Annotated in this window: 100 protein-coding genes and 5 tRNA genes (1 of these 105 only partly in view); 25 read left to right on the top strand and 80 right to left on the bottom strand. The window is 44.1% G+C overall.

Annotated features, from left to right (window positions below; genetic code table 11):
• Positions 1 to 2: 2 nt before the first annotated feature.
• On the bottom strand, positions 3 to 1,229 hold the full coding sequence (locus NIT79A3_RS04165; RefSeq protein ID WP_013965009.1) for a pyridoxal phosphate-dependent aminotransferase: 1,227 nt from the start codon (positions 1,227 to 1,229) through the stop codon (positions 3 to 5).
• 504 nt (positions 1,230 to 1,733) lie between these two features.
• Between NIT79A3_RS04165 and smbP the strand changes: the two genes are divergently transcribed.
• Entirely contained in the window at positions 1,734 to 2,090 is a 357-nt protein-coding gene (smbP, locus tag NIT79A3_RS04160; protein ID WP_013965008.1) for a small metal-binding protein SmbP, read from the top strand.
• A gap of 78 nt (positions 2,091 to 2,168) precedes the next feature.
• Here the strand turns inward: smbP and NIT79A3_RS04155 are convergent, their stop codons facing one another.
• From NIT79A3_RS04155 to NIT79A3_RS03970, 38 genes are all read right to left on the bottom strand, one after another.
• Positions 2,169 to 3,245 carry a peptidoglycan DD-metalloendopeptidase family protein gene (locus NIT79A3_RS04155; RefSeq protein ID WP_013965007.1) on the bottom strand — a complete coding sequence of 359 codons (1,077 nt, stop codon included), beginning with the start codon at positions 3,243 to 3,245 and terminating at the stop codon, positions 2,169 to 2,171.
• Positions 3,246 to 3,264: 19 nt separating this feature from the next.
• A complete protein-coding gene (locus NIT79A3_RS04150; protein ID WP_041360128.1) occupies positions 3,265 to 3,927 on the bottom strand; it encodes a protein-L-isoaspartate(D-aspartate) O-methyltransferase in 663 nt (220 codons plus the stop codon).
• A 50-nt stretch (positions 3,928 to 3,977) separates the two neighbouring features.
• Positions 3,978 to 4,721, bottom strand: a complete 744-nt coding sequence (surE, locus tag NIT79A3_RS04145) for a 5'/3'-nucleotidase SurE (protein ID WP_013965005.1) — start codon at positions 4,719 to 4,721, stop codon at positions 3,978 to 3,980.
• A gap of 92 nt (positions 4,722 to 4,813) precedes the next feature.
• Positions 4,814 to 4,890: transfer RNA gene (locus tag NIT79A3_RS04140), tRNA-Pro, on the bottom strand.
• Positions 4,891 to 4,953: 63 nt separating this feature from the next.
• Positions 4,954 to 5,334 (bottom strand): MerR family transcriptional regulator, encoded by a 381-nt coding sequence (locus tag NIT79A3_RS04135; RefSeq protein ID WP_013965004.1) that lies wholly within the window; start codon positions 5,332 to 5,334, stop codon positions 4,954 to 4,956.
• Positions 5,312 to 5,620: an integration host factor subunit alpha gene (locus NIT79A3_RS04130; RefSeq protein ID WP_013965003.1), complete on the bottom strand. Its 309-nt coding sequence runs from the start codon at positions 5,618 to 5,620 to the stop codon at positions 5,312 to 5,314. Before NIT79A3_RS04130 ends, NIT79A3_RS04135 begins: the two co-directional genes overlap by 23 nt.
• Positions 5,621 to 5,805: 185 nt before the next feature.
• Positions 5,806 to 8,178, bottom strand: coding sequence for a phenylalanine--tRNA ligase subunit beta (gene pheT, locus NIT79A3_RS04125; RefSeq protein WP_013965002.1), 2,373 nt, complete (start codon positions 8,176 to 8,178; stop codon positions 5,806 to 5,808).
• A 41-nt stretch (positions 8,179 to 8,219) separates the two neighbouring features.
• A complete protein-coding gene (gene pheS, locus NIT79A3_RS04120) occupies positions 8,220 to 9,239 on the bottom strand; it encodes a phenylalanine--tRNA ligase subunit alpha (RefSeq protein ID WP_013965001.1) in 1,020 nt (339 codons plus the stop codon).
• A 110-nt stretch (positions 9,240 to 9,349) separates the two neighbouring features.
• Positions 9,350 to 9,709, bottom strand: coding sequence for a 50S ribosomal protein L20 (gene rplT / locus NIT79A3_RS04115; protein ID WP_013965000.1), 360 nt, complete (start codon positions 9,707 to 9,709; stop codon positions 9,350 to 9,352).
• Between the two features lie 12 nt (positions 9,710 to 9,721).
• Positions 9,722 to 9,919, bottom strand: coding sequence for a 50S ribosomal protein L35 (gene rpmI / locus NIT79A3_RS04110; RefSeq protein WP_013964999.1), 198 nt, complete (start codon positions 9,917 to 9,919; stop codon positions 9,722 to 9,724).
• A gap of 120 nt (positions 9,920 to 10,039) precedes the next feature.
• Positions 10,040 to 10,612: a translation initiation factor IF-3 gene (infC, locus tag NIT79A3_RS04105; RefSeq protein WP_156797009.1), complete on the bottom strand. Its 573-nt coding sequence runs from the start codon at positions 10,610 to 10,612 to the stop codon at positions 10,040 to 10,042.
• Positions 10,613 to 10,649: 37 nt separating this feature from the next.
• On the bottom strand, positions 10,650 to 12,557 hold the full coding sequence (gene thrS / locus NIT79A3_RS04100) for a threonine--tRNA ligase (protein ID WP_013964997.1): 1,908 nt from the start codon (positions 12,555 to 12,557) through the stop codon (positions 10,650 to 10,652).
• An 88-nt stretch (positions 12,558 to 12,645) separates the two neighbouring features.
• The gene (locus NIT79A3_RS04095) at positions 12,646 to 13,401 is read right to left on the bottom strand and encodes a hypothetical protein (protein ID WP_013964996.1); all 756 of its coding nucleotides are present in this window, start codon (positions 13,399 to 13,401) and stop codon (positions 12,646 to 12,648) included.
• Positions 13,402 to 13,552: 151 nt separating this feature from the next.
• A complete protein-coding gene (locus NIT79A3_RS04090; RefSeq protein ID WP_013964995.1) occupies positions 13,553 to 14,227 on the bottom strand; it encodes a NapC/NirT family cytochrome c in 675 nt (224 codons plus the stop codon).
• On the bottom strand, positions 14,227 to 14,946 hold the full coding sequence (gene cycA, locus NIT79A3_RS04085) for a cytochrome c-550 CycA (RefSeq protein WP_013964982.1): 720 nt from the start codon (positions 14,944 to 14,946) through the stop codon (positions 14,227 to 14,229). The genes NIT79A3_RS04090 and cycA (NIT79A3_RS04085) overlap by 1 nt, the downstream gene beginning before the upstream one ends.
• Before the next feature lie 159 nt (positions 14,947 to 15,105).
• Positions 15,106 to 16,140 carry a hydroxylamine oxidation protein HaoB gene (gene haoB, locus NIT79A3_RS04080; protein WP_013964981.1) on the bottom strand — a complete coding sequence of 345 codons (1,035 nt, stop codon included), beginning with the start codon at positions 16,138 to 16,140 and terminating at the stop codon, positions 15,106 to 15,108.
• Entirely contained in the window at positions 16,137 to 17,849 is a 1,713-nt protein-coding gene (locus tag NIT79A3_RS04075) for a multiheme c-type cytochrome (protein WP_013964980.1), read from the bottom strand. Before NIT79A3_RS04075 ends, haoB (NIT79A3_RS04080) begins: the two co-directional genes overlap by 4 nt.
• Positions 17,850 to 18,081: 232 nt before the next feature.
• Entirely contained in the window at positions 18,082 to 22,284 is a 4,203-nt protein-coding gene (gene rpoC, locus NIT79A3_RS04070) for a DNA-directed RNA polymerase subunit beta' (RefSeq protein ID WP_013964994.1), read from the bottom strand.
• A gap of 102 nt (positions 22,285 to 22,386) precedes the next feature.
• Positions 22,387 to 26,460: a DNA-directed RNA polymerase subunit beta gene (rpoB, locus tag NIT79A3_RS04065; protein ID WP_013964993.1), complete on the bottom strand. Its 4,074-nt coding sequence runs from the start codon at positions 26,458 to 26,460 to the stop codon at positions 22,387 to 22,389.
• A gap of 154 nt (positions 26,461 to 26,614) precedes the next feature.
• On the bottom strand, positions 26,615 to 26,995 hold the full coding sequence (gene rplL / locus NIT79A3_RS04060) for a 50S ribosomal protein L7/L12 (RefSeq protein WP_013964992.1): 381 nt from the start codon (positions 26,993 to 26,995) through the stop codon (positions 26,615 to 26,617).
• Positions 26,996 to 27,059: 64 nt separating this feature from the next.
• Entirely contained in the window at positions 27,060 to 27,575 is a 516-nt protein-coding gene (gene rplJ, locus NIT79A3_RS04055; protein WP_013964991.1) for a 50S ribosomal protein L10, read from the bottom strand.
• Between the two features lie 318 nt (positions 27,576 to 27,893).
• Positions 27,894 to 28,586 carry a 50S ribosomal protein L1 gene (rplA, locus tag NIT79A3_RS04050; RefSeq protein WP_013964990.1) on the bottom strand — a complete coding sequence of 231 codons (693 nt, stop codon included), beginning with the start codon at positions 28,584 to 28,586 and terminating at the stop codon, positions 27,894 to 27,896.
• A gap of 1 nt (position 28,587) precedes the next feature.
• Positions 28,588 to 29,019: a 50S ribosomal protein L11 gene (gene rplK, locus NIT79A3_RS04045; protein WP_013964989.1), complete on the bottom strand. Its 432-nt coding sequence runs from the start codon at positions 29,017 to 29,019 to the stop codon at positions 28,588 to 28,590.
• 124 nt (positions 29,020 to 29,143) lie between these two features.
• Positions 29,144 to 29,677 carry a transcription termination/antitermination protein NusG gene (nusG, locus tag NIT79A3_RS04040; RefSeq protein WP_013964988.1) on the bottom strand — a complete coding sequence of 178 codons (534 nt, stop codon included), beginning with the start codon at positions 29,675 to 29,677 and terminating at the stop codon, positions 29,144 to 29,146.
• Positions 29,678 to 29,698: 21 nt separating this feature from the next.
• Entirely contained in the window at positions 29,699 to 30,043 is a 345-nt protein-coding gene (gene secE / locus NIT79A3_RS04035) for a preprotein translocase subunit SecE (RefSeq protein WP_013964987.1), read from the bottom strand.
• 295 nt (positions 30,044 to 30,338) lie between these two features.
• Positions 30,339 to 30,414 (bottom strand) — tRNA-Trp (locus tag NIT79A3_RS04030).
• A gap of 74 nt (positions 30,415 to 30,488) precedes the next feature.
• The gene (gene tuf / locus NIT79A3_RS04025) at positions 30,489 to 31,679 is read right to left on the bottom strand and encodes an elongation factor Tu (RefSeq protein WP_013964986.1); all 1,191 of its coding nucleotides are present in this window, start codon (positions 31,677 to 31,679) and stop codon (positions 30,489 to 30,491) included.
• Positions 31,680 to 31,736: 57 nt separating this feature from the next.
• Positions 31,737 to 31,811, bottom strand: a tRNA-Thr gene (locus tag NIT79A3_RS04020).
• A gap of 49 nt (positions 31,812 to 31,860) precedes the next feature.
• A tRNA-Gly gene (locus NIT79A3_RS04015) sits at positions 31,861 to 31,934 on the bottom strand.
• Positions 31,935 to 32,030: 96 nt separating this feature from the next.
• Positions 32,031 to 32,115 (bottom strand) — tRNA-Tyr (locus tag NIT79A3_RS04010).
• 231 nt (positions 32,116 to 32,346) lie between these two features.
• Positions 32,347 to 33,660 carry a hypothetical protein gene (locus tag NIT79A3_RS04005; RefSeq protein WP_013964985.1) on the bottom strand — a complete coding sequence of 438 codons (1,314 nt, stop codon included), beginning with the start codon at positions 33,658 to 33,660 and terminating at the stop codon, positions 32,347 to 32,349.
• 337 nt (positions 33,661 to 33,997) lie between these two features.
• Positions 33,998 to 35,479 carry a DEAD/DEAH box helicase gene (locus tag NIT79A3_RS04000; RefSeq protein ID WP_013964984.1) on the bottom strand — a complete coding sequence of 494 codons (1,482 nt, stop codon included), beginning with the start codon at positions 35,477 to 35,479 and terminating at the stop codon, positions 33,998 to 34,000.
• 222 nt (positions 35,480 to 35,701) lie between these two features.
• Entirely contained in the window at positions 35,702 to 36,376 is a 675-nt protein-coding gene (locus NIT79A3_RS03995) for a NapC/NirT family cytochrome c (protein WP_013964983.1), read from the bottom strand.
• On the bottom strand, positions 36,376 to 37,095 hold the full coding sequence (gene cycA, locus NIT79A3_RS03990; RefSeq protein WP_013964982.1) for a cytochrome c-550 CycA: 720 nt from the start codon (positions 37,093 to 37,095) through the stop codon (positions 36,376 to 36,378). The genes NIT79A3_RS03995 and cycA (NIT79A3_RS03990) overlap by 1 nt, the downstream gene beginning before the upstream one ends.
• A 159-nt stretch (positions 37,096 to 37,254) precedes the next feature.
• Positions 37,255 to 38,289, bottom strand: coding sequence for a hydroxylamine oxidation protein HaoB (gene haoB, locus NIT79A3_RS03985; RefSeq protein WP_013964981.1), 1,035 nt, complete (start codon positions 38,287 to 38,289; stop codon positions 37,255 to 37,257).
• The gene (locus NIT79A3_RS03980) at positions 38,286 to 39,998 is read right to left on the bottom strand and encodes a multiheme c-type cytochrome (RefSeq protein WP_013964980.1); all 1,713 of its coding nucleotides are present in this window, start codon (positions 39,996 to 39,998) and stop codon (positions 38,286 to 38,288) included. The genes haoB (NIT79A3_RS03985) and NIT79A3_RS03980 overlap by 4 nt, the downstream gene beginning before the upstream one ends.
• 274 nt (positions 39,999 to 40,272) lie before the next feature.
• Positions 40,273 to 40,536, bottom strand: a complete 264-nt coding sequence (gene rpsT / locus NIT79A3_RS03975) for a 30S ribosomal protein S20 (protein ID WP_013964979.1) — start codon at positions 40,534 to 40,536, stop codon at positions 40,273 to 40,275.
• 154 nt (positions 40,537 to 40,690) lie between these two features.
• Complete coding sequence (locus NIT79A3_RS03970) at positions 40,691 to 41,071, bottom strand: hypothetical protein (protein WP_013964978.1); 381 nt, start codon at positions 41,069 to 41,071, stop codon at positions 40,691 to 40,693.
• A gap of 350 nt (positions 41,072 to 41,421) precedes the next feature.
• Between NIT79A3_RS03970 and NIT79A3_RS03965 the strand changes: the two genes are divergently transcribed.
• Positions 41,422 to 41,799 carry a hypothetical protein gene (locus NIT79A3_RS03965; RefSeq protein ID WP_156797008.1) on the top strand — a complete coding sequence of 126 codons (378 nt, stop codon included), beginning with the start codon at positions 41,422 to 41,424 and terminating at the stop codon, positions 41,797 to 41,799.
• A gap of 6 nt (positions 41,800 to 41,805) precedes the next feature.
• Here NIT79A3_RS03965 and NIT79A3_RS03960 read toward each other — a convergent pair whose 3' ends face one another.
• The 10 genes from NIT79A3_RS03960 to NIT79A3_RS03915 all read right to left on the bottom strand — a co-directional run bounded on the left by NIT79A3_RS03960 (position 41,806) and on the right by NIT79A3_RS03915 (position 50,743).
• Positions 41,806 to 42,243 carry a GNAT family N-acetyltransferase gene (locus NIT79A3_RS03960; protein ID WP_013964976.1) on the bottom strand — a complete coding sequence of 146 codons (438 nt, stop codon included), beginning with the start codon at positions 42,241 to 42,243 and terminating at the stop codon, positions 41,806 to 41,808.
• A gap of 45 nt (positions 42,244 to 42,288) precedes the next feature.
• A complete protein-coding gene (locus tag NIT79A3_RS03955; RefSeq protein WP_013964975.1) occupies positions 42,289 to 43,584 on the bottom strand; it encodes an adenylosuccinate synthase in 1,296 nt (431 codons plus the stop codon).
• 35 nt (positions 43,585 to 43,619) lie between these two features.
• Positions 43,620 to 44,771 (bottom strand): ATP phosphoribosyltransferase regulatory subunit, encoded by a 1,152-nt coding sequence (locus NIT79A3_RS03950; RefSeq protein ID WP_013964974.1) that lies wholly within the window; start codon positions 44,769 to 44,771, stop codon positions 43,620 to 43,622.
• 46 nt (positions 44,772 to 44,817) lie between these two features.
• Positions 44,818 to 45,003 carry a DUF2065 domain-containing protein gene (locus NIT79A3_RS03945; protein ID WP_013964973.1) on the bottom strand — a complete coding sequence of 62 codons (186 nt, stop codon included), beginning with the start codon at positions 45,001 to 45,003 and terminating at the stop codon, positions 44,818 to 44,820.
• A 249-nt stretch (positions 45,004 to 45,252) separates the two neighbouring features.
• Positions 45,253 to 46,128, bottom strand: coding sequence for a protease modulator HflC (gene hflC, locus NIT79A3_RS03940; RefSeq protein WP_013964972.1), 876 nt, complete (start codon positions 46,126 to 46,128; stop codon positions 45,253 to 45,255).
• The gene (hflK, locus tag NIT79A3_RS03935; RefSeq protein WP_013964971.1) at positions 46,129 to 47,307 is read right to left on the bottom strand and encodes an FtsH protease activity modulator HflK; all 1,179 of its coding nucleotides are present in this window, start codon (positions 47,305 to 47,307) and stop codon (positions 46,129 to 46,131) included.
• Positions 47,308 to 47,328: 21 nt separating this feature from the next.
• Positions 47,329 to 48,516, bottom strand: coding sequence for a GTPase HflX (hflX, locus tag NIT79A3_RS03930; RefSeq protein ID WP_013964970.1), 1,188 nt, complete (start codon positions 48,514 to 48,516; stop codon positions 47,329 to 47,331).
• The gene (gene hfq / locus NIT79A3_RS03925) at positions 48,516 to 48,761 is read right to left on the bottom strand and encodes an RNA chaperone Hfq (RefSeq protein ID WP_013964969.1); all 246 of its coding nucleotides are present in this window, start codon (positions 48,759 to 48,761) and stop codon (positions 48,516 to 48,518) included. The genes hflX and hfq overlap by 1 nt, the downstream gene beginning before the upstream one ends.
• 247 nt (positions 48,762 to 49,008) lie before the next feature.
• Positions 49,009 to 50,001, bottom strand: a complete 993-nt coding sequence (locus NIT79A3_RS03920) for a cytochrome-c peroxidase (protein WP_013964968.1) — start codon at positions 49,999 to 50,001, stop codon at positions 49,009 to 49,011.
• 181 nt (positions 50,002 to 50,182) lie between these two features.
• Positions 50,183 to 50,743: an RNA pyrophosphohydrolase gene (locus NIT79A3_RS03915; protein WP_013964967.1), complete on the bottom strand. Its 561-nt coding sequence runs from the start codon at positions 50,741 to 50,743 to the stop codon at positions 50,183 to 50,185.
• Between the two features lie 209 nt (positions 50,744 to 50,952).
• Here NIT79A3_RS03915 and NIT79A3_RS03910 point away from each other — a divergent pair, with 209 nt between their 5' ends.
• A complete protein-coding gene (locus tag NIT79A3_RS03910; protein ID WP_013964966.1) occupies positions 50,953 to 52,662 on the top strand; it encodes a proline--tRNA ligase in 1,710 nt (569 codons plus the stop codon).
• Entirely contained in the window at positions 52,650 to 53,240 is a 591-nt protein-coding gene (locus tag NIT79A3_RS03905; RefSeq protein WP_013964965.1) for a lytic transglycosylase domain-containing protein, read from the top strand. Before NIT79A3_RS03910 ends, NIT79A3_RS03905 begins: the two co-directional genes overlap by 13 nt.
• A 57-nt stretch (positions 53,241 to 53,297) precedes the next feature.
• Here the strand turns inward: NIT79A3_RS03905 and NIT79A3_RS03900 are convergent, their stop codons facing one another.
• The 9 genes from NIT79A3_RS03900 to NIT79A3_RS03860 form a co-directional block, all read right to left on the bottom strand.
• On the bottom strand, positions 53,298 to 53,783 hold the full coding sequence (locus tag NIT79A3_RS03900) for a redoxin domain-containing protein (protein ID WP_013964964.1): 486 nt from the start codon (positions 53,781 to 53,783) through the stop codon (positions 53,298 to 53,300).
• Positions 53,784 to 53,835: 52 nt separating this feature from the next.
• Positions 53,836 to 55,368: a 2-isopropylmalate synthase gene (locus tag NIT79A3_RS03895; RefSeq protein WP_013964963.1), complete on the bottom strand. Its 1,533-nt coding sequence runs from the start codon at positions 55,366 to 55,368 to the stop codon at positions 53,836 to 53,838.
• Between the two features lie 228 nt (positions 55,369 to 55,596).
• Positions 55,597 to 56,370, bottom strand: a complete 774-nt coding sequence (pssA, locus tag NIT79A3_RS03890; protein WP_013964962.1) for a CDP-diacylglycerol--serine O-phosphatidyltransferase — start codon at positions 56,368 to 56,370, stop codon at positions 55,597 to 55,599.
• 154 nt (positions 56,371 to 56,524) lie between these two features.
• Entirely contained in the window at positions 56,525 to 57,190 is a 666-nt protein-coding gene (locus tag NIT79A3_RS03885; protein WP_013964961.1) for a phosphatidylserine decarboxylase, read from the bottom strand.
• A gap of 71 nt (positions 57,191 to 57,261) precedes the next feature.
• A complete protein-coding gene (gene ilvC, locus NIT79A3_RS03880; RefSeq protein ID WP_013964960.1) occupies positions 57,262 to 58,278 on the bottom strand; it encodes a ketol-acid reductoisomerase in 1,017 nt (338 codons plus the stop codon).
• 120 nt (positions 58,279 to 58,398) lie between these two features.
• Positions 58,399 to 58,890 (bottom strand): acetolactate synthase small subunit, encoded by a 492-nt coding sequence (ilvN, locus tag NIT79A3_RS03875; protein ID WP_013964959.1) that lies wholly within the window; start codon positions 58,888 to 58,890, stop codon positions 58,399 to 58,401.
• Positions 58,891 to 58,897: 7 nt separating this feature from the next.
• A complete protein-coding gene (locus tag NIT79A3_RS03870; RefSeq protein ID WP_013964958.1) occupies positions 58,898 to 60,601 on the bottom strand; it encodes an acetolactate synthase 3 catalytic subunit in 1,704 nt (567 codons plus the stop codon).
• Positions 60,602 to 60,673: 72 nt separating this feature from the next.
• The gene (gene tldD / locus NIT79A3_RS03865; RefSeq protein WP_013964957.1) at positions 60,674 to 62,146 is read right to left on the bottom strand and encodes a metalloprotease TldD; all 1,473 of its coding nucleotides are present in this window, start codon (positions 62,144 to 62,146) and stop codon (positions 60,674 to 60,676) included.
• 226 nt (positions 62,147 to 62,372) lie between these two features.
• Positions 62,373 to 63,203, bottom strand: coding sequence for a carbon-nitrogen hydrolase family protein (locus NIT79A3_RS03860; protein ID WP_041360521.1), 831 nt, complete (start codon positions 63,201 to 63,203; stop codon positions 62,373 to 62,375).
• A 273-nt stretch (positions 63,204 to 63,476) separates the two neighbouring features.
• Here NIT79A3_RS03860 and glnE point away from each other — a divergent pair, with 273 nt between their 5' ends.
• Together glnE and NIT79A3_RS03850 are read left to right on the top strand one after the other, a co-directional pair.
• On the top strand, positions 63,477 to 66,266 hold the full coding sequence (gene glnE, locus NIT79A3_RS03855) for a bifunctional [glutamate--ammonia ligase]-adenylyl-L-tyrosine phosphorylase/[glutamate--ammonia-ligase] adenylyltransferase (protein ID WP_013964955.1): 2,790 nt from the start codon (positions 63,477 to 63,479) through the stop codon (positions 66,264 to 66,266).
• Between the two features lie 204 nt (positions 66,267 to 66,470).
• On the top strand, positions 66,471 to 66,905 hold the full coding sequence (locus NIT79A3_RS03850) for a prepilin-type N-terminal cleavage/methylation domain-containing protein (protein ID WP_013964954.1): 435 nt from the start codon (positions 66,471 to 66,473) through the stop codon (positions 66,903 to 66,905).
• Between the two features lie 400 nt (positions 66,906 to 67,305).
• Here the strand turns inward: NIT79A3_RS03850 and NIT79A3_RS03845 are convergent, their stop codons facing one another.
• From NIT79A3_RS03845 to NIT79A3_RS03820, 6 genes are read right to left on the bottom strand one after another with little or no spacing between them, the layout of a single operon-like run.
• A complete protein-coding gene (locus NIT79A3_RS03845) occupies positions 67,306 to 69,690 on the bottom strand; it encodes a GspE/PulE family protein (RefSeq protein ID WP_013964953.1) in 2,385 nt (794 codons plus the stop codon).
• A gap of 21 nt (positions 69,691 to 69,711) precedes the next feature.
• Positions 69,712 to 70,476, bottom strand: coding sequence for a 3',5'-cyclic-nucleotide phosphodiesterase (locus NIT79A3_RS03840; protein WP_013964952.1), 765 nt, complete (start codon positions 70,474 to 70,476; stop codon positions 69,712 to 69,714).
• Between the two features lie 21 nt (positions 70,477 to 70,497).
• Positions 70,498 to 70,923: a universal stress protein gene (locus tag NIT79A3_RS03835; protein ID WP_013964951.1), complete on the bottom strand. Its 426-nt coding sequence runs from the start codon at positions 70,921 to 70,923 to the stop codon at positions 70,498 to 70,500.
• Positions 70,924 to 70,955: 32 nt separating this feature from the next.
• Positions 70,956 to 71,675 carry a TerC family protein gene (locus tag NIT79A3_RS03830; protein ID WP_013964950.1) on the bottom strand — a complete coding sequence of 240 codons (720 nt, stop codon included), beginning with the start codon at positions 71,673 to 71,675 and terminating at the stop codon, positions 70,956 to 70,958.
• Between the two features lie 52 nt (positions 71,676 to 71,727).
• Complete coding sequence (locus tag NIT79A3_RS03825; RefSeq protein WP_013964949.1) at positions 71,728 to 72,897, bottom strand: patatin-like phospholipase family protein; 1,170 nt, start codon at positions 72,895 to 72,897, stop codon at positions 71,728 to 71,730.
• On the bottom strand, positions 72,890 to 73,147 hold the full coding sequence (locus tag NIT79A3_RS03820) for a hypothetical protein (RefSeq protein ID WP_013964948.1): 258 nt from the start codon (positions 73,145 to 73,147) through the stop codon (positions 72,890 to 72,892). The genes NIT79A3_RS03825 and NIT79A3_RS03820 overlap by 8 nt, the downstream gene beginning before the upstream one ends.
• Positions 73,148 to 73,297: 150 nt before the next feature.
• On the opposite strand from NIT79A3_RS03820, the gene pip reads away from it, so the two are divergent.
• Entirely contained in the window at positions 73,298 to 74,260 is a 963-nt protein-coding gene (gene pip, locus NIT79A3_RS03815; RefSeq protein ID WP_013964947.1) for a prolyl aminopeptidase, read from the top strand.
• A 60-nt stretch (positions 74,261 to 74,320) separates the two neighbouring features.
• On the opposite strand, the gene NIT79A3_RS03810 is transcribed toward pip, so the two are convergent.
• Positions 74,321 to 75,031, bottom strand: a complete 711-nt coding sequence (locus NIT79A3_RS03810; protein WP_013964946.1) for a phosphoadenylyl-sulfate reductase — start codon at positions 75,029 to 75,031, stop codon at positions 74,321 to 74,323.
• 172 nt (positions 75,032 to 75,203) lie between these two features.
• Positions 75,204 to 76,136, bottom strand: a complete 933-nt coding sequence (locus tag NIT79A3_RS03805) for a CPBP family intramembrane glutamic endopeptidase (RefSeq protein ID WP_013964945.1) — start codon at positions 76,134 to 76,136, stop codon at positions 75,204 to 75,206.
• Between the two features lie 373 nt (positions 76,137 to 76,509).
• Between NIT79A3_RS03805 and NIT79A3_RS03800 the strand changes: the two genes are divergently transcribed.
• From NIT79A3_RS03800 to NIT79A3_RS03780, 5 genes are all read left to right on the top strand, one after another.
• Positions 76,510 to 77,778 (top strand): HDOD domain-containing protein, encoded by a 1,269-nt coding sequence (locus NIT79A3_RS03800; protein WP_013964944.1) that lies wholly within the window; start codon positions 76,510 to 76,512, stop codon positions 77,776 to 77,778.
• 281 nt (positions 77,779 to 78,059) lie between these two features.
• The gene (locus NIT79A3_RS03795) at positions 78,060 to 79,010 is read left to right on the top strand and encodes a chemotaxis protein (RefSeq protein ID WP_013964942.1); all 951 of its coding nucleotides are present in this window, start codon (positions 78,060 to 78,062) and stop codon (positions 79,008 to 79,010) included.
• 314 nt (positions 79,011 to 79,324) lie between these two features.
• Positions 79,325 to 79,966, top strand: coding sequence for a 2'-5' RNA ligase family protein (locus NIT79A3_RS03790; RefSeq protein WP_013964941.1), 642 nt, complete (start codon positions 79,325 to 79,327; stop codon positions 79,964 to 79,966).
• 69 nt (positions 79,967 to 80,035) lie between these two features.
• Positions 80,036 to 81,034, top strand: a complete 999-nt coding sequence (locus tag NIT79A3_RS03785) for an IS1595 family transposase (protein ID WP_013964940.1) — start codon at positions 80,036 to 80,038, stop codon at positions 81,032 to 81,034.
• A gap of 197 nt (positions 81,035 to 81,231) precedes the next feature.
• Positions 81,232 to 81,474 (top strand): hypothetical protein, encoded by a 243-nt coding sequence (locus tag NIT79A3_RS03780; RefSeq protein WP_013964939.1) that lies wholly within the window; start codon positions 81,232 to 81,234, stop codon positions 81,472 to 81,474.
• Between the two features lie 171 nt (positions 81,475 to 81,645).
• Here the strand turns inward: NIT79A3_RS03780 and NIT79A3_RS03775 are convergent, their stop codons facing one another.
• The 8 genes from NIT79A3_RS03775 to NIT79A3_RS03740 form a co-directional block, all read right to left on the bottom strand.
• Positions 81,646 to 82,500, bottom strand: coding sequence for a PA4780 family RIO1-like protein kinase (locus NIT79A3_RS03775; RefSeq protein WP_013964938.1), 855 nt, complete (start codon positions 82,498 to 82,500; stop codon positions 81,646 to 81,648).
• Between the two features lie 181 nt (positions 82,501 to 82,681).
• Entirely contained in the window at positions 82,682 to 82,894 is a 213-nt protein-coding gene (locus NIT79A3_RS03770) for a DUF3820 family protein (RefSeq protein WP_013964937.1), read from the bottom strand.
• 32 nt (positions 82,895 to 82,926) lie between these two features.
• Complete coding sequence (locus NIT79A3_RS03765) at positions 82,927 to 83,727, bottom strand: tectonin domain-containing protein (RefSeq protein WP_013964936.1); 801 nt, start codon at positions 83,725 to 83,727, stop codon at positions 82,927 to 82,929.
• 168 nt (positions 83,728 to 83,895) lie between these two features.
• Complete coding sequence (ycaC, locus tag NIT79A3_RS03760; RefSeq protein WP_013964935.1) at positions 83,896 to 84,522, bottom strand: isochorismate family cysteine hydrolase YcaC; 627 nt, start codon at positions 84,520 to 84,522, stop codon at positions 83,896 to 83,898.
• Between the two features lie 69 nt (positions 84,523 to 84,591).
• On the bottom strand, positions 84,592 to 85,461 hold the full coding sequence (locus NIT79A3_RS03755; protein WP_013964934.1) for a pirin family protein: 870 nt from the start codon (positions 85,459 to 85,461) through the stop codon (positions 84,592 to 84,594).
• 147 nt (positions 85,462 to 85,608) lie between these two features.
• Positions 85,609 to 87,240: an MFS transporter gene (locus tag NIT79A3_RS03750; RefSeq protein WP_013964933.1), complete on the bottom strand. Its 1,632-nt coding sequence runs from the start codon at positions 87,238 to 87,240 to the stop codon at positions 85,609 to 85,611.
• Positions 87,241 to 87,242: 2 nt separating this feature from the next.
• Complete coding sequence (locus tag NIT79A3_RS03745; protein ID WP_013964932.1) at positions 87,243 to 88,880, bottom strand: amidohydrolase; 1,638 nt, start codon at positions 88,878 to 88,880, stop codon at positions 87,243 to 87,245.
• A gap of 483 nt (positions 88,881 to 89,363) precedes the next feature.
• The gene (locus NIT79A3_RS03740; protein ID WP_013964931.1) at positions 89,364 to 90,272 is read right to left on the bottom strand and encodes a TIGR01777 family oxidoreductase; all 909 of its coding nucleotides are present in this window, start codon (positions 90,270 to 90,272) and stop codon (positions 89,364 to 89,366) included.
• 312 nt (positions 90,273 to 90,584) lie between these two features.
• On the opposite strand from NIT79A3_RS03740, the gene NIT79A3_RS03735 reads away from it, so the two are divergent.
• The 8 genes from NIT79A3_RS03735 to NIT79A3_RS03700 all read left to right on the top strand — a co-directional run bounded on the left by NIT79A3_RS03735 (position 90,585) and on the right by NIT79A3_RS03700 (position 102,679).
• A complete protein-coding gene (locus NIT79A3_RS03735) occupies positions 90,585 to 91,589 on the top strand; it encodes a kelch repeat-containing protein (RefSeq protein WP_013964930.1) in 1,005 nt (334 codons plus the stop codon).
• 125 nt (positions 91,590 to 91,714) lie between these two features.
• The gene (locus NIT79A3_RS03730) at positions 91,715 to 93,616 is read left to right on the top strand and encodes a potassium transporter Kup (protein ID WP_013964929.1); all 1,902 of its coding nucleotides are present in this window, start codon (positions 91,715 to 91,717) and stop codon (positions 93,614 to 93,616) included.
• A 375-nt stretch (positions 93,617 to 93,991) separates the two neighbouring features.
• Complete coding sequence (locus NIT79A3_RS03725) at positions 93,992 to 96,238, top strand: EAL domain-containing protein (protein WP_013964928.1); 2,247 nt, start codon at positions 93,992 to 93,994, stop codon at positions 96,236 to 96,238.
• Between the two features lie 157 nt (positions 96,239 to 96,395).
• Positions 96,396 to 97,451, top strand: a complete 1,056-nt coding sequence (locus NIT79A3_RS03720; RefSeq protein WP_013964927.1) for a cytochrome c peroxidase — start codon at positions 96,396 to 96,398, stop codon at positions 97,449 to 97,451.
• A 393-nt stretch (positions 97,452 to 97,844) separates the two neighbouring features.
• The gene (locus NIT79A3_RS03715) at positions 97,845 to 98,267 is read left to right on the top strand and encodes a glycine zipper family protein (protein WP_348225715.1); all 423 of its coding nucleotides are present in this window, start codon (positions 97,845 to 97,847) and stop codon (positions 98,265 to 98,267) included.
• Positions 98,268 to 98,640: 373 nt separating this feature from the next.
• Complete coding sequence (locus NIT79A3_RS03710) at positions 98,641 to 98,877, top strand: hypothetical protein (protein ID WP_013964924.1); 237 nt, start codon at positions 98,641 to 98,643, stop codon at positions 98,875 to 98,877.
• A gap of 75 nt (positions 98,878 to 98,952) precedes the next feature.
• Positions 98,953 to 99,552: an ADP-ribose diphosphatase gene (gene nudF / locus NIT79A3_RS03705; RefSeq protein WP_348225714.1), complete on the top strand. Its 600-nt coding sequence runs from the start codon at positions 98,953 to 98,955 to the stop codon at positions 99,550 to 99,552.
• A gap of 262 nt (positions 99,553 to 99,814) precedes the next feature.
• On the top strand, positions 99,815 to 102,679 hold the full coding sequence (locus tag NIT79A3_RS03700; RefSeq protein ID WP_013964922.1) for an SUMF1/EgtB/PvdO family nonheme iron enzyme: 2,865 nt from the start codon (positions 99,815 to 99,817) through the stop codon (positions 102,677 to 102,679).
• Between the two features lie 42 nt (positions 102,680 to 102,721).
• Here NIT79A3_RS03700 and NIT79A3_RS19295 read toward each other — a convergent pair whose 3' ends face one another.
• Both NIT79A3_RS19295 and NIT79A3_RS03695 read right to left on the bottom strand, forming a co-directional pair.
• Entirely contained in the window at positions 102,722 to 102,847 is a 126-nt protein-coding gene (locus tag NIT79A3_RS19295) for a hypothetical protein (protein ID WP_348225713.1), read from the bottom strand.
• A gap of 118 nt (positions 102,848 to 102,965) precedes the next feature.
• Complete coding sequence (locus NIT79A3_RS03695) at positions 102,966 to 103,445, bottom strand: hypothetical protein (RefSeq protein ID WP_013964921.1); 480 nt, start codon at positions 103,443 to 103,445, stop codon at positions 102,966 to 102,968.
• A 114-nt stretch (positions 103,446 to 103,559) separates the two neighbouring features.
• Here NIT79A3_RS03695 and NIT79A3_RS03690 point away from each other — a divergent pair, with 114 nt between their 5' ends.
• The gene (locus NIT79A3_RS03690) at positions 103,560 to 103,793 is read left to right on the top strand and encodes a hypothetical protein (protein ID WP_041360120.1); all 234 of its coding nucleotides are present in this window, start codon (positions 103,560 to 103,562) and stop codon (positions 103,791 to 103,793) included.
• A 72-nt stretch (positions 103,794 to 103,865) separates the two neighbouring features.
• Positions 103,866 to 104,060, top strand: coding sequence for a hypothetical protein (locus tag NIT79A3_RS03685; protein ID WP_013964919.1), 195 nt, complete (start codon positions 103,866 to 103,868; stop codon positions 104,058 to 104,060).
• A gap of 16 nt (positions 104,061 to 104,076) precedes the next feature.
• Here NIT79A3_RS03685 and NIT79A3_RS03680 read toward each other — a convergent pair whose 3' ends face one another.
• Positions 104,077 to 105,783, bottom strand: a complete 1,707-nt coding sequence (locus tag NIT79A3_RS03680) for a diguanylate cyclase (RefSeq protein ID WP_013964918.1) — start codon at positions 105,781 to 105,783, stop codon at positions 104,077 to 104,079.
• Between the two features lie 249 nt (positions 105,784 to 106,032).
• Here NIT79A3_RS03680 and NIT79A3_RS03675 point away from each other — a divergent pair, with 249 nt between their 5' ends.
• The gene (locus tag NIT79A3_RS03675) at positions 106,033 to 106,761 is read left to right on the top strand and encodes a DUF1499 domain-containing protein (RefSeq protein WP_013964917.1); all 729 of its coding nucleotides are present in this window, start codon (positions 106,033 to 106,035) and stop codon (positions 106,759 to 106,761) included.
• 117 nt (positions 106,762 to 106,878) lie between these two features.
• A complete protein-coding gene (locus tag NIT79A3_RS03670) occupies positions 106,879 to 108,135 on the top strand; it encodes a putative Na+/H+ antiporter (protein ID WP_198009409.1) in 1,257 nt (418 codons plus the stop codon).
• Positions 108,136 to 108,236: 101 nt separating this feature from the next.
• On the opposite strand, the gene NIT79A3_RS03665 is transcribed toward NIT79A3_RS03670, so the two are convergent.
• From NIT79A3_RS03665 to NIT79A3_RS03655, 3 genes are read right to left on the bottom strand one after another with little or no spacing between them, the layout of a single operon-like run.
• Positions 108,237 to 111,422 carry a CusA/CzcA family heavy metal efflux RND transporter gene (locus NIT79A3_RS03665; RefSeq protein ID WP_013964915.1) on the bottom strand — a complete coding sequence of 1,062 codons (3,186 nt, stop codon included), beginning with the start codon at positions 111,420 to 111,422 and terminating at the stop codon, positions 108,237 to 108,239.
• Positions 111,423 to 111,425: 3 nt separating this feature from the next.
• Positions 111,426 to 112,580, bottom strand: a complete 1,155-nt coding sequence (locus NIT79A3_RS03660) for an efflux RND transporter periplasmic adaptor subunit (RefSeq protein WP_013964914.1) — start codon at positions 112,578 to 112,580, stop codon at positions 111,426 to 111,428.
• Positions 112,577 to 113,845, bottom strand: coding sequence for a TolC family protein (locus NIT79A3_RS03655; RefSeq protein WP_013964913.1), 1,269 nt, complete (start codon positions 113,843 to 113,845; stop codon positions 112,577 to 112,579). Before NIT79A3_RS03655 ends, NIT79A3_RS03660 begins: the two co-directional genes overlap by 4 nt.
• A gap of 269 nt (positions 113,846 to 114,114) precedes the next feature.
• Between NIT79A3_RS03655 and NIT79A3_RS03650 the strand changes: the two genes are divergently transcribed.
• Positions 114,115 to 115,343: the 5' portion of a cytochrome c gene (locus NIT79A3_RS03650; protein ID WP_348225712.1), read on the top strand. 799 nt of this gene lie beyond the right edge of the window; 1,229 of the gene's 2,028 nt are visible here — the first part of the coding sequence; it begins with the start codon at positions 114,115 to 114,117; its stop codon lies off the right edge, out of view.

Raw genomic sequence — 115,343 nt, 5'->3', positions numbered from 1 at the left:
GATTATGTGCCGTGACGTTTCCGATAACGCTGAAGATAATGCGCAATGCGGCCCATCGCTTCCGTCAGGTCATCTACATTGGGCAGGAACACCACGCGGAAGTGATCCGCATGCCGCCAGTTAAAACCGCTGCCCTGAACCAATAAAACTTTTTCTTCCAACAACAGATCCAGTACAAATTTCTGGTCATCCTCAATCGGATAAATTTCAGGGTCCAAACGCGGAAACAAATATAACGCCGCTTGCGGTTTAAAACAGCTCACGCCGGGGATATCTGTCAATAATTTCCACGCAACATCGCGCTGACGCATCAGCCGGCCTGTCGGCAGCGTCAAATCATAAATACTCTGATAGCCGCCCAGTGCCGTCTGAATACCAAATTGCGAGGGTACATTGGCACATAATCGCATCGAGGCAAGCATATTCAACCCCGCGATATAATCATGCGCATGATTCTTTTCACCCGAAACTACGGCCCAGCCGGAACGAAAACCCGCTGCACGGTAATTTTTTGATAGCCCATTAAACGTGACAAACAACACATCATCGGCCAAGGAAGCAATAGATGTATGGGTTGCTTCCTCATACAAAATCTTGTCGTAAATCTCGTCGGCATAGATGATCAATTGATGCTGGCGAGCAATTTCAATAATCTCCAGCAACAATTCTTTCGGATACAGCGCGCCAGTAGGATTATTCGGATTGATGATGACGATTGCGCGTGTTCTGGGTGTAATTTTGGCGCGGATGTCATCCAGATCGGGTAACCAGCCCGATGCTTCGTCACACAGATAATGCTTTGCTTTCCCCCCAGAGAGGACGACTGCAGCAGTCCACAACGGATAATCCGGCATGGGAATCAGTACTTCATCACCGTTATCCAGAAGTGCCTGCATCGTCAAAACGACCAGTTCAGACACCCCATTACCAATAAAAATATCATCCAACTGCACATTCTTAATCTGCTTTTCCTGGGTGTAATGCATGATCGCTTTGCGCGCTGCAAATAAGCCCTTGGAATCACAGTAACCTGAGGCATCCGACAAATTGCGTATGACATCCTGCAGGATTTCTTCGGGTACATCAAAACCAAACGTGGCCGGGTTACCAATATTCAGTTTAATAATATGGTGGCCTTCTTCTTCCATCTGCCGGGCGCGTTCGAGCACGGGACCACGAATGTCATAACAAACATTTGTTAATTTACTGGATTTTAAAATTGGGCGCATGATAGGGTAAAGGCATTCGCGGGTATTGAGAAAGATTCAGAATCTAAAATACGATCATTTTTCTAGTCTATTAAAAGCAGCATTATATACGTAATCCCTGTGATTTTATTACGGACAAGTAGGAAGAGCTCCATCATAGACCACTTATCCAAAACGCTCTTGCGAAATTCTGAAGCCGTGCAGCTGGTCAACTTGATTTAGAAAGCCGCCCATGCACGTTCGGCGAGTAATATAGAAACTGAGAGATTCGCAATTTATCAATCAACAGATTGATAATATTGAACATAATATTATCAATCTCAGCCTGATAAGGTTTGTTCCGTGCAGAGGTCTCTGTCAATGATTAAATCGCGAATACTCAAAATTTATGCTATAAACACAAGTGCGAATGGCTCTTCTCGTTGGCCACGTAGCATAGCGCGATCAATTAGAGTAAACATGGTCACTTAGATAATGAAGATATTTTTTGTTGGTAATTTTATTAATCAGTGCGGAGGTAACTTTATGAAAGTCAAGCAAACAGCAAGCATTATCGCGATCAGTGCATTAGCATTCTGCTTTAGTTTTCCGGCAATCGCATCGAGTGCAAATCAGCATGCTGCCGAAGCTATAAAACATGCAGAAGCTGCTAAAACGCATGGTGAAGCAGGCCATGCCAAAGTATTGCTGGAACATGCGCAGGAAAGTCTCACCCATGCAAAAGCTGCTGAAAAAGAGTATGCCGAAGCACACCAACACATGACGGAGTCAATCAAGCATTTGGAGGAAGCAATCACACATGCGAAGCAAGGTCATGCAGATGTGGCGACCAAGCATACGGCAGAAGCGTTAAAGCATATGCAACACGCAGCTACCGAGTAAAAATAGACTAGCGGATAAAAAAAGCGGATAACCCTTTTGGGCTATCCGCTTTTTTTAAAGATATTTATCTGATATTGGTTATGATTGATGCGGCAAATATTCCAGTGGATCTACTGGCTTGCCATGTTTACGTATCTCAAAATGTAATTGAATTGTGTCAGTATCTGTATTACCCATTTCTGCAATTTTCTGGCCTTTTATTACCGCTTCCCCTTCTTTGACCAGAAGCTTACTATTATGCGCATAGGCGCTGAGAAATGTATTGTCGTGCTTGATAATAATCAGGTTCCCATAGCCGCGTAAACCATGACCACTATAAACCACTTCGCCCGCAGCGGATGCTAAAATTGGTTGTCCTGCCTGCCCCGATATCTTCACACCTTTGGAATTCTTAGAAAAAGATGCTAGCAATTTTCCCGTTGTCGGCCATATCCAATCGGCATTAGAAATATTGGCTGCCTTATCCGGTTTTGATGACTCAGGTTGCGGAGCCACTTCAATTTTAGTATTTTTCTCTGTTGCAGTTGAGGAAACTGTGGAAGATTGTGCCATTGGCAGCGGGCTCTTTGTTGCGTACTGCAATTGAGCCACATTCTGCTCGGAGAAAGGCAATTTAAGCGCTTTAGGGCTTGTTTTCACTTTACCAGCAGCAACAATATTATTACTTTCCTGGGAAGTTGTATTTTTTGGATCAGCCGGACTTATGGCCGGATCAACCGTTGTTGCTATCGGTTGCTGGGGCAATGCAAACAACTCAGGCTGTGAATCTCTAGCTGGCATTGACAAACTAATTCTTTGCCCCGGCCGGATAGTTTTTGGATCAGCAATATCATTCCACTCCGCCAATTTTTTAAAATCAATGCCATGATTAAGTGCAATACCGTACAACGTATCGCCTTTTTGTACGATATAAAACCGGCTATCTGGATTATTTGATTCGATTAGTCTTGCTGGTCCCGATGAGCCGCTTTTTACACTGTCGACGACAGGCACTGGCGGTTGTGTTGTACTGCATCCAACAAGTAAAAAAAAGGCGAGCGGCAAATAAAAATTAAAAGGTAATGATTGTGATCGCTTTGATAAAGAAATAAATATCTTGACGATATATTTACAGATATCAATATCGCTCAGCTTGAGCGTCGCATTATTTGTCATTTCAATATTCCCTGAGCCGCTATTTTTTTACAACCCCTGCTAGTAAAGGTACAAAATTCACCTCTTCCAGTACAGTTTCAGTATAACCTTGGGAATTCCGTTCAATAATACACAAGTTCTGTTTCTGAGTTCCTTTGGGAAAAACCATTCTGCCACCTACCACCATTTGCTCCAATAATGAAGCAGGAACATGTGTTGTCACTGCTGTCATGATAATACCATCAAACGGCCCTGCTTCCGCAAGCCCTAACAAACCATCTGCATGTTTTAAATAAACATTCCTGATCTGTAATTCTTGCAGACGAATTCTGGTACGTGTTAATAATGGCCCAATACGTTCTATCGAATAAACTTTCTGCGCAATCTGTGCCAGTACAGCAGTCTGATAGCCACACCCAGTTCCAATTTCCAGTACTTTACCTAATGTAGAATTTGCACGTAATAGCTCACTCATACGCGCAACAATCCATGGGCTGGATATAGTCTGTCCGTAATTTATGGGTAAAGAAACATCTTCATAAGCCCGGCTTGCCAGAGCTTCTTCAACAAAAATATGACGCGGAATTGTACCTATAACTGATAAAATCACTTCATCAGAAATTCCTTGTGCACGTAAGCGTTCAATCATTCGCATACGTGTGCGCTGAGAAGTCATACCAATTCCAGAATGACGAACATTCACCAATTAGTATCCATAAAATTTCAAATCACTCAAACATAACAAGTACCTATTTAGATATCAAGCCATCTTGTTATGAGATCTAACTGATCGTAACGTGTTAGATCAATCTGTAGCGGGGTTACCGAAACTCGATTATGCTGAATCGCATAAAAATCCGTACCCTTTCCTGCATCTTGTGCAGCACCAGCTGCACCTACCCAATACAGGTTTTCTCCACGGGGACTTTTCGACTTGATCACCGGCTCAGCTTTATGGCGTCGTCCCAAACGGGTAACCTCAACCCCTTCAAGGTTCTGATATTCGATATCCGGCACATTAATATTCAACAAAACCGGACTCTGAATATCCTTTTCTCTGAAACGTATCACCATATCAACAGCTACCCGCGCTGCCGTTAAATAATTTTCATTTAATGAACCAGCCAAAGAAACAGCTAGCGAAGGAATCCCTAGTAGAAAACCTTCGGTAGCAGCAGCAACCGTGCCTGAATAAATCGTGTCATCGCCCATGTTAGCACCACTATTCACACCAGAAATAATCATATCCGGCATTACATCAAGCATACCGGTTACTGCCAGATGAACACAGTCTGTCGGTGTTCCATTGACATAATAAAAACCATTATGAGACTTACGCAAACTTAATGGACGATCCAACGTTAACGAATTACTGGATCCACTTCGATCCCTTTCGGGCGCGACAACTATAATTTCTGCAATTTCTGAAAGTTCATCAGCAAGACATGTAAGGCCAGGCGCAAAATATCCATCATCATTACTAAGCAATATGCGCATTTTATAAACTTATGTTAGCCACCGGATGATCAAACGGATATTCCTGCACATTACTCAGAACCAATCCTATTTAAAAATAAGAGTATATCAAATGGTCGGGGCGAGAGGATTCGAACCTCCGACCACTTGCACCCCATGCAAGTACGCTACCAGGCTGCGCTACGCCCCGAACAGTAAATTATAACAAACAAAATACCCAAACTTTATAAACTATTACTGAAAAACATTTTCTTTAGGAAAGTAATTGCGACACAATACTTTTAATTTCGCGCCGTGCATAGCTTAAATCCGCTATTGGGGATATCGAGCCAACAGTCGCTTCTTCTATTGAGGACAGCTTGTTTTCATTATGATCCAAACGGTTACGCGCTCCATTGATTGTAAACCCTTGGTCGTAAAGTAATTCTCTGATACGCCGAATCAATAACACTTCTTGATGCTGATAATAACGGCGATTACCACGACGCTTTACAGGCTTTAGCTGCGTAAACTCTTGTTCCCAGTAACGTAATACATGCGGTTTAACACCACAAAGAATTCCCACCTCTCCGATTGTGAAATACCGTTTAGCAGGAATTGGAAGCGGGGTATTATTTATTTTTCTGTTTTCCATGATAATTCTTCTCAACCAAAGCTTTTAACTTCTGACTGGCATGAAATGTTACTACACGACGCGCAGTAATTGGAATTTCTTCCCCTGTTTTCGGATTTCGGCCCGGACGTTGCGGTTTAGCACGCAGCTGAAAATTACCAAAGCCTGAAAGTTTAACCCCTTCTCCATTTTGCAGCGCTGTACGCACTTCTTCATAAAAAGACTCAACCATATCTTTTGCTTCACGTTTGTTAAGCCCTACATTCTCAAACAATAAATCTGCTAACTCAGCTTTTGTTAATGCCATACCTCACTCCATCTCATTATTAATTTTTGTAGTTCTTAACTCAACAATATTTAGACTCATTTAACAGTAGCGCTTTTAATAAAACAGATTATTAGCTTATCTTATAATTAAAACCACGAAGAATAAATCCAATTAAATAATCAAATCCAAATAAAAATCAGTCATTGCAAATGCAAAAACAAGCATCAATTACGTAAAGTTGCACCAAACTTATTTTTCAAAACTTCGATTAAGTTTGTCACTGCAAAATCAGCCTCTTCATCCGTTAATGTTTTCTCAGTATCTTGTAATAACACACGGAATGCAAGACTTTTTTTGGTATTCTCCATGCCTTTGCCACGATAAATATCGAATAATGAAATGTCCGAAACAATCGCCGATTTTTCTGCAATCAAACAAATCAAAAGTGAATGCACGCTAATATCATTATCAACAATTATTGCGATATCACGCCGCACCGGCGGAAACTTAGAAATTTCCTTAGCAACAGATAAGGTTTTAGATCCAAGATTCTCTAAGCTTATTTCAAACAATATCGTATTTTTCTGCAACCCATATTTCTTCTGCCAGCGGGGATGCAACTCGCCCAACCACCCTATCGATTTGTCTTCGATACAAATTTGCGCGGATTTACCCGGATGCAATGCCGGATGGAGAAATTTCTTGAAATGCGTACTCCGCCCTCTGCATAATACTTCTACGTCTGCTTTGGCATCATAAAAATCAACATTTCTCGCCGGTACCCCCCATTGCTCAAATACGACATCTCCATAACTGAGTCCCGCAATTCTTTCTACTTGCTTGCAGTCACTTTCATCATCTCTTACAAAGCAGCAACCCATCTCAAATAAGCGGACTCTAGTTTGTTTCCGGTTTAAATTAAATTGCAAATTGGATATCAAACCGCCTATTAATGTACTCCGCATCACACTCATTTGGCTCGCAATTGGATTCTTTAATGTAATTGGCGTACCGTTATTGACAAAATCAAGCTCCCAATCTGCGTCCACAAAAGCATAGTTAATAACTTCCTGATAATCGCGAGCTACTAATAACTGCTTTAACTCCATTGAGGAACGCTCTGTTTCGGATGCTGGCAGCATCGCCATACTTGCATGCGGGAAATGAGCAGGTATATGGTCATAACCATAGATGCGCGCCAGCTCTTCTATAAAATCTTCTTCTATCGCCAAATCAAAACGGTAAGATGGCGGCTTTACATTAAAAATGTCCTCTTTCACTGAAAAATCAAATCCCAGTCGCTTAAAATAATCATTTACTTGCTGCTTGTTGACATCAATACCCAATATCCGTTTTATCCGATTAAGACGTACATTCACGGCGGATCGCTGCGGCAACTTATGTTTGACTTCAGTCACTGGACCCGCCTGACCACCGCAGATAGTTTGTATCAGGTAAGTAACGCGTTCCAGTGCAGTTCTGGTGCCAGCAAAGTCTACACCGCGTTCAAAACGATAAGCAGAATCAGAAGTGAATCCAAGTTGAAATGATTTACCACTGATTGCATCCGGACTGAAAAATGCACTTTCGAGAAAGATATCTGTCGTGCCTTGCGTCACGCCACTACCCAGTCCCCCCATAATCCCAGCTAAAGCAAGCGGTTTATGTTCATCCGCAATCAACAGCATTTCTGGATTTAAGTCTATTTGACTACCGTTTAATAATTCTATACTTTCATGCAACAACGCGAAGCGAACCTGAATAGTGCCAGCAATCTTTTCCAGATTAAAAGCATGCATGGGTTGCCCGGTTTCCAGCAATACATAGTTAGTGATATCGACTACCGGATTAATAGACCGGATTCCGCTACGCTCCAGCCGCTGCGTCATCCATAAGGGTGTTAACGACGCTTCGAGATTAATGCCTCGAATAATACGACCGCAATACAAAGGGCATGCTTCAGATGCCATCACCTTCACATCTAGAGTATCGTTAATTTCGCCAGGAATAGTATTTATCGCTAGTGAATCATGCAACTCGGCTGCTGTTATGGCGGCTACTTCGCGTGCAACACCGAGCACACCAAGACAATCAGCGCGATTAGGTGTTAATTTTAATGTAAAAATGTGGTCATCAAGTCCATAGTAATCACGAAAATCCATCCCTACCTGGGCATCATCGGGGAGTAACAGCAAACCATCAGCTACATCACTGACGCCTAATTCTTTAGCTGAACACAACATGCCAGCTGAGTCGATGCCACGCAGATTCGTTTTTTTGATCGTATAACCCGGCAAATTTGCTCCCGTTAATGCGCAGGCCACTTTCACGCCAGCGCTCACATTGGATGCACCGCAAACAATTTGCAATAAATCTTCCGCTGTTTTTCCTGTCCTGACATTGCAAACTTTTAGCCGATCAGCTGTTGGATGTTTTTCAACTGAAAGAACTTCGGCCACAACAACTTTATCAAAAGCCGCTGCTACCGGTTCAACGCTTTCAACCTCAATTCCTGCCATCGTTAGTACATGCGCAAGCTCATCACTTGAGTGGGGGGGATTAACAAAGCTACGTAGCCAGTTTTCAGAGAATTTCATGAGAATCTACTGCCACTTAAAATAGGTAAAGTTGTTCAGGTTCAATTAAATTGTTTAAGAAAGCGCAAATCGTTTTCAAAAAATAGCCTCAAATCATTAACGCCATATCTGAGCATTGTCAAACGTTCCACGCCCATACCAAAAGCGAATCCAATGTATTGTTCACTATTAATCGCTACATGGCTTAATACATTTGGATGAACCATTCCACAACCAAGTACTTCCAGCCAACCTGTATGGCTACAGATACGACAGCCTTTCCCATCGCACATCACACAGCCGATATCCATTTCAGCGGAAGGTTCAGTAAATGGGAAAAAAGATGGCCGGAATCTTACAGGCAGATCATCGCGCTCAAAAAAATGCGTCATGAAATTAGCCAGAATACCTTTTAATGCAGAAAAATTAGCATTCTCATCAATCCATAAGCCTTCCACCTGATGAAACATTGGCGTGTGAGTCACGTCAGAATCACATCGATACACCCGCCCGGGTGCAATTACTTTTATGGGTGGTTGGTTATTCTGCATATAGTGAATTTGGACAGGCGATGTATGTGTACGGAGCAAGTTACCATTATCAATATAGAATGTATCATGCATAGCCCGGGCAGGGTGGTTCTCTGGAATATTTAAAGCAGTAAAATTATAAAAATCAGTCTCTATTTCAGGCCCCGAAACGACATTAAAACCAATCGAGTGAAATAGTGTTTCAATACGCATTAAAGTTTGCGTTACCGGATGTAAGCCGCCAGCCCCCGATCCTCTGCCAGGCAAAGTAACATCCAAAGCCTCTTCAGTTAACTTATCCTCCAGTTCCTTTGCCTGAATCGCATTCCGGCGGCATTTAAGTGTTGCTTCTAATCGATTCTTTGCTTCATTTATTTGACTCCCCATGGCGGGACGCTCTTCGACAGGAAGCTTTCCTAATCCTTTGAGTAATTCAGTAAGAATGCCGCTCTTACCGAGATAACGCGCCTTCACATTTTCCAATTCGATAGGATCTTCGATGCCGTTCATCAGGCTTGTTGCTTCATTAATAATTTCTTCCAAGTTTCTCATGTAAATTCAGCATCTAAGATTAAATAACCAATATCATATTTATTAATTTCACAAGAAAAAGGGAGGCTCAGGCGTTACCCGACCTCCCAGCATCTCTTTTTAACAACCAATTATGTGGCTAGACTGGCTTTTGCTTGTTGTACGATTTTTTCAAAAGCACTCTTATCGAAAACAGCTAAGTCAGCCAAAACTTTTCTATCTACTTCAATACTAGCTTTCTTGAGACCGTTCATGAATACACTGTAAGACAATCCACATTCACGGGCAGCCGCATTGATACGTGCAATCCATAGAGCTCGGAATTGTCTTTTACGTTGCCGACGATCTCGGTACGCATATTGACCAGCCTTCATGACGGCTTGTTTGGCTATACGATAAACATTCTTACGGCGTCCACGGTAGCCTTTAGCCAGATCTAATATTTTCTTGTGCCGCGCATGGGCGGTTACACCACGTTTAACTCTTGGCATGATCGTTCTCCCTTATGCGTACGGCATCATAGCGCGAACAGATGCTGTATTGGTGGAATGAACAGCTGCAATTCCGCGCAATTGGCGCTTATTTTTAGTAGTTTTTTTAGTCAATATATGGCGTTTAAAAGCTTGTGAGCGTTTAATACTCCCACTCGCCCTAAACTTAAAGCGCTTAGCTGCGCCACTTTTAGTTTTCATTTTGGGCATAATTACTCCTCATTTAATATGAAACCAGGTGTTTTCATCATTGAAAAACTTCCAAAACCTGGTGATCACTTATTTTTCACAAAATTTACAACAAAAAACTATGTAAACAACTAAGTACAACTATGATGCTACTGAAGAATCTTCCTCTGCTGCTTTTGATTTATCGGCTTTAACATCTTTCTTTTTAGGCGACAACACCATAACCATCTGCCGTCCTTCCATTTTTGGAAATTGTTCCACTATCGCAAAGGACTCTAAATCACCTCTCACGCGCTCCAATAAACGCATACCAAATTCTTGATGCGCCATTTCGCGCCCACGGAAACGCAATGTTACCTTAACTTTATCTCCTTCATTGAGAAAATTAGTTAAATTTCTTAGCTTTATGTTGTAATCACCTTCATCGGTATTAGGCCTAAATTTGATCTCTTTAATCTGAACCTGTTTCTGCTTCAATTTGGCATCATGCTTTTTCTTACTTTCCTGATAGCGAAACTTACCATAATCCATCAAACGACAAACAGGCGGTTGCGCTGTCGGTGCGATTTCAACCAGATCTACCCCCGCTTCATCCGCTAAGGCTATTGCACCAGCAAGTGTGACAATACCAACTTGCTCTCCATTCACACCAATTAAACGTACCTCTGTCACATCAATTTCTTCATTGATGCGCACTGATTTTTCCTGAGCTATGGCAAATTCTCCAAGATTAGTTTATTAAAGAAATTAATTACGTTTTTAAAGAAATTTCTTCTTTAAAATGCTCCAGCAAAGCTTGACATGTCATTTGACCAAGATTCTCGCCTGCACGATTACGAACAGCAACCTTATTTGTCCGCACTTCTTCATCACCAACTATAATTTGATAAGGAAGCTTCTGCAAGCTATGCTCACGAATTTTATAGGTTATCTTCTCATTTCTCAAGTCTAAGCTGGCTCTAATACCATTTTGCTTTAATTGCGTAACCACCGCCTGCGCATATTCAATCTGTGTGCGAGAAATATTTAATACAACAACCTGCTCAGGCGATAACCACAAAGGCAATGCGCCCGCATAGTTTTCTATCAATATGCCAATGAATCTCTCCAGAGAGCCTAAAATCGCTCTATGCAGCATTACAGGCACATGCCGTGAATTGTCTTCCGCAACATATTCCGCACCCAAACGTTCCGGCATAGAAAAATCCAGTTGTAGTGTACCGCATTGCCAGACTCGTCCAATACAATCCTTCAATGAAAATTCAATTTTCGGTCCATAAAATGCGCCTTCTCCAGGTTGCAGCTCCCATTCGAGCTTAGCTTCATTCAATGCCGCTTCAAGTGCCGCTTCTGATTCATCCCACTGTGTCTCTGATCCTACACGCTTATGTGGACGTGTTGAAAGTTTAACCAAAAGTTCTTTAAAACCAAAATCAGAATAGACAATCTTTAATAAATCAATAAACCTTACAACTTCATCTTGTATCTGGTCTTCTGTACAGAAAATGTGTGCATCATCCTGAGTAAATGCACGTACTCGCATAATACCGTGCAGCGCACCTGATGCTTCATTTCGATGGCATGAACCAAATTCAGCCAATCTTATAGGCAGTTCGCGATAGCTCCTTAAACCCTGATTAAATATCTGTACGTGACCGGGACAATTCATTGGTTTAATAGCGAAGTCACGTTCATCCGAATTGGTAGTAAACATATTCTCACGAAAGTTCTCCCAATGCCCTGATCGCACCCACAAATCTTTATCCAAAATCTGCGGGGTTCGTATTTCCTGGTAACCGTTCTGATTCAGTATATTCCTCATATACTGCTCTATTTGTTGCCACAATATCCACCCTTTGGGATGCCAGAATACCATACCAGGCGCTTCATCTTGGGTGTGAAATAAATTAAGTTGTTTTCCAAGCTTTCGATGATCCCTTTTCTCTGCTTCTTCTAAGCGATGCAAGTAGTTCTTCTGATCTTCCTTATTTGTCCAGGCAGTTCCATAAATACGCTGAAGCATTTCATTATTCGAATCACCCCGCCAATAAGCTCCTGCCACCTTCATGAGTTTAAAAACTTTTATCTTTGAAGTCGCTGGGACATGCGGCCCTCGACAAAGATCAGTAAAATTCCCTTGAGAATAAAGTGACAGATCTTGATCGCCCGGTATCGATTCAATTATCTGCGCTTTATAGTGTTCACCTTGCTGTTTAAAAAAATTGATTGCTTCAGTGCGCTCCAGAATTTTTCGTTCTATCTTTAAATCTCGTTTACTTATTTCAAGCATGCGTTTTTCAATCGCAGTCAAATCTTCTGGGGTAAATGGTCGCTTATAAGAAAAATCATAATAAAATCCATTATCAACTACTGGTCCAATAGTAACCTGCGCCTCAGGAAATAGTTCTTTTACCGCATGAGCCAACAAATGTGCACAAGAATGCCGGATAATTTCCAATCCTTCAGCATCTTTCTCTGTAATGATGGCGAGTTCGCTATTTCCCTCTATTTGGCTATATACATCAGTCAGTTTCCCATTAATCTTTCCAGCAATTGCTGCGCGAGCAAGTCCTGGTCCAATCGCTGCAGCAACATCTAACACAGTTACAGGGTTATCAAAAATACGCTCAGATCCATCTGGCAAACGAACAACGGTCACAGCTAGCCCTTCCAATTGATTATATTTAACAGAAATTACAATTTTAATTTGTTATTTAAAACTTTCAAAAATTTTCCGGGATAAATGATTATTTACTAAGTGATGTTTTATACCAGTTGTTCATTTTTTGCAAACCGTTTAGAATTTTTGGAGAAAAACCAATAGCGACTGCATCGACCAAGCAATACCATGCGGCGACACCACTAGGCGGATTTCCTTGAGTCCAATTAAAAACAGGTTCAATTGAAGCCCATTTCCACGTTCCCGCTGCGGTACCAATGACTTCTAGCCAAGTGCAAATAAAAAAGGCCCCCAGATAAACCATTGGAGATCGTCCTTTAAATAAGCAAATTACAAAAATACAGAATAAAAATGCACCAACCTGATCGCCTTGCTCAGGTATGCCACTAATACCCCACAGTGACCATAAACCGCCAATCAGGATAACAGAAATTGCCAGTTTTCTTGCATTCAATAAGAAAAGTCTTGAGCGTGCAAGGGCTACTGCTGTCAAATATACCATTCCATGACCGGGCGGAACATAAGAGGGTACATTTCCAAATCGATAAGTGTATCCTTCCATATAAATCGAAGCAAAATGTTCTCCGGCAGTAGCAAATGCAACGGCAACAACGACTTGCATTCTTACTTCTTTATTCTCACCGACTAGCAATCCAATCAGAAAGATCCAAGCTATAACACCTAACTGTTTCTGAGTTTCTGGGCTTGCACTACCATCAATTACCAAGCTCACCGCAACACAGAAGAAAGTAAAACCTGCAATAAAATAATCTCTATTTCTATGGGGATAATTAACAGCAGGATCTGGAAAATGATTCAGCATATTGCGCGCATAAACTTCAATGTAATAAAAAACCCGCCATAGGCGGGCTTACTTAATTCTTAATAAAATTCAACATATATTAGTAAAAAATTATTGCACAGATATCACAATAAATTCATTTTTTCTATTTTTTTGTGAACCTTAGGAACAACTACTCCTCATCCTCGTCATCCTCGTCACCCTGAGCTTCAGCTTCTACTTCACTCGCCGCATCCTCATCTTCATCTTCGCCTTCTTCGTCTGCGCCACTATCCTCTTCTTTCTGCAGTACCATCTTACCAGCCGCTAAGCTCGCATTCAGGTCTGTCTTTGCAACCTCTTCATGCACCAGATTCTGATGACAATCTATACAGGTCGCTCCTTCCGTCTTTAGCTTCTTGTGCGCTTCCTGTGCATCCGCTCCAGGTGGATTTGGGTTCTTGTGACAGTCGCGACAGGTTATACTGTCCCATTTCTTCAGGTTCATGCGCGCATCATGCGCCATAATCAAACGACGTTCATTGAACTTCTCTAGCGTCGAATAATCATTAATCAGTTCCAAATATAATTCCCTGGCTCCATCTACCGCATGGGAATATACCGCTAAATGAAAGTTCTTGAATCCCTGCGGTATATGACAGTCTTTACAACTGGGATTTACTCCCAGTGCTCCATAGTGCGTCGATTCCCTTAGTTCCTTCTGCGTATAGGTCATCGAGTGACAGCTGGTACAGAACTCTTCCGTTGAGAGTGCCGCTTCTCCTCCAAATACAACCGCTACCAGTACTATCCCCAGTAACCCCCCTGTCAGTAGCGTGCCTATCGCGCCTTTTTGTATGCCTGTCATTACTCTTTTCCTTTACCTTTTTTATCCCCTGTCTTTTCCTTAGCATTCGCCTGGAATTCGTCGTGATACTTGAATTTGGGCTCTCCTGCGAAGGTACCGTCAAGCTTATAATGCTCATGCATCGCTTTCACATCTTTGACCATTTTGTCAAAGTCAAAGGTGTATTTCGGGTCTACAGCCGGTGTGAATGGGGTGTAAGGTGCTTTCGCGCCTTTCCAAGGTGAGCCTTCATAGTTCAAGTGACAGGCAGCACATGCTTCTTCAAAGTGAAAGTCTTGGCCTTTGTCAGCAACTACTTTGCGTTGCATTGCGGTTCCTTTACTTTCAAATACTTGCCCTGCTTTACGGTGATCTCCCCGGTAACTCTTTCCAGGTCCATGGCAGGATTCACAGCCAACCGCTGCAAGTGGTTTCTTCGGTGTATCTATCGTATATCCACCTTTCTTGCCAAATCCATCTACGTGGCAACCTACACAGTCTTTGTCTTGCGTGTAGTCTTTTTCCGGATCCAGTTTGGCTTTAACTTTGGCTTCTTTACGTGTACCAGGCTTCAGCGATTCCATCGCTTTCGCATGTGCCGTGTCTTTCCATGATTTGGCTTGCGATTTGTGGCAGGAGCTGCATTTGCTGCGTCCTTCAAAGGTGTCTGCTATTGCCGCACCGCTAAAAAATGCGATCATTGCCAAAACAGCAAGTATGTAAGCTATTGGGTGTTTCATCCTTCCTCCTTATGCTTTTTTTAATTCAAGTTTTTATGCCGCGTATTGTACGCTATCATCAGATTGTGTAAATGACTATGTGTTCGCTTTGTATTTTTTTGGTTCTTCAGTTGTCTCTTTTTACTTGCAGTCTCACTTAGCTTTTGTGCCTTATTCTTCTTAAGGTATTTTGTAAACCCAGTAACCGCCTTGTTGATATATCAGTTGTGCCACGTCCAATTCCACTGGCGCTTTCTTGTCTACAAAGGGCAGCATTCTTGCTAATAACGTTTCACTACTGGCTTTATCACTCAGAAAGAATGCTCTGATTTCATTATCCGATACGGATTGTAGTGTGTAGGTATCAAAACCATTTTGCTTGAGTTGCATTTTCATTTGATTGATCATGCCGTGCATGTTGCCTGTCATGGGGAAGTTCTGATATGCAACACCCATTTTTTCCGGGTACATGATTCCTAGTCTGTATAGGTCAGTGACGTGTACGATTACATACGCTTCCCGGTTTGAACCAATCAGTTCGCGCAGTTGCTTGATACCTTCTTCTGCGGGGGCTGCCAGTGCTTGACTGAAGCGTTCAAATTGTTCCCGTTCCTTTGGGTTGGCTTTGCTTCCCCAGAATTGGTTTTCATAGGCTTGAATGGCTTTACTTTGTTCTAACCAGGTTACCGGTATCATCAGTGGCTCGTTCAGATGATTGGTAAAAAGCGTGTCGTGTCCGGTAAGCAGTTTGATTTGCCGAGAGGTGTCCCACCAGGAGAGTATCAGGGCGTCTTTCGGTGCGTGCTTGCTGATCGCTGCTGCCAGTGCACTGAGTTCCGATGGCTTTCTGTCAAAATTGTACAGTATTTCATTCGTACTGTTCTTCCAGTAGATCAGTACCGGCGGCCCTTCATTTTGTCTCGCAACGATGAATTCAGCAATCGGTTTGTCTACTCCGTCCGCTTGTACTTTGTATTGACCTAGCTTTAGCTCCGGCCAATCATCCAGGTTCATTTGGGAGAATCGTTTATTGTCACCTTCCGCAATCAGTTGATATTGGTAGGGGGCAGGCGGCAGTTTAAACCAAAGATAAGCAAACCAGCCCAATAAAACCAAACCTCCCGTCACCAGGAGTATACCTAATGACGGGAGTAGTTTGTCTCCCGATCGCGCTACCTGGGCGGTAGTGCGATCGGTTGCGTTAGTGCTTGTCAAGCTTCGCTTTGCTTACGTTTGCGCCAGCCTGCTAAGGCCAGTGTTCCGGCCAGCAGCATGCCACCACCTAAACCGCCCAGCGAGATCTTCTCTGCTGTGCCGTCTAAGTCCAGTAAGCTGGTTTTCTTGGATTCAAGATTCTTAACACGTTCTTGCAGTGCAACCATTTCACGGATGCGGGTGTTTTCGTCTTGAATTTCAACATAAGCACGGTTTATTGGACCCCAGCCTTCGGTGTAGGTCCAGCCACCTGGATTAACGTGGGCTAAGCCTACGTGCATCTTCGCTAAGTCATTTTCATGCATTTCTAGTACTTTCAGCTCAATTGCTGCCGGACTGTTGCCTTTAGACCAGAATAGCTGTGCAAAATATGCATAGCCTTCTTTCTCTGGCGCTGGCGGTGCAGAACGGTTGGTTTTTTGACCTGTCAATAAACCTTCCTTGTACAGTTGATGAACAATGCCATTCGCTTCTTGGTATTTAGCCAGTCCTGCCAACGTACCTTTGTCCATCAATTCCAGGTAGGAGCGAGCAAAACGTTCTGAGTGACATTGGGTACAGGTGACAACCCATGAGTCCAAGCGAGCTGACGACCATTCACTGTTGATGTTCTCTGCAATGCCTGGAACAAATGGATAGTTCGCCCAACGGATCTTTCTAACCATGTTGTGGGCATACTCACCTTCGTATTCCATGTGACAGCCTGCACAGGTTGGTGCATTCTGACCACCCTTGGCATACGCGTCTTTCAATTGCACGTCCCAGTTCCATTGGTTACCCAACATCGACACCATCTTGCCGTGCTTGGACATTGAGTAAGCTTCCCAGTTGTTGTGGTCTACACCACTGTGGCAGGTTGCGCAGGCTTCTGGCTTGCGTGATTCTGCCGCTGAGAATTCATGGCGGGTATGACAGGAGTCGCATTTGTTTTGGTTGGTGTGACACATCGAGCAGCCTTCGGCTACTTCACGTTGTGGCATTGCCGCCCAAACTGTGGTTTCTACGTTTGCTTTGTAGTCCAGGGCGTGTGATGGACGTCCATCCGGCCATTGGCCTGCTGGCCAAATCATCGTATCACGTTCCGATTCACGTTCTGCAAATTCTTGCAGGTGACAGGTGCCGCATACGTCTGCCGTCGGCATCTTCAGGTCTTTGGCGTGGTCCGCTTTCTTCTTCGCACCAACTTCTACGTGGCAGTCAATACAACCGACTTCTTTCAGTTGCTCGCCTTCCGCCAGTTTGCCCATCGAACGCAGGTTCTTCTCTACATCTTCCAGTTTCCCTTTCTTGTAAAAAGTAGGGTCGCTTGGCTTCAGGTTGCGGATCTTGTCCAGGTTCGCATGGCTGCTGCGCTTCCAGGCTTGTACCCATACCGGCGATTCGTCAGTGTGGCATTCTACGCATTCCTTACGGCTCGCTACGTCTTTGTTCGATGTAGGTGCTTTGTAAAAGGTCGCCGGGTCCAGATAGATTCCATACGGTATCGGTTCCCAGTATTGCGCCAACGTTCCAGGACCCGCTCCTTGCGCAGGATCCTTGTAACGCTTCACCAGCGCTTCGTATAATTCCTTTGGACTCGTCTTCTCACGGTCCAGCTTCAGTGCTTCATATAATTCATTCGGAACTGTCGGTATGTTCGCTTGTGCCACTCCTATCAGCAGCCCTCCCAACATTACCGTAACTATCCTCAGCCATAGCTTGGCAACCATCTCTCTCTCCTTTGTTTTTCCAAAATTTTTGCCTTCTCTTGCTCTCGTCCTACTCTCTTCTTCTTATTATTATCTACACCGCAGCTTCTTTTCCTACCGCTTCTTCTTACCCTTTACTCTTGTCCTTCCTTACTCGCTTTCTCCTGACACAAAAAAAGCTCCCCCAGACTACTTACTCATACCTGCACTGTCAAGAACTTTTGCCGGAAATTGCAATACGCACTTTTTACCCCTAAACTGCGCTATCGATTGCTATATTTGATTCTAGATTAAACTCAAGTGCCTTCCCTTGGTTCTTGCGCTTGCTATGAAAAGATAATCCTGTGCCTGCTGGAACCAATCTTCCTACAATTACGTTTTCTTTAAGTCCTCGCAAATCATCTTTTTTACCCATGATAGCTGCTTCTGTTAAAACACGTGTCGTCTCTTGGAATGATGCTGCAGATATAAATGAATCCGTTGATAGCGAAGCTTTTGTAATGCCAAGAAGCATAAATTCATACGTAGCCGGCATCTTTTTCTCGGCAATCAAACGCTCGTTCTCAATTAATAAGTCTGCTCGTTCAACCTGCTCTCCTTGTATGAACGTTGAATCTCCAGCGTTGGTAATTTGAACACGCCTCAACATTTGACGCACGATCACTTCGATATGTTTATCATTTATCCTAACACCTTGTAAACGATATACATCTTGAACTTCGTCAGTAATATAACGCGCCAACGCTTCAACACCCTGTAGGCGCAATATATCACGTGGATCAGCAGGACCATCCACTATGTTTTCACCTTTATTAACAACTTGACCATCGTGCGCCATTACATGTTTATCTTTAGTTATCAGATATTCATGCACAACACCTTCGAGATCTGTAATAACAAGTCGCTGTTTACCTTTAGTATCCTTCCCAAACGACACAATGCCAGTAACTTCAGCCAACATGCCTGCATCTTTTGGTGATCTCGCTTCAAATAATTCGGCCACACGCGGTAAACCACCAGTAATATCACGAGTTTTGGAAGTTTCTTGCGGGATCCTTGCCAAAACTTCACCGACACTGACTTGCTGCCCATCACGGACGGTAATAATACAGCCAATCTGGAATGTTATACTTACTGGTTGATTACTACCAACTATCTTGATCTCATTTCCATCATCATCCAAAAACTTAACTAATGGGCGTAAGCCTTTTGATTGCGATACTCCGCGACGCTTAGGATCAATTACTACCAGCGTAGACAACCCGGTCACTTCATCAATCTGCTTGGCTACTGTTACTCCTTCTTCAACATTTTCAAAACGAACCTTACCGGCATATTCAGTAATGATCGGTCGAGTATGAGGATCCCATGTAGTCAATATTTGACCAGCTTTTACAATCTCTCCATTCCGTACTAATAATGTCGCACCGTAAGATGCTTTATGCCTTTCACGTTCACGGCCATTTTCATCCTGTATTATGATTTCACCGCTACGAGAAATGGCTATTAATTCATTTTGCGCATTTGTCACATAACGCATTGTAGAGGAGTAATGCACTGTTCCACTTGATTTACTTTCAACTTGACTCACCACTGCCGTTCTTGATGCCGCACCACCAATGTGGAATGTACGCATCGTTAATTGCGTTCCTGGCTCACCAATCGATTGCGCTGCAATGACACCCACCGCTTCGCCCACATTAACCGGGGTACCACGCCCCAAATCTCGACCATAGCATTTGGCACATAAACCAAAGCGTGTCTCACAGGTCAACGGCGTCCTAACTTTTACTTCGTCTATACCTAATGATTCAATTAAATCCACTGCATCTTCATCCAGCAATACGCCCGAAGCAAAAACCACTTCCTGATTTTCCGGATTGATCACGTCATTAGCCACAACTCTACCAAGAATCCGTTCACGCAATGCTTCAATGATCTCCCCCCCTTCGACCAGCGCTTTCATGACAACACCGTTACCCGTATTACAGTCTTCTTCCGTAACAACAAGATCTTGAGTAACATCCACTAAGCGACGGGTTAAATATCCAGAATTTGCAGTTTTCAATGCTGTATCAGCCAAGCCCTTACGTGCACCGTGGGTTGAAATAAAATATTGCAATACATTCAATCCTTCACGGAAGTTAGCGGTAATTGGTGTCTCAATAATTGAGCCATCAGGTTTCGCCATTAATCCTCGCATCCCAGATAGTTGACGTATCTGTGCTGCCGAACCACGCGCACCAGAGTCCGCCATCATATATATTGAATTAAATGATTCTTGCGTCAACGCCTTGCCGTCTTCACTCACCTGAATCTCACCAGTAACCTGATCACGCACCGGTTCTACGCCAAGTTGATTCATCATTGCTTTCGCAACCTGATCACCTGCACGTCCCCAGATATCCACAACCTTGTTATAACGTTCACCTTGGGTAACTAGCCCTGAAGTATATTGTCCTTCAATTTCCTTTACTTCTTTCTCAGCCGAAGCAATGATATCGCTCTTTTGCGTCGGTATTAGCATATCATCCGCACAAATCGAGATACCTGCTCGCGTCGCATAAGTGAAGCCTGCATACATCAATTTATCTGCGAATATGACAGTTTCACGCAATCCACACCGTCTAAAGCTTGCATTAATGAGTTTCGAAATTTCTTTCTTTTTTAGGGTCTTATTAAGCAGAGAGAAAGGTAGACCTGGCGGAAAAATCTCAAATAGTAATGTCCGTCCTACAGTTGTTTCATAGCGAGTAATTTTTTCATAGCATTCACCATCGGCGGCTGTATCGTGCTCCTTAATCCTTACCGTAATTTTTGCATTAAGCTCGACATTCCGGCTTTCATATGCGCGAGATACTTCAGCAACATTCTGAAATAGCATCCCTTCACCACGCGCACCTACCTTCTCTCGCGTAGTATAGTAAAGTCCTAGCACAATATCTTGTGATGGCACAATAATTGGTTCTCCATTGGCAGGAGACAACACATTATTGGTTGACATCATTAACGTGCGACATTCCATTTGTGCTTCTAATGAAAGTGGTACGTGAACGGCCATTTGGTCTCCGTCAAAGTCAGCATTAAATGCTGCACACACCAATGGATGTAATTGAATTGCTTTACCTTCAATCAATACGGGCTCAAAAGCCTGAATGCCCAATCGATGTAAAGTCGGCGCCCGATTCAGCATAACTGGATGTTCACGGATAACGTCCTCAAGTATATCCCACACCACTGCACTCTCGTTTTCAACCTCACGCTTGGCAGCCTTTATGGTACTTGCAATGCCCATTATCTCCAGCTTATTGAAGATAAATGGCTTAAACAGCTCAAGTGCCATTTTTTTAGGTAACCCGCACTGGTGTAGTTTAAGCTGAGGACCAACAACAATAACAGAACGCCCGGAGTAATCGACGCGTTTTCCCAGTAGATTTTGACGGAAACGCCCCCCTTTACCTTTAATCATGTCGGCTAAGGATTTAAGTGCACGCTTATTCGCACCTGTCATTGCTTTACCACGACGGCCATTATCTAGTAATGAATCAACTGCCTCTTGCAACATACGCTTTTCATTACGAACAATAATTTCTGGAGCTTTTAATTCAAGCAATCGTTTTAATCGGTTATTCCGATTGATTACACGCCGATACAAATCATTTAAATCAGATGTCGCAAAACGGCCACCATCGAGAGGAACTAATGGACGAAGATCTGGTGGTAATACAGGTAGCACAGTTAATACCATCCATTGCGGCTTAATACCAGATTTGTTAAATGCTTCAAGTAACTTAAGCCGCTTAGAGATTTTCTTGATCTTTGTTTCCGATCCTGTGCTTTCCATTTCACGGCGCATGTTCTCTATCTCGGCACCTATATCCAAATTACCTAATAGATCACGAATACCTTCTGCACCCATGCTGGCACTAAAATCGTCACCATATTCTTCTGTTTTGATTAAGTAGTCATCTTCCGTTAGCAGCTGGCAGCGCGTTAATGGCGTCAACCCCGGATCAGTAACTACATATGCTTCAAAATACAGAACGCGTTCAATATCACGCAAGGTCATATCCAATACCATACCCAAACGAGAAGGCAGTGATTTCAAGAACCAAATATGCGAAACTGGTGAGGCCAGTTCGATATGGCCCATCCGCTCACGTCTTACTTTAGATAAAGTGACCTCAACACCACATTTCTCACAGATAACTCCCCGGTGTTTCAGACGCTTATATTTGCCGCACAAACATTCATAGTCTTTTACCGGACCAAATATCTTGGCGCAAAACAAACCATCTCTTTCGGGTTTAAATGTACGATAATTAATCGTCTCAGGCTTTTTTACTTCACCGTATGACCATGAACGAATTTTCTCTGGAGAAGCGAGACCGATTTTAATCGCATCAAATTCTTCTTTATGGGTAACTTGTTTAAATAAATCTAGTAGTGCTTTCATTTGTCACTCCTGTAAATCAGGGGGCAATAAAAAATAATTGGTGTAATAAAGCAAGGGTGACAAGATAGAATCCAGTTTAATCACCCTCACTATTCTAGATAATCAATGCTGTTCTAAATCAATATCCATTCCCAATGAACGTATTTCTTTTACCAATACATTAAATGATTCCGGCATTCCTGCATCGATCTTATGATCACCCTTGACAATACTTTCATATACTTTGGTTCGTCCTGTGACATCATCCGATTTAACGGTTAACATTTCCTGCAGAGTATAGGCTGCACCATATGCTTCGAGTGCCCAAACTTCCATCTCACCAAAGCGCTGTCCGCCGAATTGTGCTTTACCACCCAATGGCTGTTGCGTTACCAAACTGTAGGGGCCAGTAGACCGCGCATGCATCTTATCATCCACCAGATGATGCAGTTTCAAAACATGCATATAACCAACTGTCACTTGCCGATCAAAAGCTTCTCCGGTTCGACCATCATATAATGTAATTTGACCAGATTTTGGCAGCCCAGCTAATTCCAGCATATCTTTAATCTCACCTTCAGTTGCTCCATCAAATACAGGGGTCGCAAAAGGAACACCTTCGGTTAAATTTCCAGCTAGTGATATTATTTCACTATCTGATAGCGAAGAAATGTCTTCCCTCTTACCGCTTCCGTTATAGATCTTGTCAAGAAATTCTCTGATTTCATTTGCATTCTGATGCACTTTCAACATCTCATCGATTTTCCTTCCGAGTCCTTTAGCGGCCCACCCCAAATGCACTTCAAGAATCTGCCCTACATTCATCCGAGAAGGAACCCCTAATGGATTTAGTACTACATCGACAGGCGTTCCATCAGCCATATAAGGCATATCTTCTAAAGGCACAATCTTAGAGATCACGCCTTTATTGCCATGACGTCCCGCCATTTTGTCACCTGGTTGTAAACGTCGTTTAACCGCAATATAAATTTTGACCATTTTCTGTACACCAGGTGCTAATTCATCACCTTGCGTTAGTTTTTTCTTTTTCTCTTCAAATGCGGCATCAAATGCTTTACGTTTCTGCGCCATACTTTCTCGCACTTGTTCCAGCTGTATACTTGCATCTTCATCAGCTAGCCGAATATCAAACCAGTAATGCGGATCAAAACTTTTCAGGTACTCAGCGCTTATTTCTTTTCCTTTGGCCAGCTTATTAGGTCCTCCTGTGGCAACCTTACCAATTAGCAAGCGTTCAAGACGTTCAAACGCATCCTCTTCCACAATACGCATTTGGTCCGCCAAGTCTTTTTTATAGCGATCAAGCTCATCATCAATAATCTTTTGCGCACGCTTATCACGCTCAATACCTTCACGCGTGAACACTTGTACGTCAATGACAGTCCCTGAGATCCCTGATGGTACTCGTAGTGAAGTATCCTTAACGTCTGATGCTTTTTCGCCAAAAATTGCCCGCAATAATTTTTCTTCTGGTGTTAACTGTGTTTCACCTTTTGGCGTGACTTTTCCAACCAATACATCACCCGCCTCAACTTCTGCTCCGATATAAACAATACCCGATTCATCAAGACGACCTAACTGATGTTCTGATAGATTTGGAATATCAGCAGTTATCTCTTCAGTACCAAGCTTAGTATCCCGGCTCACAACGGATAATTCTTCAATATGTATAGATGTAAAACGATCTTCGGCCACAACTCGCTCAGATATCAGAATCGAGTCCTCGAAGTTGTAGCCGTTCCATGGCATAAATGCCACGAGCATATTCTGGCCTAAAGCGAGTTCCCCCATATCAGTAGAAGCGCCATCTGCAATAACATCATCTTTTTCAATCCTATCTCCAATCTTTACCAGCGGGCGCTGATTAATATTGGTATTCTGATTAGAACGGGTATATTTGATAAGGTTATAAATATCAACACCCACTTCCCCCATTCTAGTCTCTGCATCATGCACTCGCACCACAATCCGGCCGGCATCAACATAGTCCACGATTCCACCACGTTTTGCCCGCACAGTAGTTCCCGAATGAACCGCTACAACCCGCTCAATTCCAGTCCCCACAAGCGATTTCTCAGCGCGCAAGCATGGAACCGCCTGGCGCTGCATATTTGAACCCATCAAAGCGCGGTTAGCGTCATCATGCTCTAAGAATGGTATCAGCGAAGCCGCCACTGAAACGATTTGGGCTGGTGCCACATCGACATATTCAATGCGCTCCGGTGCTGATAATGCGAATTCGTTCTTATAACGGCATGAAACAATTTCACTAATAAAACGATTGCTCTCATCAAGCTCAGCATTTGCCTGAGCAATCATATAGTTACCTTCTTCAATTGCTGACAAATAATCTATTTCATCAGTTACCTGACAATCTCTTACCTTACTATATGGCGTTTCAATGAACCCATACTCATTAGTTCGCGCAAACAGTGCCAACGAATTAATAAGACCAATATTGGGCCCTTCCGGAGTTTCAATTGGGCATACACGACCATAATGTGTTGGGTGCACATCGCGCACTTCAAATCCAGCTCTTTCGCGCGTCAATCCACCTGGTCCCAAAGCTGAAATACGACGCTTATGTGTTATCTCCGATAATGGGTTAGTTTGATCCATGAATTGAGATAATTGGCTCGATCCAAAGAATTCACGCGCCGCTGCTGATACAGGCTTAGCATTGATCAGATCATGCGGCATTAGATTATCCGATTCGGCTTGGCTTAAGCGTTCTTTCACAGCACGCTCGACACGCACCAGTCCAGATCTGAACTGATTCTCCGCCAATTCGCCTACAGAACGCACCCGTCGATTACCGAGATGATCAATATCATCAATTTCTCCGCGTCCATTGCGCAGTTCTACCAGAATTTTTATAACCGCAATAATATCTTCATTCGATAGGGTCTGAGATCCAGTCAATTCGGCTCTACCGACTCTGCGATTAAATTTCATTCTACCCACAACTGATAAATCATAGCGTTCTGGTGAATAGAACAAACCAGTAAACAATGCCTTAACTGATTCTTCAGTTGGAGGTTCGCCTGGTCGCATCATGCGATAAATAGCAACCTGAGCATTCACTTCATCGGTCGTTTCATCGATCTTTAGCGTTTGAGAAATAAAAGCACCATGATTAAGATCATTCACATAAAGTGTATTAATTTTTTTAATGTCGGCTTTACGAAACTTATCCAGTGTTTCTTCCGTAATTTCATCATTGGCTAGTGCAACTACTTCACCTGTTTCTTTATCAACAATGTTCTGCGCAAGTATTCTTCCAAGCAAGAAATCTTCAGGCACTTCCAATTGTTCAATCTTGGCTTCCTGCATTTCGCGTATATGTTTAGCTGTAATACGTTTATCTTTCTGGACAATAACTTTTTTCCCTTTGGCCAGAATATCAAAACTCGCTACCTCACCACGCATACGTTCAGGCACAAGTTCAAATTGAATACTTTTATCTAAAAAATAGAAACAATCAAATATAAAAAATTCTTTCAGAATCTGCTCTGGAGTACAACCTATTGCTTTTAACAGAGTAGTAACGGGCATTTTACGGCGGCGATCTATCCTGAAGTATAAGCAATCTTTTGGATCAAACTCAAAATCAAGCCATGAACCGCGATACGGAATAATACGAGCAGAAAATAATAACTTACCGGATGAGTGAGTTTTGCCCCGATCGTGTTCAAAGAATACTCCAGGCGATCGATGTAATTGTGAAACAATCACACGTTCAGTGCCATTGATAACAAAAGATCCAGTGTCAGTCATTAGAGGAATTTCACCCATATAGACTTCTTGTTCTTTAACTTCCTTCACAGTCGGTTTGGATATTTCTTTATCCATAATAGTGAGTCTGACTCTCGCACGCAAAGGCGATGCGTAAGTAAGTCCGCGTTGCTGACACTCTTTAACATCAAATACAGGTGATCCGAGTTCATAGCTGATAAAATCAAGGCGTGCATTTTTGGTGTGACTCTCAATTGGAAATATCGAGTTAAATGCTGCCTGCAATCCTTGATTTTGACGTTTATTGGGTGCCACTTTTTCCTGCAAGAAAGCCGCATATGATTCGAGCTGGGTAGCGAGAAGAAATGGAATTGGCAAAACGCTCGCACGTTTGGCAAAACTTTTACGTATACGTTTTTTCTCTGTGAACGAATAGCTCATGAATTTTCTCCGGAAGAAGAAGACAGAGGATTGAAGAGTTGAGACCAAATAACTATCAATTGTTAAGATACCAGCAATGACTCATCAAATGATCAAAATGCCAAAGGCTGGTAGCCCTAATATGCACACCAGCCCTATAATTTTAGTATTTTTTTTACTTAATTTCGCAAGTAGCGCCAGCTTCAAGCAATTGTTTCTGGATTGCAGCAGCATCTTCTTTGGACACGCCTTCCTTAACAGGTTTAGGCGCGCCATCAACCAAGTCTTTAGCTTCCTTCAAGCCTAAACCAGTCACTGCTCTTACTACTTTAATCACATTCACTTTACTATCACCGGCTGCTGTAAGAATCACAGTAAATTCAGTTTGTTCTGCTTCAGCAGGGGCACTTCCGCCACCCGGCGCAGCAACTGCAACGGCTGCAGTGGCTGCTGCAGATACACCAAACTTCTCTTCCATTTCTTTAATCAGTTTCGACAATTCAAGTACCGTCATATTTGAAATTGCATCTAAAATCTCATCTTTTGTAACAGCCATCATTTTCTCCTGGTAATTTTCTGTATTTAGCTATCGCTATTGTATTAAATATAAGTTTTAAGATTTATTTGCTATCACGTACCATGGCTAAACCACGTACAAATCGAGCTGGTACCTCATTCAGTGTTTGAACAAACTTGGCTATTGGCGCCTGCATTGTTCCCAGCAATCTCGACAACAGTTCATCTCGGCTTGGCAATGCAGCAAGCGCAGTAATCTCTTCACGCGACATTACATGCTCACCTATTGCGCCAACTTTGATCACAAATTTTTCATTATCTTTAGAAAATTCATGTAGCACTTTCGCTGCTGCTACAGGATCAGAACCTATACCATAGACAAGCGGACCAACCATATGTTTAGCTAGCTCAGCATAAGGCGTATCAGCAACTGCACGGCGAACTAATGAATTTTTTATGACACGAAAATAAATTCCTGATTCACGAGTTTTTGCTCGTAATTGTGTCATTTTTCCAACTTCCATCCCGCGATATTCCGCAATGATAATAGCTTGAGCGCCAGCTACTTGAGCGCTAACTTCGGCTACTATAGCTTTTTTCTCTTCAATATTAAGACTCAAGGTTCATTCTCCATCAGTAAAAATAGTATTTGGTATAAATAACCAACTAATAAATTGCTCTCTTCCAAATACTACAAACTGGCGACCTTAAACCAGGAAAAACTCCCGTTCTGGGTTCACCATCTACACTGGGTACTCAACAGAAATTAAAAAAGAATTATCCAAAAATTCTTAGATCAAATTCATTACTATCAAGTTTTTAAGTATCATCCAGTAAAGTATTACTTATTTACTTTTTGCTTACCCCAGTGATCTTTGACAATCCACTCCAATACAACACTATTTATGTATTCAGTGGCCCACAAAGTTCTTTTGTTGCTACGTTATGCTAGTTTGATCTATTCGAACGCCAATGCCCATTGTGCTTGAAACAGATACTTTTCTCAGATATACACCTTTTGACGCGGCTGGTTTAGATTTATTAAGCGCATCAATCAGCGCCATCAAATTTTGTTTTAATGCATCCACCTCAAATGATGCTCGCCCAATTGTACAATGTATAATTCCACTTTTATCCGCCCTAAATTGTACTTGCCCGGCTTTTGCATTCTTTACAGCGCCAGCAATATCAACAGTTACTGTACCAACTTTCGGATTTGGCATTAAACTGCGCGGACCAAGAATCTGACCCAATTGACCGACAATGCGCATAGCATCCGGGCTTGCAATTGCCACATCAAAGTTTATGTTGCCAGCTTTAATATCAGCTGCCAAATCATCAAACCCCACAATATCAGCACCTGCTTCTTGAGCTTCTTTAGCCTTATCGCCTTGTGCAAACACTGCAACACGTACTGTTTTCCCTGTACCAGCCGGCAAAACCACTGATCCACGAACTGCCTGATCTGATTTCTTTGCATCAATACCTAAATTAACCGCCACATCAATAGATTCATTAAATTTAGCTGTTGCAGCTTCTTTAACAAGCCCCAGTGCCTCATCAATCTGATATGCCTTATTACGATCAACTTTTTCTGCTATAGCTTTGTAGCGATTTGATGAACGTCCCATTTTATATACCCTCTACTTCTATACCCATACTTCTTGCACTGCCTGCAATAGTACGTACAGCCGCATCCAAATTTGCTGCAGTTAGATCTGGCATCTTTGTTTTTGCAATTTCTTCCGCCTGACTGCGACTTAGTTTTCCTACCTTGTCCAAATGTGGCCGAGGACTTCCTTTACCAACTCCAGCAGCCTTCTTGATTAGTACAGATGCCGGTGTCGTTTTCATTACAAATGTAAAACTTTTATCAGCATATGCAGTAATTATTACTGGCACTGGCAATCCAGGTTCAATTTTCTGCGTAGCCGCGTTAAACGCTTTACAAAATTCCATGATATTTAACTGACGCTGACCTAATGCTGGTCCAATTGGAGGGCTCGGATTTGCCTTACCAGCTGGTACTTGTAACTTGATATAACCGATTATTTTCTTTGCCACTGCGCTCTCCTACTGGGTGCAAACGAGCAATTACTTACTCTCCCCGATTCTAAACGATTTAAAAAACAACACACAAACACATGCTCAAACGCTAATTGACTTCATATTTTCTGTAAATATCCGGTTAGGATTTCTCTACTTGATTAAAATCCAATTCAACTGGTGTTGGCCGTCCGAATATAGAAACTGAAACTCTGAGCTTACTCTTATCGTAGTTAACATCTTCTACATTGCCATGAAAGTCTGTGAATGGCCCATCTTTAACACGCACAGCTTCCCCTACTTCAAAAAGAATTTTTGGTTTCGGTTTTTCCACACCTTCCTGAATCTGATGAAGTATATTATCTACTTCCTTCTGACTTATCGGTGTAGGTTTCATAGCTGAACCACCGACAAATCCTGTCACTTTGTCTGTATTCTTGACCAGGTGCCAAGAATCATCAGACATTTCCATTTCGACTAAAACATAACCAGGAAAAAACTTTCGCTCACTAATATTCTTTTGGCCACTTTTCATTTCTATTACTTCTTCTACTGGCACCAGGATTTGACCAAATTTGTCCTCCATACCAGCTCGTTCAATACGTTCCTTTAGTGCCCTTTGCACACTCTTCTCATACCCTGAATAAGCATGAACTACATACCATTTCTTACTCATTCTTTCCTCTGAGAAATTTGATCAAGCATCTTGATTCATCATAAGCTTTACAAGGGACATCAAAGCGGAATCAATAAACCACAAAAATAAAGCCATGGCAATAACAAATGCAAATACCACTCCTGATGTTTGAACTGTTTCCTTACGACTTGGCCAGACTACTTTTTTTGTTTCCTCTTTAGATTCCTTACAAAACACATAGAATTCTTGACCTTGGGCTGTAAATCTTGCAGTAATTATCGCCAACAGGAATCCAACTAGTATAGACAACACGCGCACAACCATTGCGCTTTCACTTAAGTAAATGAATCCCACAACACCTGCCACTATAAATGCAAAGACAAGTCCAAGCTTTAATTTATTCACGTTTATCTAACCCTTTATACCTTAATTATGGTATTTCATGCACTAATCAATTCTAATATTTTAAATTTCTATATAACTTTTCTAACACCCTTAAATTCAACTATCTGTCAAAATTTAATTTCTCTCAATAATCACAATATAAATCGCTCTTTCTATCTCTTTAAAAATCAGAATAATAGATCACTTCGGTTTCGAGAAAACTTGCCTATTTGATTGATCATTGCTGCAAACAAACAAAAAAGTGTTTTACTTTTTTCTCTTTTATATCAAATATGTAATTCTATTCCAATTATTTTGGCAGGCCAGGAGGGCATCGAACCCCCAACCTTCGGTTTTGGAGACCGACGCTCTGCCAATTGAGCTACTGGCCTTTTATTCGCAACTTCTCTAACGCTAACAAACATTGAAACAATACAATTCCACTCTTTCTATACAAAATAAAAAATTATTCAATTATTTTAGCAACGACACCGGCACCAACAGTTCTTCCACCTTCGCGTATAGCAAAACGCAATCCATCTTCCATCGCTATCGGCGCTATTAAATTCACTGTCACTGACACATTATCCCCAGGCATTACCATCTCAGTTCCCGCCGGTAATTCAATTGCCCCTGTAACGTCCGTTGTACGGAAATAAAATTGCGGACGATATCCGGGGAAAAACGGCGTATGCCTTCCACCTTCTTCTTTGCTCAACACATAAATCTCAGCCGTGAATTTAGTATGCGGTGATATGCTACTTGGCTTTGCCAAAACTTGACCTCGTTCTACTTCTTCACGTTTCGTACCACGTAACAATATTCCAACATTGTCACCTGCCTGACCTTGGTCCAGCAGTTTACGGAACATTTCAACACCTGTACATACAGTCTTCAGTGTGGGCTTAAGACCAACAATTTCGATTTCTTCCCCGACTTTGATGACACCTCTCTCCACTCGTCCAGTCACTACCGTTCCACGACCTGAGATCGAGAAAACGTCTTCAACCGGCATAAGAAAGGCACCATCGATTGCACGTTCGGGTTGTGGAATATAGCTATCTAATGCTTCTGCCAGTTTCAGGATGGAGGCTTCACCTATTTCACTTTGATCGCCTTCCAGTGCCTTTAGAGCGGATCCAACAATGATTGGCGTGTCATCTCCAGGAAAGTCGTACTTCGACAACAATTCCCTTATTTCCATTTCCACTAACTCAATTAATTCCGCATCATCCACCATGTCGGCTTTATTCATGTATACGATGATGTACGGTACGCCTACTTGGCGTGCTAATAGTATATGCTCACGCGTTTGCGGCATCGGGCCATCCGCTGCTGACACCACCAGTATCGCTCCGTCCATTTGCGCTGCACCAGTAATCATGTTTTTCACATAATCCGCATGCCCAGGACAATCTACGTGGGCATAATGGCGATTAGCTGTCTCATACTCCACATGTGCCGTATTGATTGTAATTCCGCGCGCACGTTCCTCTGGCGCTGAGTCAATTTGCGCGTAGCTCTTCGCTTCACCACCAAATTTCTTTGTCAATATCGTCGTAATCGCCGCCGTCAGCGTCGTCTTTCCATGATCGACATGTCCTATCGTACCTACATTTACGTGTGGCTTCGACCGCTCAAATTTACTTTTTGCCATGAATTGTGTCCCCTTTGCGTGCTTTAACCATACCATTCCTCATACAACCACAACCTATGGAGCCCATGGCCAGAATTGAACTGGCGACCTCTCCCTTACCAAGGGAGTGCTCTACCACTGAGCTACATGGGCAAGCATATACAAAAACCAAAAAACTCTCAGATCCATTACTACGCTACTCTGGAGCGGGTGAAGGGAATCGAACCCTCATCGTAAGCTTGGAAGGCTTCTGCTCTACCATTGAGCTACACCCGCGCTATATTCATACTTCTATCGAGAGATGCTCTCCCATCAAACAACAAAAAGCAGCCTACCGCAGCATCTTCCTATGTCATTCTGCATTACCATAATTGGTGGAGGGGGAAGGATTCGAACCTTCGAAGGCAGAGCCGTCAGATTTACAGTCTGATCCCTTTGACCGCTCGGGAACCCCTCCGAACGAAACCAGTGATTATGAATACATTAAGGCCATAAGTCAATCTAGTTTTAACTTGTACAGCACCTCCCGCTAATTCAAACAACATTTGCTGCAAAATAAAATTTATGAATTTTTTGCGAAATCTATGTTTTGAGGCAAAGCGAAACCATCTGACTCAAGTCAATTTTTAAAATTGGCTACTTTTCCCTGGAAAACACCCCTCGAACATACTTTACCCCGGTTGGCGTATTAAGACGAATCATTAAAGACTGGTACGGTTGGTTTTATTCCAAAGGCAATGGATTTATACAAAGTCTCCCAGTCCGGAAGGAAGTAATGGAGGAATAATCCACGTACTTTCTCCCAGAAGTATTTATTACGCTTTGCATTTTGTTTTGCCCGTTGAAGCAAGAGACAACAATGCTGCTGTACCTGATCGACCAAAAACGCCAGCATCATCAAACAGGCAAAGACAGTGGATAAATACCGGTAACCGTGGCCGAAGTTATGTTCGAAGTGGTAGCCTTGTGTTTTCAGGGTATTAAAAGTTTCATTCTCGATTTTCCAGCGTGCGCGCCCGGCGCGCATGAGTTGCATCAGACTCTCAGGCGTGATCGTAATGTCTGTTACCCAGGAAAAATGTTGGGTTTCGCCTGAAGGGTGATATTCCCGGTATTCCAGAAAGTTGACCTCAAGTTCAAAGTTGGCGTCGTTTAAAGGAGCGCCATTGAGGTAACGGAAACTGTGTCTGATACCATTGCCGTCGATAAATTCATCAGTTTTTACTCCCTGGACGGTATTCACCCAGTCAAACAGAAATTGATGGTCGGTTTGTTTGGCGCCGAGGATAAAGTGCAGGTTCAGTTTTTGAAGCAGACGAATATGCGGCGCATTGGAAGCCAGACCATCTTCGATCACAATGAGTTTCATATGCGGATGTTCACGCCTGAGTGCGTTTAACAATCGCACTGCTGCAGTGCGTTCACAGTCGTTTTTGCTATACCCGTCTTGTTGCATGATCGGCTCCGGCGCCAACGGGAATACCTCGGCTTGATCCGGGTGAACCAGCACGGCACTGAGCATCTGGTGATAGTATGTCACACGACCGTCACCGTGATGTTTCTGGCAGCATTGTTCACAATGCACTGGTGAAGAAGAAAAATAGCCCGTTCCATCAATGGATAAAAGATAATAACCATCCAGGTATTCAAATCCCTCCAACCCTTTGCCACGCTGAAGCACGTGCAGTATGCGCCTAAATGACCGGCGCAAAAGCTCAGGGGAGACATTATCCAGTCGTTCCCGTAAATAAGTATCCGATGGCGCGCGGTCAATGCCATACAAGGATTTCAAATTAGCCCGAACCAAATCATCTTCCCTGCCTTGGTCAAATTGCAATAATGAAGGATACTTTAAGCTAAAAACCGCAAATCCCGACATCAAACAATCGCTCAATGGGAATACTTTGCCGTTTCCATTGTCTTCTATCCTTTCAAAACAGGCGCGAACTTCCTTGATTAAACCGGGCGCGCTTAAATACCGGCGAAAGGCATATTTCGGCATAATACTCACCTATCACTTTAATTTATGCTCCCATAATATTGTAATTTAGTTAAAAGTTCACGAAAACTTATTTTTAAAGACCGCTGAATCGCTTTATTTTCCTTGTGTCTGTGTATGAGCGGGAATAGCTGTAACTTGTAAGGCTGGATACAAAAAATGGTCATTAGTTTGATCACATAAGGGCAAGGTACTGATAATCAGATAAGATCATTTCTGATTTGGTTAAACCATATTAAATCAGCAGTTTGATCGGTCGATTGAATCAATGATAATCTAGTGATTTATTATTTCTGTAGTCTGCTGCTCCTTTGGTATGGGAAATATACTCGGGGTTCCCTTACTTCTGTTTACCAATTACAGGTGAAATAAATAAAGCGGGTAATGGTCTATTTGAATGTTTCTTGTGTATTCCTTTTTTATTTAATACATTTGAATCATCCTTTACATTTTTTACATCAGAACCTGTAGAAACATATGGCTGGGTAAATAGCGGGTCTACCATTTTTTCTGAACGCCTTGTATTTCGAAGTTTAGAGATCACTTCTTTTTTAAAGTGATCGGCTGTACTATTATTTTTCACAAAAAGCTCTTTCTTTATTTGCTGAGGTAAAGTATTACTTTTTAATTTCGAGTTCAGAATTGATGTGGCATTATCTGAAAGCGATGGATTCTTATTTCTTAACTCAAATCCTTCTATTTGCTCGATCCTAACTTTAATTCCTAATACCCTCTCTATATCAATCAATAGTTTTTTTTCTTCCTGACTTACTAAAGAAATTGCGAATCCTTTGGTTCCAGCTCGGCCTGTTCGTCCAATTCGATGAACATAATCTTCAGGGTTATTGGGTAATTCAAAATTAATTACATGCGTTAATTCTTCTATATCAAGACCACGTGCAGCAACATCAGTTGCAACAAGTACCGGAATCAAACTTTGTTTAAAATTAGTCAAGGCTTGAGTACGTTGGAGCTGATTTCTATCTCCGTGTATTGCTGCACTCGATATCCCGCTGTGATTCAACCATTTTGTTAAATGATCCGCACCTTGTTTAGTTCTTGTAAAAACCAATACTTGATGTAATTTCTGTCGTTTAATCAAAGAAATTAATAATTCCTGCTTTCTTGTAGTGTCCACTGGATGAACAACATGTGTAATTAGTTCACTCACAGAATTTTGTTTTGCAACCTCAATCAAGACCGGATTTTTTAAGATTTTGCTTGCAAGTTTCTTGATTTCTTCTGAGAAAGTAGCTGAAAACATCAGATTCTGGCGTTTCTCGGGTAGTAGTTGAATAATCTGTTTTATATCAGGCATAAATCCCATATCTAACATTCTATCTGCTTCATCTAAAATGAATATTTCTATTTTAGATAAACCCAAAGTCTTTTGTTGTAGGTGATCCAATAAACGACCTGGTGTTGCTACTAGAATTTCTATTCCAGAACGAACGGCATTGATCTGTGCATCGATGTTGACTCCACCATAAATTACTGTTGATCTTAGCGGCAAATACTTTCCATACGTTTTGACACTTTCATGCACTTGTACAGCAAGTTCTCTAGTTGGAACTAAAATTAAGGCGCGAATTGGGTGTTTAGCCGGTGACATGCTAGTATTTGCATAAATTTCAAGTCTTCGCAACATAGGAAGGGTGAAACTTGCTGTTTTACCTGTGCCTGTCTGAGCACCGCCCATTACATCGTTGCCATCAAGTATTATTGGAATAGCTTGTTCTTGAATTGGGGTTGGTTTCGTATACCCCTGATCAGAGATAGCACGCATTAAATCGGTTGATAAACCGAGTTGCTCAAATAACATATTTTTACTACTCCTAAATTACTTGCTTAATTTGATTGTAATTTTCATAATTGAAGTTATTTAGTATAAGACTCGCGCGTGACACAGTTTATGTGCAATTCCAATAAACAAAAGAACCCGCACAAAGTATATTGTGCGGGTTCTTCATAACCACTCGATCAATTTCATTCAGGATATGAGTATCCTTGGAATAATAATACGATTCATAATAGCTTATAACAACTACTCCTCATCCTCGTCATCCTCGTCACCCTGAGCTTCAGCTTCTACTTCACTCGCCGCATCCTCATCTTCATCTTCGCCTTCTTCGTCTGCGCCACTATCCTCTTCTTTCTGCAGTACCATCTTACCAGCCGCTAAGCTCGCATTCAGGTCTGTCTTTGCAACCTCTTCATGCACCAGATTCTGATGACAATCTATACAGGTCGCTCCTTCCGTCTTTAGCTTCTTGTGCGCTTCCTGTGCATCTGCTCCAGGTGGATTTGGGTTCTTGTGACAGTCGCGACAGGTTATACTGTCCCATTTCTTCAGGTTCATGCGCGCATCATGCGCCATAATCAAACGACGTTCATTGAACTTCTCTAGCGTCGAATAATCATTCATCAGTTCCAAATATAATTCCCTGGCTCCATCTACCGCATGGGAATATACCGCTAAATGAAAGTTCTTGAATCCCTGCGGTATATGACAGTCTTTACAACTGGGATTTACTCCCAGTGCTCCATAGTGCGTCGATTCCCTTAGTTCCTTCTGCGTATAGGTCATCGAGTGACAGCTGGTACAGAACTCTTCCGTTGAGAGTGCCGCTTCTCCTCCAAATACAACCGCTACCAGTACTATCCCCAGTAACCCCCCTGTCAGTAGCGTGCCTATCGCGCCTTTTTGTATGCCTGTCATTACTCTTTTCCTTTACCTTTTTTATCCCCTGTCTTTTCCTTAGCATTCGCCTGGAATTCGTCGTGATACTTGAATTTGGGCTCTCCTGCGAAGGTACCGTCAAGCTTATAATGCTCATGCATCGCTTTCACATCTTTGACCATTTTGTCAAAGTCAAAGGTGTATTTCGGGTCTACAGCCGGTGTGAATGGGGTGTAAGGTGCTTTCGCGCCTTTCCAAGGTGAGCCTTCATAGTTCAAGTGACAGGCAGCACATGCTTCTTCAAAGTGAAAGTCTTGGCCTTTGTCAGCAACTACTTTGCGTTGCATTGCGGTTCCTTTACTTTCAAATACTTGCCCTGCTTTACGGTGATCTCCCCGGTAACTCTTTCCAGGTCCATGGCAGGATTCACAGCCAACCGCTGCAAGTGGTTTCTTCGGTGTATCTATCGTATATCCACCTTTCTTGCCAAATCCATCTACGTGGCAACCTACACAGTCTTTGTCTTGCGTGTAGTCTTTTTCCGGATCCAGTTTGGCTTTAACTTTGGCTTCTTTACGTGTACCAGGCTTCAGCGATTCCATCGCTTTCGCATGTGCCGTGTCTTTCCATGATTTGGCTTGCGATTTGTGGCAGGAGCTGCATTTGCTGCGTCCTTCAAAGGTGTCTGCTATTGCCGCACCGCTAAAAAATGCGATCATTGCCAAAACAGCAAGTATGTAAGCTATTGGGTGTTTCATCCTTCCTCCTTATGCTTTTTTTAATTCAAGTTTTTATGCCGCGTATTGTACGCTATCATCAGATTGTGTAAATGACTATGTGTTCGCTTTGTATTTTTTTGGTTCTTCAGTTGTCTCTTTTTACTTGCAGTCTCACTTAGCTTTTGTGCCTTATTCTTCTTAAGGTATTTTGTAAACCCAGTAACCGCCTTGTTGATATATCAGTTGTGCCACGTCCAATTCCACTGGCGCTTTCTTGTCTACAAAGGGCAGCATTCTTGCTAATAACGTTTCACTACTGGCTTTATCACTCAGAAAGAATGCTCTGATTTCATTATCCGATACGGATTGTAGTGTGTAGGTATCAAAACCATTTTGCTTGAGTTGCATTTTCATTTGATTGATCATGCCGTGCATGTTGCCTGTCATGGGGAAGTTCTGATATGCAACACCCATTTTTTCCGGGTACATGATTCCTAGTCTGTATAGGTCAGTGACGTGTACGATTACATACGCTTCCCGGTTTGAACCAATCAGTTCGCGCAGTTGCTTGATACCTTCTTCTGCGGGGGCTGCCAGTGCTTGACTGAAGCGTTCAAATTGTTCCCGTTCCTTTGGGTTGGCTTTGCTTCCCCAGAATTGGTTTTCATAGGCTTGAATGGCTTTACTTTGTTCTAACCAGGTTACCGGTATCATCAGTGGCTCGTTCAGATGATTGGTAAAAAGCGTGTCGTGTCCGGTAAGCAGTTTGATTTGCCGAGAGGTGTCCCACCAGGAGAGTATCAGGGCGTCTTTCGGTGCGTGCTTGCTGATCGCTGCTGCCAGTGCACTGAGTTCCGATGGCTTTCTGTCAAAATTGTACAGTATTTCATTCGTACTGTTCTTCCAGTAGATCAGTACCGGCGGCCCTTCATTTTGTCTCGCAACGATGAATTCAGCAATCGGTTTGTCTACTCCGTCCGCTTGTACTTTGTATTGACCTAGCTTTAGCTCCGGCCAATCATCCAGGTTCATTTGGGAGAATCGTTTATTGTCACCTTCCGCAATCAGTTGATATTGGTAGGGGGCAGGCGGCAGTTTAAACCAAAGATAAGCAAACCAGCCCAATAAAACCAAACCTCCCGTCACCAGGAGTATACCTAATGACGGGAGTAGTTTGTCTCCCGATCGCGCTACCTGGGCGGTAGTGCGATCGGTTGCGTTAGTGCTTGTCAAGCTTCGCTTTGCTTACGTTTGCGCCAGCCTGCTAAGGCCAGTGTTCCGGCCAGCAGCATGCCACCACCTAAACCGCCCAGCGAGATCTTCTCTGCTGTGCCGTCTAAGTCCAGTAAGCTGGTTTTCTTGGATTCAAGATTCTTAACACGTTCTTGCAGTGCAACCATTTCACGGATGCGGGTGTTTTCGTCTTGAATTTCAACATAAGCACGGTTTATTGGACCCCAGCCTTCGGTGTAGGTCCAGCCACCTGGATTAACGTGGGCTAAGCCTACGTGCATCTTCGCTAAGTCATTTTCATGCATTTCTAGTACTTTCAGCTCAATTGCTGCCGGACTGTTGCCTTTAGACCAGAATAGCTGTGCAAAATATGCATAGCCTTCTTTCTCTGGCGCTGGCGGTGCAGAACGGTTGGTTTTTTGACCTGTCAATAAACCTTCCTTGTACAGTTGATGAACAATGCCATTCGCTTCTTGGTATTTAGCCAGTCCTGCCAACGTACCTTTGTCCATCAATTCCAGGTAGGAGCGAGCAAAACGTTCTGAGTGACATTGGGTACAGGTGACAACCCATGAGTCCAAGCGAGCTGACGACCATTCACTGTTGATGTTCTCTGCAATGCCTGGAACAAATGGATAGTTCGCCCAACGGATCTTTCTAACCATGTTGTGGGCATACTCACCTTCGTATTCCATGTGACAGCCTGCACAGGTTGGTGCATTCTGACCACCCTTGGCATACGCGTCTTTCAATTGCACGTCCCAGTTCCATTGGTTACCCAACATCGACACCATCTTGCCGTGCTTGGACATTGAGTAAGCTTCCCAGTTGTTGTGGTCTACACCACTGTGGCAGGTTGCGCAGGCTTCTGGCTTGCGTGATTCTGCCGCTGAGAATTCATGGCGGGTATGACAGGAGTCGCATTTGTTTTGGTTGGTGTGACACATCGAGCAGCCTTCGGCTACTTCACGTTGTGGCATTGCCGCCCAAACTGTGGTTTCTACGTTTGCTTTGTAGTCCAGGGCGTGTGATGGACGTCCATCCGGCCATTGGCCTGCTGGCCAAATCATCGTATCACGTTCCGATTCACGTTCTGCAAATTCTTGCAGGTGACAGGTGCCGCATACGTCTGCCGTCGGCATCTTCAGGTCTTTGGCGTGGTCCGCTTTCTTCTTCGCACCAACTTCTACGTGGCAGTCAATACAACCGACTTCTTTCAGTTGCTCGCCTTCCGCCAGTTTGCCCATCGAACGCAGGTTCTTCTCTACATCTTCCAGTTTCCCTTTCTTGTAAAAAGTAGGGTCGCTTGGCTTCAGGTTGCGGATCTTGTCCAGGTTCGCATGGCTGCTGCGCTTCCAGGCTTGTACCCATACCGGCGATTCGTCAGTGTGGCATTCTACGCATTCCTTACGGCTCGCTACGTCTTTGTTCGATGTAGGTGCTTTGTAAAAGGTCGCCGGGTCCAGATAGATTCCATACGGTATCGGTTCCCAGTATTGCGCCAACGTTCCAGGACCCGCTCCTTGCGCAGGATCCTTGTAACGCTTCACCAGCGCTTCGTATAATTCCTTTGGACTCGTCTTCTCACGGTCCAGCTTCAGTGCTTCATATAATTCATTCGGAACTGTCGGTATGTTCGCTTGTGCCACTCCTATCAGCAGCCCTCCCAACATTACCGTAACTATCCTCAGCCATAGCTTGGCAACCATCTCTCTCTCCTTTGTTTTTCCAAAATTTTTGCCTTCTCTTGCTCTCGTCCTACTCTCTTCTTCTTATTATTATCTACACCGCAGCTTCTTTTCCTACCGCTTCTTCTTACCCTTTACTCTTGTCCTTCCTTACTCGCTTTCTCCTGACACAAGCAGCTTTCAATAGACTACTTACTCAAATACTAGCTGTCAAGGCTTTTGAACTAAGTTTATTTAAGATAGTTAACGATTCACTTTTTATTCTTTTTATGCTTTTCAATGTTTTTTTGATCGGCTAACTCATTATTTTAATTGCAGCAGCTAATCGGCTTTTATAACGTGCGGCTTTATTCTTATGGATGATGCCCTTGTCGGCAATTGAATCAACAGTGCTTAAAGAACTATTAAATGCATTTTGAGCTATTTCTTTATCCCCTGATCCTATCGCTTTCCGCACAAATTTAATCGCAGTACGCAACTTTGATCGCAAACTTACATTGTACTCTCTTCGTTTAACTGCTTGTCTTGCTCGCTTTCTTGCTTGTGCACTATTTGCCATAGCCTACTTTAACCCTTAAAAGGAAAAAAGATACCATACTACTTTTTTTTTGAACATATTGCAATAAGCTATTTACTTCGAGTAGTGATGTCTGCTACCGGTTAAACACTCCTTCCCTATATACCCTCGCTACCGGATTTTTCCGAAGTACTCATTAATCCTTTTTTTTAAAACTTGGCGGTTTGCAATAAAAACTCGATGGAAACTCCGCACTGCGCTGCTTATTTCTAATAACATCTCCCCCTTCATTTACACAAATCATAATAGCTTTATCCAATATGGGAAAATACTCGTTAGATCCCGGTTGTGCCGAAGTTGGTGGTACTCTTTCTTTTATCCTAGCACATAGTTCGTGTTCATCTGGTTTTGAAATGTTATCTTGCATAGCAGGCAATGGGCAGAGGCCACAAGGATCTCCCGGACACAAGCACCCCTTACAACTTGCAAGTGCTGATGTTGCAAACATAATCAGCGACAAACCACAAATAATAATTACACTTACTTTCAGCAATAGTGCCACTGGCGACATATACATTCTAGTTCCTTATATTAGTAGTCAAATAATGTTCACAGACAGCAATGAACAAGAACTTACGCTTTTTGGTATACTGATTTTACAATATCATAAGATACAATAGAGCAGGACTGAGGAACATTGTATAGGTTGCTTACATCAGCATTTTAATAGATAGGCTATGAGCTTATCTAACTTTTTCCAATAACAAGGTTTTATTTACAAAAAACACGGTGTAGAACTTAAGTACGCCACATTGCAGTGATGCATTGGTTCGCTGAATCATATGCTCATAGAATTCTGAGTTTGCTCGTTCTTTGCCACATGGGTACACCATAGATAATTATAAATTAATGACTTAAATGGTAACTATGAAAATTAACTCCAATTTTAGAAAATACAATCTCACCATTTTATTTATTAGAACTTGTTTCATTCTTTCACTAAATGTCTTATTTCTGCCTTTTGTGTATGCAGAAAATATTGAGGCTCTTCAAAAGAATGCCAGTATTGCCTACGACAAAATGATGCAAGCTAAACAATCAGCGGATACTTTAAATAAGGATGCTGTTTTTGCCGAGAAGACATTGGCTGCAATTAAACAGAAATTAACCACAGCCGAGCGAGAAGCTGAAACTGCTAGGAAAAAATCAGAACAGGCTAAGATTTCAATGGAGCAGGCAATTAATCAATGGAAGCAAGCTTCTGATGCGCTAGCTAATGAATGGGGAAAATCTGAAAGAAAATAATCAGGGTTAATTCCGCTTCAAGAAAAGTATCATTTTGACATGCGGAATACCGGTTTCCCGGAATTCTTCTCCAGATACCTTAAATCCAAATTTTTCGTAGAATTTAACAGCGCTCGTTTGTGCATTGAGCATTACTATTTGTTTATGCCGGCTGTTCAATTCTTCCAGTATCTTTTGCAACATGGCGCTGCCATATCCATTACCCCGCCATTCTTTTAATACCGCCATCCTTCCGATATGACCATCCGGCAATAATCTTGCAGTCCCCACGGGCAATCCATCAAAATTGCGTGCTAACACGTGAGTACTAATTGCATCAAACTCATCCCATTCCATCGCTTCAGGAACTTGCTGCTCATTTATAAAAACTTCGGTTCGGATGGCACGCAAAGTGAGTGCCTCATCTTCCCAACTCACGATATGTACCGAATGAGAGTAGCACATGATTACTGCTTGCAGTCGTTTAGTTACAGAAATTGCCAATGCCCATTATTTGAATGGATGTCGCAACAGGATAGTATCTTCTCTATCTGGTCCTGTAGATATCATATCGATGGGTATTTCACAAACTTCTTCCAAACGTTTCAGGTAATTCTGCGCGGCTTTTGGCAGTTGATCAAACTCTTTAATTCCGGCTGTATTTTCTGACCATCCGGGTATTTCTTCGTAGATCGGTTCACAACAATCCAGATCATCAGCACCAATCGGCAATATATTGCTATTATTACCATCGCTCAGTTTATACCCTACCCCGAGATTAAGAATTTCTACACCATCCAATACATCTAGTTTAGTAATACATAACCCTGTTACGCCGTTTATTTGAATCGAGCGCTTTAACGCAACCGCATCAAACCAACCACAGCGGCGAGGGCGTCCTGTTGTCGAACCAAACTCATGTCCGCGTGTGGCGAGATGCTTACCTACTTCGTCGTCCAGTTCAGTTGGGAATGGGCCAGAACCAACGCGTGTTGTGTATGCTTTGGTAATACCCAGCACATAATGTAACATTTGCGGCCCAACCCCACTGCCCGGGGCTGCTGCGCCAGCCACACAGTTACTGGAGGTAACAAATGGGTATGTGCCATGATCAATATCCAATAACGCACCCTGGGCACCTTCAAATAAAAGATTATCTCCTGCGTTATGCGCATCAAATAAAAGTTGGGGAATATCGGCAACCATCGGTTTAATCCGCTCAGCTTGTACCAGAGCGTCATCCATTGTTTTTTGAAAATCAACAACAGATGCATGAAAATAATTTTTCAGCACAAAATTGTGATAATCCAGAATTTCACCTAACTTCGCAGCAAAGCGATCGCGATGAAATAAATCTTGCAAACGGATTGCGCGTCGTGCGACTTTATCTTCGTAAGCTGGGCCGATGCCGCGCCCTGTGGTGCCAATCTTCCCTATGCCTCTGGCTGTTTCACGCGCATTATCCAGTGCGACGTGACAGGGTAAAATTAGCGGACAGGCTGCGCTAATTCGCAAGCGCCTGCTTACATTGACACCATTATGTTGAAGCATATCAATTTCATTGAGCAGTGCTTCTGGAGAAATCACCACACCATTTCCAATGTAACAAATAACACTGTCACGTAAAATGCCAGAAGGAATCAAATGCAATACGGTTTTTTTATTGCCTATGACCAGAGTATGACCCGCATTATGTCCACCCTGAAAACGTACCACGCCTTGTGCATGATCAGTTAACCAGTCAACCACCTTGCCCTTTCCTTCATCACCCCATTGTGTACCAATGACTACTACATTTTTAGTCATATCCCCAATCTCTAAAAGACTTTGTTTCTAAATTATTAAATTTCTTCAACAATCCATTGCCCATTATGCAATACTAATTGCCTGTCGCAATCTAAGGATTCGCTCTTTTGTTCCGATAATTCAATCACAACGATTTGCCCTTCTCTACGTAGTTGCTGGATCATATTTTCCAGTTCTTTATTTTTCTTATGGAAAGGCGCACGTATTCCTTTGGGATATGCTTGCGGCTTAACCAATCTGGATAGCTCTCTGAGATCCATACTAAAACCAGTAGCCGGTCGTGCGCGCCCGAAAGCTTTTCCTATTTCGTCATAACGTCCGCCTAAGCCAATAGCGTTTGAACAACCATTCGCATAAGCAGCGAAGACCATTCCGGTATGATAGTGATACCCACGCAAATCCGCCAAATCAAAGGCAATCTCATCTACAATCGGCTTCAGTTCCTCTTCAACTATACTAAGCTCATTCAATGCTATTCTAATCTCAGGATAATCCGGCAATCGTTTTATAGCATCTGCCAGAATCTTCTTGTCACCATATAGCTGAGGCAATAACATCAATGCTTCACGTGTATGTCTTTGCAACTTTGTACACAATTCCTTTAATGTTGAAACATCTTTTGCTTGCAGAACCGCGAACAATTCGATTTCCAGTTCACGAGATATACCTGCACCTTTAATTAAACCTCGGAAAACTGCAACATGACCAAGATCCAAATGTATTTTATTTACACCTGAAACAGACAAACATTGCAACATGAGCCGCTGAACCTCCAGATCACTTTCCAATCCTGAGTGGCCATAAAGTTCTGCGCCAGCTTGTAATGGTTCTCGAGTTTGTGTTATCCCTGAAGGCACGGTATGCAATACGCTATTGGCATAACATAAACGAGTTATACCGTCAGAATTCAATAAATGTCCATCAATTCTTGCAACTTGCGGGGTCATGTCGGCCCGTAGACCCATCATACGTCCACTGAGCTGATCTATCACCTTGAACATATGCAAATCCATGTCGCTGCCACTTCCGGACAGCAACGACTCTACATACTCTAACAAAGGCGGTATTACTTGCTGATACCCGTGCACAAATAACAAGTCAATAATTTGACGGCGCATTACTTCTATATGCAATGCTTCTACAGGTAATATATCCTCGACATATTCTGGAAGGAGCCAATTTTGCATGTTTATGATCGACAAATTATCAACGAGAAGAGTAAAGAAAATAATGTCAGCTAACGATAAGTAGCAGCATTAGCCCGACCAACATTGATGTCAGACCAATAAAACGTATCTGATGATCATTAATCTCAATCATTTTTTTAAATGCTTCTCTCCAAGTCTGGGGAGATAGAAATGGTAGTATTCCTTCTAGAATTAACATCAATGCAATTGCAATCAGAAAAGTTTCCCACATATTAATTCAGTTCCTGCTCAATCAGGCTTTCATTATTTTTTATGAAATAGTGTAAAAATTAAGAGGTTCTGTTTTAATCGAGCATAAAAATAACCACGATTCTCAGAACCTCTTCATAAGTCGCTATCTAACAAGGCTACATATTTTCACTAAGTGAGCAAACCATAAGTCCACACAGATTCTTAAATAAACAATTTCTTAGCGGGATATGGCCCTCACAACTACCGCCATTCAATCAATCCATACTTATTATTTACTGACAGCAGGATTTTTCAAATACTTGAAAAAATCGGAACTGGGTTCAAGAACCAACATATCTCCTTTATTCTTGAAAGATTGTTTGTAGGCATCAACACTACGCCAGAAAGCATAGAATTCGGGATCTTTTTGAAAAGCGTTTGAATAGGTTGCAGCTGCCTGACTATCACCATCACCCATTGTTTTCTGAGCTTCTCGATATGCTTCAGCCATTATGACTTCACGTTGTCTGTCTGCATCCGCACGAATCTTCTCCGATTCAGCCGCACCGGTGGAACGTAATTCATTAGCGACTCTTTTACGTTCCGCTTCCATACGTCTATATACCGATTCACTGACTTCCTGTGGTAGATCTACGCGTTTCAAACGTACATCAACAACTTCTACTCCGATCGAACGAGCATCGCTATCTGCTTTCTGACGCATAATTTCCATAATTACATCACGCTCCCCCGATACTACATCGTGAACTGTACGATTACCAAATTCATCACGCAAACTCGCATTTATAGTTTGCGCTAAACGTGTTTGCGCTAGACTTTCATCACCACGCACACTGATATAATATTGTTTTACGTCTACAATGCGCCACTTCACAAACAAGTCTACCAAAACGTTCTTTTTCTCAGAGGTAATAAAACGTTCAGGCTCTTCTGTGTTCATCGTCAGAATGCGTTTCTCAAAAAAACGTACATTCTGTGCTAGAGGAATCTTGAAATAAAGACCAGGTTCCGTTTTGACATCGATAACTTCACCTAATTGAAACAAAATAGCTTGTTGACGCTGATCTACAATATAGATTGCGGAGCTTCCCAAAAAAAATACCGCAATAATGATGCCTGAAAACACTGATGTTAAATTTTTCATTTATCTTATCTCCCGTTCGCGACTACGAAAAGATTCTCGTGCCCGTATTCCACTATCAGGCGCCGCCTCCTGCACCATTGGCTGTGCGGTCACTGATGAAGCTGACGTAGATCCACTCATATTTATTAGCTTATCCAGTGGTAAATACAAGAGATTATTACCATTCTTCTGATCAACGAGTATCTTACTAGTATTAGAGAGTACTTGTTGCATCATATCCAGATACAAACGTTCGCGTGTCACTCTTGGCGCTTTACTATATTCCACAAGAATTTGTTCAAAACGACTGGCATCACCCTCGGCACTTACAATCACACGTTGCTTATACCCCTCAGATTCTTGAATCAATCGAGCCGCATTACCTACAGCTCTTGGGATCACATCATTAGCATAAGCTTGCCCCTCATTCTTTTGCCGTTCTCTATCTTGCCCTGCTTTTACTGCATCATCAAATGCAGCTTGAACTTGCTCTGGTGGTTGCGCATTCTGCATAGTCACTTTGCTAATAGAGATACCTATCTCATAACGATCTAGAATCTTCTGCATCAACTGGGTTGCATTGGCTGCAACATGCTCACGTCCTTCATAAAGAACATAGTCCATTTTACTCTTACCAATTACCTGCCTGATCGCAGTCTCAGCCGCTTGCAAAACTGCTTCCTCAGGGTTTCTATTTTTAAAGAGAAAGTTTTCTGGATTATTCAATATATATTGCACAGCAAACTGAATATCTATGATGTTTTCATCATCAGTCAACATCAATGATTCCCGTAGCACCTTACTTCTTACATTGTTGCGGTAGCCAATCTCAACTGTGCGAACCTGACTAACATTTACTATTTCTACTTTTTCAATAGGATAAGGTAAATGCCAACGCAAACCTGCCGGGGCAGTATCGGTATACTGACCAAAGCGCAACACAACACCTCTATGGCCTTCATCCACAATATAAAAGCCGCTTGCCAACCACACCACTACGAGCAAACCTAGAATCAGCGCGATACTACCGCCACTGTGTTGTTTAGGCCCTTGAGTATTTGACCCCTCATCGCCTCCACCACCTTTTTTTTGCCCGAATATATTATTGATCTTTTTATTGACATTACGCAACACATCATCCAGATCTGGTGGACCGGAATCGCCTTTATTTTTTCCCCATTGTGGATCATTTAATCCCATATTAATTCCTGTTTTGTTCGTTCAAAAAAGTTCTTGTACCGTAGCACAGCCTCCAATTTCTCTCTTAATACCTGTAGATTGCTCATACATTTTCTTGGAGTTTTCTATAAGTGCCTCTGTCAATGCTGACCTTACAAACTCTATACCCTCGCCTGTTTTTGCACTTAAACGAATGCGTGATATTCTACCATATTCATCGCGCGCGCAACTTTTACAACCCGCTGCAAAATCAGTTAGATCAATCTTGTTTAAGATTAGAACTTGTGGAATTGTATCAGCACCAATTTCTTTCAATATCTTATTCACCTCTTCAACTTGTTCATTCCAATTCGGATTACTGGCATCTATCACGTGAAGAAGTATATCGGCCTGTGCAGTTTCTTCAAGCGTTGCACGAAAAGCTGCCACTAACGTATGGGGTAATTCGCGAATAAATCCAACAGTATCTGAAATTACAGCTGAGCCACTTTCAGCGAGAAATAATTTTCGTGTTGTCGTATCCAATGTGGCAAATAATTGATCAGCTGCATATGATTGCGCACGTGTTAACTTATTAAATAAAGTTGATTTTCCTGCATTAGTATAACCAACTATAGATACCGAAAGTACATCTGTACGCTGTCTTGACCGCCTTTGAACGTTACGTTGACGCTGAAGGGCAGAAAGTTTTTCTTTAAGTAACTTAACTCGCTTTTTAATCAAGCGTCGATCTGTTTCCAGCTGAGTTTCACCAGGGCCACGTAAACCAATACCGCCTTTTTGTCTTTCAAGATGAGTCCATCCACGTACAAGGCGTGTTACTAGATGTTCTAACTGGGCCAACTCCACTTGTAACTTTCCTTCATGGCTCTTAGCACGTTGAGAGAAAATGTCGAGAATCAAGCTAGTTCGGTCAATGACATTACAATTTAAACGTAAGGACAAGTTACGTTGTTGCGCTGGAGATAAGTCATGGTTGAATATTACTAGCGAAGCTTCATTCTGCGCTATTAGTTGCGCAATCTCATTAACTTTACCACTTCCGATATAGGTAGTGGGATCAGGGTGAGAACGCTTTCCTTCCACAATCGTCAGAACCTGGAGCTTAGCGCTAATGGCCAATTGCTTTAGCTCTTGCAGGCTATCTTTATGCATGACGCTACCAAAATCAAGACCAACCAGGATTGCTGGATTAACAGCCTTTATTTTTTCCATTCCTGATTCAGGCATCAGGTGTCGCGAGCTTCCATTGTCTCAATCGGAATAGTAACAGCTCTTGCGGGGACCACTGTAGAGATTGCATGCTTGTACACCATTTGCGTAACTGAGTTTTTCAACAGTACTACATATTGATCAAATGAATCAATTTGTCCTTGCAATTTAATACCATTTACTAAATATATTGATACCGGAATATGTTCTTTCCGCAATATGTTTAAAAATGGATCTTGCAATAACTGCCCCTTGTTACCCATAGGTAACTCCCTATTCTAATTATTGGTTATTGGAATAAATAGTGACTCTACTTTATTTTTAGTTGTAAATCTATATCAGATTCACAAATACAGATGAGCCATCAATTAAATCAATCATTGCCCGTCAGAATTGCCATTACATCACAAACATCCAGGCTATATTCATAACACACCTGGATGTTTGGATTTAGCTTTCACTACAAAATAATTTTAACAAACGGCATTTACTTTTTAAATTCTAGAAAAACTAGAACGGTGCCGGTCTTGGCGTACTATTGTTGGAAGGTGGAAGGATCGGTAGTTTGATATCAGGTTGCTCACCAGTTAATGTTTTTAGGAATGCAACAATACTATCAGTCTCCTTCTTGTTAAAATCACGATCTAATTGCACTTTCCCCATAGTCTTTACAGCATCATCCAATGTTGTAGCTGCCCCATCATGAAAGTAGGGGTAAGTTAATTCAATATTTCGCAATGTTGGCACTTTGAAAACATTCAAGTCAGTATCTTTTCCAGTAACTGCTTTTCTTCCTTCCGCTTTATTATCTGTTTTATAAGGGTGATGTACGCCGAACTTCTGGTAAAGCGCACCGCCTACAGCCGGTCCATTGTGGCAGCCCGAACAACCACTGCTCTTAAATAACTCATACCCTTCCAGTTCTTGCTGATTCAGCGCTTTCTTATCACCTTCCAGCCACTTATCAAAACGTGATCCCGGTGTGACTAAGGTTTCTTCAAAGGCTGCTATTGCAGTAGTTACTCGATCGATATCAACCTGATCAGAACCAAATGCTTTTTGAAAATAACCGCGGTATTGAGGAATTGATTGCAATACTTCGACAGCTGCTTTATGCGTTGAAGCCATTTCACCTGGATTTGCGATAGGACCACCCGCTTGTTCTTTTAAATCCTTAGCACGTCCATCCCAAAACTGAGCCAGATTCATGCTGGCATTTAATACAGTAGGGGCATTAATTGGACCTTGCTGCCATTTATGACCTATAGACGTCGGAATATTATCTGTTCCACCCATACTTAAATTGTGACAAGAATTACAGGAAATAAATCCGGATTTCGATAAGCGTGGATCAAAAAATAACATTTTACCCAATTCAACCATATCAGCATTTGTTACTTTCGCAGCTTTAATGGGTTGGATAGGTTCATTGGCTGAAACATTAATCGAAGTGACAAGAGCGCCCATCGATAGCAGTGACGCAACCAGCGTACGTATCTTCATCGGTATTCTCCCTAAGTATATAAATAAAATAAAACGGCTGTAATGGCGCAGCCGATTACGCCTGATGAAACACCCACAAATGGGTATCATTTAAAAACAAAGCAAATCAATTCTACCCCGTTTCTTAATATTTACAGGGTAATAACTTAATAATCCTTAAAAATACTTGAGTACAAGCGGACTATTCGTTCACTTCCATATGATTAATCAATACTTCCCCTGTTTCACTGGCTATATTATTTTTATCATAACCAGTGTTTTGACAAGGATCTGTTTTTAACAAACGGGATAATTCTGTCAGCGCTTGTTTATAAACTTTGCGTTTAAACTCAACAACTGAATCCAACTCAACCCAATATTGATTCCATCGCCACGCGTCAAATTCTGGATGTGCACTTCTGCGTAAGGAAACATCACTATCGCGTCCTATCAAACGCAGCAAATACCATATTTGTTTCTGCCCCTTGTAGTTCCCGCGCCATTCCCGCCTAATCCACCGATCAGGCACTTCATATCGCAGCCAGTCGCGCGTACGCCCGACAATCTCAACGTGATTGGAGTGCAGCCCTATTTCTTCGGTTAATTCCCGATACATGGCTTGTTCAGGACTTTCCCCTGACTTAATACCACCTTGTGGAAATTGCCAAGAATTTTGTCTTATACGTTTGCCCCAAAATACTTCATTCTTTGAATTCAGCAGGATAATACCAACATTGGGGCGATATCCGTTACGGTCAATCATGTGAATTACTCATTTGACCCATCAAATGGGTGGATTTTTTCATACTTTACTACAGATTGAAAGTGCCTATAAAACAAAAACTCCCTATACCTTCGAGGGTTTCCGTCAATTTAAGTTGATAATCTATCCATAAAGATAGACTAATCCGCACTTCGCCAAGTATTTCAAGGTAAAATTACAACTAATTTATTATCATAATGGAATCACCCATGCGCGTCTCGCAATTTTTTATTTCAACGCTTAAGGAAGCACCCGCCGAAGCAGAGCTAATCAGTCACAAACTTATGCTGCGCGCCGGGTTAATCAAACGCTTAGGCAGTGGGCTATATACTTGGATGCCGTTAGGTTTAAGAATACTACGAAAAATAGAAAATATCGTTCGTGATGAGATGAATAAAAGTGGTGCTATAGAAGTCCTGATGCCTGCGATACAACCGGCCGAATTATGGCAAGAAACTGGCAGATGGGAAGTATTCGGGCCACAGATGTTAAAAATCAAAGATCGGCATGAACATGCTTTTTGTTTTGGTCCAACGCATGAGGAAATTATAACCGACATAGCACGCAAAGAAATTAAAAGCTACCGACAATTACCACTTACTTTCTATCAAATACAAACAAAATTTCGTGATGAAATTCGACCACGTTTCGGAGTAATGCGCGCTCGAGAGTTTTTAATGAAGGATGCGTACTCATTCCACACTGATGAAAACAGCCTGATGCAAACATATCAATGCATGTATGAAACCTACAGTCGTATTTTTACACGCCTTGGTTTGAAGTTTCGTGCAGTCGCGGCTGATACTGGCGCCATTGGAGGCAGTGGTTCACACGAATTTCATGTCTTAGCTGAATCCGGCGAGGATGCGATTGCATTTTGCCCGGATTCAGATTATGCCGCTAATATTGAACTCGCCACGGCGTTATCAGCGCCACAAGAACGGGATAAACCTGAGGGTGTAATGCTGAAAATTTCGACACCCAATAAGAAAACTTGCAGTGAAGTTGCAGAATTCTTAGAAATTCCATTAAAAAAAACCATCAAGACCCTGGCAATAAAGGCAAATAATAAAATATTTTTACTTTTGCTACGAGGTGATCATCAACTCAATGAATTAAAAGTGAGGAAAATACCCTTTTTATCCGAGTTCCAAATGGCAAGCGAATCAGATATCCTGTTTGAAACTGGAACCGTGCCTGGATACATTGGTCCCGTTGGGTTAGATACTTGTGTGATTGCTGACCAAACTGTTATGCACATGAGTAACTTCGTTTGCGGAGCAAATGAAGAAGGTTTTCACCTAACGCAGGTGAATTTTGATCGTGACCTCCCAATGCCTGATTATGTTTTCGATATCCGGAATGTTGTCCCAGGCGATGATTCCCCCGACGGCAAAGGCAAATTAGAAATTTGCCGCGGGATTGAAGTAGGCCATATTTTCCAGTTGCGTACCAAATATTCGGAAATTATGAAAGCCGGTTATCTCGATGAATCGGGTCAGACCCAATACATGGAAATGGGTTGCTATGGTATTGGTATTTCACGTATTGTTGCCGCTGCCATTGAACAAAATCATGATGATCATGGCATCATTTTTCCAACCACGATGGCGCCCTTTCAGCTAACGATCGTGCCGATTGGACTGCAGAAAAATAGTTTGGTGAAGGAAGCTGTAGAAAAACTTTATCAACTATTTTCCGATGCTCAAATTGAAGTGCTTTTAGATGATCGAGACGAACGCCCAGGTGTCATGTTTGCCGATATGGAATTAATGGGTATTCCGCATCGGATTGTGATTGGCGAACGAGGACTCAAGCAATCCACAATCGAATATCAAGGAAGAAAAGATCCAGCATCATTAGCGATACCTATCGACGAAATTTTTTCATTTATCACAGCCAAATTATGCGTAAACTAATCTGCACGATACTCTTCTTGTTCTTTTCGGGCTTCATACACGCCAATAATCTGCATTATGAGAAGCTTGCTGCCAATACTCAGACAATCATTCTCCACGAAACGAGCGATCAGGCCGCTTCTTACACAGAATATGCCGCCGTAGCTGACAGCATCACTTGGCTTATCAGTATGAGTCGCCGTCTAGAGAAATTCATACCCGATCCAATCGAACGGGAAGAATTTCTGAGAACAGTTTTTTATGAAGCAACACGTGCAGGACTGGATCCGCAACTTGTGTTAAGTGTAATTCAAGTTGAAAGTGGCTTCAAGAAATACGCCATTTCACATGCAGGTGCGCGCGGCTATATGCAAGTAATGCCATTCTGGGTCGAGACCATTGGTCATCAGGATCACAATCTTTTTCATTTGCGTGTTAATTTGCGCTATGGATGCACCATTCTGCGTCATTACCTCAATAAAGAAAAAGGCGATTATTTCCGCGCCCTTGGTCGGTATAATGGCAGTCTGGGTGAAATTACCTATCCACAGCTCGTGTTTAATAAGTGGCAAACTACTTGGCGGTATACCTCGTCATAGTCAAATAAATATATTCTGGCATTTCTATTGATCATTTATAGAGAAATTTTCGCACATTTATTTGCGTGATTGGTTAACATTTTTCTCAATTGACTTTGACTCAATGAACCTTTCTATACTTTCTCGCGAAATGATCCCAAGCTGGCGCGCGGCTGGTTCTCCATCCGGATCAAAAAAATAAGTACTGGGCAGCAGTGAAATATCATCCAGTTGAGAAGCAATTTTCCGACTACCCAAAACAGTGGGGTATGTAATTGACATCGATTGAACAAAATCCATAACCACTTGTGGGTCACTAAAATCCATTGCCACACCAATCACCATAATATCTTTACGGCTCTCATATAGCGCAATCAAATCGGGAATTTCTTTCAAGCAAGGCGGACACCAGGTTGCCCAGAAATTAACCAGTACCCACCGCCCTTTGTAATCTGCAAGATTATGGATCTTCCCTGTTGCGTCTTGAAACTGAAATGCTTGTACCTGAACACTCAATATCAGAGCTGCCAAACAAAATAATACTGCCAGTTTATGTTTCTTCACTTTGTGGCCAGGCCTCCATTCTCCATTTAATCTTAAATGACAACCAGCTCAACTACACCTGCGGATGAGCCCGTTCCAGCTTGCTATGCAGTTTATTGAGCGCGCTGAGATAAGCCTTTGCTGAAGCCACAACAATATCGGTATCTGCGCCATGCCCATTGACAATACGATCAGATTTTTGTAGCCGCACGGTTACTTCTCCTTGTGCATCAGTTCCACTGGTAATATTGTTAACTGAAAATAATTGTAGCTTCACTCCACTGGATAGTAACGATTCAATAGCACGGAAAGTCGCATCCACTGGGCCACTTCCTTGAGATTCAGCGTGCATTTCATTTCCATCATCAGAAATCACGATGCGAGCAAAAGGAATTTCGCCTGTTTCGCAGTGAATAGTGAGTGATATTAACCGGTAACGTTCCTGTAGTACCAGCACTTCGTCTGAGACCAATGCATGAAGATCTTCATCAAATATCTCGTGTTTCTTATCGGCCAATTCCTTGAAGCGCATAAAAGTATTATTGAGCATTTCTTCGGATTCCAACTCAATGCCCAACTCCATAAGTCGATTGCGGAATGCATTACGCCCAGAATGTTTCCCCAGTAATAACTTGTTTGCGCCCCAACCCACATCTTCTGCGCGCATGATTTCATAAGTCTCCCGGTGTTTCAGCACGCCATCCTGGTGAATACCTGATTCATGTGCAAAAGCATTGGCTCCAACAATCGCTTTATTGGGTTGTACCGGGAAACCGGTAATACCGGAAACCAGTTTACTTGCCGATACAATATGTGTGGCATCTATTTTTGTATCACAGGGAAAATAATCCTGGCGCGTTCGCACAGCCATAACAACCTCTTCCAGTGAAGCATTGCCTGCTCTCTCTCCCAAGCCATTGATGGTGCATTCAACTTGCCGTGCACCATTCATCACGGCAGCTAGTGAATTGGCTACAGCCAGCCCTAAATCATTATGACAATGTACCGAAAAAATCGCCTTATCCGAATTCGGAATGCGTTCGCGCAAGCTACGAATCAGCTTTCCGAACTGATCCGGCATGGTATAACCCACCGTATCCGGAATATTCAGTGTCGTCGCACCTGCATCAATAACAGCCTCAAGTATCTGACACAAGAAATCTATTTCCGAACGGCCGGCATCCTCTGGAGAGAACTCAACATTATCAGTATACTGACGCGCCCATTTCACAGCTTTCACGGCTTGTGTAATTACTTGATCAGGCGACATCCTTAGTTTATTCTTCATATGGATCGGAGATGTCGCAATAAACGTATGAATACGCGCTGATTTTGCACCTTTTAATGCTTCACCTGCACGCTGAATGTCAGCCTCGATCGCACGTGCCAATCCACATACCACACTGGCCTTTACCGAGTCAGCCACCGCTTTAACAGCCTCAAAGTCGCCGTTAGATGCTGCTGGGAATCCTGCTTCAATAACATCCACACCCATGCGTTCCAGTTGCCAGGCGATACGCACCTTTTCTTCTTTAGTCATGGATGCGCCAGGACTTTGCTCACCGTCACGCAATGTCGTATCAAAAATAATCAAATGCTCTTGCATTTTGCTCTCCGCTTCAGGAAGAAAACTTAAAAGATGATAAAACTCGTTTTTCGAATTTTATAGGGAAGAAAGGGAAATAGGAGTAGAAAATTTTAGCGCGCAAGGCGCAATAATAGCCCCGATAGAACCATCGAATCCGAAAGAAAATGCAACAAATGGTTATTATTTTTTGCAATCATAATGACAGTGAATATAAATACTTTTCTCTTGATGTGCAATAGGTAATGTTCAGGAACTGGGGGGCTCACTATTTTTTTTACTTCTGCCAAATCGCCACAATTTAACAAAATAACCAGAAAATGCATACGCTGCAAACAGGAAGAATAATACGAGCGGCGGATGACTGGGAATCAAGACAAAAAAGAATAGTACTAATAACAAGACCGTGAAGAATGGAACACGTCGACGTAAATTGATTTCTTTACCGCTATAATAAGGAATATTACTGACCATAGTCAAAGCAGCAAATAAGGTTACTATACTAGCCAACCATTTAATATCGCTCCCTTGCACCTGAAAATTAAGCATTACCCAAACAAGTCCTGCGATTAATGCAGCCGCTGCAGGACTGGGCAGACCTTGAAAAAAACGTTTATCAACCACTTCTATATTGGTATTGAATCGTGCAAGCCGAAGGGCCGCACACGCACAGTAAATAAATGCGATGATCCAGCCCCATTGATCCATATCTTTCAAAGCCCACTCATACACAATCAGTGCAGGCGCAACACCAAAAGAAACCATATCCGACATGCTATCATATTCGGCTCCAAACTCACTTTGCGTGCCTGTAAGCCGTGCTACCCGACCGTCCAATCCATCCAACACCATGGCTATAAAAATGGCTACTGCTGAAGATTCGAAATTTCCATTCATCGCCTGCACAATGGCATAAAAACCCGCAAACAAAGCAGCTGTGGTAAATAAGTTAGGCAATAAATATATGCCACGACGCCGCAATCGAGATTTGAGCACAAGACGTTCTGGCAGAGAATCAGGCATTATTGGTGTTATATGAAAAGAATGCTAATTATGAAAAAATATTCCTAGTTGATAATTAATTACCGGAATCTCGTTAAAAGAACTTTCAGTGCGTGCAGTTCCGCTTGTTGATGCAAAAAACTCCGATACGGAAAATAGTAAAATTATATTTCCCCTAACTACTTACTTTTGCTTCTTCACGGAATTCTGCCAATATTGTCAGTGTTGCCGAAACCTTATCACCGATATTGACATTAATCTTAGTATTCAGCGGCAAATAAACATCTACTCTCGAACCAAACCGTATAAAGCCAAAGCGTTGGCCGCGCGCCAGATGATCACCCGGAGATACATGACAAAGAATACGTTTCGCGATCAATCCCGCTACCTGAACGCAGGTCACATCGGCGCCATTATCCGCTTTAATCCATAATGCATTCCGTTCATTTTCCAGCGAGGCTTTAGGCAAATCAGCATTAATGAATTTTCCTGGAAAATACCACTTATCGCGCACTTCGCCGTCAACTGGGCTACGATTGGAATGTACATTAAACACATTCATAAATACACTGATTTTGACAGCATCCCGCTCTAGATAGGGATCATGAGTCATTTCAACAGCAACAATCCTACCATCAGCCGGTGCCAGAATGGCATTCTGATTCGTCGGAATTTCTCGAGGTGGATCGCGAAAAAATTGTAAAACAAAAAAAGCAATCACCCATAATGGTATTGCCCAGAGCCATCCAACTAAGATTGTTGCACCCAATGCGGCAGCAAACGCAATTACAATATGCAGCCAGCCTTCGCGGGCGATGATCGGATGAGGATAATGAGCCATAAATAAATTACAACAAGAATTTGATTGGTGTATAAACTAAAGTTCAAACTATAGATAGGAATAGCAATTCTTTAGTTTTTCACTTGATCAACGAGTTTGTTTTTCTTGATCCATGGCATCATATCACGCAGCTTTGCACCCACTTGTTCAATCTGATGCTCGGATGCTATACGGCGACTTGATTTAAGTACGGGCGCCCCGGATTGATTCTCCAGAATAAATTCCCGGGCATATTCGCCAGTCTGAATCTGGCGTAAAATCTTTCGCATTTCCGCACGTGTTTCGTCGGTAATAATACGCGGCCCGCGTGACACATCGCCATATTCTGCATTGTTGGAAATGGAATAACGCATATTTGCGATACCACCTTCATAAATCAGGTCCACAATTAATTTAACCTCATGAAGGCACTCAAAATAAGCCATTTCTGGTGCGTAGCCAGCTTCTACAAGTGTTTCAAAACCAGCTTGAATCAACGCAGTCAAACCGCCACATAATACAACCTGCTCGCCAAACAAGTCTGTTTCAGTTTCTTCCCTAAAGCTTGTTTCGATCACACCGCCGCGCGTACCGCCATTAGCAGCCGCATAAGACAGCGCCAAATCGCGTGCTTTACCTGATTTATCCTGATGAACTGCAATCAACGAAGGCACACCGCCGCCCTGCAGATAAGTGGAACGAACCAAATGACCCGGGCCTTTAGGGGCAATCATGATCACATCAAGGTCTTCACGCGGGGTTACTTGTCCATAGTGAACACTGAAACCATGAGCAAATGCTACAGTGGCATTTTTCTTTAACCCAGGCTCGATCTCTGCTTTGTATACCGATCCAATCTGTTCATCGGGCAATAAAACCATGACAACATCCGCGTCCTTAACAGCCTCAGCAACTTCCTTGACCGCTAATCCAGCGTTTACAGCTTTACTCCAGGATGCTCCGCCTTTACGCAAACCAACAGTAACTTTCACTCCTGATTCACTCAAATTATTAGCATGTGCATGCCCCTGTGAACCATAACCCAATATTGTTACCTTTTTACCTTTAATAAGAGACAGATCTGCATCTTTGTCGTAATAAACTTTCATTATTTTCCTTTTAAACAAAATTAGGATAGAAACAAGCGAGTAAAACAGAGAATGCTTATTTAAAGAATTGACTACTCTGGATTACTAACTTCAAGATTCGAATTAATCAGCAAATAGGGATTATACCTTTAAAATCCATTCTCCGCGCCCTATGCCAGAAGCACCTGTACGTACTGTTTCAAGAACTGCGCTACGCTCAATCGCTTCAAGAAATGCATCGAGTTTCGAGCTGGTGCCCGTTAATTCGATAGTATAGGATTTATCTGTGACATCGATAATACATCCACGAAAAATTTCAACCAGCCGGTTGATTTCTTCACGATCTGAGCCAATCGCGCGCACTTTGACCAGCATTAACTCACGCTCTATATGATTACCTTCATTTAAGTCGATGATTTTCACTACCTCAATCAGCTTATTCAATTGCTTGGTCACTTGCTCCACCACTTCATCAGACCCAATAGTCACCAGTGTCATTCGTGACAAAGTTGGATCTTCAGTAGGCGCTACTGAAAGCGACTCAATATTGTAACCGCGTGCTGAAAACAGGCCTGCTACGCGAGACAAAGCACCTGCTTCATTTTCCATCAATAAAGAAATAATATGTCGCATTTATTTTCTACACCAGAATCATTTCAGATAGCCCTTTACCGCCCGGCACCATGGGAAAAACATTTTCAGTTTGATCGGTGATAAAGTCCATGAATACCAGCTGATCCTTCAGTTTAAATGCTTCTTTCAGAGCGCCTTCTACGTCTTCCGGACGTTCAATTTTCATCCCGACATGTCCGTAGCTCTCAGCCAACTTTACAAAATCCGGGAGTGCATTCATATAAGACTCCGCATAGCGATTACCGTGAAAAAATTCCTGCCATTGTCTTACCATGCCCATATAACGATTATTCAAGTTAACAATTTTTAACGGTAACTTATACTGTTTGCAAGTCGATAATTCCTGAATACACATCTGAATACTGGCCTCACCCGTAATACAAGCCACTTTGCCTTTAGGGTTGGCCAGTTGCACACCCATTGCGGCCGGCATACCGAAGCCCATCGTGCCCAATCCACCGGAATTAATCCAGCGTCGCGGTTTATCGAATTTATAAAATTGTGCAGCCCACATCTGATGTTGTCCAACATCAGATGTGATAAATGCATCCCCTTTGGTGATATTGAATAGTTTCTCAATCACCATTTGTGGTTTAATAATTTTGCTTTCACGATCATATTTAAGGCAATCGCGCTCACGCCATAGCTCGATCTGTTTCCACCACTCTTTCAATGCAGCTTGATCGGGTTTTTCCTTTTCGGCTTTTAGTAGCTTGATGAGTTCTTTCAGCACATCCAGAACATCGCCCACAATCGGCACATCTACCTTAACGCGTTTTGAAATGGAGGATGGATCTATATCAATATGAATTATCTTTCTATTTTCGTTAGAAAAATGTTTAGGGTTACCGATCACACGATCATCAAAGCGCGCACCCACTGCTACTAGAACATCACAATACTGCATTGCCATGTTAGCTTCATACGTACCGTGCATACCCAGCATACCCAAGGATTGATTATCTGTCGCAGGATATCCGCCCAATCCCATCAGCGTATTAGTGCAAGGAAAATTCAGCATTTGCACCAATTCGGTTAACTGAGGCGCAGCATCACTTAATATCACTCCCCCCCCTGCATAGATCACTGGGCGTTTGGCACTAAGGATCAATTCGGCAGCTTTCTTAATTTGCCTGGAATGCCCTTTGATCACCGGATTATAGGACCGCATGGTTATCTTGTCCGGGTAAACGAATTTGGTTTTTTGTTGCGAAACATCTTTGGGTATATCCACCAGCACCGGACCGGGACGACCTGTCGAGGCAATGTAAAAGGCTTTTTTAATAGTTAGCGCCAGCTCGGTTACATCCTTAACCAGAAAATTATGCTTGACACAAGGGCGTGTAATACCCACCGTATCGACTTCCTGAAATGCATCCAAACCAATGGCACTTGTGGGCACTTGCCCACTGATGACCACCATAGGAATTGAATCCATATAGGCTGTTGCGATACCTGTCACTGCATTGGTCACACCTGGACCCGAAGTAACCAGCGCAACCCCCACATTATTGCTAGAGCGGGCATATCCATCTGCTGCATGTATCGCGGCCTGCTCATGGCGCACCAATATATGCCGGACTTTATCCTGCTTGAACAATTCATCATAAATAAACAATACTGCCCCGCCAGGATAGCCAAAAATACAATGCACGCCCTCTTCCTGCAAACAACGTATTGTAATTTCAGCGCCGGTTAATTCCACACTCATGCTTTCTGCATCCCAATATCAATTTCAACAAGTTATAAATATTCTAACAGTAAAAGTCCCATCATCGTACCGTCAAATTCCTGTACCACCTACAGTCAATCCATCGATGCGCAAAGTAGGCTGCCCAACGCCAACCGGCACACTTTGCCCTTCTTTACCACATGTTCCAACGCCCGGATCCAACAACATATCGTTTCCGATCATAGAAACCCGCGTCAATACATCGGGACCGTTACCAATCAATGTAGCGCCTTTAACCGGGTAGGTGATTTTTCCATCTTCAATCATGTAAGCTTCAGCTGCCGAGAAAACAAATTTCCCGCTGGTAATGTCAACCTGTCCGCCGCCAAAATTTGCTGCGTACAAACCATGTTTCACTGAAGCGATAATTTCCGCAGGATTTTTATCACCATTCAGCATATACGTATTGGTCATGCGCGGCATTGGTATATGCGCAAAAGATTCACGCCGACCATTCCCGGTAACAGGCAAATCCATCAACCGGGCATTCAGGCTGTCCTGCAAATAGCCTCTCAGTATGCCATCTTCTATCAATACAGTACATTGTGTCGGATTACCTTCGTCATCAATATTTAACGATCCACGTCTTTGCGGAATTGTTCCATCGTCAACAACCGTAACACCAGGGGCAGCGACACGTTCACCCACACGCCCTGAAAAAGCAGAACTGCCTTTTCGGTTGAAATCCCCTTCCAATCCATGACCAATTGCTTCATGCAGTAATATTCCAGGCCAGCCGCTCCCCAAAACAACCGTCATAGTACCGGCCGGTGCAGGACGCGCATCCAAATTCACCACCGCTTGATGAACAGCTTTTTGCGCATAATCCTGCAAAATCTCGTCGGTAAAATAAGCATAGCTGAAGCGCCCGCCTCCGCCAGCAACACCCTGTTCACGGCGGCCATTTTCTTCCGCAATTACCTGCAAAGACAATCGAACAAGTGGTCTCACATCTGCCGCAAGCAACCCATCACTGCGTGTTATCAATACAACTTCATATTCACCGGCAAGTGAGGCCACCACCTGTGTAACCCGTCGATCAAGCTTCCGGGTATAGCGTTCCAGCTTCTCCAATAATGCTACTTTATCTGCATCTTTAAGGCTCGCTATCGGATCTTCCGGTAAATAAAGCTGTGTCTGGAGCCCCATTGGATTACGCTTCACCACTTGTACTGAATGCATTCCGCCTTGATTAGCAATTGCCCGTGTTGCCTGGGCTGCCGATACAAGTGCTGGCATACTGATATCATCGGAATAAGCGAACCCGGTCTTTTCTCCGCTGATAGCGCGGACACCAACACCTTGTTCGATATTGAAACTGCCCGATTTAACTATGCCTTCTTCCAGCATCCAGCCTTCAGAACGGCTATACTGGAAATAGAGATCAGCGTAATCAATATTATGCGTTAGTATTTGACCCAACACCTGCTGCAATCTGGCAGCATCGATATCATATGGCGACAGCAAGCAACGGTCGGCAATTGCATAAAAATCTTTTGTTTCTATCATACATTCAGTCGTCATCATATCTGATTTTATTTTATTCACCGCTTTTCCAAAAAAATGCACACAACCCAGAGACCACCTCGGGGTTCGGTAACCAAAAGAATATTCTTCGCTGCAGTGCAGTACTGCAACCGATACTCATACTCACTAAGTTAGTGATAAAATCCGGCAAGTCGTTCAATAAACTATGCAATAGATTGCATAGGAGCTTGGAGAATCTGTTCTTTAACTGACTCAGAAAAGCTTAACAGTACTGCAAAATTCGATGATCTAATGCTGGCAAATTCGCCCGTAGACTGGTCTGATACTCTGGATCGATTGTCGCCACCACGGCTCCGGAACCACGTGGCAAACGCTCCATCACAACACCCCAAGGATCGACAATCATACTGTCTCCATTCGTCTCGCGTCCGTTCACATGATAACCGCCTTGCCCTGGTGCTATTACATAAGCCATATTTTCAACCGCACGCGCACGCACCAGCACCTCCCAATGCGCTTTTCCAGTAATCGCAGTAAATGCAGCTGGTGCCAGGATGATATCAACATTATTCATCATGCGGAACAACTCCGGAAACCTCAGATCGTAACATATTGACAATCCAATACGGCCAAACGGAGAATCTACAGTCACTACTTTACTTCCTGCTTTAATGGTTTTTTCCTCGGCATAATATTCATTGCCCAACTGCAAGCCAAACAGATGAATTTTGTCGTAGCGCGCAACCTGCTCTCCACTATCTGCATACACTAAACAACTATTATAAACCTTATCCGTCTCCGATGAAGCTAATGGCACCGATCCGCCCACCAGCCATATGCCCAATCGTTTCGCCGTGTCACTGAGAAATCTCTGAATTTGCCCGTCGCCAGGTTGTTCCCGGATAGCCAATTTATCCGTATCCTTCATCCCCATAATGCAAAAATATTCAGGCAATACAACCAGCTTGGCTTTTTGAGAAGCTGCATCTTCTATCAAACGCGCCGCTTCTTCCAGATTTGCAGATACGCTCGGACCCGAAGCCATTTGAATGGCAGCCACACGAAAGCCTTTACTTTTTACGTTTTCCGTCATTGGTTGCTGCTGTTTAGTGGTATTGTTTAACATTTTTAGGCCGCTCTAATTTTCAGGATTTCAAGAATTAAACTGATTCTTAACTGAAATCTTTATGAATTCCCGTTATTATCAAGCGCTTTTCTTGATTATTCCATATAAAATCAAGGATTCGCGCTCCGCTAAGTTGGATTCTAGCATTTACTCTGACAACGTTCTAATTTGATTTATGCTTTATCTGATATAAGCAAACATAAGCGCTTTGTTATTCTATAAAATTAATCGCCTAATATAATGCACACTGCCAAGAATTCACCGGATGCAATGCTCGCCGCCACACTGTCTTTTAGTCGATATGTACAGCGCATAATTGACAGCGAACCCGCACGAAAAATTACCCTGCTAAAAGCCCTTCAGTCTCCTTTCAAAAGAGATGAAATGCTGGCATTCCTGGATTCTCAATCCGCACATATCAGCAATGAAGAGATCTTACATAGCGTACTACGCGATTTACGCAAGCAAGTCATGCTTCGATTAGCCATCCGCGACCTCGGTAGTCAAGCCGATTTATCCGAAGTAATGCTAAGCATGACTGAGCTCGCCGAAGTCACCATCAATTTTGCACTTAAACACCATGAAAACTGGTTAACGCAATCCGATCGCTTTGGATTACCCATAGGAGAACAAAGCAATGCCACTCAGCATATGCTGATTGTGGCTATGGGTAAGCTGGGTGGCGGCGAACTCAATGTATCCTCCGATGTCGATTTGATCTTCGTTTACCCGGAAGATGGTGAAACAAACGGCGCAAAATCCATTTCAAACCACGAATTTTTCGCCCGGCTCGGACGCAAGCTAATCGCCAGTCTCAATGACTATACGGTAGATGGTTATGTTTTCCGGGTTGATATGCGTTTGCGTCCGCATGGAGAAAACAGTCCTCTGGCGATCAGCTTTCCAATGCTGGAAGAGTATTTCCTCAAGCAAGGGCGGGAATGGGAACGTTATGCTTGGATCAAAGGCCGGGTAATTGCAGGACTCGCGGATACCGAAGCCGAATCGACCCTCATGGAAAAAATTGTAAGACCGTTTGTGTTTCGCAAGTATCTGGATTTCGGCGCTTACGAATCGATGCGCCGTTTACATGCTCAATTGCGCAAGGAAGTCGAACGCCGTGAAATGCACGATAACATCAAACTGGGTCCTGGCGGCATTCGTGAAATAGAATTTATTACGCAGGTTTTTCAATTGATCCGGGGGGGACGCGATGTTGATTTGTGCATTCGGCCTACATTAAGTGTTTTACAACGCTTGCAGAAAAAGCAACAACTTCCGCAACAAGCTGTCGCAGAACTCACTGATGCTTATCACTTTTTGCGTAAACTGGAACATCGACTTCAGTATCTGGATGATCAGCAGACGCAGACGTTACCCTTAAATCCAGCCGATGAGAACCTCATAGCAACCGCCATGGGATTTCCCGATTATGTCAGTTTTATGCAACAGCTGGATATTCATCGCAAGAATGTGACGCGGCATTTTGAGTTGATTTTTGCTACTCCCAGAAAATCAGCCACTCACGAGATGCTGGCTTATCTATGGCAAGCTGAAACACAGGATGTCTCCCAAACTGAAGCCGCCGCGTCACAACTTAGTACCATGGGGTTCACTGAACCTGTAAAAATTTCAGAACGGTTACGGCTATTCTATCAAGGCACTTTTTATCATCAACTACCTGAGTCCAGTCAACAACAAATCAACACCCTGGTTCCAATGATGATTGAAGCGATAGCCGAGCTTCCACCGGTTGAAACTACTCTAGAGCGCATGCTGCAATTACTGGAAAAGATTAGTCCGCAAACATCCTATCTGGCGCTTTTACTGGAACATCCCCATACGCTGCAACGCATAGCGGAACTCGTTAGCATTAGCCAATGGGCAAGCGACTATCTGGGGCGGCACCCTATTTTACTGGATGAATTATTGCGCCATGATGCACCGCACCCCGTCCCCGACTGGAGTGCACTGCACAACGAACTCATCTATCAGTTAAATCATGTCAACAATCCCAAAAATGATGTTGCCGAATGGCAAATGGATGTTCTGCGGCACTTCCAGCATGCTCAGGTATTCCGGTTATTGGTTACCGACCTGGAGGGCTCATTGCTGCTTGAAACACTCAGTGATCACCTGACCGCATTGGCTGATCTGATTCTGGACACAGTACTCAATCTGGCCTGGTCGAATTTAAAAAAACGCCATCACGAAAAGCCTATTTTTGCCATTATCGGCTATGGCAAGCTGGGAGGAAAAGAACTCGGATATGCTTCTGATCTCGATTTGATTTTTCTTTACGAAGATGACCATCCTGATGCTGCGGAGATTTATACCAAGCTCGGGCAAAGTATCAATGCCTGGCTCACTCGTCACACATCGGCGGGCTTGCTGTATGAGACAGATTTACGCCTGCGTCCCAACGGCGCCACCGGCTTACTGGTCAGTTCGATGGAAGCTTTTGCGCAATACCAGCGCGAACAAGCTTGGGTATGGGAACATCAGGCATTAACTCGAGCGCGCTTTGTGGCGGGTGATCGGTTAGTAGCAGATGCATTCGAAAACACACGCAAAGAAATTCTGTGCAAACCGCGCAATCCAATTGAACTTAAGCAAGATATTTTAAAAATGCGCGAAAAGATGCTGGATGTTCACCCCAACCCAACAACACTTTTTGACATCAAGCACGATCGTGGCGGTATTATCGATGTCGAATTCATTGTGCAATACCTGGTGCTGGGATATTCCAGCCAATATCCTCAATTAACCGGCAATATCGGCAATATCGCACTCTTGAAACTGGCTGGTGAACTGGGACTTATCCCTATGGATACAGCCGAGCAAGTACGCTCCGCTTACCGGGAATTCCGGCGCATCCAGCACCGCCAGCGATTAAATGGCGATGCAGATATGACAGGAGGTGCACCCATCGATGGACAAGCGCAGAAATTTACCCGCGTGGAAGGCAGTCATTTAAAAGATGATCGTATGGCTGTACTGGCGTTATGGGAAAAAGTATTTGGGGATTGATGCGAGCTGTGTCAGGTAGGTACAATAAAAACGAAACTTAAATGCGACTTGATACTCAAAATATAATTGAAGGCCGCAATCCGTTTGATGAATGGCCGTGCGTTACATTATAATTTTCTTGCGATAATAATTCTGGCACGATTCCTGCTTATCTTAATCCACACACACTCGGTGTGTCCTACTCAACCTAAAGGAGAATAACAAATGCAACAAGCACAAAAAGGTTTTACACTCATCGAATTAATGATCGTTGTCGCTATTATTGGTATTCTGGCTGCAGTTGCAGTGCCTGCTTATCAAACCTATACTTTAAAAGCCCGATTCAGCGAAGTCGTAGCAGGGGCAGCACCACTTAAACTCGGCATAGAACTATGCTTCCAGGACTTAGGTGTTCTAACTAACTGTACTGCCAACAACAACGGTGTACCTGGTGCCATTGGTGCAACTGGAAACATATTATCCGGTGTTATTCAAGCTAATACTGCAACACAAGCCGAGATCTTAATGACTGCAGCGACTGCAAACGGCCTTACAGGTCAGACATATATACTTAGAGGAACTACCACTGGCCCAGGTGTCCCCATCCAATGGAGTAAAACTGCTAATCCAGGTACTTGTGTAGCTCAGGGACTCTGTTAATCTAGCTAGCCAAGCGCAACAACACTTAAGGCGCAATACCCAAAGGGCATTGCGCCTTTTCCACATCTGGTTCCGAACATCGAGCGTTTCTCAAAATCCAACAAACCAAACATCCCTTCCCAGCAATCTCTGGTTATTCATCATCTCAAGTTCAGTAGAAATCAATACTGTTGATTAACAAAGATCGCTCATTCCTATTGGAATAATACACATTGGTTATTCCAAATTCTCTTAATTGGAACTGACGCCTGATTGGGAAAGGATATGGGGTACATCAGGAAGATCTCGACGAAGATGTTATGTGCTGCACATATGACTCATTACGTCAGAAAGTGACAATTTTCGTCACTTTTCACACACCACAACAGAACATTTTGGAGTCATACTCCAACAGAATCAATTACTTGATACACACTACCCGCACCTGGTGAATATCGGTAACCCCTTGCAACACCTTCTCGATCCCATCCTGCTTCAGGGTTCGCATCCCGTCGCCCAACGCTGTAACCAGCATTTCCGCCACGCGGGCATGCTCCTGGATATTCTTTTTCAAGGCATCACTGGCAGTCATCAGTTCATGCAGTCCTACCCGGCCGGAAAAACCGGTACCTGCACAGTCATCACAACCGACTGGTTTACACAATGTAATCTGCCCCTCGTCATTACCGTATTGCTTGACCCATTGATCATGAATTTCTTGATAAGCTGCTTCCGGGCTCGCTTTAAACCGGTCAATATGATTCAATTCATCACAATATTCTGTTAATAATGACTTGATTTCATGTTCGCTGGCCGCATACGGTTGTTTACATTTACACAGACGCTTCGCCAGCCGTTGCGCCAGAATTCCCAGCAAAGCATCGGCAAAGTTAAAAGGATCCATCCCCATATCCAGCAAGCGAATCACCGATTCCGGTGCACTGTTAGTATGCAATGTAGCAAAAACCAAATGTCCCGTTAACGATGCTTCAATACCGATACTGGTAGTTTCTTTGTCGCGCATTTCTCCGACCATAATGATATCCGGATCTGCTCGCAGGAAAGACCGCATGATAACCGGAAATGTTAGGCCTGCTTTAACATTGATTTGGACCTGCCGCAATCCCTTTTGCGTGATCTCAACCGGATCCTCCGCCGTCCAGATTTTGGTTTCTGTGCGATTGAGATACTTTAGAATAGAATGTAACGTAGTTGTTTTACCCGAACCGGTTGGGCCACACACAAAGAATAATCCATAAGGTTTACTGATTATTTTTTTCAGCTCATCCAGATTTTGCGCAGTAAACCCCATCTTATCCAGCGGGATCGGCTCACCAGTTGCAAGTATACGCATGACGACGTCTTCCAGCCCACCCGCCGAAGGAATGGTCGCAACGCGTAATTCAATATCCAATGGCGCAAATTTTCTGAATTTAATCTTGCCATCCTGCGGCCTGCGCTTCTCAGAAATATCCATATCACACATGATCTTAATGCGCGTTACCAGCGGATTCCGAAAACTGGCCGGAACCTCGATATAAGGCATTAATGAGCCATCCTTACGAAAGCGTATTTTGGTTTTCTCTTTTCCTGAGTAGGGTTCGACATGAATATCCGATACCCCCATTTTATAGGCATCGATAATGATTTTATTGACAAGTTTGACCAGTTCATTGTCGGAAGCTGCTGAAGACTCCTCTATTTCGTTGAGCCCTTCTTCAGCATTCTCATCCCCAAGATTAAACAGCATTTCATTAATATCACCCGTACCAATTTCATCCTGGTTGCCGCCGTAGAACTGTTCAACCGTTGCAGCAAACTCACGCTTGGTGGTAACCGCATAGATAATTTTGTGTTTGGGAAAAATCGTATTAGCAATGCGCTGCGACTTAATCCGTTCAGGATCCAATGTTAAAACTATCAACCCCTCTTTAATTTCATCAATCGGCAGCAAGGAATTACTCTCAACATAATCCTTTTTTAAATTTTTAAGTAGCTCCATCGGTCTTAGCCGATCCGTCCTAAAAGGCTCGTACCGGACTTCAAAAAATGCAGAAAGCGCTTTTCCTATGAGCGGCAAACCAATCTGAAACTCGTCGAGCAGCACATCTTCCAGGTCGCATCCTTTTTTTCGTGCCGAGTCCGTCGCCAACTCAAACTCGGCGGCAGAAACCACCCCGTCGAATATCAAGTGATCATATTTTGATTTAATTAACTGAGCGGGCTTTTGGCGTTGCTTAAATGCAATCGCAAGAGTCCGGCAGATTTCAATCATGCCCTCAACAGCAATTGCTGCTGGGAATGGCTGATTGTTCCTGTTATTAATGGCCTGAACCGCACCTAAGAGTTCTTGGCTATCTGCATTCAAGACCGGTGCCACTAACATCTGCTTGGTTCGATAACCGGTGCGCTTATCGATTTCATGCGAGAAAGTGAGCAGTGGATTGATTTTTTTTAACTCACTTTTATTGTAAACATCCTCAATATTGATGACTTTCTTTTGCAAACCTGCGTGGCCCACAATACTGTTTTCTGCTACCGGCAATTTCAAATCCTGGAAAGAATCAAATCCTGTTTTAACCCGGGAAATAAAAAACGACTTGTCTTCACTCAATACATAGATAGTCAATCGATCCGCATTGAACAATGCACAGATATCTTTACTGACTTCCAGCATGATTTCGTCGAGATCATTGGCGGCGTAAATTTTGTTGATAACCGTTTGCAGATTTTTAGGGAAATTCAATCCGTTACTGATATCAGTAGCATTCTTCTGTTTTAGCTGTGTCGTTGCCGTTGTATTCATGGTTTCGGTTCTCCAGACTTCCTAGAATTCGAATAATTGATCGTTCTCAAGCCGGCGCGGACTATATTTTCCTATGCATTGCTGTATTTCTCGCATGGTTACATCCGCTTCGTTTGGTTTCAAATGCGTAATGAATATCTCTGCAGTTTGTTTAAATTTTTTCAGTTCTTCCGCCAGCAAACTGGGACACAGATGTTTAGACCTGAGCGCAATATCCCTTTTCTGATTGCTGAAGGCTGATTCAATGATTAAATACTTGAGGTTTCCAATCTTATTAACGGCTGTCCAGAGCGCATCATTAGTCGTTGTATCACCGGTAAATACAAGACTGGCTCTGCCAGAATCTAATTGATAACCAACAGATGGAACTACATGATTCGCTGGCAGCGGCGTGATCTTCCGCCCGTTAAGATCACTGGTATAGTCGAGTGGCAAGGCTTCGTAGCGCATGTAAGGGAAGTTATTATCTGGAATTTTGGTAAAATCCGGCCAAAGCTGCCAATTAAACAAATGCTCCTGCAATATGTCCAATGTAGCTTGTATCGCATGGATGGTTATGGGTTTGGTACGTATAGAACCAACGGTATCGACCAGAAAAGGAATAAAAGCCACATGATCCAAGTGTGCATGAGTGACAAATATATGATCAATTTTGACCATCTCCGCAATACTCAGACTTCCTATACCCGTTCCTGCATCAATCAAAACATCATCATCCAGCAGCATAGCAGTGGTCTGCGCGCCGCTTCCAATTCCTCCGCTACACCCCAAAATCCTGAGCTTCAATAGATTTGCCTCAGAAATACATTATTTAACCAATAGCACGGGAATATTTGATAATTGCATCACTTTGTTGGTTACGGATCCCAGTAACAAGCCTTTTATGCCCCCTTTTCCACGCGGCCCCATAATGATCTGATCATATTGTTTTTCTGTAGCAAAACGTACGATCATTTCAGCGGGATCACCAACAATAATATGATACTGGTAAGCAATCCCAGTTTGATCGAGCAAATCACGGGGATTCTGCAGGCTTTTTAAGGCTTCTTCTTGATGATATTGTTTGATGTCCGCCTGATTAATAAACAATGAAACATTTCCATCCAGCGGATATTGCACATTCAACAAGTGAATTTCCGGTTTCTCCTTGTACCAATCCAGTAATTGAATGAAATCAGACACTGTTTTGCTAGAGTTCTCAGAACCATCTACGGGCAATAGGATTTTTAACATTTTCAATCTCTCAATTTTTCATACAGAAGTTACTATTTGGGAATTTTTTCATCGGCCAAATCTTCCAATGGCTGGGGTTTAACTGGTTTCCGGGCGGCCAGCACTTTCCCCGTCACAATTACCAATGCAGCAGCAGCGGCCGGTGTGATCCATTGCAAATACTTCGCCTGGGTACTGACCCATTCCTTGGTAACCACATCAGTGACTGCCATATCACCGGCAATCCATCCCAACAACCCGGCACCAATTGCGATTGTTATCGGATAACGATCCATAACTTTCATCACCAATTGACTGCCCCATACAATGATGGGCACACTAATCACCAAGCCGAAAATCACCAGACCAATATCGTCCTTAGCCGCCCCAGCAATAGCAATTACATTATCAAGACTCATCACAGCATCCGCCACAATAACCGTTTTGATAGCACCTACCAAAGTCGTGCTGGCATCAATCTCGTGCGCCCCTTCCGGTTCCGGTTGCAATAACTTGACACCGATCCATATCAATAGAACCGCACCGATGATCTTTAAGTAAGGGATAGCGAGCAGACTCAACGCAAAAAAGATCAGCACCACACGTAAAATAATGGCACCCAAAACACCCCAGAAAATGCCAAGCTTGCGTTGTTTCTCAGGCAGGCGCCGACAGGCAAGCGCAATCACGACGGCGTTATCTCCACCCAGCACAATATCAATCGCAATGATTTGCATAACTGCAATCCAGAATTGCGGACTATCAAAACCCATTTATTTCCCCAGACAGAATTTCAATTCAATAAAAAAGTAACCACGGTATTTTCTATACCTTATCTTGCACACCTATGAACCTCAAAAGTTCGTCTTTCTGTTGCAAGGTATCGTTATAACCCAATTCGATCAACTCTCGACAAAAAGGTACTTCAAATAACACGTAACTTAATAAAGTTGATCCATTAGGCCCCATCGCACCAATAGCACGATACAGATAACGCATGATCCACGGTAAGGTATGCGTATATTTCTGCGCAATCTCATTGATCCCCTGACTAGGGGATATCATCATCGCTTCGATAGGACGCAAGGATATATTTTTTTCTTTAAATGCCTCGGGGGGAATCAGTTTAAGAGTTTCATTAATACGCAACAAACGCTCTAGATCCACATCCAGGCTATCGACAAAAATACTATTCAGCGCATGCCCGGCAATCTGTGCAAAGGGCGGGTAACTCGAGGCACTCACACGTTTTGGCTCATCGGTAACAGCCTTGCGTACCCCAATAATCAGTACTTTGTCAGCACCCAGATGCAACGCCGGACTGATTGGCGCCATCTGACGCATTGAACCGTCGCCGAAGTACTCGCGATTCAATTTCACAGCGGGAAAAATAAACGGTATCGACGAAGAAGCCATCAAATGTTCGACCCCAATTTCAACGGGAACACCTAATCTTTGCGCTCTCCTCCACGGCATCACTTCTTTTGCAGCCTGATAGAATGTAACCGATTGCCCTGATGTGTAACCCCATGCAGTAAGTCCGAGCGCATGCAATGCACCAGAACGGATAGAATACTGAATAGAACGAAACGGAAAGCGATTCTTCAATAAAGCTTCCAAGGGTGCGTTGTCCAGTAGAGAAATCGCATTATGCTTACCATATTCACTCGATACCAAGGAAAGCAGACAGCGTAAAGTGTTATGCATCACGCCCATAAAATCTGAGCGATAGATCTGGTTTACATGAAAGTTAGACCAAACCGTTTCAAGTTGTTCAACACCTTCAGCGAAATTGTTGGCTGCAACTGCAATGCTGGCTGCATTGATGGCACCCGCGGAAGTTCCGCAAATGATCGGAAAGGGATTGCGTGTCTTATCGGGCAATAAGTCAGCAATGGCGCGCAGTACGCCCACCTGATATGCAGCTCGCGCTCCGCCTCCGGTTAGGACAAGCCCTACCTTAGGCACAACTAAATTTGTTTTCTGCTCATGCACGAACTGCAAACTCTGATTTCACTTTCTCCAGCGCATCCCGCAAGGTCTCTTCAGGTAGGTTGTTTAAAGAGTTTGACAAAACCTTGGCCGCTTGACAGGCCGCATCAGGCAATAAAGTACTGTCCAGATTGGCCACAAACATGGCCGCCGCCCCTGTAGTATCCAACAGACATTGACGCTCGTTCATTAATATCTCCATCTCCCCACGTAACATAGAAACTTCTTGTTCTCTCAGTATAGTATTAGGCATATGATTAATCCTTTTAACATTGACACAGTATGTGGCCTGTCAATCAATATATCAGAACTATAATTCATTTAAGATTTGAAATCTGTGCTGTTTGCCACTCTTTTCTATCATTTTTATAACCCAATAACCAGCGATTCTAATAGCCATATCATGAATAATCATCACACTACTGCACTCTATCCTGAGATCAAACCTTTCCGGCAAGGATTCTTGTCCTTGGATAAAATACATACGATGTACTGGGAAGAATCAGGCAATCCTTCCGGTGTCCCGGTTGTATTTCTTCACGGTGGTCCGGGCGCCGGAGCAACAGCAGCGCATCGGCGTTTCTTTGATCCGGCATATTATCGTATTGTCATCTATGATCAAAGAGGCGCAGGGCGCTCAACACCACTCGGTGAAATTCAGGATAATACAACACCTCATCTGATTAGTGATCTGGAATTACTCAGGCAACACCTGGAAATCGACAAATGGCACGTATTCGGCGGCTCCTGGGGCAGCACACTGGCTCTCGCGTATGGTGAAGCGCATCCCGAACGCTGCTTGGGTTTTATGCTGCGCGGGATTTTTCTTTGTCGCAAGGCAGAAATTGACTGGTTTCTCTATGGACTGCGGAATGTATTCCCGGAAGCCTGGCGTGATTTTGTTGCCCCACTGTCTGCCGCAGAACGAAATAACATTCTTTCCGCTTACTACCAGCGCCTAATGGATCCTGATCCAGTCATCCACATGCCCGCTGCTCGTACCTGGAGCACCTATGAAGGCTCGTGCTCTACGTTATTGCCGAATCCGGCGACAGTCAGTTATTTTGCCAGTGATACCGTTGCATTAGGACTTGCGCGCATGGAAGCGCACTACTTCAGCCACGATATCTTCTTACCGGAAAATTCATTATTGGATAACATCCATAAACTCCATACTATTCCCGCCACCATCGTGCAAGGCCGCTACGATGCAGTCTGCCCGATCATCAGCGCCGATGATTTGCATCATGCATGGCCGCAAGCTGAGTACATCATCATTGAAGATGCCGGCCATTCGGTATGGGAACCCGGCATACAGGCGGCACTGATCAGAACCACGGATCGATTTAGAACGATCCTGACCTAATCATGGGCAATGCCACAGCGATCTCCACAACGCTTGCAGCGAAGCATCACCTCGACGCGACTAAAGATGCAGTCCGCACTCGGTTTTAGGTTTTCCGGACCAACGTCCGCAGCGGCCTTCGCCTTTTACCGTGCAGTGTGTGCAACCAATCGAAGAGTAACCTTCCGCCACTAACGGGTGGAACGGCAGTTTATGCTCGAGAATATACGCATCGCGCTCTTCTCGCGTCACATCGATCATCGGGTTAAACTTGATTATCCCGCGGCGTTCCTCAAAAATATCCAAACCGGCACGGTGATCTGTCTGCCAGCTCATCAGGCTCGACACCCAGATATCGTAATTGGGTTTGATCGCCTCCAGCGGGTTAATCTTGTTAATCGTGCAGCAAAAATCCGGATCGGTTTCATACAATTTTTCTTTTTCGCTGTATTGATGCTGATAATCATCCGCTTTCACATCTTCGGCTTTCAAGTGATAGAGCCCAACCAGATAATCCCGGTATAACAAGGTTTCTGGAAAATGAAATCCGGTATCAATGAAAAAAATCACCTGCTCCGGCCGGATGCGCGAAATGATATGCAGAAAATAGGCGGAGGTCGCCGCAAAGGAAGACGTTATCATGATCTTTTCAGGCCGGAAATCGGTATAAAGCTTGCGCAAACGCGCTTCAAAACCGAGCGGGTGATATCGCGTGTTCAATTCTTTGATAGTTTGTGCGCTCAAACCCGCACTGTTGCTGGAACTTTGTACTACAGTTGCTGCTTCAGACATATTAATTACTCATTCTCTAATTACAATTTACAATTCAAAAATTATTTCATTCCTCTCAGACCGCTGAAAAACTATCTGCGCTACCGTTACAGTGTTAAAAATGGGCTAAAAAGCTCATTTATCGTTCATAAGCTGTACCTTTCCACCTCTTTTTGCCTTGTATCGACTGCTTCTAAAACGTTTTCCAACGACCTGCTAGATTTCCGATATAACCGCCTAATTCCATCATCCAGGCGATACCCAGATGCACGGTCAGACCACCCAGGATGGATTGGGTTTTATGGGCGATCATACCCAATATCACCCCCCCAAAGAAAGAAGAGATACATTCAAGCAGAGGCTTACCAAAATGGATACTGCAATAAAATGTAGCCATTGGCAAAATAGCCGACGGTCCGGCGTAACGGATAAATGCAAACACCAAAAATCCACGGAAGAATAATTCTATCGTAATAAAGTCAATCCCATAACTTATTTCATAGAGGAGTTGATACCACAGCGGATTTTCTGTGTGCGGCACAATAAAATCCGCTTGCCTTAATCTGGGATATGCATTTAAAAAGTCCGGTTGCGTGCTGGCAAAAATAATCAGTGGAATCATCAAAGCCAGCATCAAAAAATAGGGCCGCCATCGAACATTTTTAAAGGTTACACCCCAAAAGTTCTGCTGCACGGGAAGAATCTTATATAAAACGATTAGCGGGATAAGCACAACTAATAACTTAAAGGGAAGTGTCGTAACAATTGTCAGATAACTTCCCCATACCCCATTGATAATATTTTCCAGCGGATTGGCAATGCTTACTTTGAGCGCAAACAATACCGGTGCAAAAAAAAGCAGCAGCCAAAACGTTGGCGTCGCGTCTATCAGTTGTTTCCGGAAACCCATAGCAAATAAATAGGGAACCACGAAAGCGCTGCAATAAACCAGAAAAAGTGAAAACCATTGATCAAAGCGGGAATCAAGTCCTTTGATCATTTCACTCTCGATACCCAGTAGGTAATTCAGGGTAACCAGAATACCCGCCCACACCATGCAAAAAAGCAGCAACCATTTATCAACTGCCTTAGCATATTCTTGCAGATAAGAAAGAATAGTCGTCATTCGAGATGGAAAAACATATGGTTACTGGGGATAAGCGTCTTTGATTACTCGCAGAAGAGCGGTATCAATCAAGTTGGAGTGAAAATGCTTCTATTTTAAAACTACTTACAAATAATAGCCATGATCAATATTCAATGAACACAAGAACACCCGTTGATTTGAAAAATTGAGATACGAATCTATATGTTTGACTAAAATGGCTATTAGGCTATTAAAAGACTGTTTTTCTCGGTTAAGGCATCACTAGATTTGTAATATGCTCCTAAAAGTACAAGAAACCTTCACCAGCATTCTTAACCATTCCAGTCATCTTTAAGAAGGCCGGCGAGGAGCAACATTTTATGTGTATCAATCGATAATTGCGGAGGAAAATATGGGTGGTTTTTGTCTTGGCCGACAACCAATTCTAGATCGTAATCACAATCTAGTCGCATTTGAGTTACTTTTCAGACAAGAAGAAACTGAGGAAACTGCAAATGTCACTAGTGACTTATCTGCATCAGCAAACGTTATCGTTAATGCCTACGGCAAATTCGGTATCCACAATGTCCTGGGGCACCAGCGTGGTTTTATCAATGCCGATCCTGATCTCATTATGAGTGACATTATTAGTTTACTGCCCAGCAAACATATTGTGCTCGAAGTTAAAGAATCCGCGTCAATAACGCCGGAATTTTTACAGCGCTGTAAGGAATTGAAACAAAAGGGCTATCAATTTGCACTGGATAATATCATCGCTATCAACAGTAAAGTTGAACTCTTATTGCCTCTGGTCAGCGTAGTAAAAGTGGATGTTCTTGCACTGAATCAAGATGCGCTTACAAAGCTGGTCGGTGAACTCAAGCGTTGGCCGGTCTTGCTTTTAGCATTGAAAGTTGAAAATCGCGAACAAGAAACATATTGCAGATTACTGGGCTTTCAAATGTTTCAAGGATATTATTTTGCGAAACCTGAGGTAATGTCCGTTAAACGTGCCGATCCCGGAAAGGTATCATTATTGAAGCTATTAGCATTGGTTATGCGCAATAATGATGGCGCCAGTGAGAATGATAGCAATAGCAGCATCGGTGAAATTGAAAACGAGTTTAAACGTCAGCCTGGCTTAAGTTATAACTTGCTGCGCATGGTGAACTCAGGTACTGACGGCTTACCTCAGAAAATCAATTCCATCAAGCACGCCATTAAGTTAATGGGATGCAAGCAACTGCAAAGCTGGATACAACTTTTGCTTTATACTTCCAATCAATCGGAAGATAGTGCGTCAACCGCCTTGACACAAACTGCTGTAGCACGTGGCAAATTGATGGAATTAATTGCAACCATCGAGCGCCCGCATGATAAGAATCACCAAGAAAGAGCATATATGGTCGGAATTTTATCTTTACTGGATGAATTTTTGGGCATAGAAATGCAGCAAATAGTTGACAAATTAGGGGTCTCCGACGACATAAGTCAAGCATTGATGTCTCGCCACGGCCGCTTAGGTCAAGCATTAAAATTAATTGAAGCCAAAGAAAAAGGCGAGATTACCTCCATTCATTCCATATTATCCGAACTGGATTTTTTAAGTCTGAATGAATTATCAAATATAGAAACACAAGCGATAGGATGGGCTAATCGCCTAGAAGAAATAGTAAACTAACTGGCACTAGCAGTGCCGTTGAAAAATGTAAGCGGCAATCGATACAAATCAAGAACAGTTGGAAAAGCGCAGTTTATGCATGATCAATGAGCATTTTGAGATTCATTTCTTCAGATTCTCCCTGATCGCGATTGAAGTTGCACCGTACAAGATTAGCGCGCATACCTCCACTTTGAATCCGGTGAAAAGCAGCCATTTCATCTCGCTTATAGCGTTCTTCCTAGCTCAATCAATACGATACACTGTTAATTTCCTATTTACCGACAGCGGGAGGGCACTCCATGAACACAGCATTACACGAAATTGACGAACGCACTAATCTGACATCCAACAACAAGTTTGAATTATTACTGTTCCGTTTAGGTGAAGCGCCCGGTACCGATCACCGGGAATTATATGGCATCAACGTTTTCAAAATACGTGAGATTTTGGTCATGCCGACCATCACCGCAGTAGCCAATGCGCCCGCCAATGTGATGGGGGTCGCCAATATTCGCGGCCAAATCATTACGGTTATTAACTTGCCAAAGGTTGTGGGTTGTACGCCGAAAAAGGGAACTCCAATTCTATTGGTCACTGAATACGCACGTTCGACCCAGGCTTTCGCAGTTGAGGAAGTCAGTGAAATTGCACGCCTGGACTGGAACCAGGTGATTGCCGCAGAAAATAATGGCGGCAATCTGATCACCAGCATTGCACGTCTCGATGGCAATACCGAGGAGTCACGATTAGCACAAGTGCTTGATGTCGAGCAAATACTGCGCGATGTATTGCCCAGTTCGACTGAAGACCTGACACCGGAGAATGTTGGCCCCCAGATAAAACTTCCCGCCGGAACGGTTATCCTGGCTGCCGATGACTCACCGCTCGCGCGTAGCTTGATCGAAAACGGGCTTAAAGCGCTCGACGTTCCTTTTGTGATGACGAAAACTGGGCTTGAAGCTTGGACCCGTATCCAGGCCATGTCGGATGCGGCCGTATCCGAGGGTAAAACAATTCAGGACAAAGTGGCCCTGGTATTGACCGACCTGGAAATGCCGGAAATGGACGGATTTACACTCACTCGCAACATCAAGAACGACCAGCGATTTAAATCAATTCCAGTGGTGATTCATTCCTCGCTGACAGGTGAAGCTAACGAAAATCACGTTAAGTCGGTAGGCGCTGATGCCTACGTCGCCAAATTTGCGGCTGAAGAGCTGGCCGGAGCTATCCGCAAGGTACTGTCATAATTGACACAAAGAGACTAGGCAAAGGACTACCTTTGCCTTAATTCTTGGATAATCTATCACAAACCAGAACGCAACAGATCACACTGATTTGTGCTTTGGCACATGTCAGCCCGGATCTCATTTAATCTGAAATTGTCAGAATTTTGCATTTTCACCTGCATTACTGTCAAGAAATAGTATAGACGAGCAACAGAATCGGCAATGGATTGCCCATGCGGCGTTAAGAAAGCATGCAAGCCCTTAACCGGCACTTGCCAAACCGGGAGAAAATGAAGATAGTATAGCGCTCATCACCTTCATCCGCACACTGACCCGTGTACTACACCGACACCTGGCAATCGTTTATACAACAACAGCACACGCATGCGGCTGAAAAACGTGAATACCCTGAATGGCATAAAAACCGTCCGCGCTACTATTTGTGGGCAATCGATAGCGATACTGCGTTAGTCAATAAACGGCTGCAAAAATACCATTCCCTTTTCAACGATCTGCTGTTGTATCCCTATGAGCGACAGGCACATATTACGCTTGCCATCAGCGGTTTTTTAAGCGAACACATCATTCATAATGACGACATCACACAAGCTGCCATCACAAAACAGCAGGCAACGCTTCATGCCCTGAAATTGGCACCCTTTATCGTCTCAATCGGCGGCATCAACAGCTTCTCGTCAGCACCGTTTCTTGAAGTAATGGATCCGTCAGGATCATTAGAAGTGATCCGGAATACCTTGATTGATGACAGGAAAGATTTCAGAAACACGCACTATATTCCTCATGTTACCCTTGGTCTATATAGTGCCAATCATGCCGTTGCATCGATAGCGGCAATGATTAAAAATTTGCAAGAAGAACCAATCGAACTTGCTGTGGATCACGTTGGTTTTTATTCTTATGACGCAAAGGATATTGGTTCACGTTTGAGGAAAGAATGCATCGTGGCACTTTATTGATTTAGGCTATGTCACCGTTAAATAGCGGTCTATACTGTTTTCATATGAATCAATGAGATAGGATCTTTGATGAAAACTGAAGAATTCCAAATATTAGCGGCAGAACTTGCAAGATTGACGCCGCACCAGAGAAGGTTATTAGCAGATTGTTTGCACAAGATTGGGCATATTCAGGCCGTCAGTACGTTGATTGAAAATCGTATACTGGTCACGCCATTGTGCCCCAAGTGCGGTCATAACCAAATTGCACGCTGGGGATCGGCTTCTGGGTTACAACGCTATCGCTGCTGTGCCTGCCGCGTCACCTTCAATACACTAAGCGGAATACCACTGGCACGCCTGCGCCATAAGGACAAGTGGCTGGAATACGCGCAACAATTAGCATCAGGTCAGAGCGTGCGCACCAGCGCAAAAGTCTGCGATATGCATCGCAACACGGCATTTCACTGGCGCCATCGTTTTCTTAAGCTGCCTAATGAGCAGAAAGCCACAAGTTTGGTTGGCATTGCTAAAGCTGACGAAACCTTCTTTCTTGAATCATTCAAAGGTAAGAAACACGGTATGACGCGCCCGCCACATAAGCGCGGCGGCAAAGCATCGAAGCGTGGTTTGTCCTCTGAACAGATTCCTGTGTTGATTGGCCGTGATCGTACTGGGAGCACATCTGACTTCGTTTTGGAGAAAGCTGACAAAGAGCATATCGGCGCGGCACTCAAACCATTGCTGGCAAACGATGCAGTTCTCTGTACTGATAGCGGCAAGGCATTGGGTGCCGCAGTGCGGGAAATCGGCATCGTCCACCGCCCAATCAATCTGGCTGCAGGTATCCGGGTTGTCGGCAAGATCTATCACGTGCAAAACGTGAATGCCTACGACAGCCACCTCAAAGAATGGATGCGCCGATTTCACGGCATCGCCACACATTACCTTGCCAATTATCTCGGGTGGCGACGGCTGATTGATCGTGTTCATGGCTCCTTGTCTCCCCACTTAGTTTTGCTTGCCGCATTGGGTATGAATGATGCTCAACAATTAGGCTATGTCGTCGTTAATTGTTGGTCACTGTAAATAAATACAAGTTATCATTTATAAACAAATCATTAGCTAAAAAACCAATAATTGATATTTTGATTCCAATTCATCGGGTTACATGACTACCACTAACTAACGATGACATAGCCAACAATTAACGGTGACATAGCCTATTTTTAACTATGTAAGAACATTTTAATTAGCTTTATCAAACTTCCAACGAGGAGATTCACATGAAAACAAGTCAAAATATTTTTTACACAGCTGTAAAAGCCACTTTCGTTTTATTTGGCATTGTTCCTCTGATCGGGCTTATGATATTTGGTGATCTGCCTTCGTTCTCAATTATGCAATCCGAAGTAAGCTGGTTAGAAGCTGATATCACTTTAGGAGCTTTATTTTTTCTAGGCTACCTTACAATTGGCAATATATCTGATAATAAGACACGCTTACCTTTGAAGAAAATTTATGCCTAAATTTTCGTAAGCTCAAGGAAGGTCAATGTTGTTATACATTGGCCTTTTTTCTATTCAGAGCCTAAGGAAATTGAAAGTTAAATTTCGTAGCAATATTTTTATATTTTGCTAATGCAAAAATATTGCAACAATGTTAGTAGCGAGCATCCATTCCATACGGCGAACCGTACATCATTGATGTGCATGTAATGTACGATAAAGTTTCCTTGCTTCTTCTTCCTTCAGCGTGTCATCGATTTCACGCAGAACGCTTTGAATATTGACTGGTTTCTCAATACGTTCGAAGTGCCCGGTCAAAACACTTTCTGGATGTAGTTGTCCGCTTTGGTAGAGTGACCACATCTCCATACCATAACTGGCGGCTAGCAATTCGGGCGCAAACTGACCGAAATAAATAGCCAAGTTCTCGACATCGCGTAGCAGCATTTTACAGGCTTGGTTATTAGCAGCTGCGTCGATAGCTTGTGGCAAATCAATGATAACAGGGCCAGTGCTGTCGACCAGCACGTTATATTCAGACAGATCGCCGTGGATAATCCCTGCGCACAGCATGCGAACCACCTGTGTAATCAGTATGCGGTGATATTCACGAGATAACTCTGCAGTCAGTACAAGTTCGTTGAGCCGCGGGGCTGCGTTGCCATTGCTGTCGGTCACCAGATCCATCAGCAGAACGCCCTCATGGAAATGATATGGCTTGGGCACACGCACACCCGCAGCAGCGAGCCGGTACAGCGCATCTACCTCGGCACTTTGCCAGGATTCTTCCTGTGCTTTACGTCCATACCGGGTACCTTTTTCCATAGCGCGTGCGCGACGGCTGTTTTTTACTTTGCGGCCTTCGGTGTAATCCGTGCTTTGGCGGAAACTCCGTTTGTTGGCTTCTTTGTATACTTTAGCGCAACGTATCTCTTCTCCACAGCGAACCACATAAACCGAAGCTTCCTTGCCGCTCATTAATTGTCGGATAACTTCATCGATAAAGCCATCCTGGATCAGTGGTTCAATTCTTTTTGGGGTTTTCATTCTTGTAAAATACTACGCTTATATTTTGATATTCATCTTAGCAGGCCGTTGAAAAACTATCTGCATTGGCCGCTACGGTATTAAAAACAGGACTTGAATTAGGTTATCCAGAATGCTTAATCTTATATTGTACCAATCTGCCGGTATTTCAATAGTGGTGTTTTTTATTTCAGCCATTATGTTAGCGCTCACGAAGGGGGCCTAATAGCGATGTTAGCCCATTGTGATCAAGCTCATGCATCAATGCCAATAATTTCCCGATTTCGCCGGGAGGAAACCCTTTGCGAGCAAACCAGTTAAGATAATTTCCCGGCAAATCGGCAATCAAACGTCCTTTGTACCTGCCATAAGGCATGACTTGGGTGACTAATAGCTGCAAATGCTCCGGATTCATCAGTACTGATTAATACAACAATTGTACAGAGGTTAGAACTGCGGAGAAAAGAGCTTACGCCAGAGTGTGCCATTGAACCCGACTGCCCATGTCCCAGATCTTCCAGCGAAAATATTTTCTATTCCACGCGCTTCTTCATCTTGACTAAAAGTGACACCGCCATCCGGTGAACTCCATATGGTCCCGTCCTTGCCGGCAAGCCAGATTAAGCCATTAGGTGCGATAGCAACATCTCCGGCTCCGCTTGCTGGTGTTTTGGCCCAGCTACCCGCGGCAAACTTCCACAACGTGCCATCAGGTCTAACTGCCCAAACGACGCCACCTGGTCCGGCAGAAATCCGGCTAAAACTACTTGCCTCAATCTGCGTGAACTTCTGTCCTTGGTCGCCACTAAACCAGATACTGCCATTTTTCCCAACAAACCACACTTTGCCGTCTGGTGCGATAGCAACATCTTCCACTGCGTTTGCTGTTGTTTCGGTCCAGCTACCCGTAGCAAATTTCCACAATGAGCCATTGGATCCAATTGCCCATACAGTACTATCCGGTCCGACAGAAATTCGGCTAAAACCACCTGCACCAATCTGCCTAAATGAGGAGCCATATATATTATCCGATACCCAGACAGCCCCGTCCTCGCCGGTAAGCCAGATTAACCCGCTAGGTGCGATCGCGACATCTCTCATTCCGCTGGTTGGCGTACTGTGCCAAATTTCGGCCTGAGCCAATGAAGGGAACATTCCACATACCATCAGCAATCCAATCAACACTCTTCGTGACAGGCGCTTCGCTTGATGGACAAATTTCATTTGCGGACCACTTGACCAAGCCATGCTTTTTTCCTTATGGTAATTACGCCTTGACACAATACAATTTTGACTACTTTCAGTTTAGCCCCCTCCCCTTTTTTCTGCCAACTGTTTTCTTAATTCCAATCGGAAAATACACTCCATAGCTAAACCTTGTACTCAACCACGGCTATCAGCTACTCCAACCACAGCTTACTTACTAGCCTTGATCGCAGTATAGGCAGTAAAAAGATTGCGATAGTCAGGAATATGATTAGAGAATAGTGCGCCAAGACCTTCGATGTCATTTCTCCAGTCGCGGTGCAGCTCACAGGCAACAGCAAACCAGCTCATCAGTTGTGCACCAGCCTCAGCCATTCGATTCCATGCAGCTTCACGAGTCACCTCGTTAAAGGTTCCCGATGCGTCGGTTACAACAAATACCTCAAAACCTTCCTCCAAGGCTGAAAGTGCTGGAAAAGCGACACAAACTTCTGTAACGATACCTGCAATGATCAATTGTTTTTTACCCGTTTGTTTGACCGCTTTAACAAAATCTTCGTTATCCCACGCGTTAATTTTTCCTGGGCGCGCGATATAGGGAGAATCTGGAAAAATTTGTTTTAATTCAGGAACCAATGGGCCATTCGGGCCATCTTCAAAGCTGGTTGTCAGAATGGTCGGTAATTTAAAATACTTAGCTAAATCAGCTAAAGCCAGTACATTATTCTTGAACCTATCCGGCTCAAAATCACGTACCAGTGACAGCAATCCCGCCTGATGATCGACGAGTGCAACGAGCGCATTGTTTTTATCGAGACGATGATAAGTTTTGCTCATTTTGTTTCTCCCCTAATTGGATATCACAACATGCATAACCATGCAAGCATTGAATAAGTAGCGCGCAAACTAACGAGATATTTGCCCAAAACTTCCGCTTTCGAAGTCTGCCAACGCTTGATTAATTTCTGCCTGGCTATTCATGACGAAAGGGCCTTGTCCCACAATTGGCTCGTCAATCGGTTCGCCGCTGAGCAGAAGCACTACTGCATTATTGCCCTGTGCTTCGAGCGAAATCCTATTGCCCATCTGATCAAGCACCACGGTCTGGGCTTCTTTTCCCAGCGTATCACCGTTGATTGACACCATTCCATGTAAAATAATGAGCGCAACATTCCAGCCGTCTGTTAACGAAAACTCCGTTGTTTTTCTAGGGTTCAACCGCAAGTCCCAAACATTCATCGGAGTAAAGGTATGTGCAGGTCCTGCATGGCCTTGGTAATTTCCCGCAATCACACGAACCACGCCTGATCCATCAGGCACAGCTATGGCTGGAATATCTTTATTAAGAATGGCCTGGTAGCCTGGCGTAGTCATTTTATTTTTGGCAGGCAAATTGACCCAAAGTTGCACCATTTCTAGTTGACCGCCTGAACGTGTAAAAGATTCGGAATGAAACTCTTCATGCAGAATGCCCGCACCCGCTGTCATCCATTGCACATCTCCGAGACCAATCACACCGCTTTGACCGGTAGAATCCCGGTGTGCTACTTCACCCTGATAAACGATCGTGACGGTTTCAAATCCGCGATGAGGATGCTGTCCTACACCGCGCGGCTGTTCAGCTGACGCAAATTCTACAGGTCCCGCATAGTCTAGTAGCAAAAACGGGCTGAGTAGTTTTCCGTGGTCTCGATAAGAAAATAGCGATCGTACCGGGAAACCATTACCTACCCAATGGAGGGGCGGTGCATCATAAACACCCATAACGTTTTTCATCTAATCTCCTCGCTTTATTTCTAATTCGATATTTGGATAGGAATTAAAATTGCTATAAACAGTAGATCCTAAAATAATTCGCATAGTTCTCGATGCTGAACAATAATACAAGCCGCCGGCTTTGCCGGAGGTGTTTGGCTTATTTTTTTATAAATCATGATGCGTTTTGGGAATCGCTTTCAGGTGATTTCCTGTATGCGGTGCGACAGCATGCATCACGCGTGGTGAAGTTTCTCCACGATGTAGGGCAAAGATTCTGTTTTGTAGCAGCTTGTCGGAAACCGATACACGGGCATGCTGGCGCAAATGCGCGATCCAGGATTCAACCGTGAACATTTCGATAAATCGTCCATGATCTTCGACATCCTCAAAAAATCCCCATTGAATAGCACCGTCGCGGCGGCGGATTGTCCCAAGCTCCTGCATCAGCAAGCAAAACGCATCGCGATCCTTGTCGTCGATACGATACTCCAGCGTCACCAGAACCGGACCGTGATCGTGCGAAACCGGTATGACAGGAATGGGCTCAGCCCAATGGCCGGATGCCGTATAGTCATGATGTTCGCCCAGATTAAGTTTGAATCGTATGGTTACAAGCATCAGAACAAGTGCCAACAACCCTGATGCAGCCAGAGCTACCGGCAACCCGACCATTTCTGCTGCCTGCCCCCAACCCAGTGATCCTGCAGCCATCGCACCAAAAACCACCATTTGGAAGATGGCTAAACCACGGGCACGGACCCAATCGGGTAGTGCCACCTGTGCCGAAATGTTTAACGATGACACTGCCATAATCCATGACACACCGCCAGAAAATCCGGCAGCAATGCCGATGACTTCATGTCCACCATACGCAAATAGTAGCGAGCACAGCGCGGTTCCTACTGTCGCCAATAGCATAATTCTGTTTGCACTGAAATGTCTTTTCAAGACTGGAAGCAGAAACGCTCCTGACACAGCACCAATTCCCAATGCGGTTAGCAAAATCCCATAAAGGCTAGGGCCGCCCTGCAGCGTATCTTTTGCCACCAGCGGTAACAATGCCCAGTAAGCAGACGCACAAATGAAAAAGGCAAGCGCACGAATCAAAGTGTAGCGCAGCGGCTTACTATGCAACGCAAATCGAATGCCAGCGCGCATGGCGCCAACCAGATATTCGCGAGGCAGCGCGTCGGATCGCGCCGCGGCAGTGCGCCACCAAAGCAGCGCTGCCACGACAGCAAGATAGGAAACAGCATCAAGAAACGCTGTCGCCACAGCACCAGCCGCTGCCAAAATAAAACCACCCAGCGCTGGGCCGATTGCACGGGCAATATTCATGCTAACCCCATTCATGGCAATGGCGGGTCCCAGCGTATCTCGTGGCACAAGACGTGGCACGATAGCCTGCCAAGCGGGCATGGCAAAAGCCGATCCCGCGCCGATCACGAAGGTAAACAGCAGTAGAACCCAAGCATTGACACCGCCAATCGATAAAAGCCATGCAAAAAGAAACAGCACAACAGCGAGAAAAATCTGTGTCCACAACAAAAGTTTGCGGCGGTTAAAAAGATCGCCCAGTGCGCCCGCAGGAAGAGCAAACAGAAAAATCGGCAAGGCTGTCGCCGCCTGCACCATCGACACCATAAAAGGCGAAGAAGACAGCTCTGTCATTACCCATCCGGAAGTGACGTTGAACATCCATGTGCCGATATTCGAAATCAGTGTCGCGGTCCACAAGATCGTGAAAACACGATGTTTGAATGGAGAAAACGCTGAGCTTGTCATTCCACTTGACATGATCAGTATGCAAAACAGCCACAGCCGATAGCCCATGGATTTTTAAAGCTGGGTTTTCCCTTCTGTTCGTTAAGATTCAGCCAGCGGGATAGCTTACCGTCATCCCCGTAAGCGTGGTGATGGCCGCATCCCGGCGTCATGCAAGCGTTAGTAGCTATCGGAGCGTGTCGGGAACTATCTTGATAACCGCCAAAATAGCGAACGGGCGACCAATCGGGACTCACCGGCGGCAAAGGCGTGTCATGTGACTTGAATTCCGCGTCTGCATAGACGATTTTCCCACCCACTACCGTCATAATGGATGTGATAACTTTAATGGCTTCATCAGGTACAGTCATTAAATCCTGTGATAGTACTGCGAAATCCGCATACATGCCGGGCATCAGAATGCCTTTGACCATTTCTTCATTGGATTTATATGCGCTACCCTGCGTCCATAGATATAGCGCCTCTTCGCGTTCAAGCCGGTTGCTGTCGCCATAAAGCGGCAAGCCGCCGACTGTTCTTCCCGTCACCATCCAGTACAGAGATACCCATGGGCTATAGCTCGCGACACGTGTCGCGTCGGTCCCCCCGCCAACCGGAATGCCCATATTAAGCATCTTGCGGAGCCGAGGGCTATGCTCTGCGGCGCGCTGACCATAACGATCAACAAAATATTCGCCTTGAAAAGCCATGCGATGCTGTACAGCAATGCCCCCATTCAAGCGTTTGATGCGTTCGAGATTTTTTTCACTGACTGTTTCGGCATGATCGAAAAACCAGCGCACATCGCCAAACTTCGTATCGCGATTAATGGTTTCGAAAACATCCAGAGCACGGTCGATCGTTTCATCATAGGTCGCATGGAGACGAAATGGCCAGCGATTTTCTACAAGAAAACGCACAACGTCGCCAAGTTCCTTTTCCATACTGGCTGCCATATCGGGGCGCGGCTGCAAGAAATCTTCAAAATCAGCGGCTGAAAACACCAGCATTTCTCCAGCGCCGTTATGACGCAGATAGCCATCACCGCTGTAGGGTTTGATCCTATTTGCCCATTTCCTGAAATCCGCGAGTTCTCCACCTTTATTTTGTGTGAACAGATTATAGGCGATACGTATCGTCATCAACCCAGCCTCGTGCAGATTCTCAATCACTGCGTAATCCTCCGGGTAATTTTGGAATCCACCGCCTGCATCAATGCAGCTCGTTACCCCCAGGCGATTCAGTTCGCGCATAAAATGGCGTGTTGAATTGATTTCCTCCAGCGTCGGCATACGGCGTTCATTAAACTGGAATTCGCTCCACCCACCGACAACGCGTACCCATTGTGGCGCAGGAGTGCGGTCAGCTTGAATTTTCAGCATCGCCAGCGCATCGGCTAAGCTGTTTATCCCATCCCAGCGTAACTCCATATTGTAATTCAAACCACCGCGGATCAGATGCAAGTGGGAATCGTTGAGACCGGGAATCACGCGCTTACCCTTCAGGTCAATCATTTTCGCGTCTGGCCCTGCCAATGCACAGATTTCCTTGTCTGATCCAGCGGCTGACACAAATCCGCTTGCCAGTGCAATGGCTGTTACTTCGGGATTACTTTTATCGAGTGTAGTGACTTTACCATTGTAGAAAATCAAACTAGGTTCAATATTTGTCATGGCATGAATCTCCACTCAAGCAATTACCTACAGTCTTAAAAAATAATAGCACGCTTTAATTTTCTGAACGGAGGATTCAAGAATCAACCCCGGCAGTTAATTTTGAGCAGGTCGGATTGAATGCATGCCTGGCTCCTTCAAATAATGGCTGGTTTATCACCTTGACGCCAATTACCATGGATCCGGCCAGATAAAGTTTTAACTACTGGATTAAATATATAGCAATAAACTTTGTGGATGCGTAATGCTATCAGTGTGTAGCGGATTCAACTTTACTGCATCCACAGTACTAGGGTAATTTTAATTTATTAAACAAGAAATAAGAGAATATCTTATTTTTCACAAATCAATTTCTTCTCTATCCTATCTAAAAACTGGAATACTATTAGCCGGACCGGAAAAAATATTAGGAGATGTAGTAAAACCGCATGCAAATAGGAAACTGAAAATTTTTACACCCTACCAGTGATCACCGGATCGTATTCAGCCTTTCTCGAATAAATCTTCAAGCGCAGTTGATAGACTGGTAAATTTGAAATCAAAGTGATACGTTTGCAGCAATTTTGCCGGGGCGATGTGATAGCTGTTCAGGGCCAAGGCTGCGGTTTCTCCTAACACCAATTTTAAGATAAAAGCCGGAGTAGGAAAAAATGCGGGCCGATGAAGTGTTTTACCGAGCGCGGTTGCAAAATCCCTGTAGCGTACCGGGTTGGGTGAAACGGCATTCACCGGACCTCGATAACGCGTATCCAGGACGGCAATTTCGTATACTGAGACCAGGTCGTGAATAAGAATCCACGGAAGCCATTGACGTCCTTGCCCAATCGGTCCACCCAATCCGAGTTTGAATAGTGGCAACAGCTTTGCCAGCATTCCACCCTCACCCAACACAACCCCTGTCCGAATGCTAACCCGGCGCACTCCCCTGCTTTCAATATTCGCCGCTTCTTTCTCCCAGTCACGACAGATAGTTTGCATGAAATCTCCGTGATCAAGTACGACGTAGGATTCATCATAAACATCCTCTCCCTGACCTGGATAAATCCCGATAGCTGAGCCGCAAATAAAACATTCCAGACTGGAAGGCGCTGCCGTCACTAACTTACGAGTACTCAAAATACGTGATTCATAAATCGCACGTTTGCGCGCATCGGTCCAACGGCCATCACCCAGATTCTCACCCATCAAGTGAATGATCACTTGAATATTTTCCAGTGCTTCAGCAGGCACTTCCTGTGTTGCATAATCCCAGCCATAGGCAGGCACACCAAGCTTTTGGCTAGCGCGCGCACCATCCCGGCTAAGTACTTTGATCGTATGCTGATTCTGTTTCAAGCACTGCACGAGGTGCCGGCCAACGAATCCTGTCGCGCCAGTAATAAGTATGTTCATTTTTAATGGCTAATTTCAGCGGTGATTGATTAGAAACGTACAAGCATCCCGAATTTGTGTCAATGCAATTTTGAATACTGTGCGTTCCTGCAACAAAATAGTAAACAGATTTAAAGCAGCTTTCCAGTTTATTTGAGAACGCCAGGATCCATTGATGACTCAAACAGATGGACACTGAGTGATGCCTTGGGCTTCAACAAAAATCGATTTGCGTGCGTTTCTGATTTCTTCTAACAGGAATATGAGTCACAATAAAAAAATTGTCTGCATTTAAGTCTGCGAAGATTGATTACTTTCCGGAGGAACTTTGCCATGTTTATCTCAAGACCATTCATTATTTCAAGCATTCTTTTTTTCACTTTAACTCAAAGTAATCTGACACTCGCTGAAATTTCCAAAGGAACGTGGAAACTGGCTGCTCCAGCGCCCACACAACGAACAGAGGTCGCCGCAGCGGCAATTGAAGGGAAAATTTATGTGGTGGGCGGGTTTAATAAACCTAATCTGCAAAATGCCTTGAAATTTGCCATCAGTAACGATGTGGAAGTCTATGATACGGCCTCTGATTCCTGGTCGACCACAACACCGTTGCCAGAAGGCCGGCATCACGCAGGAATTGCTTCACTGAATGGATTGTTGTATGTAGTGGGTGGATTCACCCAATCTTTTATGTCGATCTGGCATGCCGTTCCCACTGTTTATCAGTACAACCCCTCTACCAAAGCATGGCGTGAACTTGCACCGATGCCAACTGCACGCGGCGCGCTTGGTGTGGCTATTTATCAGAATCGCTTATATGCAATCGGCGGGTATGATGGCAAATACAATTCTGGCGCTGTGGAAATTTTTGATCCGCATACGAATACCTGGTCATCCGGTACATCCATGCCTACACCCCGAGACCATTTAGCAGTAACCACGGCAGGAAGCCGGATCTATGCCATCGGTGGCCGACCTGATCTGGATTATCACCAAAATATGGGAACCGTTGAAGAATACGACCCACACAGCAATCAATGGCGGCCACGCGTGAAGCTCCCAACGCCCCGAAGTGGCATCACCGCAGGCGTAATCACTGATTGGATTTATGTCATCGGCGGCGAATCAGGAGACGGCACATTTAACACTAATGAAGCTTATCATCCCGGAACCGATCAATGGCGCACAATGATGCCAATGCCCACGGCACGGCATGGGCTTGGCTCAGCCGTCGTCGACGGACGCTTGTACGTGATCAGCGGCGGCCCAACTCCGGAGGCTCTTTTAGTCAGATCAATGAAGTTTTCACACCACCAGCTGTTGAGTAGTATGCTATGACAGGTTGTTGCCGCCCGCAGGTTTAAATAACGTGAATTATTTTTGCTAAACCGAGTATCTCAAAATGACATTCTCAAGCGCACATTTAGGAAAGCGTATAATAAACATCTTTGTGTAAAGACATTATGACCAGCACAAGCAACAAACCGAAAAGCAGCACAACTAAAGAACAATCTCTCGGTGTATTAAGCCTCGCTGCACTGGGTGTCGTGTATGGAGACATCGGCACAAGTCCGCTATACGTCATGAAAACCGTTTTTGATCCTGCCCATGGGCTTGCTATCACGCATAGCAATATCACTGGTGTCATCTCGCTCATTTTTTGGGCGATCATGAGTGTAGTAACAGTCAAGTACGTCACGTTAATTCTGCGCGCAGACAATCATGGAGAAGGCGGCATCATGGCATTGCTGTCTCTTGCCAGCTCATCGGCCGTCGATCGCCCGCAACAACGAAGAATCCTTTTTATGATCGGTGCATTCGGTGCAGCACTTTTCTATGGCGACGGCGTGATTACTCCTGCCATATCCGTATTGAGTGCAGTAGAAGGACTAGAGGTGGCAACCCCGTTGTTCCAGCCCTATGTGCTTCCAATTACATTAACTGTTCTGATTTCACTATTCCTGATCCAGCAACGTGGCACAGGGGGTATCGGTGCAATGTTCGGACCGATAACGCTGATATGGTTCATTACACTGGGGTTTTTCGGTCTGATGAACATTGCTGTGGCACCAGAGATTTTGCAAGCTTTTAATCCGTTGTTTGCTGTTAGTTTTTGTCTGGACAATGGATTACTTGCGTTTATTGCGTTTGGAGCCGTAGTACTGGCAGTGACGGGCGGCGAGGCACTTTATGCCGACATGGGGCACTTTGGGATAAAACCAATTCGCCTGGCTTGGTATGGTTGCGTTCTTCCTGCGCTCATATTGAATTATCTAGGACAGGGCGCGCTGTTGCTTGTCAATCCATCAGCCATTTCCAATCCTTTCTTCTTGTTGTTCCCATCGTGGGCTCTTTATCCAGCAGTAGCGCTGGCTACCGCAGCCACCGTTATTGCATCGCAAGCGGTAATCTCCGGTGTTTTCTCAGTAACCCGGCAAGCTATCCAGTTAGGATTCTTGCCGCGCATGCAAATCAGGCACACCTCAGACCAAAAGATTGGTCAGATATATATCCCTTTCGTCAATTGGATTTTGCTGGCAGCAGTGATCATGGCTGTGGTGGGATTCGGTTCCTCATCCAATCTTGCATCAGCGTATGGCGTAGCGGTTACCACCACAATGGTGATTGAAACCATACTGACTTTCTTTGTGCTTCGCTTCGCCTGGAAGTACCCGCTGATTGTGAGCGTACTGGCAACCAGCTTTTTCTTGATAATCGATGCCACATTTTTTGCTGCAACCATATTAAAAATCTTCCAAGGCGGCTGGTTTCCCCTCGTGATTGGTACGATCATATTTTTTATCATGACGACATGGCATCGCGGGCGACAGATTTTGCTGGAGCACCTGCGTTCCGACGATATTCCTCTTGAACCCTTCTTGGAATCACTACTTGCGCATCCACCCGTCCGTGTCGCCGGAACATCTGTTTTTCTCACATCGAATCTGAACGGAGTTCCACATGCGTTATTGCATAATCTCGCGCATAACCAAGTTCTACATGAATGTGTGGTGATCTTAACAGTGGATTATCTGGAGATTCCGAAAGTCCCGGATGAAGAACGAATAGCAATTAAGCCACTCGTAGGAAACTGCTATCAAATAACTGTCCGGTATGGCTTTAAAGATGAGCCTGATTTACCCGCCGCGCTTGAAATGTGCAAGCAGCTTGGACTTGAGTTTGAGCCGCTTAATACCTCCTATTTTCTCAGCCGCGAAATAATTGTCCCAAGTCCTGGTGGCGGCATGCCGCAGTGGCAGGAACGGATTTTTGCTACGATGGCAAGAAATGCCAGCAATGCGGCTGAATACTTTAAATTACCAGCAAATCGCGTCCTTGAATTGGGTACCCGCATTGGCATCTAGTTTTATTAATTAAGCGCGGACTTGGTTGATTACATTCATGGTTCGACAAGCTCACCACGAACGTAATCAACATATTACCGTTCGTCCTGAGCCTGTCGAAGGACTTAATCAGAGCTTCCTTAGTGGATGGAATATTAAAATTGAAATGACTTCGTTTCTCTAAATTTCCCATCTCAAACGAGGTTTAGCACTGCTTTGGATTGGAAATCATACTGACTATGGCAAGCTTTTTAAGCCATAAAAAACCACGTATTTTCGGAATACTCTTGAAGCATTTTTGCAGTATAATTCCTACCCATTCACATGCTTACCCTCATTCTACCATTGAATCTTCGTTTAACTTCCTAGAACCTCATTAACATAAGGCCGCACGTAATGAGTAGAAACATTCCTACAAATACAGATCTATCTAATGAGATTTTTGCACCAACCAATTACTTTGATTTGACCAATCTAGAGCAAGGCAAGATTCTCCAGTTTCAGCAGGAGATTCTTCAGTTAGTGGTATTGGGAAATAATTACAAAGAAATCTGTGAGCAAGTCTGTCTGCTAATGGAACAGCTTCTGGACAATGCCGTAGCAACGGTCATGTTATTGGACAAAGAAAAACAATGCATGAATGTATTTGCCGCACCAAGTGTCCCGGAGGAATGTGTTGTTCAACTGAATGGTTTGCGGCCAGGTCCTGAAGCTGGATCTTGCGGAAATGCGGTTTTTCGCCAAGAAGCGGTTTTTGTAGAGAGTACACTGGAAGATCCACGCTGGCAAAGTATCCGAAAACTGGCCGTTGATTTTAATATACTCTCCTGCTGGTCAATGCCGGTACGCAGTAAAGGGAATGAGTGCATCGGATCATTTGCACTTTCCAGTTTTGAGCATCGGCTACCCAGTACATTTCACCGTAAGTTATTAGAAATAGGGTCGTTTATTATCGGGATTGCGCTCGAACAGCAAAAAATGAACGAACAGCTTTATCTCTCGAGCAAGGTTTTTGAAAATAGTACCGAAGCTATTATGATTGCCGATACGGGTAAGACAATAATCTCTACCAATAAGGCGCTCAATAAAATAACTGGCTATACGGAAGAAGAAGTAATCGGCAAATCTGTGTCAATTATGGTGTCGATTCGGCACAGTTCGAAGTTTTTCCAGAAAATTTGGTTAAGCGTTAAACAATACGGTCATTGGCAAGGTGAAGTATGGAACAGGAACAAGCACGGACGGGAGTATCCGGCATGGTTTAGCATTACCGCAGTGCATAGCGAAGATGGAATAATAAGCTATTATCTGGTTAATTTTTCCGATATTACGGATAAGAAAAAATCGGATGAGATTATCTGGCGTCAAGCTAATTTTGACTCTTTGACGGGCTTGCCAAACCGTAATATGTTTTATGATCGATTGAATCACGATATTAAAAATGCTTCCCGTTTAGGAACACAGCTGGCCGTGTTATTTATCGATCTTGATCGTTTCAAGGAAGTAAATGATTCATTTGGCCACAGCATTGGCGATGCGCTGCTGATGGAAGCAGCAAAGCGGCTTAGTAATTGTGTTCGCGAAACAGATACTGTAGCGCGTTTAGGTGGTGACGAGTTTACAATTATTTTAAATGGAATCAACAATCAGCGCTGTGCAGAAACGATTATTCAAATGATTTTGCAGGAACTGGCCAAGCCTTTTCACTTAAATACTAAGTCGGCATATGTTTCCGCAAGTATTGGCGTTACATTTTTTCCTGATGATGCGAGCAGCACCGATCTATTGATGAAAAATGCTGATCAAGCCATGTATGCTGCTAAGAATAATGGACGGAATTGCTGGAGTTGCTTCACATCGAATATGCGAGCAGCTACAGAAATCCGCTCGAAAATCGCATATGAATTGCGTAATGCACTGAGAGACCACCAGTTATATTTAATGTATCAACCGATAATAGAACTAGCAACCGGCAATGTGCACAAAGCCGAGGCATTGATACGCTGGCAACACCCGGAGCAAGGAACGATTTATCCCGCAGAATTTATTGCCATTGCAGAAGAAACCAATCTGATTACAGAAATCGGCGATTGGGTATTTAAGCAGGCAGCTAATCAAGTTGCGCAATGGCAAGCACATTTTGACACTGAATTTCAAATCAGTGTTAATAAATCACCCAAACAATTTATTAGTAAAATGAGCGATTGGGTAAATCATCTTAACGAACTTGAACTAAACGGGCGTAGCATCATCGTTGAAATTACCGAGAACTTGTTGTTAGATATTCATGAATTGGTTGTTCAACAACTATTAAATTTTCGGGATGCAGGTGTTCAGGTGGCGATTGATGATTTTGGCACGGGCTACTCGTCACTATCCTATCTCAAAAAATTTGATATCGATTATCTCAAGATAGATCGATCTTTTATTTCTAACCTGGACAGTGAATCCAACGATAGCATTTTATGCGAAGCGATTATCACTATGGCCCATCGCCTGGATATGAAAGTAATTGCCGAAGGCGTGGAAACAGATTCGCAGAAACAGCTATTGATAGCGATGGGTTGCGATTACGGGCAAGGCTACTTTTTTAGCAAACCGTTGACAGCAGATAAATTTGAAGCTTTTCTACAAAAAGGATAAATAAATCTATACATTCAATCATAAACTGCAATTTTGCAATTAATGTACCGGTAATTTAAAAAGTGTTTTTTTCCCTTTTACCAGTTTTCAGAAATAAGCATGTTGCTTATTTCTGAAACGTTGATTAGGGTGTTAATGTTAAATTTTTGGAGGTTATATGAAAATATTCTTATTCTTAGCGCTTGTATTGAGTTCCTATAGTTATGCTCAAACTAGTCATGATCATCAAGAGGACACGAAGAAGGCTGATCACCATGGTGGAATGCACGATGGCGATCATCACGGCGGAATGGGCGGCATGCATGGCGGCGGTCATCACAAACTGGACCAAACCACTTTAAAACAATTTTTTGAACCATTACCTGCATCAATTATTGATGAGAAAAAGAATGCAGCTTTGATCAAGCTTGGCAAGAAACTGTATCTGGATCCCCGGCTTTCGATCAATGATCAGATTTCCTGTAATTCTTGTCATCGGCTGGATAATTTCGGTGTAGACAGTCAGTCAACTTCACCAGGCCATGAAGGAAAACGCGGCGGCAGAAATTCTCCGACCTCGATGAATGCGGCACTGCATATCGCACAATTCTGGGACGGACGGGCAAAAGATGTGGAAGAGCAAGCATTGGGTCCCATTTTAAACCCCATCGAAATGGGTATGCCGAATGAAGCAGCTGTTGTCAATAAATTGAAAAAAATAGAGGAATATAAGGCTCTCTTTGCAGAAGCTTTTAAGGATGAAAAAGATCCATTCCAATACAAAAATATAGGTAAGGCAATTGGTGCTTTTGAGCGTACGCTACTAACACCTTCCCGGTTTGATGACTATCTCAAAGGCGACGAGAGCGCTCTGAATGACAGTGAGAAAAGAGGCCTGCAAAAATTTGTCCACATGGGATGCGCCACTTGCCACAATGGCGTAGCACTTGGCGGAAATTCATACAAAAAAATCGGCGTTGTTAAACCCTATGAAACCAAAGATATGGGACGGTTTGAGATAACCGGACTTGAGATTGACAAGAAAGTGTTTAAGGTGCCAAGCCTGAGAAATATTACCAAAACAGCCCCGTATTTCCATGACGGCTCAGTTGCAACATTGGACGAGGCGATAGAAGAAATGGCTGAACATCAACTGGGCCGGGAAGTTGGCCCGGGATTTATTAGTGATGTGAAAGCATTCCTGGGATCTTTAACCAGTAAGGGCAAAGAGTAAAAATTTGCTCCATGCGGCCTTGCACCTATCTTTGCGGAAACCTGCAAAGATAGGTGCAGAAAACACAAAAGCGGCGCGCTACGCTAACGTCACAAATGCAATCTATATGTTCTCCGTGGCAAGCCACGGAGAATTACAAGTTTATGTATCGTAGTGTCATCCCTATCACTTACAGAAAATTTTTTTACGAAAACCTATTTTCTCACTCCTGCCATTACTAGCACTTCACGCGCCAGAGTCAATATCCCTATATCACTTTCTGCAGCATTATCAAATACAAAACCGGTTTTTATCCAAAAATCTATTTTTTCAGGATACCTTGAGAAAATTCCATTTATACTAATCCAATCACGAATATTTATTCATCGATAGAAGGAAAGCACCATGAAATTAATGATGATGTTAACTGTCGGCTTAATTCTTTTGGGGCTGTCGGCTTGCTCCAGTACAGGGCCTATTTTATATCCAAACACACATTTTCTATCTGTGGGGAAAAAGGTAGCAGAGGAGGATATTGAAGCTTGTAAAGAATTGGCCGAAGCGGCTGGTGCAAGGGAAGCAAAAGGAAATGTCAGTAATGTTGCGACAAGTACGGCCATGGGAGCAGGTGTTGGTGCTGCGAGCGGTGCAGTGGGCGGTGCTATATACGGTTCGGCTGGACAAGGCTCTTTAGTGGGCGCAGCCAGTGGCGCCGCCGCAGGATTGTTGCGAGGTATCTTCCTCTCGGCAAGACACACTCAACCCAATCAAGCTTATGCAAACTTCGTTTCTCGCTGTTTGCAAGAAAAAGGTTATGAAGTTACTGGCTGGCAATAGCAGGAGGTTCCGGAACTACGTAATACAACAAAGGAACCAGACTCAAATGCCGCCAGCCATTTCGGCAATTAACAATCCCAAAATACCTAATAGCAATAGGATGACCCATTTGAGATGATGAGAGATATTGCGTAACAACGCTTTGGTTTCTTCGTCCATACTCTAATTTATCCGTTCTTGATTCCGCTAGTATAGCTAAAAGACACCACTAAAGTACGGTTTTATGGCATCAAAATCCAGAATTTTGATTGATGGCACTTCTCCAAACTTAAGAATTGCCGGGGAAAACCGTATGTGATCTTTGATTCTTGTATCAATAGGGTGTGATATCAATAACATTGTTTTCAGAATATGTTTGAAGGAGGTGATGACAATGATTAAAGAACTTTCTTTTGATGATGACGATGGCATTTATCCTGCTGATAGTATAAATGATGAGGATGATCTGCTGGCGGATAGCAAAATCCCACCGGGGAAATTTGCAAAAATCATTGACGAATTTGAGACAGTCAAAGATGATTTTGATGATAACGAATTCGAAACAGTCAAAAATGATTTTGACGATGACGACGATAATGATGTTACGCTCGACTCGTTAGGACTGCGTTAGTTTCTCAAACTCTACAACAGCACTTGTTGCATAGCGAACGCAGCATAACAATCTATTCCTATGGAACAAGTAACGGTGAATACAGACGTAGAAATTTTAGAGAAAACAGTTTGTTTTGAAGGCTTCTTTCGTATCGAGCGTTACCGTTTGCGTCATCGATTATTCAGCGGTGACTGGAGTCACCCGCTGGTACGCGAGGTATTCGAACGTGGTCACGCCGCCGCAGTCCTGCCATATGATCCAATCCGCGATGAAGTCGTCCTGATAGAGCAATTCCGCGTTGGCGCCCTGAATGCTCCCGGCGGGCCATGGTTAATGGAAATTGTAGCCGGCATCATCGAAGCGGATGAAACGACAGAAGACGTAGTAAAACGCGAAAGCATCGAAGAAGCCAATTGCATCATTACCGACTTGATTCCATTGTATAACTTTCTGGTCAGCCCTGGCGGCACTACAGAAAGCGTTGCTTTATTCTGCGGCCGGGTTGATACGACGCATGCCGGTGGCGTTCATGGTGCCAGTGAAGAAGGCGAAGATATCAAAGTACATGTCGTTGCAGTGGATACAGCACTCGCGTTATTACAAGCCGGAAAAATCAATTCAGTCAGCGCAATCATCGCCTTGCAGTGGTTGGCCTTAAATCGAGATCAGGTAAGAACCATGTGGGCAGTTTGAGTAATCGGGATTGGGGATTAATCCGCAATCAAAGCTGGATAATCTGATTGAACCGTTGGCACACCTGACTAAACAAAGTCACGTTCAAAGCACCCCAAGGATGTGGTTTGGCATTACGTACCCGCCAGTCAAATGAACGAGCAAAACTGTTCTCTTGATTTGCGCCACATATCCACCTGATGCACTATTACTTGCTTATAATACCGCCAACTATAATCTACAAGTACACGAATCCACGCCATTTTCATCAGGCTTTAAAAGAATGACGGCAACAACTAATCAACTTGCGAAACTACGGATATTTATCAGTTACGCGCGCGGCGGAAATGCGCACACTTGGTCGGAGCGGATACAATCCCACCTCGAACAACAGGGTGCCGAAGTCTGGCGGGATGAGCGGTCGATTGAGGAAGGCAACGACAATTGGTATCGCAGCATACAACGTGGCATTGAAAAGTCCGATGTGGTGGTTTGCATTGTAGGAAAAGATACTGATCAGTGTGGCTGGCAAGAGCGGGAAATGTTGTATTCAGATAAATTGAAAAAGCAAGTTGTAGCACTGCGTATTGATAATGTCAGCTTACCTTTCTACATCCAAGAAAAGCAACCGATCGAAGCGCATTCTGATCCGCAAGATACACTGGACCGATTGACCCGAAAATTAGCCGAAATTTTGCCTGCGCTGCAAAACCGCACCCCAAATATTGCGCCACTTTCTGAAAACAATTACACACAAACTTCTGCCAGCCCGCAGCGCCGGGATGAATTAACCTATCTTAATGATCTGATCAACAAGGATTTATCCGATCTGGAAAGTCGTTATGTGGCGTTGGAAGCCTGCGAACGCCGTTCGCTTTCTCCCGAGCGGGTAATGAAATCGCTTCGGGTTGATACCGATGCAATTTTCCGGGCTTTTAAAGTGGATCAAATAGCGCATGAGCAAGTCATCGAAAAAACTTATACGGATGCGCTGGATGCTTACCGGGATTTAGAAGACAAGCCGGTGCGACGCTTGGCGGTATTGGGTGAACCTGGTGCGGGTAAGTCGTTTTCGTTACAGCGAATTTCAATTGAATATGCCCGAAAAGCGCTGCAAGATGAACATGCGCCGATTCCATTACTGGTGCCGCTGGGGTCCTGGACGCGCGAAGCCATATCGTTGGAAGATTTTATTGAGGATCAATTGGGCAAACTTGGCCGCTATTTTTCAACATTGCGTGACCTGCGACGGGCTGTACTGCTGCTGGACGGCATGAACGAAATTCCTCCAGGGCAGCGCAAATTCAAGGTTGAGCAGATTAAGTGTCTGGCGCAAGATGAGCGCTTTGCCAGTGTCATGGTCAGTTGCCGTGAAAAAGATTTTACCGGGGATTGTTATTTACCATTTGATACCTTGGTATTGCAGCCATTAAAGCCATCGCAAATTATGGTTTTTCTGGAACGGGCATTTAATTTGCTGCAAGATGGATCCAATGCCGCTCAAGCTGCCCAAGACCGGTTCTGGCACTTAGCCGGCGGTGATGATATCCGGCAAGTGTGGGAGATCTGGCATAAAGCCGGTGCAGATCTGGATTTGTTCTGGAGTGCTAAAAAAATCCCCAAGGAAAACCCGAACATCGATACATCCTGGCAGCAAAATCAATTATGGCGGGAAGTGCGCTTTAATCCGCGCAGTTTATTACGACTGGCGTCGAATCCTTATTTGTTGCATGTTTTTATTGCACTCAAGCAAGTACCCAGCAATCGCGCCCAGTTATTCCAAGGATTCCTGCAGCTTTTGTATGAACGCGAACAAACGGCACGCGAGAACCGTCATGAACATGTTCCCGCTCGGACTGACTGGGAAGCGGCTCTAGTGGCGCTAGCTGAAGCAATGCAAAACACCGCAAATACACAACAATCAGATGGCGCGCAAACCACGCTATTGCGCTCACAATGTCCGGCCAGCTTAACGGATGATCTAATCAAATTTTCCATCGATGCGAGCGTACTACAGCAAAGCGGTAGTGATATCCGCTTTACGCATCAATTGTTACAGGAATATCTCGCCAGCCGTCTATTGTTGGATGCTAGCCATTCCAGTGACAAGACTGCGAATGATTTCTGGCCTCAAGCAACCTGGTGGGAGCGGTCTGGCTGGGAAGTCGTCGCGGAAATCGCCGCCGAATCGTGCGGCAACGATACTGACGCACAGCTACACTTAATTGCCTGGTTGGCCCAAGCCAATCCGGAGGTTGCCAGCACAATCTGGCAACATGTGGGAAAAATAAATTTATCATCCGAGGCACTTTCAACCATTGCCAACCAATGGTTTACTCGCATGACCGACATTGCACAGGAGCCGCATCCCGCTGCGCGTGCCGCCATTGGTCGTGCATTGGGAAATTTTGGACTGGACAACCGTAAAGGCGTCGGTTTGCGCGCGGATGGTTTGCCGGATATCGATTGGGTCAAAATTCCCTCTACTGCCTTTGTTTATCAAGATGATGAACACTCTCCGCTGCCGGAATTTCATATCGCCCGTTACCCGATCACGCATGCCCAGTTTCAGGCATTTATCGATGCCGGTGGTTATCAGGATGATCATTGGTGGCAGGGGTGGCAGGGGTGGCAGGTGTTGCATGAGCGCTTGGATGCACCCGCTTCACCCGACTGGAGCGAACCCAATGCACCACGGGAAACAGTCAGTTGGTATGAGGCGATAGCCTTCTGCCGCTGGCTTAGTGATCGACGGGGTTTTATGGTGAGTTTGCCAACAGAACAACAATGGGAACGGGCGGCACGTGGGACACAAGGTTTGAACTATCCTTGGGGGAATGAATTCCAGAAAGATTTTTCTAATTGTGAATTCAATCTCGGAAGAACTTCCGCAGTTGGGCTATATTCGCATGCCGCTTCGCCTGATGGTGTGCTGGATATGGCCGGCAATGTCTGGGAATGGTGCTTGAATGAATACGACATGTCAGAAAATTGCCAATTATCGGGCAACGAGGCCCGCGTACTGCGCGGTGGTTCCTGGTTCTATTATCCGGTCAACGTGCGCGCGTCGGTGCGCGTCAGCTACCATCCGGCCTATCGCCGCGGCAATCTCGGTTTCCGGGTATTGTGTTCGTCCCCCATCGAATAGCGGATCGCTGGCGCGCTGGCCGCTGAAGCGCTGGTTTGCTGTTCACTGATAGCGCCGCGAAGCGGTGCTTGAATTTTTCTGCCGTAAATCGCCGGGTTTGATGCGGATTGGCTTCAGCACATGCCGCCGTAGCCCCCATGAATCCGCAAAACGCATAGAGTTATCCATCCCTGCACGCCGACGTCACGATCAGTGCGGCTGAAGCTGAGGAATATTGGTTTGATAGTTTGAGCCTCGGTTTCCGGCATGATGAATGGCATCGATTGCTGATGGCTGTGATTATAGGCTACAAATTTTCCGCTTCGATCTCCGTCAAATCTTCCACCCCGGCAAGTTCGGCCAGCAGGTGAGTGTAATTTCTCAGTTGCGTTTGTAAGACTTGCAGTTCCTGGCGGAATTGCTGGCAGTCATCGGGAGAAGCAAAAGCGCCGTTCTGGCTTTTGCGATGCCATTTGGCGGTAAATGGCCGCACCACTTGGTTGAGTACCACGATGGCGATTTTGGCAAATTGTTCGCACGCATAGCCATGCGTTTTGAGGGTTTGCCGGGTGAGGTCGAACAAGTCGTGAATGCTGGTCAGTGCAGTTTGTTCCACGCCATCTTCGTCCGCCAGCGGTTGCGTGGTGATGCGTGTTACGAGTTCTACATAGAGATCCCATGCGGCCGCTTTATCGGGATCGGAGGGCTTCCATTCCATTTCCAAGAACGATGCCTTGATTTTGAGTCCGGTCAGGTTCCAGTTTTCAAACAGATCTTTAATTTTCATGATTTGGCCTCAATAACGCTGACTCAGTTTGAATAAGAATCGCAAAGAATACTTCCTATTCCAACCTAATGGAAATGGAATGCAGTCAGATAATCGTATCACTCTAACAGGCCGTTGAAAAACGTTTTCGAGGCAGCCGATGCAAGGCAAAAACAGGCGAAAAAACGCAGTTTATGCGTGATAAATGAGCATTTTGAGTCTGTTTTTAACACCGCAGCGGCAACGCAGATAGTTTTTCAACGGCCTGTAAAGGCGGGCCTGCAAACAAATTCGGCAATTCAGGCAACTGGCGGCGTTGCTGAAGGGCATACTCCATACTATCAAATTGCCAGGGAAAATCGTTTGTAATCTTTAATTTATGTTGCATAGCCCTATGCTCTACTAGTAATGTGATCAACAAATGCAGCGAGGAGGTTTGTCATGATAAACAAGAAATTCTTTGCCGATACTGCAGAGGTTATGGATGCAATTGATGGCGATGATGAAGCTTTAGCGGATGGCTTGATTCCTGATAGCCGGATCGTTCAGATCATTGATGAGCTAGAGACTAGCCATGATACTTTTGATGATGACGAAGAGTGTGAAATCACATTCGAGTCTTTGAGACTGCATTAGCAGCTAGGAGGCTGTCTTAGCCGGATAGGTCTGAGCACACACAGTTACGCCCCTGCTTCTTGGCCCGGTAAAGTTGCTGGTCTGCCTGGGAGATCAATTCATCCAAAGATATAGTAACATCTAAGGTACTGGCAACTCCCAAGCTGGCGGTAAATGAGAGTTTTTCTTCCTTATCGGTGGCAATCTGGATAGTGGCAATTTTTTTGCGCATCCTTTCCGCAATGGTTGCGGCATCTGACAATCGCGTTTCCGGCAGAAAAACGAGAAACTCTTCCCCGCCCCACCGCGCCAGAATATCTCCGCTACGTGCTTCTTTCTGCAAGGTCTCCGACAATTGCACCAAAACACGATCTCCCAATGCATGGCCATAATTGTCATTAAACACCTTGAAATGATCGATATCCAGCATGATGACCGATGTACTACTTTTGCTGCGTACACTCATGGCCCAGATCGGTTGCACAAATTTATAAAACGACCTCCGGTTATTCAAGTCGGTCAACAAATCAATTCCGGCCATTCTCTCAGCCGCCAGTTTCTCGTTCTGATTGATGTTAAAACGTTCGGCGAGTGCCAGCGCCAGCAAAATCGCATCGACCATCATGCCGATATCCGTCGCCCGATAAGTCAACCAGTTGAATGGAATGAATCCCCATACGGCGTTTGCCGTTATAGTTCCACCGCATATCGAGAAAATCGATGCCAGCAGAAAATACTTGGCGAACTTGTTATCGGCGCGCAACGAAATGGCACTCAATATGACTGAGGAAATGTAAAAAAAGAAAATGAAAACAATTGATATCAACAGTGCGATGACAAATTCATCGACCAGCATCGCAAAAAGTATTGATGCGCTAAAACCGGCGCAGCTTAGGATAATCACGTGATAAATGCGAGGCCAAGCTGTTTTGATAGCTAGAAAGTGTAATGCAAATGCAAACCCGCTCACGGTACAGACCATCATCAGAATCGGATTGGCCCATTGTTGCCATTGGGGCGATTCAGCCCACAACCATTGGTAGCCGTGACCGGTATAAGCAGCATTCAGTGCTAAAAAGAATAAGAGATAGAGTGAATAAAGCAGATAGGGGATAATTCTTAACCCTATGTACAACATAAAATTGTAAGCAACCAAAGCCAGGATGACACCGTACATAAAACCATAACTATAGGCTTGCAGCACATCTCTATCATTTAGCTTCTCAGTGCTCATAAAATAAATGGGCAAAACCATTGCGTCGGCTGATTCTATCCTGATCAAGACTGTGGTTTTATCCTGTGCAAAATCATGCCCCATGACAAAGAAACGATGATTGAGAGGGCGCTTTGAAAATGGCAGATTGTCGCCAGTGTGATAACTGTTGATTACTTGATCTCGTTGGAGAAAATAAACATCGATTTTATCCAGCCAGGCGGTTTCAAACAACAGGTTTCGATGAATAGCGGTTTCCCCGGAATTGCTAATTTGAAGTGCAAGCCATATCGGTTTTGAGCCGATGCCAAAATTAATAACGGAATTAGCGGATAAAGCGAAATGCCCTTTATTGAATGCATCCAAAGCATCGCGCATGCTTGCGTGGCTATCGTCACTCTGGTAAATCTGAATATATTGACCGATCGTTTCTTTGTATTCTATGGCAACATCCAGCTTTTCCGCACTGGCCGGAAAAATCCAGAAAAACATCACAATGACAGCGAAAGGCAATTGCAGAAGCTTCTTCATGCAATAATGCTGAGGATATTTATAAAAAGAGATAGCAACGGCTTTGAACCAAATAATTTGAGCTTTCCAGGTAGATGGGCGAGAATTATCTTACAGGATAATGAAATATTAATCAGCTTCTTTCAAGTCAAGAAAATAAGCCCATTTTCAGATACCAAGGCACATCGGTTATATTTGGTCGAGTTATAGGATTGGTAAAAATGGCGATCCCTACTTATTTTATTAACCTTACTTAAAATGATATCGACTATGAATAAACTATTTGATTTTACCCGATGGAGCCTCAGACTTTCGTTGCTTGCTGTCCTAATAGCAGCTCTGGCTATCTTCGGTCATCAATTCAGCATGATTGGTTTTCAACCAGCCTTATTGGGTCTCGCGGGTACTGTACTAACCGGATTTCTGGCCATCATTGTTGGATTGATTGGAACATTGCGTGCAATCAAAACAAAAGAAACTGAAATTGCCCCTACACTGGCTGGATCAACTCTAGGATTTTTAGTCGTGACGCCAGTTTTAATGACTATCATGGCGGGGGCCGGGACACCACGTATTCATGATATTACGACAGATCTGGCGCATCCGCCTGAGTTTGTGGCAATCAAGGCGCTACGCACACCGGCGCATAATTCTCTGGATCGGCCTGAGCCGGAGAATTTGGCCGCCTTACAGAAAGCAGGCTATCCCGATCTGACTCCGCTGTTCATTAATCGTCCCTCTGATCAGGTTTTTGAACAAGCAGTCGCATTGGTGAAAAAACGTGGCTGGGAGATTGCCGCTGCTTCTGCTGCAAATGGCAGAATCGAAGCAACAGACACCACACGCATCATGGGCTTCAAGGATGATGTAGTAATTCGGGTACAAGCAGCGGGAAACAAGACACAAGTCGATATGCGTTCCGCTTCCCGGGTCGGGAAAGGTGATCTGGGCATGAATGCCGAACGCATCCGGCTTTTTCTGATTGATTTAGGGAAGTAATTGGTCGATAACCTTATCTTATCTCGTCATCAAACAGTCAAACACACGGGATAGCATATGGGTAATGTTATCATTACAAAATCACTCACTACTCATTTCATATAATTTCACAACATGATTAATCCGACATCTGTTCAACTAATCGCTGCCGTGTTATTTGCACTGGCTGTAGTCCACACATTCTCAACCAAATATTTCGAACATCTGGCGCATATTCAACCACGTCATGCAGGAATTTGGCATTTATTGGGTGAAGTGGAAGTGGTGTTTGGTTTCTGGGCAATGGTTTTGATACTATTTATATTTGCCATAAGCGGTAAGCATGAGGCAATCACGTACCTTGAATCACGCGATTTTACCGAACCTATGTTTGTTTTTGTGATTATGGTGATTGCCGGTACGCGCCCTATTCTGGATCTCGCAGCCTCAAGTGTTCAGCGTATTGCATTCTTTCTGCCCATCAATAAAGGTACGGCGATGTACTTCTTATTGCTGGCTTTCGTTCCTCTATTGGGTTCGTTTATTACAGAACCTGCTGCGATGACACTTGCAGCACTGATGTTGCGTGATACGTTATTTAGCAAAGAGATATCCACTAAATTAAAATACGCGACGGTCGGTGTGTTATTTGTGAATGTTTCCATTGGTGGCACGCTGACACCTTTTGCGGCGCCACCAGTACTGATGGTCGCTGCAAAATGGAATTGGGATATTTGGTTTATGATGACGAACTTTGGCTGGAAAGCTGCGGCAGCCGTTGCTGTCAATGCGTGTGCAGTGACTTGGTTGTTCCGGCATGAGCTAGGGCATGTCAGTCAAAAGGTTGATACCGCCGTGTTAAAAACGCCGTTAGCGGTGATACTGATCCATTTGGTGTTTCTGACATTGGTTGTACTGTTTGCGCATCATCCCGTTGCCTTTATGGGCCTATTCCTATTCTTTCTTGGATTTACGGCCGCATATCAGCAGTATCAAAACCCATTAATCTTGCGCGAAGCTTTACTGGTAGCCTTCTTCTTAGGAGGATTGGTGGTACTCGGCGGGCAGCAGCAGTGGTGGCTGCAGCCGCTTCTGATGGATATGGATGATACGGCTGTGTTTTTTGGAGCAGCGGCGTTAACGGCGATTACTGATAATGCAGCGCTCACTTATTTGGGCTCATTGGTTGAAGGGCTGAGTGAAGAATTTAAAATAGCACTGGTAGCAGGCGCGGTCGCTGGCGGCGGTCTGACGGTAATAGCCAATGCGCCCAATCCTGCAGGTTTTGCTATTCTGCGAGGTAAGTTCGATGAGCAGTCGATTCATCCACTGGGCTTATTGATTGCGGCATTGCCTCCGACATTAGTGGCCATCATTGCATTTCGTGTGCTATGAGTATTCCCGAAAAAGAGAATCAGATTGAATCGGTGAATGGCACAAAATATCACAGGTAAGAAACTTTAAAAATCGAATCAACTTCTAAACTAAAAAACGAATCAGGCATCCTTAACAGCAGTTTGCACGATAGCCGGTGCAAGTAAGGGTTCCGGCTGATCCGGTGCTTTTTTATCGGGTATGTCATCAAACCAGTGATATACCATCGGCATAACCACCATCGTCATTAGCGTCGCTGTCGTCAATCCGAAAATGACCACGATAGCGAGTGGTTTTTGCACTTCAGAACCCAATCCCGTCGCTGTGAGAAAAGGTGCCAGCCCTAGAATTGTCGTGGCCGCCGTCATCATGACCGGCCGAAAACGTTGCGCACAGGCTTGTCTAGCGGCTGCTTGCACACTCAGGCCTTTTCCGCGCAATTCGCGCAGAAAGGATATCAGCACTACGCCGTTCAAGATGGAAGTTCCCCACACGGCAATAAAGCCTACCGATGCCGGTACCGACAAATATTGACCGGTAACAAAGAGTCCGACAATCCCGCCGACCGATGCGAAGGGTAATACCAAGTAGATGAGCACGGCCATTTTGACTGAGTTGAATAGCATGAACAGCAAGAAGAAAATAGCTGCCAACGTGACCGGCACAATAATGGAAAGTTTTGCCATCGCGCGCTGCATATTTTCAAATTGGCCACCCCAGACGAAATAATAGCCGGGAGGTAATTTAATTTCTCTCGCGGTACGCTCTTGGAGCTCAGCGACAAAACCACCCATGTCGCGCTCATGCACGTTAACACCGATGACCACACGGCGTTTGGCAAACTCACGTGAAATGATTGCAGGGCCATCGATCACTTTAATATCTGCGACTGCACTCATTGGAATGAGCATACCACCAGCAGCCCCTACTCCACCGGGTGTGCCACTGCCAGGCCTTAATAACAATTGCTTGATCGCTTCCACATCATAACGATACTTTTCCGGGAATCTCAGTAGCAACGTAAAGCGCCGCTCGCCTTCAAATACCTGAGTAACCGCCTTGCCACCCACTGCGGTAGCAATCTTTTCATTGACATCAGCGACATTCAAGCCGTGACGAGCGATGGCACGGCGATCAATATCAATCGTCAACTCCTGCTGGCCGGATAATCTTTCAATACGGATATCTCGAGCACCCCGTGTGGATTTGACGACACGCGCCACTTGTTCGGATAGTTTACGTAATTGTTCCAGATCATCGCCAAAAATTTTAATGGCGACTTGCGAACGCACTCCGGTGACCATTTCATCCACCCGCTGTGCAATTGGTTGAGAGATTACAATATTGACGCCCGGCAGCACGGACAGGGCTTTACGAATATCTTCCTCAATCTCGTGCTGTGTTCTGCCTGACCCAATGAGATCCAGATCGGCGATCGGATCCGATTCATTCTGCGATGCCGGATCAGCGGGAGTTTCTCCACGGCCCAGCTTGGAAACGACCGATTTGACGCCCGGTATCGCCGCGATCATTTTCATCGCTTCGGTTTCGATCTTGATGGCTTCATCCAAAGAAATGGATGGTGCGCGGATAATCACTGGGGTCACTGCGCCTTCCTTCATGATTGGAATGAACGCCGTACCCAGCAGCGGAAACAGCGCAAATGCCACCATCAATGAGCAAACAGCAACAATCAAGGTCTTTTTCTGATTACGCACCGCTAAATCGTAAATGCCCAAGTAGCCCTTTTTAAGCACAGCGATGACTTTAGTGTCCTGCTCGCTGCCGCCTTTTAACAGATAGTCACACAGCACAGGAGACAACAATAACGATACAATCAATGCGATAAATAACGAGATGGAAATAGTAATTGCTAGTGGACTGAATGTTTTTCCTTCCATTCCTTCCAGGGTCATTAAAGGAAGAAATACCAGCACGGTCACAATTAAACCAAAAATCACCGGCGTGCCGACTTCAGCAACTGCATCCACAATGACATCAAATTTGGACTTTCCCGTATCTTTGGCTTCCCCCAGGCGCTGATAAATATTTTCAACAACTACCACCGTGGGATCCACCATCATGCCGAGTGCAATCGTCAGCCCTCCCAATGACATCAAATTGGCAGGCATACCGTAATGGTTCATCACCAGGAAGGTGATCAATGGAGTGATAATCAGTGTGAAACATACGACAAAACTAGTACGAACAGTACCCAGAAAGATCGATAACACCACAATAACCAGAATCAAGGATTCCATCAGCGTAGTTTGAACGGTGGATAGTGCCCCATCCACTAGATCGGTGCGGTCATAAAACGGCACGATCTGCAAACCATCCGGCAAAATTCCACGTTCATTGATTTCAGCAACTCTTTCCTTGATTCGACCGACAATTTCCTTGGCATTACCGCCGCGCAGCATCATGACAATGCCAGTCACCGATTCGGTATATCCGTTTTTAATACTGGCGCCCTGGCGCACCTCGCCGCCCAAGGTCACCTCTGCCACGTCGCGCACATATACCGGAACACCATCCATTTCTTTGAGCACGATATTGCGGATATCATCCAACGAGGCGATGAGGCCCACGCCACGGATCAGATACTGCTCGTAGCGCAATGCCAATATATTGCCGCTGGCATTGGCATTATTGCTGGCCAATGCACGGTCAACCTGTCCTAGTGTTATATCGTAATGCCGCAGCTTATTGGGGTCGGCGTATACTTGGTATTCTTTGACAAATCCGCCAATGGAATTGATTTCCGCTACGCCCCTGATCGAGCGTAACAAGGGACGCACTACCCAATCCTGAACTGTTCGGCGCTCAATTAATTCTTCCTCAGTCAGTGCTCGGGTACCGTCATCCGGATGTTCGATAGTATATTGATAGACTTCCCCCAGACCTGTCGATACCGGCCCAAGTACTGGTGTGATGCCCGGTATCAACCGAGGTGTGACATCAATAATCCGCTCCATGACCAATTGGCGCGCAAAAAACACATCGGTTTGATCGGTGAACACCAAGGTGATTAGCGATAATCCACTCTTATTCAATGAGCGCATTTCGACTAACCCGGGCAGACCGGTCATGGCGATTTCAACTGGTACGGTAACCAATCGTTCCATCTCTTCCGGACTGCGGCCAATTGCTACCGTAGCGACCTGCACCTGGATGTTGGTGACATCTGGAAATGCATCCACAGTGAGCGATTTAACTGCAAACCCGCCTGCAGCGCATAGCATCAGTCCGATCACCAGCACCAGCAGACGCTGCCTCAACATTGCACGAACTATCGCGGCCATCATGGGCTACTCCAGTTCAGCAAGCTTACGCTCACTATCTAAATGAAAAGCACCTGCGGTTACGATACGTTGATCAATCATCAATCCTTTTATTACCGGACGTAAATCAGCCACTTCAGGACCCAATTCAACAGGCACGCGTTGAAAACGGTTATCGCCTAATGCGATAAAGACATAATCCTGATTTAACTCTCGAACGATAGCCGATTCAGGAACCACTAATACTTTGTGTTGCGGATCCGTGATGTGCATATTTGCCAGCATATCCGGTTTAAGCTTGCGTTCGGAATTTTCCACCATCACCCGGGTCATCACAGTACGGGTTAAACGATTGATCGTATCGGAAACAAAGATGATCACGCCATCCATAAGTTGAGCTCCTAATGCAGGCACTTGAATCTCGACATGTTGCTCCAAGTGAACTTCGCGAGCAATTTGCTCAGGCACATCGCCGACGACCCAAACATGCGACAAATCTGCAACTTGGAAAAGTGGATCAGCGGGTTGTACTACCTGACCTACCATGACATTACGTGCGATCACGTAGCCTTCGCGAGTTGCCTTGATATCCATCCACGGTAAGATTTTTCCTTGTTTTTTCAGTTCTTTTAATTCTTGATCGCCCATTCCAAATAATCTAAGTTGATCTATTGCTGCGCTTAACTCGGCTTGAGCAATTTCCAGCTCGGATTGGCGCCGTTCGACTTCTGCGAGTGGAATCACATCGGCAGTCAGCAAATGACGCGCGCGTTCGGTTGCTTTCTGGGTTACCACAACACGGGATACAGCGCGTAAATAGGCAAGTTGTGCTTGTGTTAAATCCGGACTGGTAATACGTGCCAATCGATCGCCTGCTTTAACGTAATCACCCAATATCACAAACATACTGATGATACGCCCTGTGACATAAGAACCAATTTGCGCGGTTCGTTCTTCATCGACTTGAACTCGGCTGGGTACAAGTATTTTATCGGCAAGATCAATGAGCGCTGGTTGCCCAATTTCTATCCGCCCTTCCAATTCGGGGCGAGCTGTGATGCTGTTAATATCACGCTCTGCTGTAGATTGTTTGGGAGCTTGTTCCTCCGAAGCTTTACCGCAGCCGGTCAGCAACAATGCAGCGATAACAATGAAACCGATGATTGATAATTTGAATTTCATTCTACAAGTAACTCCTTGGGATAATGTGCGCGCAGGCGGTCGATTTCGGCCGCGGCGGATTGCAGTTCAAAACGTGCCAGCAAAGAATCGCCGAGGATTCCACGATATATACGCTGCGTATCCAGCACATCGATCAAGCCGCGTTCACCAAAACGGTAGGCAGATTGAGCAACCTGCACGGCATTTTCTGCTTCCTTGATTAATCCGCTTTCAAACATGTCTACTCTACGCTGGGCAATCTGCAAAGCCTGCCATGCCGATTCAAACAGTTGTCCGACCTCAAAACGACGAAATTCGAGTGTTTCCCGTATCCGTGCGGAATCATAAATGGCCGTATCAATTTCACCCCGGCGGCGGTACCAGAGAGGAATTCTTACGCTCATACCAGCCGTGTTAGAGGTAAATTGAGCGTCCTGATAATTAGTGTATAGCACGTTGATTTGCGGTAATACCGAAGCTCGTTCTTGGCTAATCCGTAAGTTGGCGCGCTCTTGCTCGGCCTGTAAACGCATCACCTCAGGGTTAACGCTAGGAACTTGCTGACGTAATACCTCCAGCGAAGGAAAATTAACGGGATCTTTTAATGAAGCATTGATTTCAAAATCAGCGGGTATTGCTCCGGCTGTAAACTGCATAAGCGCTATGCGTGCGCGTTGCACGCCCAATCGGGCTGCCTCCCTGCGATTGGCTGCATTTTGTACTTCAGTATCCGCGCGGATTAACTCAAAGCGCGCTATTTCACCTCTTTCGACATTGATTGCAATGCGCCGGCGCACATCCTCCACTAAATCGTAGATACTTTGCTCCATTGCAAATTGTTCCTGGCGAAGCAATAATTCATAAGAACGCACACGTAATTGAGCGGCCAAATCAGCTCGCACTTGATCATAACTGGCACGACTGGCATCAACAACTGCCTCCGATGCATTAATACGCGCACTCCGCATGACAGGGTTTTCAATCGGCTGATTGACGGTCACGTGACGCTGCATCGAAGTAGGGCCAGTTATCGCTAAAGAATAGCGATGACTATCGGGACCAGCCGTCACGGTTACTTCAGGGTTAAGAAACGCTGATGCAGCCACTACACCGGCTTTAGACATTTCTATTTGCGAACGCGCGGCAAGAACGAGACCATTTGCCTGGAGACCCATCCGTTGTACTTCTTCAATCGTGAGTTTGGCTGTTTGTTGAGCAAATACGAGCGGTGATGAGAATACGAAGCTAAAACTAAGCAATAGATAACAAAACGGAGAAGTCTGCATAGAGCCCTTTCAATCATTACAAAGATGTGATTCCATTCACATAATCTTCACATAAAATTAACTACTAATAATATAGGAATTTTATGTTTCAGCAATCTTAATGTTAAGGATAATGAGGTCTTTTATTAGTATTTTGAAGAAAATCAGAATAGCCAACTAACAAAAGTTCAGAATTTACCAAAACATTCCTGAATGATTGCTGAACAATGTTATAAATCCATATGCATTCAAAATCCTCACATCACTATCTGTACCCGATAAAGTTCTTGATGCTGATTCTCAGCGTACTAGCGATTATTTGGCTTGTTACAGGAATATCTTGGCGGGTATATGAATTGCGTGACAATGATCCTAGCCGTGGTGCCACCATAAACGGTACCGATAAATTTGGTAGTCAAATTACCCAAACAATGTATCTTGACCAAGGCTGGTCTGCAGCTGATAGCCTATGGTTCTACAATACGACGCAAGGTTCCAATTTATTACCTTATAGTTTCTTTCTGGTGTTGGAACAGCCTGGTTCGTCCGCTTTGTTCCGCAGCGATGAAAATATTGATCGCTATGGCTATCTACCGCAACGACCAACCATCGGTAACTCGGACGGCTTGCCTGTCGGGATGGTACGAGATGAGTATCAAGGCAAGGCGTTTATGGGATTTACTTGTGCGGCCTGCCATACGACCCAAATCAATTATGCCGGTATCGGAATTCGTATTGATGGGGGTCCGGCGAATTCAGATATGGAAACTTTCATGATCGATTTGGCAGAGGCCCTGCATGCTACTTTAGTGACCCCGGAAAAACTTGATCGCTTTGTTAGAAACGTATTGAAACGAGGCCACTATGAGAATGCAAGTGATGTGTTAGCCGATCTGAAGAAATATGCTCAGCGTATTAAAACTTATACCATCATTAACACGCCCCGGGACACCAAGCGCCCGCTCACTCGCTATGGTTATGCGCGACTGGATGCGTTTGGACGTATCTATAACCGTGTGCTCGAACACATTATGAGTGCGCAACAATTGCGCGAATTACTGGCTGAAATACTTTCTCCTGCTGAACTGGCTAAAGTAATGACAGGCTTGGAACAGGTACTCAGCAGCAGTGATCGCGACCATATTATCGAACGAACCCAGGCATATTTGACTGACAAACAAATCATCAAATTACGCAATAAAATTTATAATCCGGCCGATGCCCCAGTCAGCTATCCTTTTCTGTGGGATGTTCCACAGCATGACTATATTCAATGGAATGGCAGGGTCGAGAACAGTGGACTGGGTCCCATGGCACGTAATGCGGGTCAACTGATCGGCGTATTCGGCACACTGGATTGGCAAGAAAAAGATGGATTCACCCTATCTTCAGTGCTCGGCGGTCAAGGATTTGGTTCCAAACATGTTGATTTTCAATCCTCCATCGATATTCGGAATTTGCGCCGAGTAGAAAACCATCTGCGCAAATTAACCTCACCCCTTTGGCCTGAACATATTTT

This window comes from Nitrosomonas sp. Is79A3, from assembly GCF_000219585.1.
Taxonomy (GTDB): domain Bacteria; phylum Pseudomonadota; class Gammaproteobacteria; order Burkholderiales; family Nitrosomonadaceae; genus Nitrosomonas.
Note: the sequence above shows the minus strand (reverse complement) of the source record. Positions and strands in the feature narration are given on the sequence as shown.

Excerpts from the sequence above, each read along its gene's own strand:
- NIT79A3_RS04165 (WP_013965009.1), bottom strand. The coding sequence starts at position 1,229 with ATGCGCCCAATTTTAAAATCCAGTAAATTAACAAATGTTTGTTATGAC.
- smbP (WP_013965008.1), top strand. The coding sequence starts at position 1,734 with ATGAAAGTCAAGCAAACAGCAAGCATTATCGCGATCAGTGCATTAGCA.
- NIT79A3_RS04155 (WP_013965007.1), bottom strand. The coding sequence starts at position 3,245 with ATGACAAATAATGCGACGCTCAAGCTGAGCGATATTGATATCTGTAAA.
- surE (WP_013965005.1), bottom strand. The coding sequence starts at position 4,721 with ATGCGCATATTGCTTAGTAATGATGATGGATATTTTGCGCCTGGCCTT.
- NIT79A3_RS04135 (WP_013965004.1), bottom strand. The coding sequence starts at position 5,334 with ATGGAAAACAGAAAAATAAATAATACCCCGCTTCCAATTCCTGCTAAA.
- NIT79A3_RS04130 (WP_013965003.1), bottom strand. The coding sequence starts at position 5,620 with ATGGCATTAACAAAAGCTGAGTTAGCAGATTTATTGTTTGAGAATGTA.
- pheT (WP_013965002.1), bottom strand. The coding sequence starts at position 8,178 with ATGAAATTCTCTGAAAACTGGCTACGTAGCTTTGTTAATCCCCCCCAC.
- pheS (WP_013965001.1), bottom strand. The coding sequence starts at position 9,239 with ATGAGAAACTTGGAAGAAATTATTAATGAAGCAACAAGCCTGATGAAC.
- rplT (WP_013965000.1), bottom strand. The coding sequence starts at position 9,709 with ATGCCAAGAGTTAAACGTGGTGTAACCGCCCATGCGCGGCACAAGAAA.
- rpmI (WP_013964999.1), bottom strand. The coding sequence starts at position 9,919 with ATGCCCAAAATGAAAACTAAAAGTGGCGCAGCTAAGCGCTTTAAGTTT.
- NIT79A3_RS04095 (WP_013964996.1), bottom strand. The coding sequence starts at position 13,401 with ATGCTGAATCATTTTCCAGATCCTGCTGTTAATTATCCCCATAGAAAT.
- NIT79A3_RS04090 (WP_013964995.1), bottom strand. The coding sequence starts at position 14,227 with ATGACAGGCATACAAAAAGGCGCGATAGGCACGCTACTGACAGGGGGG.
- cycA (WP_013964982.1), bottom strand. The coding sequence starts at position 14,946 with ATGAAACACCCAATAGCTTACATACTTGCTGTTTTGGCAATGATCGCA.
- NIT79A3_RS04075 (WP_013964980.1), bottom strand. The coding sequence starts at position 17,849 with ATGGTTGCCAAGCTATGGCTGAGGATAGTTACGGTAATGTTGGGAGGG.
- rpoC (WP_013964994.1), bottom strand. The coding sequence starts at position 22,284 with ATGAAAGCACTACTAGATTTATTTAAACAAGTTACCCATAAAGAAGAA.
- rpoB (WP_013964993.1), bottom strand. The coding sequence starts at position 26,460 with ATGAGCTATTCGTTCACAGAGAAAAAACGTATACGTAAAAGTTTTGCC.
- rplL (WP_013964992.1), bottom strand. The coding sequence starts at position 26,995 with ATGGCTGTTACAAAAGATGAGATTTTAGATGCAATTTCAAATATGACG.
- rplA (WP_013964990.1), bottom strand. The coding sequence starts at position 28,586 with ATGGGACGTTCATCAAATCGCTACAAAGCTATAGCAGAAAAAGTTGAT.
- nusG (WP_013964988.1), bottom strand. The coding sequence starts at position 29,677 with ATGAGTAAGAAATGGTATGTAGTTCATGCTTATTCAGGGTATGAGAAG.
- tuf (WP_013964986.1), bottom strand. The coding sequence starts at position 31,679 with ATGGCAAAAAGTAAATTTGAGCGGTCGAAGCCACACGTAAATGTAGGT.
- NIT79A3_RS04005 (WP_013964985.1), bottom strand. The coding sequence starts at position 33,660 with ATGCCGAAATATGCCTTTCGCCGGTATTTAAGCGCGCCCGGTTTAATC.
- NIT79A3_RS04000 (WP_013964984.1), bottom strand. The coding sequence starts at position 35,479 with ATGTTATTTGAGCAACTCGGTTTATCAACCGATTTAATGCGTGCTATC.
- NIT79A3_RS03995 (WP_013964983.1), bottom strand. The coding sequence starts at position 36,376 with ATGACAGGCATACAAAAAGGCGCGATAGGCACGCTACTGACAGGGGGG.
- cycA (WP_013964982.1), bottom strand. The coding sequence starts at position 37,095 with ATGAAACACCCAATAGCTTACATACTTGCTGTTTTGGCAATGATCGCA.
- NIT79A3_RS03980 (WP_013964980.1), bottom strand. The coding sequence starts at position 39,998 with ATGGTTGCCAAGCTATGGCTGAGGATAGTTACGGTAATGTTGGGAGGG.
- rpsT (WP_013964979.1), bottom strand. The coding sequence starts at position 40,536 with ATGGCAAATAGTGCACAAGCAAGAAAGCGAGCAAGACAAGCAGTTAAA.
- NIT79A3_RS03970 (WP_013964978.1), bottom strand. The coding sequence starts at position 41,071 with ATGTATATGTCGCCAGTGGCACTATTGCTGAAAGTAAGTGTAATTATT.
- NIT79A3_RS03965 (WP_156797008.1), top strand. The coding sequence starts at position 41,422 with ATGAAAATTAACTCCAATTTTAGAAAATACAATCTCACCATTTTATTT.
- NIT79A3_RS03960 (WP_013964976.1), bottom strand. The coding sequence starts at position 42,243 with ATGTGCTACTCTCATTCGGTACATATCGTGAGTTGGGAAGATGAGGCA.
- NIT79A3_RS03955 (WP_013964975.1), bottom strand. The coding sequence starts at position 43,584 with ATGACTAAAAATGTAGTAGTCATTGGTACACAATGGGGTGATGAAGGA.
- NIT79A3_RS03950 (WP_013964974.1), bottom strand. The coding sequence starts at position 44,771 with ATGCAAAATTGGCTCCTTCCAGAATATGTCGAGGATATATTACCTGTA.
- NIT79A3_RS03945 (WP_013964973.1), bottom strand. The coding sequence starts at position 45,003 with ATGTGGGAAACTTTTCTGATTGCAATTGCATTGATGTTAATTCTAGAA.
- hflC (WP_013964972.1), bottom strand. The coding sequence starts at position 46,128 with ATGAAAAATTTAACATCAGTGTTTTCAGGCATCATTATTGCGGTATTT.
- hflK (WP_013964971.1), bottom strand. The coding sequence starts at position 47,307 with ATGGGATTAAATGATCCACAATGGGGAAAAAATAAAGGCGATTCCGGT.
- hflX (WP_013964970.1), bottom strand. The coding sequence starts at position 48,516 with ATGCCTGAATCAGGAATGGAAAAAATAAAGGCTGTTAATCCAGCAATC.
- hfq (WP_013964969.1), bottom strand. The coding sequence starts at position 48,761 with ATGGGTAACAAGGGGCAGTTATTGCAAGATCCATTTTTAAACATATTG.
- NIT79A3_RS03920 (WP_013964968.1), bottom strand. The coding sequence starts at position 50,001 with ATGAAGATACGTACGCTGGTTGCGTCACTGCTATCGATGGGCGCTCTT.
- NIT79A3_RS03915 (WP_013964967.1), bottom strand. The coding sequence starts at position 50,743 with ATGATTGACCGTAACGGATATCGCCCCAATGTTGGTATTATCCTGCTG.
- NIT79A3_RS03910 (WP_013964966.1), top strand. The coding sequence starts at position 50,953 with ATGCGCGTCTCGCAATTTTTTATTTCAACGCTTAAGGAAGCACCCGCC.
- NIT79A3_RS03905 (WP_013964965.1), top strand. The coding sequence starts at position 52,650 with ATGCGTAAACTAATCTGCACGATACTCTTCTTGTTCTTTTCGGGCTTC.
- NIT79A3_RS03895 (WP_013964963.1), bottom strand. The coding sequence starts at position 55,368 with ATGCAAGAGCATTTGATTATTTTTGATACGACATTGCGTGACGGTGAG.
- pssA (WP_013964962.1), bottom strand. The coding sequence starts at position 56,370 with ATGCCTGATTCTCTGCCAGAACGTCTTGTGCTCAAATCTCGATTGCGG.
- NIT79A3_RS03885 (WP_013964961.1), bottom strand. The coding sequence starts at position 57,190 with ATGGCTCATTATCCTCATCCGATCATCGCCCGCGAAGGCTGGCTGCAT.
- ilvC (WP_013964960.1), bottom strand. The coding sequence starts at position 58,278 with ATGAAAGTTTATTACGACAAAGATGCAGATCTGTCTCTTATTAAAGGT.
- ilvN (WP_013964959.1), bottom strand. The coding sequence starts at position 58,890 with ATGCGACATATTATTTCTTTATTGATGGAAAATGAAGCAGGTGCTTTG.
- NIT79A3_RS03870 (WP_013964958.1), bottom strand. The coding sequence starts at position 60,601 with ATGAGTGTGGAATTAACCGGCGCTGAAATTACAATACGTTGTTTGCAG.
- tldD (WP_013964957.1), bottom strand. The coding sequence starts at position 62,146 with ATGACGACTGAATGTATGATAGAAACAAAAGATTTTTATGCAATTGCC.
- NIT79A3_RS03860 (WP_041360521.1), bottom strand. The coding sequence starts at position 63,203 with ATGACGGAAAACGTAAAAAGTAAAGGCTTTCGTGTGGCTGCCATTCAA.
- glnE (WP_013964955.1), top strand. The coding sequence starts at position 63,477 with ATGCACACTGCCAAGAATTCACCGGATGCAATGCTCGCCGCCACACTG.
- NIT79A3_RS03850 (WP_013964954.1), top strand. The coding sequence starts at position 66,471 with ATGCAACAAGCACAAAAAGGTTTTACACTCATCGAATTAATGATCGTT.
- NIT79A3_RS03845 (WP_013964953.1), bottom strand. The coding sequence starts at position 69,690 with ATGAATACAACGGCAACGACACAGCTAAAACAGAAGAATGCTACTGAT.
- NIT79A3_RS03835 (WP_013964951.1), bottom strand. The coding sequence starts at position 70,923 with ATGTTAAAAATCCTATTGCCCGTAGATGGTTCTGAGAACTCTAGCAAA.
- NIT79A3_RS03830 (WP_013964950.1), bottom strand. The coding sequence starts at position 71,675 with ATGGGTTTTGATAGTCCGCAATTCTGGATTGCAGTTATGCAAATCATT.
- NIT79A3_RS03820 (WP_013964948.1), bottom strand. The coding sequence starts at position 73,147 with ATGCCTAATACTATACTGAGAGAACAAGAAGTTTCTATGTTACGTGGG.
- pip (WP_013964947.1), top strand. The coding sequence starts at position 73,298 with ATGAATAATCATCACACTACTGCACTCTATCCTGAGATCAAACCTTTC.
- NIT79A3_RS03810 (WP_013964946.1), bottom strand. The coding sequence starts at position 75,031 with ATGTCTGAAGCAGCAACTGTAGTACAAAGTTCCAGCAACAGTGCGGGT.
- NIT79A3_RS03805 (WP_013964945.1), bottom strand. The coding sequence starts at position 76,136 with ATGACGACTATTCTTTCTTATCTGCAAGAATATGCTAAGGCAGTTGAT.
- NIT79A3_RS03800 (WP_013964944.1), top strand. The coding sequence starts at position 76,510 with ATGGGTGGTTTTTGTCTTGGCCGACAACCAATTCTAGATCGTAATCAC.
- NIT79A3_RS03795 (WP_013964942.1), top strand. The coding sequence starts at position 78,060 with ATGAACACAGCATTACACGAAATTGACGAACGCACTAATCTGACATCC.
- NIT79A3_RS03785 (WP_013964940.1), top strand. The coding sequence starts at position 80,036 with ATGAAAACTGAAGAATTCCAAATATTAGCGGCAGAACTTGCAAGATTG.
- NIT79A3_RS03780 (WP_013964939.1), top strand. The coding sequence starts at position 81,232 with ATGAAAACAAGTCAAAATATTTTTTACACAGCTGTAAAAGCCACTTTC.
- NIT79A3_RS03775 (WP_013964938.1), bottom strand. The coding sequence starts at position 82,500 with ATGAAAACCCCAAAAAGAATTGAACCACTGATCCAGGATGGCTTTATC.
- NIT79A3_RS03770 (WP_013964937.1), bottom strand. The coding sequence starts at position 82,894 with ATGAATCCGGAGCATTTGCAGCTATTAGTCACCCAAGTCATGCCTTAT.
- NIT79A3_RS03765 (WP_013964936.1), bottom strand. The coding sequence starts at position 83,727 with ATGGCTTGGTCAAGTGGTCCGCAAATGAAATTTGTCCATCAAGCGAAG.
- ycaC (WP_013964935.1), bottom strand. The coding sequence starts at position 84,522 with ATGAGCAAAACTTATCATCGTCTCGATAAAAACAATGCGCTCGTTGCA.
- NIT79A3_RS03755 (WP_013964934.1), bottom strand. The coding sequence starts at position 85,461 with ATGAAAAACGTTATGGGTGTTTATGATGCACCGCCCCTCCATTGGGTA.
- NIT79A3_RS03750 (WP_013964933.1), bottom strand. The coding sequence starts at position 87,240 with ATGTCAAGTGGAATGACAAGCTCAGCGTTTTCTCCATTCAAACATCGT.
- NIT79A3_RS03745 (WP_013964932.1), bottom strand. The coding sequence starts at position 88,880 with ATGACAAATATTGAACCTAGTTTGATTTTCTACAATGGTAAAGTCACT.
- NIT79A3_RS03740 (WP_013964931.1), bottom strand. The coding sequence starts at position 90,272 with ATGAACATACTTATTACTGGCGCGACAGGATTCGTTGGCCGGCACCTC.
- NIT79A3_RS03735 (WP_013964930.1), top strand. The coding sequence starts at position 90,585 with ATGTTTATCTCAAGACCATTCATTATTTCAAGCATTCTTTTTTTCACT.
- NIT79A3_RS03730 (WP_013964929.1), top strand. The coding sequence starts at position 91,715 with ATGACCAGCACAAGCAACAAACCGAAAAGCAGCACAACTAAAGAACAA.
- NIT79A3_RS03725 (WP_013964928.1), top strand. The coding sequence starts at position 93,992 with ATGAGTAGAAACATTCCTACAAATACAGATCTATCTAATGAGATTTTT.
- NIT79A3_RS03720 (WP_013964927.1), top strand. The coding sequence starts at position 96,396 with ATGAAAATATTCTTATTCTTAGCGCTTGTATTGAGTTCCTATAGTTAT.
- NIT79A3_RS03715 (WP_348225715.1), top strand. The coding sequence starts at position 97,845 with ATGATGATGTTAACTGTCGGCTTAATTCTTTTGGGGCTGTCGGCTTGC.
- NIT79A3_RS03710 (WP_013964924.1), top strand. The coding sequence starts at position 98,641 with ATGATTAAAGAACTTTCTTTTGATGATGACGATGGCATTTATCCTGCT.
- NIT79A3_RS03700 (WP_013964922.1), top strand. The coding sequence starts at position 99,815 with ATGACGGCAACAACTAATCAACTTGCGAAACTACGGATATTTATCAGT.
- NIT79A3_RS19295 (WP_348225713.1), bottom strand. The coding sequence starts at position 102,847 with ATGGATAACTCTATGCGTTTTGCGGATTCATGGGGGCTACGGCGGCAT.
- NIT79A3_RS03695 (WP_013964921.1), bottom strand. The coding sequence starts at position 103,445 with ATGAAAATTAAAGATCTGTTTGAAAACTGGAACCTGACCGGACTCAAA.
- NIT79A3_RS03685 (WP_013964919.1), top strand. The coding sequence starts at position 103,866 with ATGATAAACAAGAAATTCTTTGCCGATACTGCAGAGGTTATGGATGCA.
- NIT79A3_RS03680 (WP_013964918.1), bottom strand. The coding sequence starts at position 105,783 with ATGAAGAAGCTTCTGCAATTGCCTTTCGCTGTCATTGTGATGTTTTTC.
- NIT79A3_RS03675 (WP_013964917.1), top strand. The coding sequence starts at position 106,033 with ATGAATAAACTATTTGATTTTACCCGATGGAGCCTCAGACTTTCGTTG.
- NIT79A3_RS03665 (WP_013964915.1), bottom strand. The coding sequence starts at position 111,422 with ATGATGGCCGCGATAGTTCGTGCAATGTTGAGGCAGCGTCTGCTGGTG.
- NIT79A3_RS03660 (WP_013964914.1), bottom strand. The coding sequence starts at position 112,580 with ATGAAATTCAAATTATCAATCATCGGTTTCATTGTTATCGCTGCATTG.
- NIT79A3_RS03655 (WP_013964913.1), bottom strand. The coding sequence starts at position 113,845 with ATGCAGACTTCTCCGTTTTGTTATCTATTGCTTAGTTTTAGCTTCGTA.